At 73.8% G+C, this 84,606-nt stretch carries 84 protein-coding genes, 1 pseudogene and 1 riboswitch; of the genes and pseudogenes, 26 read left to right on the top strand and 59 right to left on the bottom strand.

Features of this window, described 5'->3' with window-relative positions; translation table 11 throughout:
- Positions 1-554: 554 nt before the first annotated feature.
- Positions 555-1,841, bottom strand: coding sequence for a tyrosine--tRNA ligase (gene tyrS / locus B5D80_RS18580; RefSeq protein ID WP_088645227.1), 1,287 nt, complete (start codon positions 1,839-1,841; stop codon positions 555-557).
- 117 nt (positions 1,842-1,958) lie between these two features.
- Between tyrS and B5D80_RS18585 the strand changes: the two genes are divergently transcribed.
- The 4 genes from B5D80_RS18585 to B5D80_RS18600 all read left to right on the top strand — a co-directional run bounded on the left by B5D80_RS18585 (position 1,959) and on the right by B5D80_RS18600 (position 4,336).
- On the top strand, positions 1,959-2,333 hold the full coding sequence (locus B5D80_RS18585) for a PaaI family thioesterase (protein WP_211291573.1): 375 nt from the start codon (positions 1,959-1,961) through the stop codon (positions 2,331-2,333).
- A 98-nt stretch (positions 2,334-2,431) separates the two neighbouring features.
- The gene (locus tag B5D80_RS18590) at positions 2,432-3,658 is read left to right on the top strand and encodes an NRAMP family divalent metal transporter (RefSeq protein ID WP_088645158.1); all 1,227 of its coding nucleotides are present in this window, start codon (positions 2,432-2,434) and stop codon (positions 3,656-3,658) included.
- Entirely contained in the window at positions 3,655-4,032 is a 378-nt protein-coding gene (locus B5D80_RS18595) for a hypothetical protein (RefSeq protein WP_088645159.1), read from the top strand. The genes B5D80_RS18590 and B5D80_RS18595 overlap by 4 nt, the downstream gene beginning before the upstream one ends.
- A complete protein-coding gene (locus B5D80_RS18600; protein WP_088645160.1) occupies positions 4,019-4,336 on the top strand; it encodes a hypothetical protein in 318 nt (105 codons plus the stop codon). Before B5D80_RS18595 ends, B5D80_RS18600 begins: the two co-directional genes overlap by 14 nt.
- A gap of 11 nt (positions 4,337-4,347) precedes the next feature.
- Here the strand turns inward: B5D80_RS18600 and B5D80_RS18605 are convergent, their stop codons facing one another.
- From B5D80_RS18605 to B5D80_RS18615, 3 genes are all read right to left on the bottom strand, one after another.
- Positions 4,348-5,670: a hemolysin family protein gene (locus tag B5D80_RS18605; RefSeq protein WP_088645228.1), complete on the bottom strand. Its 1,323-nt coding sequence runs from the start codon at positions 5,668-5,670 to the stop codon at positions 4,348-4,350.
- A gap of 169 nt (positions 5,671-5,839) precedes the next feature.
- A complete protein-coding gene (locus tag B5D80_RS18610) occupies positions 5,840-6,478 on the bottom strand; it encodes a YgjV family protein (RefSeq protein WP_088645161.1) in 639 nt (212 codons plus the stop codon).
- A gap of 9 nt (positions 6,479-6,487) precedes the next feature.
- Positions 6,488-6,991, bottom strand: a complete 504-nt coding sequence (locus tag B5D80_RS18615; protein WP_088645162.1) for a GNAT family N-acetyltransferase — start codon at positions 6,989-6,991, stop codon at positions 6,488-6,490.
- Positions 6,992-7,132: 141 nt separating this feature from the next.
- On the opposite strand from B5D80_RS18615, the gene ppdK reads away from it, so the two are divergent.
- The 4 genes from ppdK to pflA all read left to right on the top strand — a co-directional run bounded on the left by ppdK (position 7,133) and on the right by pflA (position 13,426).
- Positions 7,133-9,793 carry a pyruvate, phosphate dikinase gene (ppdK, locus tag B5D80_RS18620; protein ID WP_088645229.1) on the top strand — a complete coding sequence of 887 codons (2,661 nt, stop codon included), beginning with the start codon at positions 7,133-7,135 and terminating at the stop codon, positions 9,791-9,793.
- 11 nt (positions 9,794-9,804) lie between these two features.
- Entirely contained in the window at positions 9,805-10,257 is a 453-nt protein-coding gene (locus B5D80_RS18625; protein WP_088645163.1) for a hypothetical protein, read from the top strand.
- A gap of 143 nt (positions 10,258-10,400) precedes the next feature.
- On the top strand, positions 10,401-12,644 hold the full coding sequence (gene pflB / locus B5D80_RS18630; RefSeq protein WP_088645164.1) for a formate C-acetyltransferase: 2,244 nt from the start codon (positions 10,401-10,403) through the stop codon (positions 12,642-12,644).
- The gene (pflA, locus tag B5D80_RS18635) at positions 12,641-13,426 is read left to right on the top strand and encodes a pyruvate formate-lyase-activating protein (RefSeq protein ID WP_245854745.1); all 786 of its coding nucleotides are present in this window, start codon (positions 12,641-12,643) and stop codon (positions 13,424-13,426) included. The genes pflB and pflA overlap by 4 nt, the downstream gene beginning before the upstream one ends.
- Positions 13,427-13,441: 15 nt before the next feature.
- On the opposite strand, the gene B5D80_RS18640 is transcribed toward pflA, so the two are convergent.
- Positions 13,442-13,663 carry a helix-turn-helix transcriptional regulator gene (locus B5D80_RS18640; protein ID WP_204961429.1) on the bottom strand — a complete coding sequence of 74 codons (222 nt, stop codon included), beginning with the start codon at positions 13,661-13,663 and terminating at the stop codon, positions 13,442-13,444.
- Between the two features lie 217 nt (positions 13,664-13,880).
- Between B5D80_RS18640 and B5D80_RS33405 the strand changes: the two genes are divergently transcribed.
- Together B5D80_RS33405 and B5D80_RS34430 are read left to right on the top strand one after the other, a co-directional pair.
- Complete coding sequence (locus B5D80_RS33405; protein ID WP_158224215.1) at positions 13,881-14,057, top strand: hypothetical protein; 177 nt, start codon at positions 13,881-13,883, stop codon at positions 14,055-14,057.
- Entirely contained in the window at positions 14,054-14,425 is a 372-nt protein-coding gene (locus B5D80_RS34430; RefSeq protein ID WP_088645165.1) for a hypothetical protein, read from the top strand. Before B5D80_RS33405 ends, B5D80_RS34430 begins: the two co-directional genes overlap by 4 nt.
- Here the strand turns inward: B5D80_RS34430 and B5D80_RS18650 are convergent.
- Entirely contained in the window at positions 14,340-14,810 is a 471-nt protein-coding gene (locus tag B5D80_RS18650) for a cyclic nucleotide-binding domain-containing protein (RefSeq protein ID WP_088645166.1), read from the bottom strand. The two genes, B5D80_RS34430 and B5D80_RS18650, sit on opposite strands and share 86 nt — an antisense overlap.
- Positions 14,811-15,012: 202 nt before the next feature.
- On the opposite strand from B5D80_RS18650, the gene B5D80_RS18655 reads away from it, so the two are divergent.
- The 3 genes from B5D80_RS18655 to B5D80_RS18665 all read left to right on the top strand — a co-directional run bounded on the left by B5D80_RS18655 (position 15,013) and on the right by B5D80_RS18665 (position 19,644).
- On the top strand, positions 15,013-17,730 hold the full coding sequence (locus B5D80_RS18655) for a cation-translocating P-type ATPase (protein WP_245854747.1): 2,718 nt from the start codon (positions 15,013-15,015) through the stop codon (positions 17,728-17,730).
- A 49-nt stretch (positions 17,731-17,779) separates the two neighbouring features.
- Positions 17,780-18,664, top strand: coding sequence for a universal stress protein (locus B5D80_RS18660; RefSeq protein WP_088645168.1), 885 nt, complete (start codon positions 17,780-17,782; stop codon positions 18,662-18,664).
- Between the two features lie 110 nt (positions 18,665-18,774).
- On the top strand, positions 18,775-19,644 hold the full coding sequence (locus B5D80_RS18665; protein ID WP_088645169.1) for a universal stress protein: 870 nt from the start codon (positions 18,775-18,777) through the stop codon (positions 19,642-19,644).
- Between the two features lie 3 nt (positions 19,645-19,647).
- On the opposite strand, the gene B5D80_RS18670 is transcribed toward B5D80_RS18665, so the two are convergent.
- The 3 genes from B5D80_RS18670 to B5D80_RS18680 all read right to left on the bottom strand — a co-directional run bounded on the left by B5D80_RS18670 (position 19,648) and on the right by B5D80_RS18680 (position 21,925).
- A complete protein-coding gene (locus B5D80_RS18670) occupies positions 19,648-20,271 on the bottom strand; it encodes an FMN reductase (protein WP_088645170.1) in 624 nt (207 codons plus the stop codon).
- Positions 20,268-21,413, bottom strand: coding sequence for an LLM class flavin-dependent oxidoreductase (locus B5D80_RS18675; RefSeq protein WP_088645171.1), 1,146 nt, complete (start codon positions 21,411-21,413; stop codon positions 20,268-20,270). Before B5D80_RS18675 ends, B5D80_RS18670 begins: the two co-directional genes overlap by 4 nt.
- A gap of 113 nt (positions 21,414-21,526) precedes the next feature.
- Complete coding sequence (locus B5D80_RS18680; RefSeq protein WP_088645172.1) at positions 21,527-21,925, bottom strand: hypothetical protein; 399 nt, start codon at positions 21,923-21,925, stop codon at positions 21,527-21,529.
- Positions 21,926-22,102: 177 nt separating this feature from the next.
- Here B5D80_RS18680 and B5D80_RS18685 point away from each other — a divergent pair, with 177 nt between their 5' ends.
- Positions 22,103-22,315 (top strand): type II toxin-antitoxin system HicB family antitoxin, encoded by a 213-nt coding sequence (locus B5D80_RS18685; protein ID WP_088645173.1) that lies wholly within the window; start codon positions 22,103-22,105, stop codon positions 22,313-22,315.
- Positions 22,312-22,536 carry a type II toxin-antitoxin system HicA family toxin gene (locus B5D80_RS18690; protein ID WP_088645174.1) on the top strand — a complete coding sequence of 75 codons (225 nt, stop codon included), beginning with the start codon at positions 22,312-22,314 and terminating at the stop codon, positions 22,534-22,536. Before B5D80_RS18685 ends, B5D80_RS18690 begins: the two co-directional genes overlap by 4 nt.
- An 81-nt stretch (positions 22,537-22,617) precedes the next feature.
- Here B5D80_RS18690 and B5D80_RS18695 read toward each other — a convergent pair whose 3' ends face one another.
- Complete coding sequence (locus B5D80_RS18695) at positions 22,618-23,223, bottom strand: DNA-3-methyladenine glycosylase (RefSeq protein ID WP_088645175.1); 606 nt, start codon at positions 23,221-23,223, stop codon at positions 22,618-22,620.
- 96 nt (positions 23,224-23,319) lie between these two features.
- Here B5D80_RS18695 and B5D80_RS18700 point away from each other — a divergent pair, with 96 nt between their 5' ends.
- Together B5D80_RS18700 and B5D80_RS18705 are read left to right on the top strand one after the other, a co-directional pair.
- Positions 23,320-23,727 carry a DNA-binding protein gene (locus B5D80_RS18700; protein WP_211291571.1) on the top strand — a complete coding sequence of 136 codons (408 nt, stop codon included), beginning with the start codon at positions 23,320-23,322 and terminating at the stop codon, positions 23,725-23,727.
- A gap of 387 nt (positions 23,728-24,114) precedes the next feature.
- On the top strand, positions 24,115-24,465 hold the full coding sequence (locus B5D80_RS18705) for an MmcQ/YjbR family DNA-binding protein (RefSeq protein WP_088645177.1): 351 nt from the start codon (positions 24,115-24,117) through the stop codon (positions 24,463-24,465).
- A 135-nt stretch (positions 24,466-24,600) separates the two neighbouring features.
- Here the strand turns inward: B5D80_RS18705 and argH are convergent, their stop codons facing one another.
- From argH to argC, 7 genes are all read right to left on the bottom strand, one after another.
- Complete coding sequence (gene argH, locus B5D80_RS18710) at positions 24,601-26,064, bottom strand: argininosuccinate lyase (protein ID WP_088645178.1); 1,464 nt, start codon at positions 26,062-26,064, stop codon at positions 24,601-24,603.
- 89 nt (positions 26,065-26,153) lie between these two features.
- Positions 26,154-26,663 carry an arginine repressor gene (locus tag B5D80_RS18715; protein ID WP_088645179.1) on the bottom strand — a complete coding sequence of 170 codons (510 nt, stop codon included), beginning with the start codon at positions 26,661-26,663 and terminating at the stop codon, positions 26,154-26,156.
- The gene (gene argF / locus B5D80_RS18720; protein ID WP_088645180.1) at positions 26,660-27,589 is read right to left on the bottom strand and encodes an ornithine carbamoyltransferase; all 930 of its coding nucleotides are present in this window, start codon (positions 27,587-27,589) and stop codon (positions 26,660-26,662) included. The genes B5D80_RS18715 and argF overlap by 4 nt, the downstream gene beginning before the upstream one ends.
- The gene (locus tag B5D80_RS18725; RefSeq protein ID WP_088645181.1) at positions 27,586-28,788 is read right to left on the bottom strand and encodes an acetylornithine transaminase; all 1,203 of its coding nucleotides are present in this window, start codon (positions 28,786-28,788) and stop codon (positions 27,586-27,588) included. The genes argF and B5D80_RS18725 overlap by 4 nt, the downstream gene beginning before the upstream one ends.
- Positions 28,785-29,714: an acetylglutamate kinase gene (gene argB / locus B5D80_RS18730; protein ID WP_088645182.1), complete on the bottom strand. Its 930-nt coding sequence runs from the start codon at positions 29,712-29,714 to the stop codon at positions 28,785-28,787. Before argB ends, B5D80_RS18725 begins: the two co-directional genes overlap by 4 nt.
- On the bottom strand, positions 29,711-30,883 hold the full coding sequence (argJ, locus tag B5D80_RS18735; protein WP_088645183.1) for a bifunctional glutamate N-acetyltransferase/amino-acid acetyltransferase ArgJ: 1,173 nt from the start codon (positions 30,881-30,883) through the stop codon (positions 29,711-29,713). Before argJ ends, argB begins: the two co-directional genes overlap by 4 nt.
- Positions 30,884-30,998: 115 nt before the next feature.
- Positions 30,999-32,000, bottom strand: coding sequence for an N-acetyl-gamma-glutamyl-phosphate reductase (gene argC / locus B5D80_RS18740; RefSeq protein ID WP_088645184.1), 1,002 nt, complete (start codon positions 31,998-32,000; stop codon positions 30,999-31,001).
- Positions 32,001-32,217: 217 nt separating this feature from the next.
- On the opposite strand from argC, the gene B5D80_RS18745 reads away from it, so the two are divergent.
- Positions 32,218-33,951, top strand: coding sequence for a beta-1,3-glucanase family protein (locus B5D80_RS18745; RefSeq protein ID WP_088645185.1), 1,734 nt, complete (start codon positions 32,218-32,220; stop codon positions 33,949-33,951).
- A gap of 49 nt (positions 33,952-34,000) precedes the next feature.
- Here B5D80_RS18745 and B5D80_RS18750 read toward each other — a convergent pair whose 3' ends face one another.
- Genes B5D80_RS18750 through B5D80_RS18760 form a run of 3 tightly spaced genes read right to left on the bottom strand, consistent with a single transcriptional unit; the run spans position 34,001 to position 37,916 of the window.
- Positions 34,001-34,825 carry a hypothetical protein gene (locus tag B5D80_RS18750; RefSeq protein ID WP_088645186.1) on the bottom strand — a complete coding sequence of 275 codons (825 nt, stop codon included), beginning with the start codon at positions 34,823-34,825 and terminating at the stop codon, positions 34,001-34,003.
- On the bottom strand, positions 34,822-37,104 hold the full coding sequence (locus B5D80_RS18755; protein WP_088645187.1) for a hypothetical protein: 2,283 nt from the start codon (positions 37,102-37,104) through the stop codon (positions 34,822-34,824). The genes B5D80_RS18750 and B5D80_RS18755 overlap by 4 nt, the downstream gene beginning before the upstream one ends.
- Positions 37,101-37,916 (bottom strand): hypothetical protein, encoded by an 816-nt coding sequence (locus tag B5D80_RS18760; protein ID WP_088645188.1) that lies wholly within the window; start codon positions 37,914-37,916, stop codon positions 37,101-37,103. The genes B5D80_RS18755 and B5D80_RS18760 overlap by 4 nt, the downstream gene beginning before the upstream one ends.
- A gap of 171 nt (positions 37,917-38,087) precedes the next feature.
- Here B5D80_RS18760 and B5D80_RS18765 point away from each other — a divergent pair, with 171 nt between their 5' ends.
- Positions 38,088-38,966, top strand: a complete 879-nt coding sequence (locus B5D80_RS18765) for a Crp/Fnr family transcriptional regulator (RefSeq protein WP_245854749.1) — start codon at positions 38,088-38,090, stop codon at positions 38,964-38,966.
- A 56-nt stretch (positions 38,967-39,022) separates the two neighbouring features.
- Here the strand turns inward: B5D80_RS18765 and pheT are convergent, their stop codons facing one another.
- The 9 genes from pheT to B5D80_RS18810 form a co-directional block, all read right to left on the bottom strand.
- On the bottom strand, positions 39,023-41,569 hold the full coding sequence (pheT, locus tag B5D80_RS18770; RefSeq protein ID WP_088645189.1) for a phenylalanine--tRNA ligase subunit beta: 2,547 nt from the start codon (positions 41,567-41,569) through the stop codon (positions 39,023-39,025).
- Between the two features lie 40 nt (positions 41,570-41,609).
- Positions 41,610-42,689: a phenylalanine--tRNA ligase subunit alpha gene (pheS, locus tag B5D80_RS18775; protein WP_088645190.1), complete on the bottom strand. Its 1,080-nt coding sequence runs from the start codon at positions 42,687-42,689 to the stop codon at positions 41,610-41,612.
- 171 nt (positions 42,690-42,860) lie between these two features.
- On the bottom strand, positions 42,861-43,742 hold the full coding sequence (locus tag B5D80_RS18780) for a TrmH family RNA methyltransferase (protein WP_088645191.1): 882 nt from the start codon (positions 43,740-43,742) through the stop codon (positions 42,861-42,863).
- A gap of 31 nt (positions 43,743-43,773) precedes the next feature.
- Positions 43,774-44,166, bottom strand: coding sequence for a 50S ribosomal protein L20 (rplT, locus tag B5D80_RS18785; RefSeq protein WP_088645192.1), 393 nt, complete (start codon positions 44,164-44,166; stop codon positions 43,774-43,776).
- 32 nt (positions 44,167-44,198) lie between these two features.
- Positions 44,199-44,393 (bottom strand): 50S ribosomal protein L35, encoded by a 195-nt coding sequence (gene rpmI, locus B5D80_RS18790; protein ID WP_088645193.1) that lies wholly within the window; start codon positions 44,391-44,393, stop codon positions 44,199-44,201.
- A gap of 18 nt (positions 44,394-44,411) precedes the next feature.
- Complete coding sequence (gene infC, locus B5D80_RS18795; protein ID WP_088645194.1) at positions 44,412-45,062, bottom strand: translation initiation factor IF-3; 651 nt, start codon at positions 45,060-45,062, stop codon at positions 44,412-44,414.
- 383 nt (positions 45,063-45,445) lie between these two features.
- Positions 45,446-45,916, bottom strand: coding sequence for a PH domain-containing protein (locus B5D80_RS18800; protein ID WP_211291572.1), 471 nt, complete (start codon positions 45,914-45,916; stop codon positions 45,446-45,448).
- 254 nt (positions 45,917-46,170) lie between these two features.
- Complete coding sequence (gene hisG / locus B5D80_RS18805) at positions 46,171-47,016, bottom strand: ATP phosphoribosyltransferase (RefSeq protein ID WP_088645195.1); 846 nt, start codon at positions 47,014-47,016, stop codon at positions 46,171-46,173.
- Between the two features lie 46 nt (positions 47,017-47,062).
- On the bottom strand, positions 47,063-47,326 hold the full coding sequence (locus B5D80_RS18810) for a phosphoribosyl-ATP diphosphatase (protein ID WP_067305135.1): 264 nt from the start codon (positions 47,324-47,326) through the stop codon (positions 47,063-47,065).
- 227 nt (positions 47,327-47,553) lie between these two features.
- Here B5D80_RS18810 and B5D80_RS18815 point away from each other — a divergent pair, with 227 nt between their 5' ends.
- Genes B5D80_RS18815 through B5D80_RS18825 form a run of 3 tightly spaced genes read left to right on the top strand, consistent with a single transcriptional unit; the run spans position 47,554 to position 50,044 of the window.
- Entirely contained in the window at positions 47,554-48,423 is an 870-nt protein-coding gene (locus B5D80_RS18815; RefSeq protein WP_088645196.1) for an ABC transporter substrate-binding protein, read from the top strand.
- Between the two features lie 5 nt (positions 48,424-48,428).
- A complete protein-coding gene (locus tag B5D80_RS18820; protein WP_425437214.1) occupies positions 48,429-49,298 on the top strand; it encodes an amino acid ABC transporter permease in 870 nt (289 codons plus the stop codon).
- Positions 49,299-49,300: 2 nt separating this feature from the next.
- Positions 49,301-50,044 (top strand): amino acid ABC transporter ATP-binding protein, encoded by a 744-nt coding sequence (locus B5D80_RS18825; protein WP_088645197.1) that lies wholly within the window; start codon positions 49,301-49,303, stop codon positions 50,042-50,044.
- A gap of 121 nt (positions 50,045-50,165) precedes the next feature.
- On the opposite strand, the gene ribH is transcribed toward B5D80_RS18825, so the two are convergent.
- The 7 genes from ribH to rpe form a co-directional block, all read right to left on the bottom strand.
- Complete coding sequence (ribH, locus tag B5D80_RS18830; protein ID WP_088645198.1) at positions 50,166-50,666, bottom strand: 6,7-dimethyl-8-ribityllumazine synthase; 501 nt, start codon at positions 50,664-50,666, stop codon at positions 50,166-50,168.
- 2 nt (positions 50,667-50,668) lie between these two features.
- On the bottom strand, positions 50,669-51,946 hold the full coding sequence (locus tag B5D80_RS18835; RefSeq protein WP_088645199.1) for a bifunctional 3,4-dihydroxy-2-butanone-4-phosphate synthase/GTP cyclohydrolase II: 1,278 nt from the start codon (positions 51,944-51,946) through the stop codon (positions 50,669-50,671).
- Positions 51,943-52,638 (bottom strand): nicotinamide riboside transporter PnuC, encoded by a 696-nt coding sequence (pnuC, locus tag B5D80_RS18840; RefSeq protein WP_088645200.1) that lies wholly within the window; start codon positions 52,636-52,638, stop codon positions 51,943-51,945. Before pnuC ends, B5D80_RS18835 begins: the two co-directional genes overlap by 4 nt.
- On the bottom strand, positions 52,635-53,288 hold the full coding sequence (locus B5D80_RS18845; RefSeq protein WP_088645201.1) for a riboflavin synthase: 654 nt from the start codon (positions 53,286-53,288) through the stop codon (positions 52,635-52,637). Before B5D80_RS18845 ends, pnuC begins: the two co-directional genes overlap by 4 nt.
- A 1-nt stretch (position 53,289) precedes the next feature.
- Complete coding sequence (gene ribD / locus B5D80_RS18850; RefSeq protein WP_088645202.1) at positions 53,290-54,351, bottom strand: bifunctional diaminohydroxyphosphoribosylaminopyrimidine deaminase/5-amino-6-(5-phosphoribosylamino)uracil reductase RibD; 1,062 nt, start codon at positions 54,349-54,351, stop codon at positions 53,290-53,292.
- A gap of 139 nt (positions 54,352-54,490) precedes the next feature.
- A riboswitch (FMN riboswitch) is annotated at positions 54,491-54,661 on the bottom strand.
- A 62-nt stretch (positions 54,662-54,723) separates the two neighbouring features.
- Complete coding sequence (locus tag B5D80_RS18855) at positions 54,724-55,683, bottom strand: response regulator (RefSeq protein ID WP_088645203.1); 960 nt, start codon at positions 55,681-55,683, stop codon at positions 54,724-54,726.
- 1 nt (position 55,684) lies between these two features.
- On the bottom strand, positions 55,685-56,365 hold the full coding sequence (gene rpe, locus B5D80_RS18860) for a ribulose-phosphate 3-epimerase (protein ID WP_088645204.1): 681 nt from the start codon (positions 56,363-56,365) through the stop codon (positions 55,685-55,687).
- 262 nt (positions 56,366-56,627) lie between these two features.
- Between rpe and B5D80_RS18865 the strand changes: the two genes are divergently transcribed.
- Positions 56,628-57,518, top strand: a complete 891-nt coding sequence (locus tag B5D80_RS18865; protein ID WP_088645205.1) for a septum formation family protein — start codon at positions 56,628-56,630, stop codon at positions 57,516-57,518.
- A gap of 143 nt (positions 57,519-57,661) precedes the next feature.
- On the opposite strand, the gene B5D80_RS18870 is transcribed toward B5D80_RS18865, so the two are convergent.
- From B5D80_RS18870 to pyrR, 18 genes and pseudogenes are all read right to left on the bottom strand, one after another.
- Positions 57,662-59,230 carry an RsmB/NOP family class I SAM-dependent RNA methyltransferase gene (locus tag B5D80_RS18870; RefSeq protein WP_245854751.1) on the bottom strand — a complete coding sequence of 523 codons (1,569 nt, stop codon included), beginning with the start codon at positions 59,228-59,230 and terminating at the stop codon, positions 57,662-57,664.
- Positions 59,185-60,111: a methionyl-tRNA formyltransferase gene (gene fmt / locus B5D80_RS18875; RefSeq protein ID WP_088645235.1), complete on the bottom strand. Its 927-nt coding sequence runs from the start codon at positions 60,109-60,111 to the stop codon at positions 59,185-59,187. Before fmt ends, B5D80_RS18870 begins: the two co-directional genes overlap by 46 nt.
- 8 nt (positions 60,112-60,119) lie before the next feature.
- The gene (gene def, locus B5D80_RS18880) at positions 60,120-60,680 is read right to left on the bottom strand and encodes a peptide deformylase (protein WP_088645207.1); all 561 of its coding nucleotides are present in this window, start codon (positions 60,678-60,680) and stop codon (positions 60,120-60,122) included.
- Between the two features lie 109 nt (positions 60,681-60,789).
- Positions 60,790-61,773 (bottom strand): AAA family ATPase, encoded by a 984-nt coding sequence (locus B5D80_RS18885; protein WP_088645208.1) that lies wholly within the window; start codon positions 61,771-61,773, stop codon positions 60,790-60,792.
- Between the two features lie 190 nt (positions 61,774-61,963).
- Entirely contained in the window at positions 61,964-63,970 is a 2,007-nt protein-coding gene (locus B5D80_RS18890) for a primosomal protein N' (RefSeq protein WP_088645209.1), read from the bottom strand.
- Positions 63,967-65,160, bottom strand: coding sequence for a methionine adenosyltransferase (gene metK / locus B5D80_RS18895; RefSeq protein ID WP_088645210.1), 1,194 nt, complete (start codon positions 65,158-65,160; stop codon positions 63,967-63,969). Before metK ends, B5D80_RS18890 begins: the two co-directional genes overlap by 4 nt.
- An 89-nt stretch (positions 65,161-65,249) precedes the next feature.
- Positions 65,250-66,458 carry a bifunctional phosphopantothenoylcysteine decarboxylase/phosphopantothenate--cysteine ligase CoaBC gene (coaBC, locus tag B5D80_RS18900; protein ID WP_088645211.1) on the bottom strand — a complete coding sequence of 403 codons (1,209 nt, stop codon included), beginning with the start codon at positions 66,456-66,458 and terminating at the stop codon, positions 65,250-65,252.
- A 14-nt stretch (positions 66,459-66,472) separates the two neighbouring features.
- Positions 66,473-66,736: a DNA-directed RNA polymerase subunit omega gene (gene rpoZ / locus B5D80_RS18905; RefSeq protein ID WP_007075826.1), complete on the bottom strand. Its 264-nt coding sequence runs from the start codon at positions 66,734-66,736 to the stop codon at positions 66,473-66,475.
- 80 nt (positions 66,737-66,816) lie between these two features.
- Positions 66,817-67,345, bottom strand: a pseudogene (locus B5D80_RS18910) (guanylate kinase); the annotation flags it as partial.
- A 25-nt stretch (positions 67,346-67,370) separates the two neighbouring features.
- The gene (gene mihF / locus B5D80_RS18915) at positions 67,371-67,688 is read right to left on the bottom strand and encodes an integration host factor, actinobacterial type (protein WP_067309448.1); all 318 of its coding nucleotides are present in this window, start codon (positions 67,686-67,688) and stop codon (positions 67,371-67,373) included.
- A 174-nt stretch (positions 67,689-67,862) separates the two neighbouring features.
- Positions 67,863-68,702 carry an orotidine-5'-phosphate decarboxylase gene (gene pyrF / locus B5D80_RS18920; RefSeq protein WP_088645213.1) on the bottom strand — a complete coding sequence of 280 codons (840 nt, stop codon included), beginning with the start codon at positions 68,700-68,702 and terminating at the stop codon, positions 67,863-67,865.
- Positions 68,703-68,774: 72 nt separating this feature from the next.
- Positions 68,775-70,049, bottom strand: a complete 1,275-nt coding sequence (locus tag B5D80_RS18925; RefSeq protein WP_088645214.1) for an adenosylmethionine--8-amino-7-oxononanoate transaminase — start codon at positions 70,047-70,049, stop codon at positions 68,775-68,777.
- 91 nt (positions 70,050-70,140) lie between these two features.
- Positions 70,141-71,193 carry a quinone-dependent dihydroorotate dehydrogenase gene (locus B5D80_RS18930; RefSeq protein ID WP_088645236.1) on the bottom strand — a complete coding sequence of 351 codons (1,053 nt, stop codon included), beginning with the start codon at positions 71,191-71,193 and terminating at the stop codon, positions 70,141-70,143.
- 163 nt (positions 71,194-71,356) lie between these two features.
- Positions 71,357-74,752: a carbamoyl-phosphate synthase large subunit gene (gene carB, locus B5D80_RS18935; protein WP_088645215.1), complete on the bottom strand. Its 3,396-nt coding sequence runs from the start codon at positions 74,750-74,752 to the stop codon at positions 71,357-71,359.
- Positions 74,745-75,944 carry a glutamine-hydrolyzing carbamoyl-phosphate synthase small subunit gene (carA, locus tag B5D80_RS18940; protein WP_245854753.1) on the bottom strand — a complete coding sequence of 400 codons (1,200 nt, stop codon included), beginning with the start codon at positions 75,942-75,944 and terminating at the stop codon, positions 74,745-74,747. Before carA ends, carB begins: the two co-directional genes overlap by 8 nt.
- A 121-nt stretch (positions 75,945-76,065) precedes the next feature.
- Positions 76,066-77,397: a dihydroorotase gene (locus B5D80_RS18945; protein ID WP_088645217.1), complete on the bottom strand. Its 1,332-nt coding sequence runs from the start codon at positions 77,395-77,397 to the stop codon at positions 76,066-76,068.
- Positions 77,394-78,347, bottom strand: coding sequence for an aspartate carbamoyltransferase catalytic subunit (locus tag B5D80_RS18950; protein WP_088645218.1), 954 nt, complete (start codon positions 78,345-78,347; stop codon positions 77,394-77,396). The genes B5D80_RS18945 and B5D80_RS18950 overlap by 4 nt, the downstream gene beginning before the upstream one ends.
- A 49-nt stretch (positions 78,348-78,396) precedes the next feature.
- Positions 78,397-78,978, bottom strand: a complete 582-nt coding sequence (pyrR, locus tag B5D80_RS18955) for a bifunctional pyr operon transcriptional regulator/uracil phosphoribosyltransferase PyrR (RefSeq protein WP_088645219.1) — start codon at positions 78,976-78,978, stop codon at positions 78,397-78,399.
- Positions 78,979-79,264: 286 nt separating this feature from the next.
- Here pyrR and bldD point away from each other — a divergent pair, with 286 nt between their 5' ends.
- On the top strand, positions 79,265-79,753 hold the full coding sequence (bldD, locus tag B5D80_RS18960; RefSeq protein ID WP_013285505.1) for a transcriptional regulator BldD: 489 nt from the start codon (positions 79,265-79,267) through the stop codon (positions 79,751-79,753).
- 92 nt (positions 79,754-79,845) lie between these two features.
- Here the strand turns inward: bldD and nusB are convergent, their stop codons facing one another.
- The 4 genes from nusB to aroB all read right to left on the bottom strand — a co-directional run bounded on the left by nusB (position 79,846) and on the right by aroB (position 82,508).
- Positions 79,846-80,256 carry a transcription antitermination factor NusB gene (gene nusB / locus B5D80_RS18965; protein ID WP_204961462.1) on the bottom strand — a complete coding sequence of 137 codons (411 nt, stop codon included), beginning with the start codon at positions 80,254-80,256 and terminating at the stop codon, positions 79,846-79,848.
- 23 nt (positions 80,257-80,279) lie between these two features.
- Positions 80,280-80,837: an elongation factor P gene (gene efp, locus B5D80_RS18970; protein WP_088645221.1), complete on the bottom strand. Its 558-nt coding sequence runs from the start codon at positions 80,835-80,837 to the stop codon at positions 80,280-80,282.
- Between the two features lie 139 nt (positions 80,838-80,976).
- Positions 80,977-81,435, bottom strand: a complete 459-nt coding sequence (aroQ, locus tag B5D80_RS18975; protein ID WP_088645222.1) for a type II 3-dehydroquinate dehydratase — start codon at positions 81,433-81,435, stop codon at positions 80,977-80,979.
- Complete coding sequence (gene aroB, locus B5D80_RS18980) at positions 81,432-82,508, bottom strand: 3-dehydroquinate synthase (protein WP_088645223.1); 1,077 nt, start codon at positions 82,506-82,508, stop codon at positions 81,432-81,434. Before aroB ends, aroQ begins: the two co-directional genes overlap by 4 nt.
- 167 nt (positions 82,509-82,675) lie before the next feature.
- Between aroB and B5D80_RS18985 the strand changes: the two genes are divergently transcribed.
- Positions 82,676-83,197: a DUF2243 domain-containing protein gene (locus B5D80_RS18985; protein WP_088645224.1), complete on the top strand. Its 522-nt coding sequence runs from the start codon at positions 82,676-82,678 to the stop codon at positions 83,195-83,197.
- Positions 83,194-83,982, top strand: coding sequence for a cytochrome c oxidase assembly protein (locus B5D80_RS18990; protein WP_088645225.1), 789 nt, complete (start codon positions 83,194-83,196; stop codon positions 83,980-83,982). The genes B5D80_RS18985 and B5D80_RS18990 overlap by 4 nt, the downstream gene beginning before the upstream one ends.
- Here B5D80_RS18990 and B5D80_RS18995 read toward each other — a convergent pair.
- The gene (locus B5D80_RS18995) at positions 83,972-84,478 is read right to left on the bottom strand and encodes a shikimate kinase (RefSeq protein WP_088645226.1); all 507 of its coding nucleotides are present in this window, start codon (positions 84,476-84,478) and stop codon (positions 83,972-83,974) included. The genes B5D80_RS18990 and B5D80_RS18995 overlap by 11 nt on opposite strands.
- Positions 84,479-84,606: the final 128 nt, after the last annotated feature.

Here is an 84,606-nt window from a genome sequence, read left to right on the forward strand (position 1 = left end):
CCGGCCGGTGCGGTCACCCGCACGCTTGCCCGGTTCCCTGCCGGCGTCACACACTACCCGGTCGGTTTCGCCTCACCAAATCGACCCCCCGGGTCGATCCGGGCACCGCCCGGTCCGTACTCCGCGAAGGACAACCCCGCGAAGCCGGTGCCTCACACCGCGCTCCGGCCTTCGGGGTGTTCGCCCCGGTTCGTCCGTTCCGCGCTGGCAGAGAGAAAGTTACGCGTCCGCCGAGATGATCGTCAAATCCGGCGGACGCGTCGCACGTCACACTGCGGCACACCGGTCCGCCCGACGTGCGGGACCACCCGTCGAGCGGGGCCATCCGTCGGAGGCCGTCCTCGCCGGGCCACCCACCGGGGGACGGACGGGACCGGCCGAGAACGGCGAGGACGGGGTCGTGCTGCCGGTCGGCACAGCGGTCCGACGCCCTCCGTCCCCGGGCGAGGGCCGTCCGCCCAGGGATGGTCCTCGGCGGACGGCCCCGCCCGGGACGGTCGGCAACAGCGCCCCGACCGGCGTGAACAGCCCTCCACACGCCGGGGCCGACCGGGTCAGGGACGCAGCTCGACCCCGGCGAAGGAGCGCTTGCCCCGGCGCAGCACCAGGTAGCGCCCGTGCAGCAGGTCGGCCCGGTCGACGGTGGCGTCGACGTCGGTGACCCGGGTGTTGTTCACGTACGCGCCGCCCTCGGTGATCACCCGACGGGCCTCCTTGAGCCCGCCGACCAGCCCCGAGTCGCGCAGCAGCCCGGCCACGTCGGGGAGTTCGCCGGTGAGCTGCACCAGGCCGGCCTCGGTCAGCGCGGCCCGCAGCGTCTCCGGGGCCAACTCGTCGAGCGAGCCCCGGCCGAAGAGCGCCTGGCTGGCGGCGACGGCCTGCCGGGTCTCCTCCGCGCCGTGGACCAGGGTGGTGAGTTCCTCGGCGAGGGCCCGTTGGGCGACCCGGGCCGCCGGCCGTTCCGCCGTCTCCTTCTCCAGCGCCTCCAGCTCCTCGCGGGAGCGGAAGCTGAAGTAGCGCAGGTAGCGGGTGACGTCCCGGTCGTCGGCGTTGACCCAGAACTGGTAGAAGGCGTACGGGCTGGTCATCTCCGGGTCGAGCCAGACCGCGCCGCCCTCGGTCTTGCCGAACTTGGTGCCGTCGGAGCGGGTGACCAGAGGCGTGGTAAAGGCCTGCACGGGGCCGGCCCCCCGGCGGCGGACGTAGTCGACGCCGGCGGTGATGTTGCCCCACTGGTCGGAGCCGCCGTACTGGAGCTGGCAGCCGTGCCGCCGGTGCAGCTCGAAGAAGTCGTTGGCCTGCAGGAGCTGGTAGCTGAACTCGGTGAAGCTGATGCCGGTCTCCAGCCGGGCCCGCACCACCTCGCGGGCCAGCATCTTGTTGACCGGGAAGTGCTTGCCGACGTCCCGCAGGAACTCGACCACCGACATCTCGCCGGTCCACTCCAGGTTGTTGACCAGTTGCGCCGCGTTCTGCCCGGTGTACGACACGAAGGGCGCGAGCTGGTCACGGATGCGCTGCACCCAGCCGGCCACCACCTCGGGCGGGTTGAGGGTGCGCTCGGCGCTCTCCTTCGGGTCGCCGATCTGGCCGGTGGCACCGCCCACCAGCAGCAGCGGCCGGTGCCCGGCGAGTTGGAGCCGGCGGGCGGTGGTGACCTGCATGAGGTGGCCGACGTGCAGGCTGGGCGCGGTCGGATCGAAGCCCACGTAGAAGGTGGCCGCCCCGCCGTCGAGCAGGTCGCGCAGCTCGTCGGGGCCGGTGGAGTCCTGGATCAGGCCGCGCCACCGCAGGTCTTCGGTCAGGGAGTCCCGCCCGTGCGGGAGGTTGCTGTCGGTCACGGTCACCGATTCTCCCCCATCGCCGACCTGGGGCCGTACCGGGTTTGCCGCCGGGGCGGCGCGGCTAGGCTGGCCGGGCCGGTGCGACGAGGAGGAACAGCCGTGGAGATCCCGGAGATGACGGACGGCCTGGTCGGTCTGCTGGGGCTGACGTTCGACGAGGCCAGCGGGGACCGGGTGGTCATCCGGTGGAAGGTGCGGCCCGAGCTGCACCAGCCGGCCGGCATCCTGCACGGCGGGGTCTACTGCGCGGTGGTGGAGACGGTCGGCAGTGTGGGCGGCACGCTCTGGCTGGGTGACCGGGGCAGCGTGGTCGGGGTCTCCAACCAGACGGACTTCCTGCGCGCGGTCCGCGAGGGCGAGCTGGTGGCCGTGGGCACCCCGGTGCACCGGGGGCGCAGCCAGCAGCTCTGGCAGGTGGAGATCACCGACGCGGGGGGGCGGTTGGTGTCGCGGGGTCAGGTGCGGTTGCAGAACCTCAGCCGGAACTGACCCGCCGGGCGGGAGCGGCAGCCTGCCCGGTTCGCCCGGTATGAGGGTCACCGCGCCGATATCGTCGCCTCGATGACCGCCGCCGATCCCGTCCGCACGTGAGGAAGCTCCTCGCCGCCACCCTCGGGGTGCTGTCGGCCATCGGCGGTTTCGTCGACATCGGCGACCTGGTGGCGGCGAGCCAGGCGGGGGCACGCTTCGGCATGGCGCACGCCTGGGTGCTGCTGCTCGGCGTGGTCGGCATCTGCGCGTACGCGGAAATGGCCGGCCGGATCGCGGCGGTCAGCGGCCGGGCGGTGTTCGACCTGGTCCGGGAGCGGTTGGGTCCCCGGGTGGCGCTGCTCAACCTGGCGGCGTCCTACCTGGTCACGGTACTGACCCTGGCCGCCGAACTGGGCGGGGTGGCGCTGGCCCTGCAACTGGCCTCCCGGGTGAGTTACCTGCTGTGGGTGCCGGTCGCGGCGTTCGCGGTCTGGCTGGTGCTGTGGCGGATGCGGTTCCAGCTCATGGAGCGGGTGTTCGGGCTGGCCGGGCTGACCCTGCTGGTCTTCACCGTGGCGCTGTTCTGGCTGCCGACGGACTGGGCGGCGCTCGGCCACGACGCCCTGCACCCCGACACGGCCGGGCAGGGCTCGGGGGCGTACTGGTTCGTGGCGGTGGCGCTGTTCGCCTCCACGGTCAGCCCGTACGAGGTGTTCTTCTTCTCCTCCGGCGGGGTGGAGGAGAACTGGAGCGCCGCCGACCTGGCCGACGCCCGGTCGAGCGTGCTGATCGGTTTCCCGGTCGGCGGTCTGCTGGCGTTGTCGCTGATCGCCACGGCCACCGTGGTGTTCCACCCGGCCGGGGTGTCGCTGTCGACCCTCGACCAGGTCGCCGAGCCGGTGGTGCTGGCGTTCGGCGGGGTGGGGCTGGCGGTGGCCGCGCTGGCGTTCTTCGCGGTGACGTTCGGGGCCGCGTTGGAGACGGGGCTGTCGGCGGCGTACGCGGCGGCGCAGTACTTCGGCTGGCAGTGGGGCAAGCGGGTCAGCCCCCGGGAGGCCGCCCGGTTCCACAGCGTGCTGCTGGTCAGCGTGCTGGCCGCGACGCTGCTGCTGTCCACCACCGTCGACCCGGTGCGGCTGACCGAGTACATGCTGGTCGCCAGCGCGGTGGTGCTGCCGTTGACGTACCTGCCGATCCTGGTCGTCGCCAACGACCGGACGTACCTGGGTGACGACGTGAACGGGCCGTGGCTGAACCTGCTCGGTGCGGTGTTCCTGCTGGTGATCGTGGCGGCGTCGGTGGCGGCGGTCCCGCTGGCGGTGGGGACGGGGATGGGGCGGTGAGGGTCCAGCTCGGCCGGCAACTGCTCGACCGGCAGATCGTCGACGCCGACGGGCTGCTGCTGGGCAAGGTCGACGACGTCGAGTTCGCCGTCGACGAGGGGGGCCTGCCGTACGTGGCGTACCTGCTGACCGGGCAGGGCGCGCTGGGGCGGCGGATCGGTGGCCGGGTCGGGCGGCTGCTGGTGGCGCTCGCCGACCGGTTCACCGAGGAGGCGTCGGCTCCGCTGCGCATCCCGTTCGGCCAGGTGGCCCGGATCGACAGCGCGGTCCGGCTGCGGGCCCGCGCCGACGAGCTGCCCCGCCCACCGGTGGAGACGTGGCTGCGGCGGCACCTGATCGACCGGATTCCGGGGGCCGACCGTGCGAGTGGGTGAGCTGCTCGGGCGCACCGCGTACGACCTGCACGGCCGGCGGCTGGGGCGGGTGGTGGACGTGGTGGTGCGGGGGGACTTCCCGGACGGCCGGCTGCGGCTGACCGACGTGCTGGTGACCGGGCACTGGTGGAGCCGGGTGTGGGGCCGGTTGATCGGGGCGCAGCGGCACCCGTCGGGGCCGTGGGTGATCCGGGTGACCGCGCGGGCGTTGAGCCGGGACACCAGGCAGGTCCCCGCCGACCAGGTGCAGTTGCGTCCGCCGGTGCCGGGTTTCCCGTTCGGCGACCCGACGCCCCCGGACTGACCCCGGTCGGGTCAGGCGTGGGCTTCGTCGGGCACGGGTTCCGGTTCCTCGGCGGGGGTCGCGGTCGGGGCGTGGTGCAGCCGGATCTGGGTGATGGCGCGCTGGTCGACGCCGGTGACGGTGATCTCCCAGTCGTCGATGGTGACCTGCTCCCCGGCGACGGTGGGGATGTGCCCGAGGCAGGACAGCACCATGCCGGCGACGGTGGTGTAGTCACCGGCGGGCCGGTTGGGCACCTCGACGCCGATGTCGGTCAGGTCGTGCACGGGGAAGGTGCCGGGCAGCACCAGCGACCCGTCGTCCTCGGTGCGTACCGCGCGGACGTCCCGGTCGGTCTCGTCGTAGATCTCCCCGACGATCTCCTCCAGGATGTCCTCCAGGGTGACGATGCCGTCGACCGCGCCCCGCTCGTCGACCACCAGGGCGATGTGCTGCCGTTCGGCCTTGAACTGGCGCAGTGCGTCGACCACCGGCAGCGAGTCGGGCAGCAGCATCGGCGGGCGGGCGCAGTCGTCGACCGGCCGGTCGTCCGGCACCCCCACCAGGTCGCGCAGGTGGATCACGCCGACCGCGTCGTCGAGGCCGCCGTGGCGGACCACCGGGGCCCGGGAGTGGCCGGTGGCGGCCAGCAGCAGCCGGGCGGCCTCCGCGGTGGTGCCGCTGTCGAGCGTGAAGACCTGCAACCGGGGTACGAGCACCGCGCGCAACTGCCGGTCGGCGATCTCCACCGCGCCGGCGATGATCGTGCGTTGCTCCTTGGTGAAGCCGTGGTTGCCGGCGACGATGTCGCGCAGCTCGTCCGGGCCGATCTCGTCGGGCTGGTGCTTCGGGTCGACCCCGGCGAGGCGGACCACCAGGTCGCTGGTGGCGCCGAGCAGCCACACCGCCGGGCGGGTGAAACTGGACAGGATGTCCAGGGGGCGGGCCACCAGCAGCGCCCACCGTTCGGCGCGCTGCATCGCGATCCGCTTGGGGGCCAGCTCACCGAAGACCAGGGTGACGAAGGTCAGGACCAGGGTGACCAGCACGATGGCCACCGTCTCGGCGGCCCCGCCGAGGAACCCGAGCAGCGGCACCAGCGGCCTGGCCAGGGAGACCGCGGCGGCGGCCGAGGCGAGGAACCCGGCCAGGGTGATGCCGATCTGGATGGTGGCGAGGAAGCGGTTCGGGTCCTTGGCGAGCCGGGCGAGCACCCGGCCGGCGCGGCTGGAGCGTTCCAGCCGCTGCACTTGGCTGTCCCGCAGCGACACCAGCGCCATCTCGCTGCCCGCGAAGATCGCGTTGAGCACCACCAGGACTCCGACCAGGGCCAACTGGCTCCAGTAGCTCTGCACGCCCGGCACTCTCCCTCAGGCGGTGGGCGTCGGCGACACCGCCGACGCCGCCGGACGGAGGACCCGCCCGGCGTAGCCCAGTCTGTGCCCAACCGCGCGGTCCGCGAATCCTCCCGGTGGCCGCGACCGGTGACCGGCGGCGGTCCGACCGGTGCGCCGGCCCGTGCGGTCAGCCGCGTCCGGCGGTGGCGGGCGTCAGGTCGAGGACGTACGCGTCGCCCTCGGGGCGGAAGCCGAGCCGGTGGTAGTAGGGGGCGACCATGCCGGGTGGGCTGACCACCCGGCGGAACCCCCGGTCGGTGAACAGGCTGCTGCGGCGGTAGACGAACTCGCCGGGGGTGAAGTCGCGGAAGCGGCGGGTGACGTAGTCCAGGTCGATCTGGGCGATGCCGTCCGCCTCGGCGTGCGCCAGCACCACCCCGACCACCTCGTCGTCGCGTACCACCAGGAAGGCCGACCGGTCCGCGTCGGCCGGGGGTGGCCGGAAGTCGGGGTTGAACCTGGCGATGTCGGCGGCGTGCACCCGCAGCGTGTGGGCCAGGAACTGGTCGCCGACGCCCACCTCGACCACCTGGTAGGCGCGGTCGTCGTGCCGGGTGGCCAGCATCCTCCGCAGGTACCACACGTTGATCACGGCGAGCACCACGTTGAGGCCGACCATCGGCCAGACCTGCACGGCGGCGTTGTAGCCGATCAGGATCAGGCAGCCGACCAGGTTGAGGGCGCGCAGCCGCAGGATGCGCGTCTGTAGCAGCGACCAGACCAGCAGCGCGGAGCCGGCCCAGCCGACGAGTTCGAGCCAGTTCACCAGGCGAGACTAGTGCCCGCCCTGGTCAGCGGGGACGGCGGGCAGCTCCAGCAGCCATTCCTCGACCTCGACGCCCCGGCCGGCGGCGAACCCCGAATCCTCGCCGACGACGACGAAGCCGCACTTGCGCAGCACCGCCAGGGAGGCCCGGTTGTCCTTCGCGGCGCGGGCGCGCAACGGCCGGTGCGGCAGCTCCCGCAGCAGGGCGGTCAGCGCGGCGGTGGCGTGGCCGCGCCCCCACCGGCGCGGGTCGATCCAGTAGCTGACCTCGGTGTGTTCGCCCACCGGGAAGGCCGCCACGTGCCCGACCACCGCGCCGTCGACGACCACGGTGCGGTTGACCACGGTCGGGTCGGCGCGGATGCGGGCCCAGTGCGCGTCGAACACCGCCCGGTCGGTCGGATCGGCCGGGCCGAACGCCGCCATCCAGGCCGCCTCCGGGTCCTGCTCGTGGGCGAAGAAGTGCGGCAGGTCGTCGTCGCGCACCGGGCGCAGGGACACATCGGCGGTCACCGCCGGAGGATACGCACCGGCACCGACACGTCGGGACCTGTGGCCCGGTCGGCGTACCGTCCGGCCCTGCCGGTGGGCTCCCCGGGGTTGCTACCAACGAGGGGACAGGTCCGACCGGCGAGTGGAGTGGAGGCCGGGGCCATGACCAGGTACGTCTACGACTTCATCGAGGGGGACCGCAGCAGGGCCGACCTGCTCGGCGGCAAGGGCGCCAACCTCGCCGAGATGACCCGGCTGGGGTTGCCGGTGCCACCGGGCTTCACCGTCGGCACCGACGCCTGCCGGGCGTACCTGGCCACCGGGTCGCCGCCCGCCGGGCTGTTCGCGGAGGTCGACACCCACCTGCGGCGGGTCGAGGAGCAGGTGGGGCGGCGGCTCGGTGACCCGCACGACCCGCTGCTGCTGGCGGTGCGTTCCGGCGGCCGGTACTCGATGCCCGGGATGATGGAGACGATCCTGGACATCGGGCTGACCGACGTCACCGTGGCGGGGCTGGCCGCCCGCACCGGGGACGCCCGGTTCGCCTGGGACTCGTACCGGCGGTTGATCCAGATGTTCGGCCGGACCGTGCACGGGGTGCCGGCGGAGGAGTTCGACCACGAGTGGGCCGCCCTGCGGGCCACCGCCGGCCCGGACGGGCCGGACGCGGCGCAGCTACGCGACCTGGTGTCGACGTACCAGAAGATCTTCCTGCGGGTGGTGGGGCACGAGTTCCCGCAGTCCCCGCAGGAGCAGTTGCGGCAGGCCGTGTGCTCGGTGTTCGCGTCGTGGAACTCGGCGCGGGCCCGGATCTACCGGCGGCGGGAGCACATCCCCGACGACCTGGGCACCGCCGTCAACGTGATGGCGATGGTCTTCGGCAACCTCGGCCCGGACTCCGGCACCGGGGTGGCGTTCACCCGCGACCCGGCCACCGGCCTGCCCGGCGTGTACGGCGACTACCTGCCCGACGCCCAGGGCGAGGACGTGGTGGCCGGCATCCGCAACACCGTCGCCCTGCCCGAGCTGGCCCGGCTCGACCCGGCGAGCTTCCGGCAGCTCACCGGCATCATGGCGACGCTGGAGCGGCACTACCGGGACCTGTGCGACGTGGAGTTCACCATCGAACGCGGCAGGCTGTGGATGTTGCAGACCCGGGTCGGCAAGCGGACCGCCGCCGCCGCGTTCGTGATCGCCGCCCAGCTCGTCGACGAGGGTCTGATCACCCTGGACGAGGCGTTGTGCCGGGTCAGCGGCGCGCAGTTGGACCAGTTGATGTTCCCCGCGTTCGACCTGGCCGGCGCGCCGACGCCGCTCACCGTCGGGGTGGGGGCGTCGCCGGGGGCGGCGGCGGGTCGGGTGGTGTTCGACTCGGCCGCCGCGACCGCCGCCGACGGGCCGGTGATCCTGGTGCGTCGGGAGACCAACCCGGACGACCTGCCCGGCATGATCGCCGCCGCCGGGGTGCTCACCGCGCGGGGCGGGAAGACCTCGCACGCCGCCGTGGTGGCCCGGGGCATGGGCCGCACCTGCGTCTGCGGCGCGGACGCCCTGGTCATCGACCCGCAGCGGGGCGAGTTCACCGTCGGCGACCGGGTCGTCCGGGCCGGCGAGGTGATCTCGATCGACGGGACCACCGGCCGGGTCTACCCGGGTGCGGTGCCGGTGCAGCCCTCCCCCGTCGCCCGGTACCTCGCCGGTGAGCTGGCCCCGCAGGCCGACCCGCTGGTGGCGGCGGTGCACCGGCTGCTCGGGCACGCCGACGCGGTCCGTCGGCTCGGGGTGCGGGCCAACGCGGACACCGCCGCCGACGCCCGCCGGGCCCGCGCGCTCGGTGCCGCCGGCATCGGGCTGTGCCGCACCGAGCACATGTTCCTCGGCGGACGGCGGGAACTGGTGGAACGGCTGATCCTGGCCGACGGCCCGGACGCGGTGGCCGGGGCGCTGGCGGCGCTGCTGCCGTTGCAGCGGGCCGACTTCACCGAACTGCTCGCCGCTATGGACGGCCTGCCGGTGACGATCCGGCTGATCGACCCGCCGCTGCACGAGTTCCTGCCGCCGCTGCACGAGCTGACCGCGCGGGTCGCCCGCACCGAGGCGTCGGGCCGGGACCCGGGACGCGACGGGGAGCTGCTGGCGGCGGTCCGCCGGATGCACGAGGCCAACCCGATGCTGGGGCTGCGCGGGGTGCGCCTCGGGCTGGTGGTGCCCGGGTTGTTCGCCATGCAGGTGCGGGCGGTGGCCGAGGCGGCGGCGCAGCGGGTCCGCGACGGCGGCGACCCCCGACCGGAGATCATGGTGCCGCTGGTGGGTGACGTGCGGGAGCTGGCCGTCGTCCGGGCGGAGGCCGAACGGGTACTCGCCACGGTGCCGGACGCGCCGGCCGTCCCGATCGGCACGATGATCGAGGTGCCCCGGGCGGCGCTGACCGCCGGACAGATCGCCACCCAGGCGCACTTCTTCTCCTTCGGCACCAACGACCTGACCCAGCTCACCTGGGCGTTCTCCCGCGACGACGTGGAGGGGTCGTTCTTCGGGGCGTACCTGGAGCGGGGGATCTTCGAGGTGTCGCCGTTCGAGAGCCTCGACACCGCCGGGGTGGGTCAGCTCGTGCGGCTGGCCGTGGCACAGGGGCGGGCCACCCGCCCGGAGTTGACCGTCGGGGTCTGCGGCGAGCACGGCGGCGACCCCGACTCGGTGGCGTTCTTCGCCGACGCCGGCCTGGACTACGTCTCGTGCTCGCCGTACCGGGTGCCGGTCGCCCGGCTCGCGGCGGGCCGGGCCGCCGTCGCCGCCGGCACCGGCACGTCCGACAGCCGATAGGAGGCAGCACCATGACCGCGATCTTCAACCCGACCGGTCCCGCCACGCTGGGCCCGCCGCCGGTGCCGCGTACCCCGGTGGAGGCGACCGGGACGACGACGGCCGGGCCGGTGGGTCCGGTGCTGGCGCTGCCCGGTTCACCGGCCGCCGCGCTGGTGCCGGTGACCCGCGACGGGCGGGCCGTCGGGGCGTTCGTGTCCGTTGACGGGCGGGTCCGCTACCGGGCGCTGCCCGACCCGGACCGGGTGCTCGCCGCCGCGGCCGGTGCCGCCGCCGTCGCCGTGCTCACCGCGGGCGTGGCGGTGGTGGCGCGGCGTCGGCCACCGGCGATCGGCACGGTCACCATGGGGCCCGGCGGCTGGGTCAGCCTGCGCGGCGCGCGGGTGCCCGCGCTGCGCCCGGCGACGCCCCGGCCGTGGTGGGCGCGGCTGCTGCGCGCCCAGCGGCTCGTCGTGCGGCGCTGACCGGCCGCCGGGGGTCTTTGGTCCCGGGCCGGGGTGGTCCTGCGCCTCTGCCCGGGACGGATCGACCCGACGAGGCTGATGGTGCAGGCGCAACACCCCGGCGGCCCAGGCCGCCGGACCCGACCAGCGCGGAAGGACCGATCATGACCGGCACCGCACATCTCGACCCGTGGCGCGGCTTCACCGGCGACGCCTGGCGCGACACCGTCGACGTGGCCGCCTTCGTCCGGGACAACCACGAGCCCTACACCGGGGACGCGTCGTTCCTCACCGGGCCCACCTGCCGCACCCTGGAGGTCTGGGGCACGCTGAAGTCGATGTTCGTCGAGGAGCGCCGCCGCGGCGTGTACGACATCGACGCCGCCACCCCGTCCACCATCACCGCGCACGCCCCCGGGTACATCGACCGGGAGCGGGAGCTGATCGTCGGGTTGCAGACCGACGCGCCGCTGCGCCGGGCCATCATGCCCAACGGTGGGCTGCGGATGGTGGAGACCGCGCTGAAGGCGTACGGCTACCCCGCCGACCCGCAGGTGCACCGGATCTTCACCACGTACCGCAGGACGCACAACGACGCGGTGTTCGACGCGTACCCGGCCGACGTGCTCGCCGCGCGCCGCTCGCACGTCATCACCGGGCTGCCCGACGCGTACGGGCGGGGGCGGATCATCGGCGACTACCGGCGGGTGGCGCTGTACGGGGTGGACCGGCTGGTCGCCGAGCGTAAGGCGCTCAAGGCGGCGCTTGACGACCGGCCGTCGACCGACGAGGTGATCCGGGACCGGGAGGAGCTGGCCGAGCAGATCCGGGCCCTCGGCGAGCTGGCGCAGATGGCGGCAAGCTACGGCTACGACATCGCCGGCCCGGCCACCACCGGCCGGGAGGCGATCCAGTGGTTGTACTTCGCCTACCTGGCCGCCACCAAGGAGCAGAACGGCGCGGCGATGTCGCTGGGACGTACCGCCGGGTTCGTCGACGTCTACCTGCGGCGGGACCTCGCCGAGGGGCGGCTGACCGAGATGGACGCCCAGGAGCTGGTCGACGACGTCGTGATCAAGCTGCGGATCGTCAGGTTCCTGCGCACCCCCGAGTACGACCAGCTCTTCTCCGGCGACCCGACCTGGGTCACCGAGGCCCTCGGCGGGATGGGTGCCGACGGCCGGCCGCTGGTCACCCGGACCAGCTTCCGCTACCTGCAGACCCTCTACAACCTCGGTCCCGCGCCGGAGCCGAACCTGACGGTGCTCTGGTCGCCCCGGCTGCCCGTCGGGTTCAAGCGGTTCTGCGCCCAGGTGTCGCTGGACACCAGCGCCATCCAGTACGAGAACGACGACCTGATCCGGCCGGCGTACGACGACGACACCGCGATCGCCTGCTGCGTGTCGGCGATGCGGGTGGGCCGGGACATGCAGTTCTTCGGCGCCCGCGCCAACCTCGCCAAGGCCCTGCTGTACGCGATCAACGGCGGGCGCGACGAGATCACCGGTGAGCAGGTCGCCCCGGCCACCGCCCCGGTCGGCGGGGAGACCCTCGACTACGCCGAGGTGCTGGCCGCGTACGAACGCACCCTGGACTGGCTGGCCGAGACGTACGTGGACGCGTTGAACGTGATCCACCACCAGCACGACAGGTACGCCTACGAGCGGCTGGAGATGGCCCTGCACGACCACCCGGTGCGCCGGTTCATGGCCACCGGCATCGCCGGGCTGTCGGTGGCGGTGGACAGCCTCGCGGCGATCCGGTACGGCCGGGTGAAGGTGCTGCGCGACGACACCGGGCTGGCCATCGACTACGTGGTCGAGGGTGAACCGCCGACGTACGGCAACAACGACGAGCGGGCCGACGCGATCGCGGTGTGGCTGACCGAGACGTTCGCGGCGAAGCTGCGCCGGCAGCGCACCTACCGCGACGCCGAGCTGACCATGTCGGTGCTGACCATCACCTCGAACGTGGTGTACGGCAAGCACACCGGCAACACCCCGGACGGCAGGCGGGCCGGTGAGCCGTTCGCCCCGGGCGCGAACCCGATGAACGGCCGGGACACCCACGGGCTGGTGGCCGCCGCGCTGTCGGTGGCGAAGCTGCCGTACGACGCGGCCCGCGATGGCATCTCGCTGACCTCGACGGTGACCCCGGACGGGTTGGGCCACACCCGCGACGAGCGGATCGACAACCTGGCCGGGGTGCTGGACGGCTACACCGACGCCGGCGGGTTCCACCTCAACGTCAACGTGCTGGACCGGGCCACCCTGGTCGACGCGATGGCGCACCCGGAGCGCTACCCGCAGTTGACCGTGCGGGTGTCCGGGTACGCGGTGAACTTCGTCCGGCTCACCCGGGAACAGCAGGAGGACGTGGTGTCGCGGACCTTCCACGGGTCGCTGTGAACGTCCGGCCGCGCGACGCCGTCGCCACCGCCACCCGGCGGGGCGACGGCGTGCCGACCGGGGCGGTGCACTCGTGGGACGTGTCGGTGGGGGTGGACGGGCCGGGCACCCGGTTCGTGGCGTTCCTCGCCGGCTGCCCGCTGCGCTGCCGGTACTGCCACAGCCCGGACACCTGGTACCGGCGCAGCGGCCGGCACCGCACGGTGGACGAGCTGATGGCGGAGATCGAGCCGTACCGGCGGTTCATCGCGGTGGCCGGCGGCGGGGTGACGATCAGCGGCGGCGAGCCGCTGATGCAGCCCCGGTTCACCGGCGAGGTGCTGCGCCGCTGCCACGACCTGGGCCTGCACACCGCGCTGGACACCTCCGGCTTCCTCGGGGTCCGCGCCGACGACGCCCTGCTCGACGCCACCGACCTGGTGCTGCTGGACGTCAAGTCGTGGGACCCGGCGACCTACCGCCGGGTCACCCGCACCGGGTCGGTCACCCCGACGTTGCGCTTCGGCCGCCGGCTCGCCGACCGGGGCACCCCGATCTGGGTACGGTTCGTGCTGGTGCCCGGCCTCACCGACGCCGAGGAGAACGTCGCGGGCGTCGCCGACTTCGTCGCCGGGCTTTCCACCGTGCAGCGGGTCGAGGTGCTGCCGTTCCACCGCCTCGGCGCGCACAAGTACGCCGAGCTGGGGCTGACGTTTCCGCTCGCGCAGACCGCCCCGCCCACCCCGGAGCTGGTGGCCCGGGTCCGGGGCCAGTTCGCCGAACGCGGCCTGACCGTCACCTGACCCGGCGGGGACTGGTCAGCCCTGGGTGTCCTCGTCCGCCGGGCGGGGCTGCCGGTGGTCCCGGATGTATGCCTCGACGTCGGACCGCAGCCACACCGAGCCGCCCTGCAACGTCTGGAACGGGCGCGGGAACTTGGGGTGGACGACGATCTGGCGCAGTCGGGAGCGGCCCACGCCCAGCATCGCCATCATCTCTGCCGGTCCGACAAGCGGCCCTGGCACCTCCGGCTCACCCATGCACAACAAGGTAGACATGGGCTTGCCTACCCAATTTGCCCCGCGTAATCCGGCCTGATCAACCATGTGCGCGTGATCTGGCTGCGCCAAACTACGTCTGACAGAATTGACAGGGGCGCTATCGGCGGTGTGGAATCGGTGACGCGGTGCCTCCGCCCTGGTGGAGCTGGGCTCGGCGGGGCGGGGTGCCGCGACGACCCCACCCCCGGGAGGCGCAATGTGTCGACACCGCGCGGTGCCGTACCTGATCGAGTTGGCCTGGCGCTGCCTGGACCAGCACCGCGACCGGCGGTGCGAGCGGTGCACCGGCACCGGGTTCTGCCCGGCGGTGGAGGCCGCACGCACCCGGATCAGGGCATGGCGTCGGTACCGCAGCGTGTTCGGCCGGCGATGACCACGCCCCCGCCGAGGGCGGGCGACCTGCTCTTGCTGACCCGCGCGGCCAGCGTCCAGTTCGTCAGGCCGGTCCGGTTCCGGGTGATCCGCGTGCTCGACTGGCCCACGTACGACGGCTGGATCTGGCTCGACGGCTACCGGCTCGACGCCCGGGACGAGGCGGTGGCCCGCCGGACGGTCTTCGTCCGGCCGGCCGGACTGGTCACCGCTGCACGCACCGCCCCGACACCGGCGCAGCGGTCCGGGCCGACGCCGCCGGGGGTGTCGCCACGGGCGCGGGTCAGCTCGCGGCCGAGGTCGGATAGCCGTACAGGTCGAGCAGCCGGCCCCGGGACGCCTGGAGCCGGTCCACCACCACGCTCATGAACCGGGTGGTGAGCTGCCGACCCAGGGCGTCGTCGGACTCCATCAGCCGGCGTACCCCCTCGGCGGTGAACTCCACGGTCGGGGTCCGCCGGACGGCGACCGCCCCGAACTGCCAGCGGTACGGCGGGAACAGCCACGACCAGCCCAGCACCCCACCCGCCCCGATCGACTCGATACCGACGTCGCCGCGCGCGGGGACCGGGAAGTCCAGCGCCACCTCGCCGCCCCGGACCAGCCAGAACCGTTCCGCCGGCTGACCGGCGCGGAACAGGCGGTGACCGGGGTGCCAGACCACCGGTCGGGCGTACCCGGTCAGCCGGGGCAGCCACTGCGGCGGCAGCCCGGCGAGGAAGGGGTGCTCGGTGAGCATCTCCAGAGGGGTCATCGGGGTGCCCTTCGCCGGTGGTCGTCGCCTCCATGGCACACCCGTCGGCGGCCGAGCGGCAGGGCCGTTGGTCCCGTGACCTGCGGCGGATCGCCTCTGCCCGCCCGGCCGGCAGGGCGCGACCCTGGACCGGGACGGCGTGCCCGGGACGCGCCGCGACGAGACGGGGAGGCCACCGGTGGCGACATCCGGTGCAGGGTCGGTGCTGACGGACGACACCCGCGACGCGGAGCCGGTGACCACCGGCCTGTCCACCGCCGAGGCGACGGCGCGGCTGCGCGCGGACGGCCCGAACACCGTCGCCGCGCCGGCCCGACGGTGGCTCGTCGGCCGGGTGCTGCGCCAGCTCACCGATCCGCTCGTCGCGCTGCTGCTCGCCGCCGCGGTGATCACCACCCTGCTCGGCGACTGGCCGGACACGGCGGTGATCGTGCTGGTGGTGGCGGTGAACACCGTCATCGGGGTGGTGCAGGAGGTGCGCGCCGACCGGGCCATCGCCGCCCTCGACCAGCTCTCCGCCCCCACCGCCCGGGTGGTACGCGACGGCCGGGACGTGGTGCTGCCGGCCGCCGACCTGGTCCGCGACGACCTGGTCCGGGTGGAGGCCGGTGACGTCGTCCCGGCGGACCTGCGGCTGGTCGAGGCCAACCGGTTCCAGGTCGACGAGTCGGCGCTGACCGGCGAGTCGGTGCCGGTGCAACGCCACGACGGCGAGGAGGCACGGGCCGGCACGGTGGTGACCACCGGCCGGGCCGCCGGCACCGTGATCCGCATCGGCGCGGCTTCCGCGCTGGGCAGGATCAGCGCGCTGGTCGCCGGCACCCGGCCGGCCCCGACCCCGTTGCAGCGCCGGCTGGCGGTGCTCGGCCGGGTCCTCGGGCTGGTCGTGGTGGCCCTGTCCGGGCTGGTCTTCGCGATCGGCGTCGCCGGCGGCCGGCCGGTGGTGGAGATGGCGGTGACGGCGGTGAGCCTGGTGGTGGCGGCCGTACCGGAATCGCTGCCGGCGGTGGTGACCCTGGCGTTGGCGCTGGGCGCACGCCGGATGGCCGGGGCCCGGGCCATCCCGCGCCGGCTGCACGCGGTGGCGACCCTCGGCTCGGTGACGGTGATCGCCTCCGACAAGACCGGCACCCTCACCGAGGGCCGGATGGCGGTACGGACCGCGGTCACCCCCGACGGCACCCGGTACGACGTCGACGGCGTCGGCTACGCCCCGCACGGGCGGGTGGGCCGCGACGGCGTACCGGTGGCCGTGCCGGAGGACCTGCGCCGGCTGGCCCGCGCCGGGCTGCTCTGCAACGACGCGACGCTGTCGCCGCCGCAGGACGACCGGCCCGACTGGGGCGCGGTCGGTGACCCGCTGGAGGCGGCCCTGGTCGCCTTCGCCGGCCGGTGCGGGCTGGAACCGACGGCCACCCGCAACGCCTGGCCCCGGGTGGCCGAGCACCCGTTCGCGCAGGCCACCCGCCGGATGCTCACCGTGCACCGGGCCTGCGACGGCCAGCGCCTCGTGGTCTGCAAGGGGGCACCGGAGAACGTGCTGACCACGCCCCTGCTGGACGCCACCGCCGAGGAGATCGACACGCTGACCACCGCCGCCCGCGAGTTGGCCGCCGAGGGGCTGCGGGTGCTCGCGGTGGCGTCCGCGCTGGTCGACACGGCACCCGACCTGGCCGCACCGGTCGGGTTGCGCCCGGTGGGGCTGGTCGCCGTCGGTGACCCGCTGCGGGCCGGTGCCGCCGGGATCGCCGGCGGTCTCGACACCGCCGGGGTACGGCTGCTGCTGGTCACCGGCGACCATCCGGCGACCGCCGCCGCGATCGGTGGCCGGCTCGGCCTCTGGCAGCCCGGCGACCCGGTGGTGCGGGGCGACACCGACGACGCCACACAGGCCGGGCCGCACGCCCGGGTGTTCGCCCGCACCCAGCCGGAACAGAAGCTGGACATCATCGCCGACCTCCAGACCCGGGGGCACGTGGTGGCGATGACCGGGGACGGGGTCAACGACGCCCCGGCGCTGCGCCGCGCCGACATCGGGGTGGCGATGGGCGGCGGCACCGAGGTCGCCCGGCAGGCCGCCGACCTGGTGCTGGTCGACGACGACCTGGCCACCGTCACCGTCGCGATCGGCGAGGGCCGGCGGATCTACGACAACATCCGCCGGTTCCTGCGCTACGCCCTCTCCGGTGGCGTGGCCGAGATCGTGGTGATGCTGCTGGGCCCGCTGTTCGGGCTGCCCGTACCGCTGCTGCCGGCGCAGATCCTCTGGATCAACCTGCTCACCCACGGGCTGCCGGGGGTGGCGCTCGGCGCGGAACCCGCCGAGCCGGGCACCCTGCGCCGGGCACCCCGCTCGCCCCGCGAGTCGGTGCTCGGGGCCGGGCTGGGCCGCGACGTGCTGGTCACCGGGGCGCTGATCGCGGCGGTGGTGCTGGCCGCCGGGACGACCGCCGCCCACGCCGGGCTGCCCTGGCAGTCGGTGGTGTTCGTGGTGCTGGGCCTGGCCCAACTCGGGGTGGCGCTCGCCGTCCGGGCACCCCGGACGGCCGGGGCGGGGCGGGCCAACCCGGGGCTGCTCGTCGCCGTGGCCGGATCGGCGCTGCTCCAGGTCGGCGGGGTGCTACTGCCACCGCTGCGGATGCTGCTCGGCACCGAACCCCTCGCCCCCACCGTCCTGCTGGCCTGCCTGGCGGTCAGCGCCCTGCCCGGCCTGGTGCTGCGGCTGGCCCGCCGCCACCCCGCCGCCGGCACCCCGGCCGGGGCTGTCACCGACGCCGGCACCGACGCGGTGACCGACGTCCCGACGGCCGCCGTCACCGATCCCACCCGGGTCGCGGTCACCGACCCCGCGGTCGACGGGCCGGGTCGGGAACGTCCGGTGCGGGACCAAGGGCCCACCGGCGGGGCCGGACGCCCCTGACCGGACGGGCCGGACCCGACCAGGCTGGAGAGGGACGAAGGAGGACGTGATGACCAACAGAGCCGGTGCCCCCGTCGTGGTGGGTGTGGACGGTTCCCGATCGGCGTTGGACGCGGTCGGGGTGGCCGCCCGGGAGGCCGTCGCCCGCAACCGCCCGCTGCGGGTGGTGCACGCGTTCATCTGGCCGCTCTTCGGCGTCCCGCTCGGCCCCGCGCCCGTCGGACCGCCCGACGGCGGGCTGCGCAACGAGGCCGAACGGATCGTCACCGAGGCGGTCGCCGAAGCCGGCAAGATCGCCCCGGAGCTGACCGTCACCGGGTACCTGTCCGACGGCGCGCCGACCCCGGTGCTGCTGCGCGAGGCCCGCGACGCGGCGCTGGTGGTGCTCGGCACCCGGGGACTGGGCGGCTTCGCCGGGCTGCTGATCGGTTCGGTGGCGGTGCAGGTCTCGGCCCGCGCCGACTGCCCGGTGCTGGTGGTCCGGGGTGAACCACGGGCCGACGGCCCGGTGCTGGTCGGGGTGGACGGGTCGGCGCTGTCCACCGAGGCGCTCGGGTTCGCCTTCGCCGCGGCGGCGCAGCGCGACACCGGACTGCTGGCCGTGCACGCCTGGCTGACCCCGGCACCGATCGGCCCGGGTGACGTGCTGCCGCTGGTCTACGACGTGGAGGCGCTCGCCGCCGAGGAGGAACGGGTGCTCGCCGAGGCGCTGGCCGGCTGGTCGCAACGCTATCCGGACGTGCCGGTGACCCGGCGGCTGGTGCCCGGCGCGGCGGCCCGGGTGCTGGTCGAGGAGTCGGCGTCGGCCCAGCTCACCGTCGTCGGCGCGCACGGCCGCGGTGCCCTGGGCGGGATGCTGCTCGGTTCGGTCAGCCACGCGGTGCTGCACCACGGGCACGGCCCACTGGTGATCGTCCGACGCCCGGCGGCCTGACCGTCGTGGTGGCGGCACGCCCGGCCGGGTCACCTGCCGGCGCGGGCGGGCCGGCACGTCGACAATGGGTCGGACCGGCAACGAGGGCTGAACCGATCCTGGGAGGGCTGATGAATCGACCGGTGGTGGTGGGGGTGGACGGATCGCCGGCCAGCCTGGCCGCCGCGGAGCAGGCCGCCCACGCGGCGGTGCTGCGCGGCGTACCCCTGCACCTGGTGCACGGCTACCTGCACCCGCTCGGGTACGGCGTCCCGCTGAACCCGTACGACCTGGGGGTGCCCGCGCCGTCGCAGGAGGCGCAGCGGATGTTGGAGCGGACCGCCGCCGAGCTGGCCGACAGGTGGTCGGGGCTGACCGTGCAGGCGCGGCAGGTCGCCGGTGGGGCCGGCGCGACCCTGGTCGAGGAGTCCCGCCGGGCCGGCCTGGTGGTGGTGGGCAGCCGGGGCCTGGGCGGGTTCGCCGGGTTGCTGCTCGGCTCGGTCGGCGCGCAGGTCGCCGCGCACGCGCACTGCCCGGTGCTGGTGGTGCGCCCGGAGACCCCCGCGGGTAGCCCGGACGGGCCGGTGCTGGTGGGCGTGGACGGCTCGCCGGCCGCCGGAATGGCCGCCGACCAGGCCGCCGCCGAGGCCGTCCGGCGGGGGGTCCCGCTGGTGCTGGTGCACGTCGGCCCCACCCCGCCGGATCGGGACGGGGCCGACGCGGAGCAGGCCGAGGCCGGGTACCGGGCGCACGCGGTGCGGCTGCTCGCCGAGGCGTCCGCCGCGGTGCGCGCCGACCACCCGGACGTGGTGCTGCGGGAGCATCCGGTCCGGGCGGTCGGGGTGGCGCAGGGCCTGGTCGAGGCGAGCGCGACGGCGTCGGTGCTGGCCGTCGGCACCCGGGGGCGGGGTGGTTTCACCGGCCTGCTGCTGGGTTCGGTCAGCCAGGCGGTGGTGCAGCACGCCCACTGCCCGGTGCTGGTGGCCCACCCGTACCGGTGAGGCTCAGTCCTCCCGACCGCCGAGGAGCTGCGCGAAGTCGGTGGTGAGGGCGAACGGGTCGGCCGGGCCGGCAGCCGGCGGACGCCTGTCGACCTGGTCGGCCAGTTCCCGGCCGGCCCGCTGGATGCGGGCCCTCAGCGCCCCCTCGGCGGTGCCACCGGACCAGTCCTCCGGCGCGGCGAACACCGACGTCGGCAGCACCACCGCCCGCAGGTAGCCGAACATCGGCCGGACGGCGTGTTCCAGGGCCAGCGAGTGCCGGGCGGTGCCGCCGGTCGCGCCGATCAGCACCGGCCGGTCGACAAGCGCCTGGGCGTCCACCACGTCGAAGAAGGACTTGAACAGCCCGTTGTACGACGCGTTGAAGATCGGCGTGACGGCGACGACGCCGTCGGCTCCGGTGACTGCGTCAAGGGCGGCCCGCAGCTCGGTCGACGGGAAGCCGGTGAGCAGGTTGTTCACCACGTCGTGGGCGTGGTCGCGCAGCTCCACCACCCGCAGCTCCACCTCGTCGCCGCGCCGGACCAGCTCGTCGCGGGCGGCCGCGGCGAGCTGGTCGGCGAGCAGCCGGGTGGACGACGGTTGGCTCAGTCCCGCCGACACCACGGCCAGGGTGCGGCGGGTCATCGCCGACCCTCCGCCCCGGCCCCGGCCAGGTCACCCGCGTCGGCCGCCCCGGTGGCCGCCCGGTCGGCGGCGTCGCGGGCGGCGACCAGCGACGCGTGGGTGGGCGCGACCGGCACGTGCGCCGGGCGCAGCGCGTCGAACTCCTTGCGCAGCACGGGTACGACCTCCTCGCCGAGCAGGTCGAGCTGCTCCAGCACCGTCTTCAGGGGCAGCCCCGCGTGGTCGAGCAGGAACAACTGCCGCTGGTAGTCGCCGACGTACTCGCGGAAGCCGAGGGTACGGTCGATGACCTGCTGCGGGCTGCCCACGGTCAGCGGGGTCTCCCGGGTGAACTCCTCAAGCGACGGCCCGTGCCCGTAGACCGGCGCGTTGTCGAAGTACGGCCGGAACTCGCGTACCGCGTCCTGCGAGTTGCGCCGCATGAACACCTGGCCGCCGAGCCCGACGATGGCCTGCTCGGGCGAGCCGTGGCCGTAGTGGGCGAAGCGCTGCCGGTAGAGGCCGACCATCCGCTGGGTGTGCTCCTTGGGCCAGAAGATGTGGTTGGCGAAGAAGCCGTCACCGTAGTAGGCGGCCTGCTCGGCGATCTCGGGGCTGCGGATCGAGCCGTGCCAGACGAACGGCGGCACGCCCTCGAGCGGGCGCGGGGTCGACGTGAACGACTGCAACGGGGTGCGGAACTTGCCCTGCCAGTCGACGACGTCCTCACGCCACAGCCGGTGCAGCAGCTCGTAGTTCTCCACGGCCAGCCGGATGCCGTTGCGGATGTCCTGCCCGAACCACGGGTAGACCGGCCCGGTGTTGCCGCGCCCCATCATCAGGTCCACCCGGCCGTCGGCCAGGTGCTGGAGCATGGCGTAGTCCTCCGCGATCTTCACCGGGTCGTTGGTGGTGATCAGCGTGGTCGAGGTGGACAGCAGCAGCCGCTCGGTGCGGGCCGCGATGTGCCCCAGCATGGTGGTGGGCGAGGAGGGGACGAACGGGCGGTTGTGGTGCTCACCCGTGGCGAAGACGTCGAGACCGACCTCCTCGGCCTTGAGGGCGATCGCCACCATCGCCTTGATCCGCTCGTGCTCGGTCGGCTCCCGTCCGGTGGTCGGGTCGACCGTGACATCGCCGACGGTGAAGACTCCGAACTGCATGACCAGCTCCTCGCGTCTGAGATGCCGGGACCGTTCGTGGTACCCGGACGTCGCGCACAACATAGTTGCAGCGTCAACTATTCCGGCGGCGACCATCCGCGGGGTGGCCCCGGTCACCCCGCGGGCGGCCGCTCCCCCTGCGGGTGCGTACCCGGGTCGGGCTGGTCCGATGCGCCCGACCACGGACCGGCGGGGGCCGGCGGAGTGTCGCCGGCGGAACCGGTGGCCGGCGGCGCGGCATCGGGCGGGCCGCCGGTCGGCGACGGGTCGCCGGGTGGCGTGGGGTGCGACGGCGCGGCGGGCGGGCCGTACCCGGCCGGGCCGCTCGTTCCATACCCGGCCGGGCCGGACGGGGGCCGGGCCGGGACCGGAGGCGGCCCGGGTGGGGTCGGCCGGCGCCGGGCCATCTGCACCGCCACCACGACCACCGCGGCCAGCACCAGCATCGCCAGCAGCGGAATGACCACGCAGGCCAGCCGACCGACCAGCACTCCGGCGTCGTGTGAGTCCATCCGGGCCACCTCCAGGGTCAAGATTGCCGCGAATGCTAACCAATTTCGCCAGGACCGGGCGTCCCCCTTTCTGCGACGACGGAAGAACTGCGGCACGCCGTCAGCGGGTCGGCGACGCACGGCGATGTCCGCCGGGCTCGTAGGATGAGCACGGTCCGGCGTTCTGGGAGGGTGGAAATGGTGAGAACGTTCACGGCCGCTGTCCATCAGGAAGACGACTGGTATGTCGCCCGCTGCCTGGAACTGGACGTGGCGAGCCAGGGCGAGTCGGTCGACGAGGCACTGGTCAATCTACGGGAGGCCGTCGAGGCGTACCTTGAGGAGGTCGCGCAGCCCACCATCGAGGCGACCCCTCTGGTCACCTCCTTCCAGGTCGGCAAAGCCGCGTGAGTCCGGCGCTGGCCGATCTGCCGCTCCGCAAGGTCATCGCCGGACTCGCAAAGGCCGGGTTCGATCACGTCCGAACTCGGGGCAGCCACGCCGTGTACCGCGACTCCGCAGGAAACGTGGTGGTGGTTCCGAACCACAGCACGATCAAGCGGGGCACCCTCGCGTCCATCCTCCGTCAGGCGGGATTGACGGCAGCGGAGTTCGAGCAGGTGATCAACTAGCCCTCCGCCCGGACTCGGGCGAGGTTCGCCAGGACCGGCATCCCCCTCCCCTCGCTGGGATTTCCCGCCCGGATCTGCCGGTCAGGTGCGGCGTCGGGGCACGTGCCGGCGGTAGGGGCTGACCGTCGGGTCGCCGGTGACCCAGAACCGCCAGGGCACGTCGTGGGCGGCGGCCACCCCGACCCGGGGGCCAGCGGAGACCTCCGTGCCGGCGACCGCGCGGGTCGGCGGGCTCAGCAGCAGGGGGCCGCTCCCGTCGAGCACGCAGGTGCCGTTCGCCGCCGCGGTGACGCCGAGCGCGACGGCCAGCCGGGCCGGCCCCCGGGCCAGGTCGCGGTCGGCGACGTCGCCCCGGCGGGCGCGGGCGGCCGGCAGCCCGTCGACCACCTCACCGGCGCGCAGCAGGACGGCCGCCGCCTCACCGTCGCGGCCGCAGACGATGTTGAGACACCAGTGCATGCCGAACACGAAGTACGTGTAAGCATGCCCGGCCGGGCCGAACATCACCCTGGTCCGGGGGGTGGGCCCCCGGTGGGCGTGCGACGCCGGGTCCTCGCCGGTGCCCGCGTACGCCTCTACCTCGGTCAGCCTGATCCGGACGCCGCCGGCGGCCAGTTCCCAGCCGAGCAGGGTGCGTGCCGTCTCGGCGACCTCGGCGGCGGGGGCGTGCAGCCACGGGTAGTCCACCGGTCCAGGTAACGCCACCCGGCGAAGATGGGCAAACCGACGGGAGCGCTTGAACATCTCGTTGACAACGTTTCGTTCATGGGTTGGGATGGGGTGATGAGTGACGCCTTCACCGCACCCGATGCGAGCCGCGCCCGGGCCGAACGGACCTACGCCGCACTGCACCGGCTCAGCGAGCGGCACGCCGACACCGACGCCCGACGCCGCCGGCACACCAACCCGCACCTCGCCGACCCGTGGGAAGCGGTGTGCGTGGTCACCGCGCTCGCCGCCGGCGGGATCGTGCCGGACACCGACGAGGAATCCGTCGACGGGGCCGACCTGATGGCCGCGCTGACCCTGCTGCCGCACCTGCGGGCCGAACTCGACGTGCTGGAGGCGGGCCTGCTGGCGACGGCACGGGCCCGGGGACTGACCTGGCAGGCGATCGGCCACGGCCTCGGCCTGGGCAGCGCGCAGGCCGCCCGGCAGCGCTACGAACGCCTGGCCACCCGCACCGCCTGACACCCGCCACGACGACGCCCACCGACCCACTACTCAACGTGGTTCGCCGGCTGCCGCCAGTTCTCCCCCTGCGACGCTTTGCTCTGCTGACCTCGACGCGACAGACACTCGGAGTCACGGCTACTGTTCCGAGCTGCCGCCTCAGCTCGAGCGACATCCGCAGGTCAAGCGGGTGGCGTGGAAAGGGCAGCAGAGCAAAGGACACGAAGGGATGTGGGTGTCCGAGGAGAAGAGGTCACTCACCGTGGCTACGGAGCCCTGATCACCTACCGTGATCGCCTTCCCTCCGCCACCGGCGACGCGGCGACAACGGCCAGGTCGGTCGACCGGCCGGAGGGGGCCGGTTCGGGGAGACTGGGCCGACCACCACCGCACCGGGAGGACACCATGACCCGCGAGGAGATGTTGGCGTACTGCCTCGGCAAGCCGGGGGCCTGGCTGGATCGGCCCTGGGAGGGCGACGAGGTGGTGAAGGTGGGCAGCCGGATCTTCGCGTTCCTCGGCGCACCCGACGGCACCGCCCGGGTCGGGGTGAAGTGCGGCCCGAGCCGCGAGGTCGCCGACGAGTGGCTGCACCGGTTCCCCGACGACGCCCGACCGATGCCGTACGTCGGCCGCTCCGGCTGGAACGCGCTCGACCTGGGTGGCGCCATCCCCGACGACGAACTGGTCGAGGCGGTCGACGGCTCGTACGAGGCGGTGGTGGCGAAGCTGCCCCGCCGCGAACGCCCCGCGTGACTGCGGCGCGGCGGCCCACCCGCCCCGCCTGACCGGCGACCAGCCGCGCGGCCGGTCGCGACGCGGACCGGCCGGACCGCGCCCGGTCGCCCGCGCCCCGGACCACGGGACGACGGACGACCGGCACGGGTCGGCTCAGCGGGGGACGACCACCTCTGCGGCCCACTCCCGCCAGCCGGTGAGCTGGTCGGACGCGGCGGCGAGCTGGTCGGCGACCGGGCCGGGGCCGGTGGAGCCGGGGGTGATCCGGGCGGCCAACGCCGACCGGACCGACAGCACGTCACGCACCGACGGGTCGAGGTGTTCGCTGACCGCCGCCAGGTCGGCGTCGGAGACCTCGTCGAGGGCGCAGTCCCGGGCGACGCAGAGCGCCACCAGCTTGCCGGTGATCTCGTGCGCGTCACGGAACGGCACGTTGCGCCGCACCAGCCAGTCGGCGACCTCGGTGGCCAGCGAGAAGCCCACCGGCGCGGCGGCGACCAGGCGGTCCACCCGGACGGTCATCGTGGAGATCATCCCGGCCAGCGCCGGCAGCAGCAGCTCCAGGGTGTCGACCGCGTCGAACGCGGGCTCCTTGTCCTCCTGCATGTCCCGGTCGTAGGTCATCGGCAGGCCCTTGAGCATCGTCAGCACGCTCATCAGCCCGCCGACCAGCCGGCCGGACTTGCCCCGGGCCAGCTCGGCGATGTCCGCGTTCTTCTTCTGCGGCATGATCGACGACCCGGTGGCGAACGCGTCGTCCAGCTCCACCCAGCCGAACTCGTGCGACGTCCAGAGCACCACCTCCTCGCCGAGGCGGGACAGGTGCACCCCGACCAGCGCGGTGACGAAGAGGAACTCGGCGACGAAGTCCCGGTCGGCGACCGCGTCCATCGAGTTGGCGAACGACGTCCGGAAGCCCAGCTCCTTGGAGACCGCCACCGGGTCCAACGGCAGGCCCGAGCCGGCCAGCGCGCCCGCCCCGAGCGGGCTGACCGCCGTCCGGTGGTCCCAGTCGCGCAGCCGCTCCAGGTCGCGCAGCAGCGGCTGGACGTGGGCCAGCAGCCAGTGCCCGAAGGTGACCGGCTGGGCGTGCTGGAGGTGGGTCATCCCCGGCGCCGCCGTGTCGACGTGCCGTTCCGCCTGCTCCACCAGGGCCTCGGCCAGCTCGACCAGCCGGGCGGCCACCCCCCGGGCGTGGTCGCGCAGGTAGAGCCGCAGGTCGGTGGCGACCTGGTCGTTGCGGGACCGGCCGGCGCGCAGCTTGCCACCGAGGCTGCCCAGCCGCTCCAGCAGACCCCGCTCCAACGCGGTGTGCACGTCCTCGTCGTCGATCGTCGGGCGGAACTGCCCGGACGCGCAGGCCGCCTCCAGGTCGTCCAGCGCGGCCAGGATCCTCCCCAGCTCGTCGGGGTCGAGCAGTCCCGCGCCGGCCAGCACCCGGGCGTGCGCCCGGGAACCCGCGATGTCGTACGGGGCGAGACGCCAGTCGAACTGGACGCTCACCGACAGCCGCGCCAGGGCCTCGGCGGGGCCACCGGCGAACCGGCCACCCCACAGGCTCGTCCGGTTCGTCGCGGCGCTGTTCTCGGTCAGGCTCTTGTCGTCCACGCCGCTCATTCTGGCAGTGCTCACCTTTCGCTCCCCGACGGTGGGGTACGCCCCCGCTGCCGGTCCGTCCGTCGTCCGTGAACCCGCGACCCGGTCGGTCACGGGGTGTTCGTCTCGCCGCCGTCGTCGCGGCGGGCCCACCCGGCGAGCTTCTCACCGAGCGCGGCCCCGCCGTCGGCCTCGCGGGCCACCACCAGGATGGTGTCGTCACCGGCGATGGTGCCGACCACCTCGGTCAGGCCCGCCCGGTCCACCGCGCTGGCCAGGTAGTGGGCCGCGCCCGGCGGGGTACGCAGCACCGCGATGTTGCCGCTGGAGTCGACCCCGTTGAGCAGTTCCCGCAGCAACCGGATCAGCCGGGCGGGGGCCGCCTCGGCGTCGCGCAGCGGCCGGTGGCCGTCCTCGGGGATCAGGTAACCGGCCCGCCCGTCGCCGCCCCGGGCCTTCACCGCACCCAACTCCTCCAGGTCCCGGGAGAGGGTGGCCTGGGTGACCTGCACCCCGTCGGCGGCCAGCAGGTCGGCCAGCTCGGTCTGGGAACGGATCGCCCTGGCCCGGATCAACTCGACGATGCGGGCGTGCCGGGCGGCGCGGGTCGGGGCGGTCATGATGAGGAGGCCTCCAGGAGAAAGGTCAGCAGCGCCTTCTGGGCGTGCAGCCGATTCTCCGCCTGGTCGAAGACCACGCTGTGCGGGCCGTCGAGCACCTCGCTGGTGATCTCCTCGTCCCGGTGCGCGGGCAGGCAGTGCAGCACCTTCACGTCCGACCGGGCATGCCCGAGCAACGCCGTGTTCACCTGGTACGGCAGGAACGGGGTGATCCGGTCCAGCCCGTCGTCCTCCTGCCCCATCGAGGTCCAGGTGTCGGTGGCGACCACGTCGGCGTCCCGGACCGCCTCTACCGGGTCGACCAGCGCCCGCACCGACCCGCCGGTGCCGGCGGCGATCTTCTCGGCCCGGCCCAGCACCCCCGGATCGGGCTGGAACCCGGCCGGCCCAGCGACCCGCACGTGCATCCCGGCCGTCGCCCCGGCCAGCAGGTACGAGTGGGCCAGGTTGTTCGCCGCGTCCCCCACGTACGCCAGGGTCCGCCCGGCGGTGCCGCCGCAGTGCTCGCGGACGGTGAGCAGGTCGGCGAGGAGCTGACACGGGTGGTAGCCGTCGGTCAGCGCGTTGACCACCGGCACGGTGGCGTGCGCGGCCACCTCGGCGATCCGGTCGTCGCCGTGGGTACGCAGCACGATGGCGGCGACGTAGCGGGACAGCACCCGGCCGGCGTCGGCCAGCGTCTCGCCCCGGCCGAAGTGGGTGACCTGGGTGTCCACCACCAGCGGATGACCGCCGAGCTCGGCGATGCCGGCGTCGAAGGAGATCCGGGTCCGCAGGCTCTGCTTGTCGAACAGCACCGCCACCGAACGTGGCCCGGCCAGCGGGGTGAACCCGAACCGGTCGGCCTTCATCCGGGCGGCCAGGTCGAGCACGGCCGACTGTTCGGCCGGGGTGAGGTCGTCGTCGGCCAGCAGGTGCCGGATCATGTGCGGGTCTCCGTCGGGGTCGGGGTGGAGTCGGGGGTGGCGGCGTCGAGGGCGGCGGGGAGGGCGGCCAGGAACGCGTCGACCTGCTCGGCGGTGAGGACCAGCGGCGGGGCGAGCCGGATCACCCCCGGCTGGACCGGGTTGACCAGGAACCCCGCCGTGCGCAGCGCCTCGGCCACCGGGCCGGCGACCGGCGCGGCGAGCACGATGCCGAGCAGCAGCCCGGCCCCGCGTACCTCGGCCACGAGCGGGTGGCCCAGCGCCTCGATGCCCCGGCGCAGCCGCTCACCGGTGCGCTTGACGTGGTCGAGCAGCCCCTCGCTGGCAATCGTGGAGACCACCGCGAGGGCGGCGGCGCAGCTCACCGGGTTGCCGCCGAAGGTGGTGCCGTGCGAACCGGCGCGCAGCAGCTCGGCGGCCCGGCCGAACGCCAGGCAGGCGCCGATCGGCAACCCGCCGCCGAGCCCCTTGGCCAGGGTGACGACGTCCGGTTCGACCCCCTCGGCCTGGTGGGCGAACCAGTACCCGGTACGCCCGATCCCGGTCTGCACCTCGTCGAGGACCAGCAGGGCCCCGTGCCGGGTGGTGATCCGCCGTGCCTCGGCCAGGTAGCCGGGCGGCGGGACGACCACCCCGTTCTCGCCCTGCACCGGCTCCAGGATCACCATCGCCGTCGCGTCGGTGACGGCCGCCGCCAGCGCCGCCACGTCGCCGTACGGGACGTGGTCGACGTCGCCGGGCAGGGGGCGGAACGGGTCGGCCTTCGCCGGCTGGCCGGTCAACGCGAGCGCCCCCATGGTGCGGCCGTGGAAACCGCCGACGGTGGCGACGACGTGCGACCGGCCGGTGAGCCGGGACAGTTTGAACGCGGCCTCGTTGACCTCCGCGCCGGAGTTGGCGAAGAACACCCGGCCCGGCCGGCCGGCCAGCGCCAGCAGCAGTTCCGCCAGCGCCACCGGGGGTTCGGCGACGAACAGGTTGGAGACGTGGCCGAGGGTGGCGACCTGTTTGGAGACGGCGGCCACCACGGCGGGATGGGCGTGCCCGAGGGAGTTGACCGCGATGCCGCCGAGCAGGTCGACGTACTCCCGGCCGGCCTCGTCGACGACGACCGCGCCCGAACCGGAGGCCAGCGCCAGCGGCGGGGTGCCGTAGTTGTCCATCATGGACTGCCGCCAGCGTTCCACCAGCGTGCTCATGAGCCGACCGTGCCTTCCTGGTTGGTGGTGGACCCGGTCGGGGTGTCGACGACCATCGTGCCGAACCCCTCCGAGGTGAAGACCTCCAGCAGCGTGGAGTGGGCGACCCGGCCGTCGACGACGTGCGCGGCGGGCACTCCCCCGCGCACCGCCCGCAGGCAGGCCTCCATCTTGGGCACCATCCCCGCCTCCAGGGACGGCAACAGCTTCGCCAACGCCTCCGTGCCGATCTCGCTGACCAGGCTGGCGGTGTCCGGCCAGTCCGCGTACAGGCCCGCGACGTCGGTGAGGACGACCAGCTTGCGGGCCTCCAGGGCGATCGCGAGCGCGGCGGCTGCGGTGTCGGCGTTGAGGTTGTGCAGCACCCCGTCGGCGTCCGGCGCGACAGTCGAGATGACCGGGATCCGGCCGGCGGCGATCAGGTCGGTCACCGCCGACACGTCCACCGACTCCACGTCGCCGACCTGCCCCACGTCGACCGCCTCGCCGTCGACCCAGGCGGGCCGGCGCACGGCGGTGAACAGGCCCGCGTCCTCGCCGGACAGGCCCACGGCGAACGGACCGTGCGCGTTGATCAGGCCGACCAGTTCCCGGCCCACCTGACCCACCAGCACCATCCGGACGACGTCCATCGCCTCCGGGGTGGTGACCCGCAGGCCACCCTTGAACTCGCTGGCGATGCCGAGCCGACCCAGCATCGCCGAGATCTGCGGCCCGCCGCCGTGCACCACGACCGGCTTGAGCCCGGCGTAGCGCAGGAAGACCATGTCGGCGGCGAAGGCCCGTTGCAGGGTCGGGTCGACCATCGCGTTGCCGCCGTACTTGACCACGACGGTGGCACCGGAGAACCGGGCCAGCCAGGGCAGCGCCTCGATCAGCGTCTCGGCCTTCGCCTGGGCCCGGGTGAGATCCGCGGACAGGCTCATGTCGAGTACGCCGAGTTCTCGTGCACGTACGCGTGCGACAGGTCGTTGGTCCAGATCGTCGCCGCCGCCGCGCCGGCGTGCAGGTCGATCCGGATGGTGACGTCCCGCCCGGTCAGGTCGACCTTGGCCCGGTCCTCGGCGGCGGCACCGCCCCGGCACACCCAGATCCCGTTGACCGCCACGTCCACCGCGTCCGGGTCGAACGCGGCGGCCGTGGTGCCGACCGCGGCCAGGATCCGCCCCCAGTTCGGGTCGTTGCCGAACAACGCCGTCTTGACCAGGTTGTTGCGGGCCACCGAACGGCCCACCTCGACCGCGTCGTCCTCGTCGGCGGCACCGACCACCTCGATGGCGACCTGCTTGGTCGCCCCCTCGGCGTCGGCCACCAACTGCTGGGCCAGGTCGTGACAGGCCGCGGTGACCGCGGCGGTCAACTCCGCCTCGTCGGGTTCCACCCCGGACGCCCCGCTGGACAGCAGCAGCACCGTGTCGTTGGTGGACATGCACCCGTCGGAGTCGACCCGGTCGAAGGTGACCCGGGTGGCCGCCCGCAACGCGGCGTCCAGTAGCTCCGGCCCGGCCACCGCGTCGGTGGTCAGCACGCACAGCATGGTGGCCATGCCGGGGGCGAGCATGCCCGCGCCCTTCGCCATCCCGCCCACGCTCCACCCGGAGCCCCGGGCGACGGTGGTCTTCGGCCGGGTGTCCGTCGTCATGATCGCCTCGGCGGCGGCCGGGCCACCGTCGCGGGCCAACGCCCGGATCGCGGTACGCACCCCCGGCAGCAGCTTGTCCATCGGCAACCGCTCGCCGATCAGCCCGGTCGAGCAGACCGCCACGTCACCGGCACCGAGCCGCAGCCGGGGGCTGGACGCGGTGAGCGCCGCGGCGGTGTGCTCGGCGGTGGCGTGGGTGTCCTGGAAACCGGCCGGGCCGGTGCAGGCGTTCGCGCCACCGGAGTTCAGCACCACCGCGCGGACCACCCCGCCCCGGACGACCTGCTGCGTCCAGCGCACCGGCGCGGCCTTGACCCGGTTGGTGGTGAACACGCCGGCGACCCCGGCGTCCGGACCGTCGTTGACGACCAGGGCGACGTCGGTGGCCCCGCCGCTCTTCAATCCGGCCGCGACGCCGGCCGCACGGAAGCCCCGAGGGGCGGTGACACTCACTGGACTGGCCTTTCGTTCGCGACTGCGGGGCTCCGCTGCGCTGCGCTCCTCGCGCTCACCAATGCTGACTGTCTGTTCGCGACTGCGGGGCTCCGCTGCGCTGCGCTCCTCGCGCTCACGGGGCAACTCCAAAAGTGGGCAGGCCGGTGGTTTCGGGGAGGCCGAGCATCAGGTTGGCGTTCTGCACCGCCTGGCCGGCGGCACCCTTGCCGAGGTTGTCGATGGCGCTGACCACGATCACCCGGCCGGAGTCGACGTCGACGGTGGCCTGGAGGTGGCAGGAGTTCGCCCCGGCGGTCGCGGCGGTGTGCGGCCACGCCCCCTCGGGCAGCAGGTGCACGAACGGCGCGTCGGCGTACGCGTCGGCAAGCACCGCGCGCGGGTCGGCGTCGCCGGTGGGCACGGCGGTGACGGTGGCGAGGATGCCGCGCGGCATCGGGGCCAGCACCGGGGTCAGCGACAGCCCGGTCGCGCCGGTGGCCTGCTTGATCTCCGGAACGTGCTGGTGGGCACCCACCTTGTAGGGCGACAGGTCCCCCATCACCTCGCTGCCGAGCAGGTGCGCCTTGGCGGCCCGACCGGCCCCGGAGGTGCCGGAGGCGGCCACCACGACCACGTCGGCCGGCGCGACCGCACCGGCGGCGATCAGCGGCGCGAGGGCCAGGGTGACGGCCACGGCGTAACAGCCGGTGTTGGCGACCCGGGTCGCCCCGGCGATCGCCGCCCGCTGGCCGGGCAGCTCCGGCAGGCCGTACGTCCACGCCCCGGCGTGCGGGCCACCGTAGTAGCGGGACCAGGCGTCGGCGTCGCGCAGCCGGTGGTCGGCACCGAGGTCGACCACCCGCACCGACTCGGGCAGTTCGGCGGCGAGCGCCGCCGACTCGCCGTGCGGCAGGGCCAGGAAGACCAGGTCCGCGTCGGCCAGCGTCGCCGGGTCGGTCGCCGCGAACGTCAGGTCCAACCCCACGAGCTGCGGGTGCACGGCGGTGACCGGCGCACCGGCCTGGCGGTGCGCGGTGGCCGCGACCAGGTCGAACTCGGGATGACCGGCGATCAGGCGCAGCAGCTCGCCCCCGGCGTAGCCGCTCGCTCCGGCGACCGCAACTCGGATACCCATTCCAACCTCCGCATGACTATGCAGAGAAGGCTAGCGACCCACCGACCTTCTGTGCAAGTTAATACAGCCTACTGCATGGACATGAAGAAGTGACCGGGACCACTCCCTTGCATTGACAGTCGTGAGGGTATTCGCCATCCTGAGAGAGCGCTCTCTAGCCGCCCATCAGCCACAAACCACCCGCCTGCCGCTTGCGGCCCGGCCGAAGGAGCCGTCCTTGCGTACCCCGAGAAGCTGGGCCACCGCCCTCGCCGCGATCGCGATCGCCGGCGCCACCACCCTCGGCCTGACCACCGCGCCCACCCGCGCCGTCGGACCGTCCCCGCTCCCGCTGACGGTCACCAACAGCACCGGCCGGGCGGAAGCCGTCCACCTCTACCTCCTCGGCGTCGACCTCGCCTCCGGCCGGCTCGGCTACGTGACCGCCGGGGGCGTCTTCACCCCCTGGCCGGCCGGCGGCCAGCCGCCCACCCCCGCCCCCGACGTCGCGATCGCCGGACCCGCCAACGGCGGCTCCGTCACGCTACGGGTTCCCCGTGGCCTCTCCGGCCGGGTCTACTTCTCCTTCGGCCAGAAGCTGCGCTTCTCACTGACCCCGGACGGCCTGGTCCAGCCGGCCCCCTGGGCCGCCGGCGACCCCAACCGCGATATCCTGTTCGACTGGTCCGAGTTCACCTACAACGACGCCGGGCTCTGGCTCAACAGCACCCAGGTCGACATGTTCGCCGTCCCGCACGCGGTCAGCGTCACCGGCGCGAGCGGCACCACCCGGCGGGCCGGCCAACTCGTCAACGGCGGCCGGCAGGCCGTCATCGACGCCGTCCGCGCACAGCCCGGCTGGGCGGACACCGTGCAGACCCGGTCCGACGGCACGGTGCTGCGGGTGCTCTCCCCCGGCAAGGCCGTCGACGCCGGCCGGTTCGCCTCCGGCTACCTCGACCCGTACATCGACGCGGCCTGGCGCTCTTACACCACCCGGACGCTGACCGTCACCCCGTTCACCGACCGGCCCGACGTGCGCTACCTCGGGCGTACCGCCGGCACCACGATGACGTTCACCGACCCGGCCGGCCGACAGGTCGCCACCTTCACCAGGCCCACCAGCTCCGACGTGTGGGACTGCGACGGGGCCCTCGCCGCCCCCAACGACCAGGTGGTCGGGCCGATCGCCCGGACGCTCTGCGCCGCCCTGCACCGCACCACTCTCGACACCATCACCACGCAGCCCGGCGGCAGCCCGGCCGACTTCTACCGGGGCACGCTGACCAACCACTACTCCCGGATCATCCACCAGCACATGGTCGACGGCCGGGCGTACGGCTTCGCCTTCGACGACGTGCTCGCCCAGGAGTCCCTGGTGCACGACGGCGACCCGCGCGCCGCCGGTCTCACCCTCACCCCGTTCACCGGCACGACCACCCCGACGCCCACCGCCGGCCCGACCCCGACCGCCAGCCCGACCCCGTCCCCCGGCCAGCCCTGGAACGCGACCCGCCACCTCCAGGCCGACGGCACCCTGGCCGGCACCACCGGACCCGCCGGCACGGTCACCCTGGCGGCGGCGAACGGCAACCACGACGGCACCCCCACCAACGCCCGGGTCTTCACCGCCCGTGGGCTCACCGGCACCTGGACCGGCGCAGCCACCACCTTCGACCTGGCCGTCGACGCCGGCACCGCCGTCGGCGACGGCGTCCAGGCCCGGGTGTCGTACGACCTCACCGGCGACGGCACCGCCGACCGGGTCGAGACGTACGCCTACTTCGCCACCGACCCGGTGCCCGGCGTCGAGCGCTACCGGCAGACCCAGGGGCTGCGCTCGGCCACCGGCACCCTCGGCAACCTGCGCGGCGGGACGGTGACCGTGCAGGTCTGGAACGCCATCGGCGGCACCCCGACCACCCTCGGCGTCGGCGACGCCTCCCGCGTCGTGCTGCCCTTCACCGGCTGACCGTGCGGCGTCTTCCGGAGGCCGGGCCACCTCCGGAAGACGCCCGCGCTCAGCCGGTCCGCTGAACGAGCCCGTGTTCGCGCTCGTACGTCCGCAACGCGACGTCCCATGCCTCGGTGTACTCCGACGGGCCCAGGTTGAGGTCGTGGTGGCCCCGGACCGCCTCCCGGAGCAGGGTCACCAGTTCCGGCACCGTCGCCCGGCGCTCGTCGACGTAACGGCGGAACACCTCGGCGAACTGCTCGCCGGTCAGCCGTGCCGCGTGCATCGTCACCGGATCGGCCTCCAACGCCTGGAGCACCGCGCACCACCGGCGGGTCAGGTCATCGACGTGCCGGGCTCGGATCTTCTGCAACTCGTGCTCGCACTCCAGCCTGATCCGTTCCTCCCAGTACGGCCGCAGCCGGTCGCGTACCCGATCGTCGGGGCTGACCCGGACGTGGGCGGTGAACTGCGGCAACGACTCGTTCGCCGGCCACCGCTGCCCGGCGAGCCGGTCGTTGAGCACCCGCTCCAGGTCGTGTGAGCGATGCGGCTCGAACTCTCGCGACACGTCGATGATCCGCTCCCGGACGATCCCGCCGGCCCAGTCGAGGTACCGCTCGGCGCGGTACTTCAGCTCCTCGAACGTCATCCGCCGGCCGGTCCAGACGTACACGGGGTGGACCCGGAAGTCGAAAGCGTCCCCCTTCGCCGGCACCAGCAACGGGTGCGGGGCGTCCTGCCGGAACGACACCGTGACCGGTGCCGGCGCCGGCAGTGGCGGCGGCGTCGGCACGGGAGGCGCCGGCGTGCCGAACAGACTCTGCCACCAGTGGCGTCGCTGCGGCACCGGCACCTGGGTGCCGGCGGTGGTGCTGGAATACACGTTCATCCGTGGTCCTCGTCGGTGAGTCGGCGTACGTCGTCGAGCAGGGAGTTGCGGGGCATCAGGGGTCTCCAGACGTGGCGCAGCTGGTGGTCCAGTCGGTGCCGCAGGGGTGCCCGGCCTGCCACCACCAGAGCGAGCAACTCCAGGCAGTGGGCGGCGACCTCGGGGTGACCGTCGGCCCGGTTCAGCCAGAAGCCGAGCGTGCGCCACGAGCGGTAGGCGGTCGCGGGCAGGCTGAGCGCGTTGGCCCAGCAGTCGGCCAGGTCGGTCATCGACACGGTCCCGACCCGGGCCAGATCGAGCAGCTCCGGCCAGTGCTCCCGGGGTGCGGGTGCCCACCGGTCGGCGAGCTGGCGCAACGCCCGCCCGGCGTGCAGCCACACCTCCGGGTCCTCCGCCCGGGTCCACTCCGCGAGGGCCGGCAGCACGGTCGCCTGGTGACCTGCGGTGTGCACCTCCACCAGACCGCGTACCACGGAGTGGTGCCACCGTTGCATCCGCGCCTGGGCGATCTGACGCAGATGCAGCAGGGCGGTGTCCGGCCAGAGCCGGGCGAGCCCCAACGCGTAGGCACGGGCCACCGTGTCCCGCAGGTGGGCCGGTCCGCTCGACGCCCACCGGTCCAGCTCCGTGCGTACGCGTTGCCGCAGCTCCGGTTGCATCGCCATGGCGACCAACGCGATGGCGGCGGCCTGCCGGACGCCGGCCCGGCGCTCCCGGGCCAGCTGGTCGACCGTCTCCAGCGCGACCCGCACCCCGTGCCGGGCCGACCAGCCGACCGCTCCGGCGGCAGCCTCCCGGACACCCGGATTGCCCGTCCGTACCAGGGTGGCGAGCCACCCGAGCAGATGCTCCGGCAGCCACCAGTCCGACCATGCGACCTCCAGCAGGCTGGTCCGTAGCTGGTCGTTGCCGGGCGAGAACTCGATCCGCCGCCCGCCGTGGAGCCGGTCGTCGTCGACCAGGACGACGGCCTGTCGCAGCACCGGGCCCAGCAGCAGGTCCACCACCCCGCCCAGGAACCCCACGGGTGCCGGGACCGCCGCACCGTCGTCGCCCGGCACCGGTCCGACGAGCAGCCGTCCGGCCGCTGCCTGGACCTCGACCACGGACTGCCCGGCCAGCACCGCGCACGACAACCGGAACGCCCGCCGCTGGTCGACGTCCCACCGGGACGCCCCCTCGACGCCGTCGCCCTCGACGGCGAGCACCCGTGTGGCGCGTTCCCGCAACTGCCGGGGAAGCAGCCGTTCCAGCCGCTCGGTCAGGTCGCCGCCGCGCGGCGGCGCCTGGGCGATCAGTTCCGCCAGCCGGACGACCTCAGCGGCTCGTGGACCACCGGACAGGTGGGCCGCGAGCAGCGGATGCGGGACGCACTCCTCCTCGACGTACACGTCGACGCAGTCGCCGGTGCAGCCGTCGACGCACCAGCCGACGCACTGCCCGCGCAACAGCCGGCGGAGTTGGGCCCGAAACACGTCCACCGGGGCCGCCGGGCGGTGGGGCACCAGATGCCCGGCGAACTCCTGCTCCCGGCGCCCGAAGTCACCGACCAGCACCAGGCTGCTCCCGGTGGTCTCCAGCCTGGCCGCCAGGCCCACCAGGGTCATGCCGTCCAGTTCCCGGACCGCCTCGTCGCCGAGTGCCAGCGTGTAGCCGTGGCCGGGCCGTACCGGCGCGTCGGCACCCAACAGGTCCGACAGGTGCTCCGCGTCGAGCACCCCTACCCGGTCGTAGCCGTACCGGCGGGCCGAGGCCAGGCAGGCTGCGGTGTGCCGGCCCGTACCGTCGGCACCGGTCAGGCACACCAGGTGACGGAGCTTGAGCTGCCGGTCGAGCCGCTGGTCGCTCGGCGCGGGGGCGTAGCCGTCGGCCAACTGGCGGACCCAGGTGCCGCTGAGCGTCTCCGACCAGGTCCTGCCGCCCGTCCCCACGGTCGCCGTGGTGATGTTCACGGTGCCGATCGCCGTCGCCCCCGGGCCTGTCGCGTTCTGGCCCCGGACCCGTACGTCACCGACCCCGATGCCCGCCGGGACACCGAGCAGCGCGGTGAGGCGGGCCAGGACGGCCGCCGGGTCCGGTGCCTCCTCCGGCTCGTCCACCGGCTCGTCCTCGGGGTGCGGCCCCGCCGGGGACGCGTCCGTCGCCGCGGACCACTCGGCCACGTTCTCGTCCGACCACCGTTCCTCGTCGCGGGGAAGGCCCGTCGCGGTGTCGAGTGGGCGCGGCTGGCCGAGGCCGTCCGGGTCCGGCGGTTCCCACGAATCCGACGCCCCGGTCACCGGCCACCGCCCTCGCCGCCGAACACGACGTCGCGTCCGACCGACCCGATGGCCGTGGCGTTGGGGCCCATGGCGTTCTGACCCCGGACCCGGATGTCGCCGGTGCGGATGCCGGGCCCGGCCGCGCCGGCTCCGGTGTCCGACCGGGCCGCGCCCGCCCCGTTGTCCGGCCCGACCGGCGGTCCCCCGCTGGGCGACGGCGGCTCCTGCGGCGACGGCCACGACGACATGTCCTCGTCGACCACGTAGAGCCAGGCCGGCTCCCGGAACTCCTTCTCCGGGTGCTCGACCTCGATCCGGCGGAACCGTTCCGGCCGCATCTCCTCCGGGTACTCGCAGACCACGTCGCGGTACATCTCCGTCGAGACCACCAGCGCCACGCCCGCGTCGGGGAACGCGGCCAGCGCCTGGCGCACCGGCCGGGCGTCGCAGAGCCGGCAGACGTGCACGACGGCGTGGCCGGGGAAGCCGTTCGCGCCGTCCAGGTGCACCAGGCCCTGGTGTACGGCCACCCGCAGCCGGATCTGCGCGGCGGGCGTCCGGCTGCTGTTGAACGCGCGCAGCCGCCGGTTCAGTTCCGGGACGAACCGGCCGATGACCCGGGACTCCGGCACGTCGCGGGGCAGGATCGCCAGCTCGCCGTCGCCGGCCTGCTGGGTGGTCCAGGTGACCCGGTCCAGGCCGACGTCGGTCGCCGCCGCGTGCAGGAGCGTGTGGAAGTTCTGCTGTGCCTCGTACTGCTGAAGATTGCTGCGCCGGCTGTACCGTTCCATGTCCACAGAGATCAGCAGACGCCGTTCGGGATGTCGCATGGGCACACCCTTCGTCGTCAGCCCGCTCGGCGAGCGGGCACCACCGTGCCCATGGAAACCGCCCCGCCGGGCGAAGAAACCCCAGAAGTACGGCATCCCCGGGACTGTCGGCATCCGGTCATCCCATCGTGGACAGATGTCGTGCTAGGCCCCGTCGGTTGTGCTGGGAGCATGTGGACGAACCTGACCGAACTGCTCCTGGCGCTCGGGCTCTCCCCGCCCGTGATCCTGGCCCTGGTGGTCGTCGAGGCCGTCGCGGTCCGAAGCGGGGCGGTGCGAGCCGCGTCGACCCGGATACGCTTCGGCACCTCTCGTCTGCTGAGGAGGATGCCGGTGCTGATGCGGCAACCCCATGCCCGGCCCGACGGCGACTGGCCGTACGGGACCTTCCTGCAACGGCTCGACCGCCCGGTCCGGGACGCGTTGCTGTCCACCGGCGTGCGCCGGCAAGTGCCCGCCGGGCAGATCCTCATCCACGAGGGCCACCACGAGGCGCACCTGGTGCTGCTGGAGGACGGCCTGACGAAGGTCACCGCGTCCCTGCCCGACGGGCGGACCGCCCTGCTGGCGTTGCGGGTCGGCGGCGACCTGGTGGGTGAGATGTCGGCGCTCAACGACCGCCCCCGGTCGGCGACGGTGACCACCTGCGGCCCCACCCGGTACAGCGTCATCCAGCCGGCACAGTTCAAGACCTTCCTGCGCGACCATCCGGACGCCGCCCTCGAACTGGCCGCCATGGTCTCCGACCGGCTGCGGTGGTCCAACCGTCGCCGGATCGACTTCTCGTCGTACCCGGTGAAGATCCGGGTGGCCCGGGTGGTGGCCGAGCTGTGCCGCTCGCACGGCCGGCAGGACCGCGACGCGGTGGTCATCGACGTCCGGTTGACCCAACCGGAACTCGCCACCATCTGCGGCGCGGCCGAGACCTCCATCCAGAAGGCGCTGCGGGAACTGCGCGCCGACGGGCTGGTGGAGACCGACTACCGGCGGATCACCGTCCGCGACCTGGCCGCCCTGCGCGACTGCGGGGAGATCACCGACGACGCGTGAACCCGCGACGGCCCCGACCCGGTGACCGGGTCGGGGCCGTCGTCGGCTGGCACCCCTCAGGCGCCGCGCAGGGTCGCCCCGAACCGCTGGGCGGCGACGGCCACGGCGGCGTCCCGCGCGGCCACCGCCTCCTCCACGGTCAGCGTCCGGTCCGGCGCGCGGAAGGTGAGCTTGTACGCCAGCGACCGGCGACCCGCGCCGAGCGACTCCGACGCGTACACGTCGAAGAGCCGGACGTGCTCCAGCAGTTCACCCGCCCCCTCGACCAGCGCGGCCCGGACGTCGGCGGCCGGCACCGTGTCGTCCAGCACCAGTGCCACGTCGATCAGCGCAGGGGGGAACCCGGACACGGTCGGCGCGGACACCACCGGGGCCGCCGGCAGGGCGTCCAGGTCCAGTTCCATGGCGCTGGTCCGGCGGGGCAGTTCCAACCCGGCCAGCACCGCCGGGTGCAGCTCACCGGCGTGACCGACCACCTCCCCGTCGACCAGCAGCGCGGCACAGCGACCGGGGTGCCAGGGGGCCTGCTCGGCGGCCCGCACCTCGATCCGCTCCGCCGGCAGGTCGGCGGCGGCCAGCACGGCCCGGCCGGCCTCCACCGCGTCCGCCCAGCCGGCGGCGCGGCCGGCACCCCACCAGCCGGCCGGCTCCACGTCACCGGTGAGCACCACCGCGACGTGCCGGGGCTGGGCGGGCACCACCGCGTCGGCGGCGGCGAACTCGGCGTCGGTGGGACGACGGTCCACCCCCATCGCCGGCGGCGCACCCACCCCGGGACGCGGGTGGAACACCGCCCCGATCTCGTAGAGCGCCAGGTCACGGTGACCCCGGCCCAGGTTGCGCTTGAGGATGCCCAGCAGCGGGCCGAGCAGGGTCGTGCGCAGCAGCGGCTCCTCCTCGGACAGCGGGTTGGCCAGCCGTACCGCCGGCCGGCGCGGGTCGTCGGCGGGCAGCCCGAGCTGGTCGGCCAGCTCCGGGGCGACGAACGGCAGCGCCAGCACCTCGACGTAGCCGCGTTCGGCGAGCGAGCGGGCCACCGCCCGACGGCGACGCTGCTGCCAGGTCAGCCCCCGGCCGGGTGGCGCGGTGGGCAGCACCGACGGCACCCGGTCGTACCCGTCGAGGCGGACCACCTCCTCGACCAGGTCGGCCGGGTCGGTGAGGTCGGGCCGCCAGGTCGGCGGGGTGACGGTGAGCACGTCGCCGCCGCCGGCGGTCGTCGCGACCGTGCCCGCGTCCTCGGCCAGCCGGTCGGTGCCCCGGATCACCGTGCAGCCCACCTGCTCCAGCAGGTCGACCACCCGCTGCGGGGAGTAGTCCACCCCGACCCGGCGCGTCGGCAGGTCGACCGGGAGGACGACCTGCCGCATCGGCCGGACGTGGTCGAGGTCGAGGATCTCCGCGCCGGCCTCGCCCCCACCGTGGGCGGTGAGCAGCTCGACGGCGCGTTGCAGGGCCACCAGCGGCAGGGCCGGGTCGACGCCCCGCTCCCACCGCTTGGCCGCCTCGCTGAACAGCCTGTGCCGGCGGGCCGTGCGGCCGACCATCACCGGGTCCCAGTGGGCGGCCTCCAGCAGCACGTTCGTGGTGCCGCCGACCACCTCGCTGGTCTCGCCGCCCATCACCGCAGCCAGCGAGACCGGGCCGGTGTCGTCGCAGATCACCATGTCCTCGGCGGTGAGCGAGCGGACCACACCGTCCAGGGTGGTCACCTTCTCGCCCGCCTCGGCCCGGCGCACCACCAGCGGGCCGGTGAGCCGGTCGGCGTCGAAGGCGTGCATCGGCTGGCCCAGTTCGAGCATCACGTAGTTGGTGACGTCCACCGCCAGGGAGATGCTGCGGACCCCGGCAACGGTGAGCCGCTGCCGCATCCAGCCGGGCGTGGCCGCCGTCGGGTCCACCCCCCGGACCATCCGGGCGGTGAACCGGTCGCACCCGACGGTGTCGCGCACCTGCACCGGGTACGCCGGCTGCGCCGTACCGGCCGGCACGGGCACCCGGCCCGGGTCACGGAAGGCCACCCCGAGGGCGTACGCCAGCTCGCGGGCGATGCCGCGCACGCTCAGCGCGTACCCCCGGTCGGGGGTGATTTCCAGCTCGACCACGACGTCGTCGAGGCCCACCACGGGGCGGGCGTCGTCGCCGGGCCGGGCCGGGGTGTCCGGCGGCAGCACGATGATGCCGGAGTGGTCGTCGCCGAGACCCAGCTCCATCGCCGAGCAGATCATGCCGGCCGACATCCGACCGTACGTCTTGCGCGCGCCGATGGTGAAGTCGCCGGGCAGCACCCCGCCGGGCAGGATCACCACGACCCGGTCGCCGGGGGCGAAGTTCCGCGCCCCGCAGACGATCTGCTGAAGTTCGCCGGTGCCGTTGGCGGTGCCCACGTCGACCAGGCAGTGCCGGATCGGCTTCTTGAACCCGGTCAGCTCCTCGATCTCGCGGACCTCACCGACGACCAGCGGACCGGTGACCGTACGGCGCAGGTCCACCACGGACTCGACCTCGATACCGAGGTCCACCAGGGCCTGTTCCAGGTCCTCGGTGGGCAGGTCGACGGGGAGGTCGACGTACTCCCGCAGCCAACTGACAGAAACTCGCATGACTCAGACCACCGTCTCCGTGACTCGTACCCGCATCGCCCTACGCCCCGGCCCCGAACGCGCGGGTGAACCGCACGTCGCCCTCGGCCATGTCCCGCATGTCGCTGACCCCGTGCCGGAACATCACCGTTCGGTCGATGCCCATGCCGAACGCGAACCCGGAGTAGACCTCGGGGTCGATGCCGCAGGCCCGCAGCACCCTCGGGTTGACCATGCCGCAGCCGCCCCACTCGACCCAGCGCGGGCCGTCGCGGTGCTCGGGGAACCAGACGTCGAACTCCCCCGACGGCTCGGTGAACGGGAAGTAGTGCGGACGCCAGCGGGTCTTCGCCCCCTCGCCGAACATGGCGCGGGCGAAGTGGTCGAGGGTGCCACGCAGGTGCGCCATCGTGATGCCGCGGTCGACCACCAGGCCCTCGACCTGGTGGAAGACCGGCGCGTGGGTGGCGTCCAGCTCGTCGGTGCGGTAGACCCGGCCGGGCACCACCACGTAGATGGGGGGCTTGCGGGTCAGCATGGTGCGCGCCTGCACCGGCGAGGTGTGGGTGCGCAGCACCAGGCCGGAGGCGTCCGCGCCGGGCGGCGGTGCGATGTGGAAGGTGTCCATCAGCCCGCGCGCCGGGTGGTCGGCGGGGATGTTCAACGCGTCGAAGTTGGTCCACTCCAGCTCGACCTCGGGACCCTCGGCCACCTCGTAGCCCATCCCGACGAACAGGTCGCTGATCTGCTCCATCAGGGTCGACAGCGGGTGCCGCGCCCCCCGGGGCCGCCGGTCGTACGGCAGGGTCACGTCGACCCGCTCCTCGACCAGCACCCGGGCGGCCTGCTCCCGGTCGAGCACCTCGGCACGGGCCGCGTACGCGGACTCGATCGCCCGGCGGGCCTCGTTGACCCGCTTGCCGGCGTCGGCCTTCGCCGCCGGCGGCAGCGCGCCGATCTCCCGACGGGCCAGCGACACCGGGGACCGGTCGCCGAGGTGCGCGGGGCGCAGCGCGGTCAGCGCGTCCGGGTCGGCGGCGGCGGCGAACGCCTGCTCGGCGTCGGCCACGGCCCCGGCCAGGGCGGCCGGGTCGAGCAGGGCGACCTGCTTCGGGTCGTACGGATCGTTGCGGTAACTCATGGCGTACGGGCACTCCCTCACGGCGGCGCCGGCCCTTCTCAGGCGGCTAGGCGAGTCTACGGACGCGCGGCGGTGCCGCAGCCCGCCGGTGGGAGTTACGCGCGGAGGTAGGTCAGGACCACCGCCCGCCGACACCGGCGGGCTGGCTAAACGAACGCCGTGGCGCGTTCCTCACGTGACCGGCTCCCCTGCTGGGTGTGCGCCCGACCGGGGTCGGCGCAGTGCTCGGGCTGAAGCGTACAGGCAGACGGCGGCGGCCGCAGCCAGGTTCAGGCTCTCGGCCCGCCCGTGCAACGGCACCCGGACCCGGGCGTCGGCGGCGGCGGTCAGCTCCCCGGGCAGGCCGTGCGCCTCGGCACCGAACAGCCAGCCGGTGGGGGCGGCGAGCCGGCCCCGGTCGGCGAGGTCGTCGAGGTCGCTGTCGCCGTACCCGGTGGTGGCGAGGACGGTGAGCCCGGCGGCCCGCAGCGCGTCGACCACGGCCTGCGGGTCGGCGGCGCGGACCACGTCGACGTGGAACAGGCTGCCGGCGGAGGCGCGCACGCACTTGCCGTTGTACGGGTCGACGGTGTCGCCGGCGAAGACCACCGCGCCCGCGCCGGCCGCGTCGGCGGTGCGCAGCACGGTGCCGGCGTTGCCCGGGTCACGGATGCCCGCGAGCACGGCGACCAGGCGGGGGCCGCGCGCCAGGGCGGCGTCCAGCGGCACGTCGAGGTGCCGGCAGACGGCGACCACGCCCTGCGGGGTGACGGTCTCGGTGAGCGCGGCCAGGGCCTCGTCGGTGACCTCGGAGACGGGCAGGTCGGCGCGGGCGGCACCGGCCGCCAGGTCGGCGTACCGGTCGAGCGCGGCCGGGGTGCCGAACAGCTCCACCACCGTGCCGGTGCGGTCGAGGGCCTCACGGACGGCCTGCGGCCCCTCGGCCAGGAACCGGCCGGTGGCGTCACGGTCGCGCCGGCGGTGCAGCCGGCGGGCGGCGACCACCCGGGGCGTACGCGGGGTGAACGGGCCGGTGACGGCGTCGAGGCGTCTCCCGCGCGGTGGTGACTGCATGGGAGACGCCTCGATCTGCTGCCGGGGTGGGTCAGGCGGCCTGGGCCGCGGCGCCACCGGTGCCCTCGGCCGCCACGGCGGCGCGGGCCAGCTCGACGATCGCGGCGAACGCCGCGGCGTCGTGGACGGCCAGGTCGGCCAGGATCTTGCGGTCGACCTCGATGCCGGCCAGGCGCAGGCCCTGGATCAGCCGGTTGTAGGTCATGCCGTTGGCCCGGGCGCCAGCGTTGATGCGCTGGATCCAGAGCTGCCGGAAGTCGCCCTTGCGGTCACGACGGTCCCGGTAGGCGTACTGCATCGAGTGCAGCACCTGCTCCTTGGCCTTGCGGTACAGCCGGGAGCGCTGACCGCGGTAACCGCTCGCGGTCTCCAGCAGGGTACGACGCTTCTTCTGGGCGTTCACAGCCCGCTTGACGCGTGCCATCTCAACTCCTTGTTAGGTAAAGGTGGCGCGCGTCAGCGGCCGAGCAGCTTCTTGATGCGCTTGACGTCGGACTTGGCCAGCTCGACCGTGCCGGTCAGCCGCCGGGTCTGGGTGGACGGCTTCTTCTCCAGGTTGTGGCGAAGGCCGGCCTGCTGGGCGACGATCTTGCCCTTGCCGGTCACCTTGACCCGCTTGCCCATACCCGTGTGGCTCTTCATCTTCGGCATGTGGAACGTCTCTCCCTGTTACTGGCCGCTGGAGTCAGCGGTCGGGCCGGACTCGCCGGCTGCTGCGGTCTCGCCGGCCGCCGGGGTCGCGCCACCTGCCGGGGCGGCCGATTCCTCCGCGGCCCGGTCCCGGGGGCCACCACGGGACGCCGTGGCGGCGACCGCGGATGCCTTGACGGCCCGGTGCGGAGCGAGAACCATGATCATGTTACGGCCGTCCTGCTTCGGAGCGGCCTCGACGTATCCCAGGTCCGTGATCTCGGACTCGAGCCGACGCAGGAGCCGGTAACCCAGCTCCGGGCGGCTCTGCTCGCGACCGCGGAACATGATCGTCACCTTGACCTTGTCGCCGGCCTTGAGGAACCGCACCACGTGACCCTTCTTGGTCTCGTAGTCGTGCGGGTCGATCTTCGGCCGGAGCTTCATCTCCTTGATGACGGTCTGCTGCTGGTTACGCCGCGCTTCGCGCGCCTTGAGTGCGCTCTCGTACTTGAACTTGCCGAAGTCCATGAGCTTGCACACCGGCGGGCGCGCCATCGGCGCAACCTCGACCAGGTCCAGGTCGACGTCCGCGGCCAGCTGCAGGGCGCGCTCCAGCGGGACGATGCCCACCTGCTCACCCTCAGGGCCGACCAGTCGGACCTCACGTGCCCGGATCTGCTCGTTCACGCGTGGTTCGACGCTGATGTGGCCTCCTCGAGTCGAGTCTGCTGCGTGGCCGACCCCGCGTGGCCCCCGGGTGGGGGCGACCCGGAAAGCAGAAGGCCCCGGCGCATGCCAGGGCCCGCTCGACCGGTCGGCACGATCACATGATCGCGCATCCGGAACCGGGACGGACCCGGAACCGGTGACCGGACCCGGCCACCTCGGGGGCGACTCGGGTGGGAGCAGGCGCTCCGCTTCGGGACCACCCACACGCCACAGGCGGGGGCAGTCTGGTCGACGTGGCAACACTACACCCCGGCACAGCCATCCCCCAAACCGGGCCCGCAGGTCAGCCCGGTCGACAAAGCCGGCAGCGGCCGGCGGAGGCGGTGCCCCGGACGGGGCGGTCAGCGGGCCGGAGTGCCGCCGAGGCCGGTCAGGTGGGCCTGGTGCAGCCGGCGCAGCGCGCGGACCCCGTCGACCGCGGTCTCCTTGTCGGCGGCCTGGAGCGCCACCATCGGCAGCAGGTCGTCGTCGTGCAGTTCCAGGCTGGCCCACGGCGCGCCCCGGTCGAAGCGCACCCCCCGGACGACCTCCCAGGGCAGCTCGTAGGAGCCGAGGATGTTGCGTACCCGCACCCCCCGGGCGTCCGCCTCGACCCGGGGCCTGGTGAACAGCAGGATGCCGAGCGCGCCGAGCACCCCGAGGCCGACCATGGCGACCTGGTCGCCGCGCTGGAAGGTGCCGTAGCCCTCCCCGGTCGCCCCGGTCAACGAGGTGGCCACCAGGCTGAAGACCACCAGCAGGGCGATCGCCGAGGCCCAGCAGACGACCCGGATACGGCGCGGCTTCAGGCGGATCAACTCGGTGTCGCTCACCCGGCCAGTCTGCCACCCGCCGCCGGCGGGCGTCGCGCCGCCACCCGGCCGAGCTGGGCGAGGCCGCGTCGAGGGCGCCGCCACTGGGCCGACGTGGGCGAGGCCGCGCCGAAGGCACCGCCACTGGGCCGACGTGGCGGTATCAGGGTGGTGTCGATACCGCCACGTCGGCCCAGTTGAGGGGATCATGGCGCGGCGGCCGGCGACCGGCGACCGGCGACCGGGAGGCTGGGGGCCCCGGGCAGCGGCGGGACTCAGAGGCGGCAGGCGTGGATGTTGGTGACCAGGATGGCGCGGGCACCCAGCTCGTACAGCTCGTCCATGATCCGGTGGACGTCGTCGCGGAGCACCATCGCCTGCACGGCGACCCAGCCCTCCCGGTGCAGCGGGGAGACCGTCGGCGACTCGATGCCCGGGGTGAGGCCGCTGGCCCGGTCGAGCAGGCCGGCCGGCACGTCGTAGGCGAGCATCACGTACCGGCGGGCCACCAGCACCCCGTGCAGGCGACGCAGCAACTGCTCTGCCTGCGGGTGGGCCGGCGCGCCGGCCCGGCGGACCAGCACCGCCGAGGACCGCAGCAGCGGCTCCCCGAACACGACCAGCCCGGCCTGACGCAGCGTCGCCCCGGTCTCCACCACGTCGGCGACGACGTCGGCGACCCCGAGCCGGATGGCGTTCTCCACCGCGCCGTCGAGCCGGATCACGTCGGCCTTGACGCCCAGCTCGGCGAGGTACCGCTCGACCAGCCCCGGGTACGCGGTGGCGATCCGGTGCCCGCCCAGCTCCTGCACGTCGCCGACGTCCTCGGGACGGGCCGCGAAGCGGAAGGTGGCCCGGCCGAACGCCAGGTCGACCACCTCCTCGGCGGGCGCGCCGGAGTCGATCAGCAGGTCCCGGCCGGTGATCCCGACGTCGAGGTCGCCCGAGCCGACGTAGGTGGCGATGTCCTTCGGGCGCAGGTAGAAGAACTCGATGTCGTTGGCCTCGTCCGGGCAGACCAGGTCCTTGGGGTCGGTGCGCTGGCGGTAGCCCGCCTCGCGCAGCATCTGGGCGGCCTTCTCGGCCAGGGCCCCCTTGTTGGGTACGGCGACACGCAGCATGACGGAGTGCTCCTTCGATCGGATCAGATCAACGACGCGGGCGCACTCACAGATGTCGGTAGACGTCCTTCAGCTCCAGACCGCTGGCCAGCATCAGCACCTGCACCTGGTACAGCAGTTGGGAGATCTCCTCGGCGGTACGCTCCGGGCCCTCGTGCTCGGCGGCCATCCACGACTCGGCCGCCTCCTCGACGACCTTCTTGCCGACGAAGTGCACCCCCTTGGCCAGGGCGTCGACCGTGCCGGAACCCGGCGTGCCGGCGGCGGCCTTGGCCTGGAGCTCGGCGAACAACTCCTCGAACGTCTTCACGGAACCGGATTCTTCCAGCCACCCACCGACGCCTCACGCGCCGGGTCGCCCGGCCCGCACCCTGTTCCCGCAGGCTGGGACGCATCCGGGGAGGTCGGGCGCTCCGGCCGGCCGGGGCGCGGGTCACCGGCCACCGGCAACGGGCCGGACACGTTTGCACATCGATCTCCCATCTACCTGATGGGACACCCTTCGGGGGATCGGTGGTCTTCTCTATCCTGGCGGCCATGGTCAGCAGCAGCTCACGTACCCGCGCCGCCGCCACCGCCGCGCTCCTCGTCGCCGTGGCCGGATGCGCACCGCAGGACCCCACACCCACCACCCCCGACACCGTCCCCACCGCGGCGTCCTGCGCCAAGGACAGCCTGAAGACCCGCACGCCCGGCAAGCTCACCATCGCCACCGACGAACCCGCGTACGAGCCGTGGTTCAAGGGCGACAAGCCGGACAGCGGCGAGGGTTTCGAGGCCGCCGTCGCGTACGCGGTGGCCGAGAGGCTCGGGTATGCGCGGGGGGACGTCACCTGGACCCGGGTGAAGTTCGACACCGCCATCGCCCCCGGCCCGAAGACCTTCGACTTCGACATCAACCAGTTCTCCATCACCGAGGAACGCAAGCAGGCGGTCGACTTCTCCGCCCCGTACTACCTGGTGCGGCAGACGGTCATCGCGCTCAAGTCGTCGAAGATCGCCGGGAAGAAGTCGGTGGCGGACCTGAAGAACGCCAAGCTCGGCGCGCAGGTCGGCACGACCAGCTACCAGGCGATCACCGCCCTCATCAAGCCCTCGGTCAAGCCGCAGGTCTACAACAGCAACGACGACGCCAAGAAGGCCCTGCAGAACGGCCAGATCGACGGGCTGGTGGTCGACCTGCCGACCGCGTTCTACATCACCGGTGCGGAGGTCACCGACGCCACCATCGTCGGCCAACTGCCGCAGGTGGGTGCGCCGGAGGCGTTCGGGCTGCTGCTGGACAAGGACTCCCCGCTCACGCTGTGCGTCAGCAAGACGGTGGGTGAACTCGCCGAGGCCGGCACGCTCAAGCAACTGGAGCAGAAGTGGCTCGCCCAGGTGGCGGGGGCGACCGAACTCCAGTGAGCCGGGTGTCACCAGCCGACGACGGCGTGCCGGTGGGCCGTCGGCACCTCCCGTCGGCGGCCCAACGGCGGCGGGCCGCGTACCGACGCCGGCAGACGACCCGCAGCGTGCTGGTCGCCGCCACCTCCACGGCGGTGCTCGGCACGCTGCTGGTCGTCGCGGTCACCGGCGCGCCCGGCTGGGACCGGGTCCGCCGGTCGTTCCTCGACCCGACGATCGCCCTCGACGCCCTGCCGGAGGTGCTCGTCGGGCTGTGGCTGAACGTCCGGCTGCTGGTCTGCTGCGCCGTCGGGGCGCTGCTGCTCGGCCTGCTGATCGCGTTGCTGCGGACCCTGCGCGGGCCGGTCTTCTTCCCGGTCCGCGCGCTCGCCGCCGGCTACACGTACACCTTCCGGGGCCTGCCGCTGATCATCGTGCTGTACGTGCTCACCCTCGGCGTGCCCGGCCTGCGGTTGCAGGGGATGCCCCCGGTGCTGGTGCTCGGCGGGCTGGCGCTGGTGCTCACCTACGGCGGCTACCTGGCGGAGGTGTTCCGGGCCGGCATCGAGTCGGTCCACCCCAGCCAGCTCGCGGCGGCCCGCTCGCTGGGGCTGACCTACCGGCAGACCATGCGGCACGTGGTGCTGCCGCAGGCCGTCAGGCGGGTCGCGCCGCCGCTGCTCAACGACGTGGTGGCGTTGCAGAAGGACGTCGGGCTGGTCTCCCTGGCCGGCCCGATCGACGCCGTCCGGGCGGCCCAGATCGCCACCGCGCAGAGCTTCAACTACACCCCGTACATCGTGGCCGGGGTGCTGTTCGTGCTGCTCGCCATCCCGCTGATCGCGGTCACCGACTGGGTGACGCTGCGCGCGGCCCGACGCCAGTCCGGAGGCTGACCATGGCCGTGCTGACCTGCCAGGGGGTACGCAAGGAGTTCGGCGGGCGGGTGGTGCTCGACGGGCTCGACCTGACCGTCGACGAACACCAGGTGGTCGCCCTGATCGGGGCGTCCGGGTCGGGCAAGTCGACGCTGCTGCGCTGCGTCAACCTGCTGGAGGAACTCGACGACGGGACCATCACGCTCGACGGCGAGGAGATCTCCGACCCCCGGGTCGACCCCGACCGGGTCCGTCGGCGCATCGGCATGGTGTTCCAGTCGTACAACCTGTTTCCGCACCTGAGCGTGCTGGAGAACGTCACCCTGGCGCCGCGCCGGGTGCACCGGCGGGCGCGGGCCGACGCCGAGGCACAGGCCCGGGAGCTGCTCGCCCGGGTCGGACTGGCCGACCGGGCGGACGCCTACCCGGACCGGCTCTCCGGCGGCCAGCAGCAGCGGGTGGCGATCGTCCGGGCGCTGGCCAACTCGCCCCGGCTGATGCTGCTGGACGAGGTCACCTCGGCGCTCGACCCGGAGCTGGTCGGCGAGGTGCTGGCGATGATCCGGGACCTCAAGGCCGACGGGATGACGATGGTGCTGGCCACCCACGAGATGGGGTTCGCCCGGGAGGTCGCCGACCAGGTCTGCTTCCTCGACGCCGGCCGGGTGGTCGAGGCCGGGCCGCCCGCCCGGGTGTTCGGCGAACCGACCCAGCCGCGAACCCGGCAGTTCCTCAGGCGGATCATCGAGGCCGGCCGGCTGTAGCGGGACCGCGCCCTCCGGAACGACCCGTATGGGCCGATGTTGCGGGGTCTACGTCCGCCGGACCCCACAACATCGGCCCAAGAGGCCACAGCCCGCCGGCCCGGCGGGCCCGGGCGGGCGGTCAGCCGGCGAAGCCGACGCGGTGGCCGTTGGCCGTGGACACGGCCCGGACCGCCAGCGCGGCGTCCAGGGCGGCCACCGTCGCCGACCAGCCCTTGTCCTCGGCGGAGCCGGGCAGCCCGGCCCGGTCCCGGGCCTGGTCGAGGTTCTCCACGGTCAGCACCCCGTGCGCCACCGGCTTGCCCTCGTCCAGGGCGACCCGGGTCAGGCCGTCGGTCACCGACCGGCAGACGTAGTCGAAGTGGGCGGTCGCGCCGCGCACCACCACGCCCAGCGCCACCACCACGTCGCAGCGCCGGGCCAGGGCCTGCGCCACCACCGGCAACTCCACCGAGCCGGCCACCCGGGCCGTCACGACCCGCGCCCCGCACGCCTGCGCGGCGGCCACCGCCCGGTCGAGCATGTGGTCGGTCAGCTCGCCGTGCCAGCGCGCCGCCACCACCCCGACGGTCAGCCCGGCGGCGTCCACCGGGGTCACTCCGGGTTCACCGAAACCCGCCATCGTCATGCTCCGATCTCGTCGCCGGGGACCGGCCGGCCCATCGGGGCCTCGGTCACCTCGTCCAGCTCGTCCAACAGGTGGCCCATCCGGTCCCGCTTGGTCCGCAGGTAGCGGACGTTCTCCGGGTGCGGCCGGACCGGCAGCCCCTCCCGGCCGGTGACGGTCAGGCCGTACCCCTCCAGCCCGGCCCGCTTGGCCGGGTTGTTGGTGAGCAGCCGCATCGACCGCACCCCCAGGTCGTAGAGGATCTGCGCGCCGGTGCCGTAGTCCCGGGCGTCGGCCGGCAGGCCCAGGTCGAGGTTCGCGTCCACGGTGTCGCGGCCCTGGTCCTGGAGCTGGTACGCCTGGAGCTTGTGCAGCAGGCCGATACCGCGCCCCTCGTGCCCGCGCACGTAGAGCACCACGCCCCGCCCCTCCCGGGCGACCCGGGCCAGCGACGCCTGCAACTGCGGCCCGCAGTCGCAGCGCAGCGACCCGAAGACGTCCCCGGTCAGGCACTCGGAGTGCACCCGGACCAGCACGTCCTCGCCGTCGCCCAGCTCACCGAAGACCAGCGCGACGTGCTCGGCCGGGTCGTGCTCGGCCCGGTAGCCCAGCGCCCGGAACACGCCGTACGGGGTGGGCATCCGCGCCTGCGCGACCTGCTCCACCTGCTTCTCGTGCCGCCGCCGGTAGGCCACCAGGTCGGCGATGGTGACCAGGGTGAGCGAGTGCTCGGCGCAGAACTTCTCCAGGTCCGGCAGGCGCATCATGGTGCCGTCGTCGTTGACCAGCTCGCAGAGCACCCCGGCGGGACGCAGCCCGGCCAGCCGGGTCAGGTCGACCGCCGCCTCGGTGTGCCCGGGACGACGCAGCACCCCGCCGGCGCGGGCCCGCAGCGGCACCACGTGGCCGGGGCGGGCCAGGTCCGTCGGGTCGGTGCCGGGATCGGCGAGCAGCCGGATGGTGTGCGCCCGGTCGGCGGCCGAGATGCCGGTGCTGACCCCCTCCCGGGCGTCCACGGTCACCGTGTAGGCGGTGCCGCGCCGGTCCTGGTTGGTGTGGTGCATCGGCGGCAGGTCCAGCCGGTCGCACTCCGCCTCGGTCAGTGGGACGCAGACGTACCCGGAGGTCCAGCGGACCATGAAGGCGAGTAGCTCCGGGGTGGCCAGCTCCGCGGCGAAGATGAGGTCGCCCTCGTTCTCCCGGTCCTCGTCGTCGACCACCACCACGGGCCGGCCGGCGGCGATGTCCGCCACCGCCTCCTCGATCCGGGCGAAGGTGACCGCCTGGCTGCTCATGCCACGACCTCCGAGTAGGTGGACGGGATCGGTGTCGACGCCGTGCGGCTGGCCCGCGAGGTGCGCCACCAGGCGGCGAAGCCCCAGCCGCAGAGCGCGCCGTAGACCAGGTACATCGCCGCCGAGGGGTAGAAGCCGCCGCGCAGCAGCAGCGGTACGCCGACCGCGTCCACCGCGATCCAGACCAGCCAGAACTCCACCCAGCCCCGGGCCATCCCGTAGGTGGCCAGCAGGCTGCCGGTGAGGATCCAGGCGTCCGGCAGCGGCCCCCACGAGCCGAGCGCGGCGAGCAGCGGGTAGCCCAGCGCGGTGCCGACGGCGGCGGCCAGCAGCAGACCGAGCCGTTCCCGGTCGGTGGCCCAGCGGGGGGTGACCGCCGGGGCGTCCCCGCCCTGACGGCGGTTGCGTGACCACCGCCACCAGCCGTAGACGCTGACCGCGAAGAAGAAGACCTGCCGGCCGGCCTGGCCGTAGAGGTCGTGCGCCTGCGGGGTGGCGAACACCCCGCCGAGGAAGACGGTGAACAGCAGCCCGTTGCCGATCATGCCGACCGGCCAGGCCCAGACCAGCCGGCGCAGCCCGAGCAGCGCCGAGACCAGCCCGAAGGCGTTGCCGACGATCTCCCGGACCAGCACCGGGGAACCGACGACGTGCACCTGCGCGTCGAGCAGCCAGCCGACCGGGCCGCTCACCGCGTCCCTCCGGCGACGTCCCCGGGCAGCGGGGCGGTGCCGTCGGGCCCGGCGGGCAGGCGGGCGTCGAGGAGGCGTTCGACGTACTTGGCCAGCACGTCCACCTCCAGGTTGACCGGCGCGCCGACCCCCCGGCCGCCGAGCGTGGTGAGCTTGAGGGTGGTGGGGATCAGCCCGACGGTGAACCAGTCGTCGCCGACCGCCGCCACCGTCAGCGACACCCCGTCGACGGTGATCGAGCCCTTCTCCACCACGTACCGGGCCAGCGTGGTGGGGAGCCGGAACCGCAGCGTCTCCCACTGCGCGGCCGGCTCCCGGGAGAGCACCTCGCCGACGCCGTCGACGTGGCCCTGCACCAGGTGCCCGCCGAGCCGGCTGTTCAGCGCGGCGGCCCGCTCCAGGTTGACGGGGTCGCCGGGGCGCAGCCCGCCCAGCGCCGAGCGGCGCAGCGTCTCGCCCATCACGTCGGCGGTGAACACCCCGCCGTCGACGTCGACCACGGTCAGGCAGACCCCGTTGACCGCGATGGAGTCGCCGTGCCGGGCGTCGGAGGTGACCAGCGGGCCGCGGATCGCGACCAGCGCCGAGTCACCCCCGGTGTCGGCGATCCGGACGACCTCGCCCAACTCCTCGACGATGCCGGTGAACATCTCAGGCCTCCCTCTTCCGGGGCAGCGCGGTGATCCGCAGGTCGGACCCGACCCGGGTAACGTCGGTGATTTCCAGATCGATGGCGTCGGCGATGGTCGTCACACCCGCGTCGACAAGCGCGGTCGGGCCGGCCCCGAGCAGCTTCGGCGCGACGTACCCGACGACCCGGTCGACCAGGCCGGCGGCGAGGAACGCCCCGGCCAGCCGGGGACCGCCCTCCAGCAGCGCGGCGCGTACCCCCCGGTGGTGCAGTTCGGCCAGCAGGGCCGGCAGGTCGACCCGGCCGTCCGGGCCGGCGCCGACCTCCGCGACGGTGGCGATCCAGGTCCGGGCGGCGCCGTCGCGGACCCGGGCGTCGGCGGGGGTACGTCCCGCGCTGTCCACCACCACCCGCAGCGGCTGCCGGATGGCCAGGGTGCCGTCGCGCAGGTTACGGGCGGTCAGCCGGGGGTCGTCGGCGAGCACGGTGCCGACCCCGGCGATGACCGCGTCGACAGTGCCGCGCAACGCGTGCACGTCCATCCGGGCCGCCTCGGAGGTGATCCACATGCTGCTGCCGTCGGCCGCCGCGGACCGGCCGTCGAGGGTGGCGGCGTACTTCCAGATCAGGTACGGCCAACCGCGCCGCATCGAGGTCAGCCAGGCGACGTTGCCGGCCTCGGCCTCGTCGGCGCGTACCCCGGACTCGACCCGCACCCCGGCGGCGCGCAGGGTGGCGGCGCCGCCCGAGGCGACCGGGTTGGGGTCCGGTACGGCGATGACCACCCGGGCGATGCCGGCGCGGATCAGCGCGTGACTGCACGGGCCGGTGCGACCGGTGTGGTCGCAGGGTTCCAGGGTGACCACGGCGGTGCCGCCCCGGGCGCGCTCGCCGGCCTGGGCGAGCGCGACGATCTCGGCGTGCGGGCCGCCGGTGTAGGCGTGGAAGCCCTCCCCGACGACGACACCGTCCGCGTCGAGCAGCACGCAACCGACGACCGGGTTGGGACTGGTGGTGCCGAGACCCCGCGCGCCCAGTTCGATGGCACGACGCATCGCCTCGTCCACGGAGACGCCGCCCATGCCCTGCCCTCTCGCTCGCCGGTCCCCGCGCGGGCGGTACGGGAGCAGGCGGGCAGGCGGCGGCGGAACCGGGAACGGCAGGGCCGCCCCAGGGGAGCCCACGCGGTCGGAAGAGACGCCACGCAGGCCCGCCCCGCCCGCGCGCTGTCTCCCATCCGGACTGTCGGGGGTGCGGACGGACCGCTCCCCCACCGTCGGCCCCGGATTCTCACCAGGTCCACCGGGCGGCACAGCCGTCCGGGTCGCGGGCTTGCCACGTCGAGCGTGGATCACCGCCGGTTCGGAATTTCACCGAGCCCCGCCAGCGCGTGGTGGGTACATGCGAAGTCTTACACGTAACCCCGGGGAGTCCGCCACCTCCAGCGTGCTACTTCACACCCCGTCGGCCCGTCGCCTGTCGACCGCGACGTATGACCCCGGTTGGCTCTTGGCGACCGTTTTCATCTCGCTGGCCACGGCGATCGCGGCCAGCGGGTCGGTGAAGCGCTTGCGGGCGTCGGAGAGCGACACACCAATCGACAGGGTGACCAGGGCCGCCCGCCGGATGTTGCCCCGCCGGTCCTTCAGCTCGACGAAGCCGCGTTCCCGGTCGGTCGGGTCGTAGAGGGTGTCGGCGGTCTTCTCGAAGTCGACCACGGCCCGGGAGGTCAGCGGGCGGATCTGGTCGGGGGCGCAGACGATCACGAAGTCGTCGCCGCCGACGTGACCGAGGAAGGCCGGCGGCAGCCCGATCGCGACCACCGCCCGGTACAGGCTGCGGGCCAGCGCGGAGATGAACTCGTCGCCCCGCACGAAGCCGTACCGGTCGTTGACGCTCTTGAACCGGTCGATGTCGATGTAGCCGACGGCGTAGTCGACGCCGCTGCGGACCCGGTCGCTGATCTCCCGGCGGATCCGGCTGTTGCCGGGCAGGCCGGTCAGCGGGGAGACCTCGCGGAACTCCTTGTTGCGGCGCAGCGTGGAGCTGACCCGGGCCACCAGCTCGGCGGTGTCGAACGGCTTGACCAGGTAGTCGTCGGCACCGGCGCTGAGCCCGTGCACCTTGTCCACGGTCATGCCCTTGGCGGTCAGCATGATCACCGGCAGTGCCGAGGTGATCGGGTTGGCGCGCAGCCGGCGGGTCAGCTCCAGGCCGTCGATGCGCGGCATCATCAGGTCGACCACGGCCAGGTCCGGCTTGTGCTGCTCGATCATGTCGAGCGCCTCCTGGCCGTCCCCGGCGTGCAGCACCTCGAAGCCGTGCAGCCGCAGGTTGAACTCGACGAAGCGGGCGATGTCCTCGTCGTCGTCGACGACCAGGATCACGTCGGGGCGGTCGCCGGTGGGTTCCACCTCAGGCCCCGGCGTTGGCGCGCTCCGCCAGCCCGCGCAGGCGGCGGACCGCCTCGGCCGGGTCGTCCGCCCCGTACACGGCGGTGCCGGCGACGAAGGCGTCCGCGCCGGCCGCCGCGGCCTGCTCGATGGTGTCGGCGGCGATCCCGCCGTCGACCTCGATGCGCAGTTCCAGGTGGCCGCTGTCGACGTGCCGGCGGGCCGCCCGCACCTTGTCCAGCAGTTGCGGAAGGAACCGCTGCCCGCCGAAGCCGGCCTTGATCGTCATGATCAGCAGGGTGTCGAAGCTGGGCAGCAGGTCGAGGTACGGCTCGATCGGGGTGTCCCGGTCGATGGCCAGCCCGGCCCTGGCCCCGGCCGAGCGCAGGTCCTTGGCGAGGGCGACCGGGTCGTCGCACGCCTCGGCGTGGAAGGTGACGTTGTACGCGCCGGCGTCGGCGTAGCCGGGGGCCCACCGCCGCGGGTCGGTGATCATGAGGTGCACGTCGAACGGGAGCCGGGTCACCGCCCGCAGGCTCTGCACCACCGGCAGGCCGATGGTCAGGTTGGGCACGAAGTGGTTGTCCATCACGTCGACGTGCAGCCAGTCCGCGGCGTCCTCGACGGCACGGACTTCATCGGCGAGGCGGGCGAAATCGGCGGCGAGGATGCTGGGCGCGATGATCGACGGCGGTACGGTCACAGGGCAAGTGTACGAACGCGGCCATCCGCCGCGGACAGCACGCCACCATGAGCGACGCCCTGTGACCCAGGCGTGACCCGTGGTGCACCATCGGCTCCTTTCCCCGGGAGTCGGGGACGAATGGCCGGTGCCGACTGGCCGAACGGCCCGCAAGAGGCAACACTCCATCAGGGACGGTCACGTATGATGCTCGCCCGGCGGCGGGCACGCCGGGCGGGGCGGGGCGCGGCGACGGGCCGTCGACCCCCGGAAAGGGCGGACGATGCGACGGTGGCTCGTGGCGCTGGCGCTGGCCGGCACCGTGACGGTGGCGCTCAGCGGCTGCGTGCCGCAGCACGGCGCTGACGGCGACCTGCTCGACGACTGGCCGGTGCTGCCGGTGGCCCAGTCGTTCGTGCCCGCCACGGACGCCTGCCTGCCCCGGATCACCCCGGTCGTGCAGGCCGGCACCTACGAGACGGTGGACTGTGCGCGCAGCCACCTCGCCGAGACCATCCACGTCGGTACGTTCACCGGCGCGGTGACCCGGGGCGAGCGGCCCGAGCCGGGCTCCGCCGCGCTGCGTCCCGCCCGTACCGAGTGCGACCAGCGGGCCCGCGACGTCCTCGGGGGCGACTGGCACTCGGCCCGGCTGACGATGAACATCGCGCTGCCGGCCAACTCGGCCTGGAACAGCGGCGCCCGCTGGTTCCGGTGCGACCTCAGCGAGACCGACAGCATCGACAACACCCGGCCGGTGAACCGGGTCGGCAGCCTGCGCGGGGCGATGATCGGCGACAATCCGCTCAGCCACCGCTGCTTCGATCCCAAACTGATCGGCAACAATCTCAACTACATGGCCCCGGTGCTCTGCTCCGAGCCGCACCGCGCCGAGTTCGTCGGCGTCTACCTGGAACGCAGTGACCTGAGCTGGGCCGATTTCAGTCGCGCCAACCAGCGGGTGCACCGGCGGTGCATGGCGCTGATCGCCGGCTTCGCCGAGGTGCCCAACAACAGCGAGTTGCCGTACCGGGCCGGGTCGATCTTCTATCCGCCGTCGCAGCGGGAGTGGGAGGAGGGCGACCGGGGCATCCGCTGCTTCCTGTGGAGCGACGACCGGAAGCTGACCCGCTCGATGCGCGGCGCCGGCCCCAAGGGCCTCCCCGCCATCTGACCCCGACCCCGCCCGTCCCCACCCCGTCGCCGTCACCCGACCTCGATGATCAAGAGGTTTGCGTCATCCGACGACGGATCGTTGACGCCATTCTCTTGATCACCGGGGACGGGCGGGGACGGACGAGGCGGGGCGGGTGGGGGTCAGCCCCGGCGGAGCAGGGCCAGGAACATGGCGTCGGTACCGTGGCGGTGCGGCCAGAGTTGGACGGTGGGGCCGTCGCCCAGGCCGGGCATGCCCGGCGGCAGGACCGTCCGGGCGTCCACGAAGTCCGCCGGCACCCCGGCGCGCCGGGCCGCCTCGGTGACCGTCACGTGCGTCTCCACGGTGTGCGGGGAACAGGTGACGTAGCCGACCAGACCACCAGGCCGGGCCGCCCGCAGCGCGGCGGAGAGCAGTTCCCGCTGCAACCGGGTCAGCGGCGGCAGGTCCGACGGCTGCCGCCGCCACCGCGACTCGGGCCGGCGGCGCAGCGACCCCAGCCCGGTGCACGGGGCGTCGACCAGCACCCGGTCGAAGTGCCCCTCCGGCAGCTTCGGATCGGCCCCGACCGTACGCCCGTCGGTGTGCAGCACGGCCACCGGCAACCCCCGGGTGGCCTGCTCGACCAGCCGGGCCCGGTGCTCCGACACCTCCACCGCGGTCAGCCGGGCACCCCGCTGCGCGGCGAGCGCGCCGAGCAGGCCGGCCTTGCCACCGGGGCCCGCGCACAGGTCCAGCCAGCGGCCGTCGTGACCGTCCAGCGGGGCCGTGGCCAGCGCGTTCGCCACCAGCTGGGAACCCTCGTCCTGCACGTGCGCCCGGCCGTTGGCCAGCGCCGGCAGGTCACCCGGCGCGCCACCGGGCAGGTAGACCGCGTACGGCGAGAACGCACCCGGCGCGCCGCCGACCTCGTCGGCCAACTCGGCCGGGTCGAGGAGGCCCGGACGGGCACACAGGTGCACCGGCGGGCGCTCGTTGTCCTCGATCAGCAGCCGGGTCACCTCGCCCAGGTCACCGCCGAGGGCATCGGCGAAGGCCCGCACGATCCACTGCGGGTGGCTGTAGGTCACGGCCAGGTGGCCGATCGGGTCGGCGGCCATGGTCGGGGCGAGCTTCGCCGTCCACGCGTCGACGTCCTGGCCGGCCACCTCGCGCAGCACCGCGTTGGCGAAGCCGGTGGCCCCCTCCCCCACGGTGCGGACCAGGTCGACGGTGGAGGACACGGCGGCGTGCGCCGGGACCCGGGTGTGCAGAAGCTGGTAGGCACCGAGCCGCAACGCGTCGCGGACCGGCGGGTCGATCCGCGCGACGTCCCGCCCGGCCGCGGCGGTGAGGATCGTGTCGAGGGTGCCGAGCTGCCGCAGGGTGCCGTAGGTCAACTCGGTGGCGAAGGCGGCGTCCCGCCCGGTCAGCCCCTGCTCGCGCAGGATCGCCGGCAACACCAGATTGGCGTACGCGTCGTCGCGGTGCACCGCCGCGACCGCCTGGTAGGCGGCGTACCGGGGCAGGTCGACGGCCGGACGGACCGGTCGGCCGGGTCGCCCGCCGCGCCGGTCGGACCCGGCCCGGTCGCCCCACCCGCCGGTGCGGGCGGGACGGTCGCCCCGGGTGCCGCCGGAGGGCCGCCGGTCGTCGCCGCGCCGGTCGGTGTCCGCCGGACGGTCGGGTCGTGCGGTCGGCCCGGTCACGCGAGTTCCTCCCCGACGGCGACCCGGACGCCACGCGCCCAGTCGGTCGCCGGCATGGCCTTCTTGCCCGCCGCGCGCACCTCACCGAGCTGCACCGGCACGGTGGCCGTGCCGGCCAGCACGCGGGACTTCTCCACCAGCAGTTCTCCAGGTTTCAGGGTGGGGCCGTTGCCGACCGGGATGACCGGGCCGAGCTTGACCCGGTCGCCGCGGAACGTCGTCCACGGGCCGGGCGCGGGGGTGCAGGCGCGCACCCGCCGGTCGACCGCGAACGCGGGGTCGCCCCACCGCACCCGGGCGTCGTCCACCGTCAGTTTCGGGGCCAGCGAGACCCCGTCGGCGGGCTGCGGCTCGGCCCGCGCGGTGCCCGCCGCGATCGCGTCCAGGACGGCGACCAGCAGCCCGGCACCGGAGTGGGCGAGCCGCTCCAGCAGGTCGCCGGAGGTGTCGGTGGGGCGGATCTCGTCGGTGAGCGTGCCGTAGACCGGGCCGGTGTCCAGCCCTTGCTCCAACTGGAAGACGCTGGCCCCGGTCAGCTCGTCGCCGTGCAGCACCGCGTGCTGCACGGGTGCCGCGCCCCGCCAGGCGGGCAGCAGTGAGAAGTGCAGGTTGACCCAGCCGAAGCGGGGGATCTCCAGCGCCGCCGGGGGCACCAGCGCGCCGTAGGCGACCACCGGCACGCAGTCGGGGGCCAGCGTACGGAGCCGGTCGAGGAACTCGGGCTCCCGGGGGCGGGCCGGGGTGAGCACCTCGACGCCGTGCTCGTCGGCCCAGACGCCGACCGGGGACCGCGACACGCCCCGGCCCCGACCGGCGGGCGCGTCGGGGCGGGTCACCACGGCCACCACCTCGTGCCCGGAGGCGTGCACGGCGGCCAGGGCGGGGACGGCGACCGCCGGCGTACCGGCGAAGACCAGACGCATGCCGGCGGTCACCGGCCCAGGCCGAACGGGTTGCCGGCGGCGTGCGGGCTGACCTTGACCGTCGGCGGGGCGGCCTCGTCGTACCAGTCGGCCTGGCGGATCGCCTTCATCGCCTCCTTGCGCCCGGCCGGGTCCAGCCGGTCGAGGAAGAGCACCCCGTCGAGGTGGTCGGTCTCGTGCTGGACGCAGCGGGCCATCAGCCCGGTGCCGACGATCTGCAACGGGTCGCCGTAGCCGTTGAAGCCCTTGGCGATCACGTTCTGCCGGCGCTTGGTGTCGAAGTAGAGCCCGGGGATCGACAGACAGCCCTCCGGGCCGTCCTGTTCCTCGGTGTCGGGGAACTCCAGCACCGGGTTGACCAGGTGGCCGAGCACGTCGTCCACCTCGAAGGTGAAGACCCGCAGGCCCACGCCGAGTTGGGGGGCGGCCAGCCCGGCACCGCTGCGGTCACGCATCGTGTCGGTGAGGTCGGCGATGAGCCTACGCAGCTCGACGTCGAAGTCGACGACCGGATCGGCCGGCGTGCGCAGCACCGGGTCCCCGAACAGACGGATGGGCTGGACGGTCACGCGGGGTGGCTCCTTCGTTGGACGGCGTGGTGCCGTACCAGTCTACGGAGTCCGGCGGGGGCACCGGCCGGCGTACCGCGACCGGTGGTGATCGGGGTGGGCGGCCGGGTCAGCCGCCGGCGCCCGGTTCGCCGGCCAGCACGGCGTCCCCGCCGAGCAGGACGTGCGCGGGCAGCGGGAGCCGGGTGCCGTGGGCGGCCTCCCAGTCGTGCACGAGGCTGGGGCGCACGTGGGCGGCGAAGTAGTCGACGGCGCTCGTCTGGCCGACGACCGGCTCGTCCACCTCGGCGACGAGCTGCGCGGGCACCAGCGGGAAACCGTTGCGCAGGGCGGCGCTGAGCCGGCGGTGCCCGTCGACGACGAAGAAGTACTCGCCGGTGAAGCCGATCCGCAGCGGGGCGAGGGCCTCGTCGCCGGCCGCCGCCAGCTCCCCGACGAGCCCGGACCCGTCGAGCCCGCGCAGGGTGGCGACGTCCTCGGTCGGGTAGACCCGGGCCGGGTCGAGCAGCAGCAGCGGGGGGGCGTCGCGCAGCACGTCGGCGGCGAGCCGGCCCTCGTACGCGTCGACGATGTGCGTGATGACCTCCTCGGCGGAGGCCCGGGTGGTGTCGCAGACCAGGTCGTAGTTGCGCAGCCGGGCCTTGTCGACGCCGTAGCGGAGGATGAACCGGTTGCGCTCGCTGTCGCTGCGTTCACGCAGCCTGGCCTCGGCCTCGGCCAGCGAGGTGTAGCTCTCGGCCGGCCCGGAGGGGCGCAGCAGCACCCGGCGGGCCGCCTCGGCCGGCTCGGTGATCATGTGCACCTTGAGCGCGTCGGTGAAGAAGTGCCAGGCCAGCCGGGAGTCCATCACCAGCGACTCGCCGGAGGCGGCGATGTCGCGCTGGAGCTGGTCGACGTAGCCGTCGACGGCCTGGTCCAGCTCGGCGTGCAGGTTGAGCTGGAGCGCGGTCATCTGGCGCTCCTGGGCCATCTGCCGGTAGAGGTCACCGACGCTGACCCGGCGCAGGCCCAGCCGCTTGGCGATCTCGACGGAGACGGTGCTCTTGCCGCTGCCGAGGTCACCGTTGAAGACGATCGACTGACGAACGGTCACGACTGGTCCACCCCTGCTCACCGGCTGATTGAGATCATCGATTTGGCGTCGACCCGACGCGTTCCGCCTTCGTCGCGCCATTCGTGCGCCCGGGCATGAGGGGCGATGCTATCACGCGTACGCGCGCCGTCCGGCGGACCCGGGGTGCGACGGCGGGCTGGCCGGGCACCCGACGGAACTGACCGACGACTCAGAACAGGGCGAGCGGGTCGACCTGCAGGCGGACCGGTTCGGCGGCCCGCCTGGCGCTGCGGACCCCGGCGGCGGTGTGCAGCGCGCCGGCCAGCGCGGCGGCCCGGGACCGGGGCACCCGGACCAGCATCCGTTCCCGGTCCTCGTCGGCGGGGACCGGGCCGAGCACCTCCGCCCCGTCCGGCAGCCGGGCCTGCGCCAGCAGGTCGGCCACCGCCTCCGCGCCCCCGGTGACGCTTGCCATCTTCACCGCCGGTGGGAAGCCCAACTCCCGCCGTTCGGCCAGCTCCCGCGCGGCGAACCAGCCCGGGTCCCAGCGCAGCAGCGCCTGCACCGGGGCCAGCGCCCCGTCGGCGACCACCACCACCTTCCCGCCGGCCGGGGCGGGACGGGCCAGCGCCGCAGCGGACAGCCACCGCCGCAGCGCCTCCTCGCCGGCCCGCAGGTCGGCCCGGGTGAGCAGCGCCCAGGAGTCCAGCAGCAGGACCGCGCCGTACCCCCCGTCGGCCACCGGCTCGGCGCCCGGGGTGGCGATGACCAGCGCGGCACCGGCCGGCACGGCGGCGAGCACCTCGTCGCGGCCCGAGGTGCGCACCGGCACCCCGGGAAACGCCCGGCCCAGCTCCTCGGCGGTCCGGCGGGCCCCGGTGACGGCCGCCCGCAGCCGCCGCCCGCCGCACTGCGGGCAGGCGTACGCGGCGGTGACCCGGCCACACCAGCGGCAGGCCGGCGGGGCGTCGGCGGCACGCAGCGCCAGCGGACCGGCGCAGTGCGGGCAGCGGGCCGGGGTCCGGCAGTCCGCGCAGGAGACCGAGGGCAGGTAGCCCCGGCGGGGCACCTGGACCAGCACCGGCGCGTCCGCGCGCAGGGTGTCCCGGGCGGTGGTCCAGGCCAGGCTGGGCAGCCGGGCCGTCGCCGCGCCCGGGTCGCGGGCCAGTTGCGGGTCGTCCCCGGTCGGGGCGATGGCCGGGGTACGCGCCCGCAGGGTCGCCCGGTCCGCCACCACCTCGCGGGCCCACCCGGTCTCCACCAGCAACTGCCCCTCGGCGGTCCGGGTCCAGCCGCCGACCAGCGCGGCGGCGTCGGCGAGCCGGGCCCGGGTGAGCAGCACCTCGCGCGCGTGCGGGTAGGGGGCCCGGGGCTCGGCGTGCAGGTCGTCCCCGTCGTCCCAGATCGCCACCAGACCGAGCCGGTCGACCGGGGCGAACATGGCGGCCCGGGTGCCGATCACCACCGGCACGTCCCCCCGCCGGGCGGCCAGGAAGGCCCGGTACCGGCGGGCCGGGCCGAGCGCGGCGGAGAGGGTCACGTGCCGCCCGGGGCCGAGCAGGGCGGTCAGCGCCGCGTCGAGCCGGTCGAGGTCCCGGGCGTCGGCGACCACCACGACCGCGCCCCGCCCCCCGGCGAGGGTGGCGGCGACCGCGTCGGCGTACCGGGCCGCCCAGTCCTCCCCGGCCAGCGCCGACCAGACCGCCCGGGGGGCCCGCCCGTCGGCGAGCGCCGTCAGCAACGCCGGACCGGCCGGGTAGTCCCGCCAGCCACGCGGGTCCAGGCCGTCCACGGCGGGCGTCGTCGACCCGGCGTCGGACGGGTCGACGACGACCGGCACGGGGTCGGCGCGGGGTTCCTTCTCGACCCGGGCGTGCCGGGGCGGGACGGCCAGCCGGAGCACGTCGGCGAGGTTGCCGGCGTACCGGTCGGCGACCGCGCGGGCCAGCCGGGCCACCTCGGGGGCCAGCACCGGCTCCGGCGAGACCACCTTCTCCAGGTAGGCCAGCCTGCCGTCGTGCGCGGAGCTGTCGACCCGCTCCAGCAGCCACCCGTCGACCAGTTGACCGGCGAAGCGGACCTTGACCCGCACCCCGGGGACCGCGTCGTCGGCCAGGGCGGCGGGGACCAGGTAGTCGAAGGGGCGGTCGAGGTGCGCCAGCGCGACGTCGACGCAAACCCGAGCGACCGGCGACCCGTCAGCGGGTCGCCGGTCGCTGGGCGTGGTGCCGGTCAGGCGCCCGCTACCGACTTCAGGTCGGCGGCCCGGTCGGTGCTCTCCCAGGTCAGCGCCGGCAGCTCCCGGCCGAAGTGGCCGTAGGCCGCGGTCTGCTGGTAGATCGGACGCAGCAGGTTGAGGTCCCGGATGATCGCGGCCGGACGCAGGTCGAAGACCTCACCGACGGCCCGCTCGATCCGCTCGACCGGCACGTTCTCGGTGCCGAAGGTCTCGATGAAGAGACTGACCGGGTGGGCCTTGCCGATCGCGTACGCGACCTGCGCCTCGCAACGCTCGGCGAGGCCGGCGGCGACCACGTTCTTGGCCACCCACCGCATCGCGTACGCCGCCGAGCGGTCCACCTTGGACGGGTCCTTGCCGGAGAACGCGCCGCCACCGTGCCGGGCGTACCCGCCGTAGGTGTCGACGATGATCTTCCGGCCGGTCAGGCCGGCGTCGCCCATCGGGCCACCGATCTCGAACCGGCCGGTCGGGTTGACCAGCAGCCGGTAGCCCTCGGTGTCCAGGCCCAGGCTCTCCAGCTCCGGAGCGATGACGTGGTCCCGCACGTCCGGGGTGAGCAGCGAGTCCAGCGAGATGTCCGCGGCGTGCTGGCTGGACACCACGACGGTGTTCAGCCGGACCGGGCGCAGCCCCTCGTACTCGATGGTGACCTGGGTCTTGCCGTCCGGCCGCAGGTACGGGATGGTGCCGTCCTTGCGCACCGCGGACAGCCGCTGGGCCAGCCGGTGGGCCAACGCGATCGGCAGCGGCATCAGCTCGGGCGTCTCGGAGCAGGCGAAGCCGAACATCATGCCCTGGTCGCCGGCGCCCTGGGCGTCCAGCGCGCTCTCCGACGCGCCCGTCCGCAACTCGAAGGCGTTGTCGACGCCCTGGGCGATGTCCGGCGACTGCGCGCCGATGGAGACGCTGACGCCACAGGAAGCGCCGTCGAAGCCCTTCTTCGACGAGTCGTAGCCGATGCCGAGGATCGTCTCGCGGACGATGGTCGGGATGTCGGCGTACGCCTTGGTGGTCACCTCGCCGGCGACGTGGACCTGACCGGTGGTGATCAGGGTCTCGACCGCCACCCGGCTGTGCGGGTCCTGGGTGAGCAGGGCGTCGAGGATCCCGTCGCTGATCTGGTCGGCGATCTTGTCCGGGTGGCCTTCCGTGACCGATTCGGACGTGAAGAGGCGGCGTGTCACGGCACTCCTAAGCTCTTTAGATAATCGTTCCGCAGCAGTCTAGTCACCCTCGCGTACCGCTCACGACCGGGCGAGCCGCCATCCACCGTTCAGGAACGGGCGGGCCAGCGGTCGCGCACGAGGTCCCAGACCCGGTCGGCCAGCTCCTCCTTGGCCTGCTCGGGCAGGTGGTGCACGCTGCCGTCGGCACCGATGACGGTGGCCGCGTTGGTCTCGGCCCCGAAGACCTTGTCGACGCCGACCTCGTTGACGACGACGAGGTCGGCGCGTTTGCGGGCGAGTTTGGCCCGGCCGTTGGCCTCGGCGTCGCCGGTCTCGGCGGCGAACACCACCAGCACCTGTTCCGGTCGACGGCGACGGCCCAGCTCGGCGGCGATGTCCGGGTTGGTGACCAGCGCGATCGTCGGCGCGCTGCCGTCGTCCGACTTCTTGATCTTGCCGGTCGCGTAGGTCGCGGGTCGGAAGTCCGACGGTGCCGCCGCCATCACCACCGCGTCGGCACCGACGGCGGCAGCCAGGGTCGCGGTGCGCAACTCCTCGGTGGTGCCCACCCGGACCAGGTCGACCCCGGCCGGATCGGGCAGCGAGACGTTGGCGGCGATCAGGGTGACCCGGGCGCCCCGGGCGACGGCGGCGCGGGCGAACGCGTAGCCCTGCTTGCCGGAGGACCGGTTGCCGAGGAAACGGACCGGATCGAGGGGTTCCCGGGTGCCGCCGGCGGTGACCACCAGGTGCCGGCCGGCCAGATCGGCGGGGGCGTCGACGCCCCGGGCGAGGGCCCGGCGGGCGACGGCGAAGATCTCGGCCGGGTCGGGTAGCCGACCCTTGCCGCTGTCGGCGCCGGTGAGCCGGCCGACGGCGGGCTCGATCACCCGTACCCCCCGGGACCGCAGGGTGGCCACGTTGGCGACGGTGGCCGGGTGCTCCCACATCTCGGTGTGCATCGCCGGGGCGAGCACCACCGGACAGCGGGCGGTGAGCAGGGTGTTGGTGAGCAGGTCGTCGGCGAGGCCGTGGGCGGCCCGGGCGAGCAGGTCGGCCGTGGCCGGCGCGACCACCACCAGGTCGGCCTGCTGGCCGAGCCGCACGTGGGGCACCTCGTGCACGGCGGACCAGACGTCGTCGGCGACCGGCTGGCCGGACAGCGCCGCCCAGGTCGGCGCCCCGACGAAGCGGAGCGCCGACGCGGTCGGCACGACCCGGACCCGGTGGCCCGACTCCGTGAACAGCCGCAGCAGCTCGCACGCCTTGTAGGCGGCGATGCCACCGCCGACTCCGAGCACGATCTCGGCGGACATCGGGGGTACGAGGGTTACGGCTGGTCGGTCGGCTCGGCGGTGAGCAGGCCCGCGTTGATCTCGCGCATGGCGATGGAGAGCGGCTTCTCCTGCGGGGTGGTCTCCACGAGCGGGCCGACGTACTCGAGCAGGCCCTCGCCGAGCTGGCTGTAGTAGGCGTTGACCTGACGCGCCCGCTTGGCGGCGAAGATCACCAGCGCGTACTTCGAGGTGGTCTTCTCGAGCAGCTCGTCGATCGGCGGGTTGGTGATGCCCTCGGGGTTGGCGATGGATCCCACGAAATACCTCTGCCTCTGAAGTGGCTGGTCGCCCGGCCGCGCGGGGCGGCCGGTCGCTCGACCACGGATCTGCGGTCGGGACGGATCTGCGGTCGGGCGGGAGCCAGATTAGGACGAACCGAGCAAGCCTACCAGCTCAGCGGCGGCGCGCTCGGTGTGGTCGTGGTGGACGGCGCGCGCGGCGAGGCCCGCCAGGGCCGGGTCCGGGTGGTGTCCCGGCGGCAGCAGCAGCACCAGCCGGCTCTGCGGCAGGGCCGCGTGGACGACCAGCGCCCCCGGCGGGTCCAGCGGCAGCAGCACCGGCCGGCCCCGCGTCAGGCGCTCGATCAGCGGGGCGCGCGGCGTGCCCCGGCGGTACGGTCCGGCCCGGGACCACTCCAGCAGCTCGCCCGCGGCGATCATCCGGTCGAACTCGGCCGGCTCCCGGAAGAGCCGGTCGACGCCGTCGGACTCGCCGGTGCGAGGCGCCCGGGTGGTCACCGGGACCGGCACCCACACGGCGGGAGAACGTGCCCGGACCGCCTCGACCACACCGCCCCGGCCGGCACCCGAAGGTCCGGTCAGGACGGTGAGCCGTGCCGCCGGGCACGCCTCCTCATCCGTGCTCACCGCTTGTTTGTACCTGCTGCGGCGGTCAGTTGGCGGCGAACTCTCCAAGCAGCGCCTTGCGCTGCTGCTCGCCCAGGCCACGCAGGCGGCGGCTGTCGGCGATCTTGAGCTTCTCCATGATCTGGGTGGCCCGGATCTTGCCGATACCCGGCATCGCCTGCAGCACGGCCGACACCTTGAGCTTGCCGACGACGTCGTCGGACTCGGCTCGCGCAAGGACGGCGGCCAGGGTGGTCTTGCCCTGCTTGAGCTGCTCCTTCAGCTCAGCACGGGCCTTGCGGATCTCCGCGGCCTTTTCCAGCGCGGCAGCGCGCTGCTCGGGGGTCAGTGACGGGAGCGGCACCAGTTCTCCTCAGGTCCCTATCGCGACGGGCGGAACGCACCGCCGCTCTGTGAAACGTGGTGTCGCTGGCAACCAAAGGGGTCCGTGGTTCCCAGCGCGGGGAAAACTAGCGTTCGACGGAGTTTTCGGCAACGTGGACGCGCGATGATCAACATAAAGTGACCGAGCCGTCAGTCAGTGTCCGGCAGCCAGAATGTGCCGGAAGTCGGCCGCCACCCGGGCCGCGGCGGCCCGCAACGCGTCGGCATCCGGACCCGCGTTGAGCACCTCCCGGGAGTACGACGGCAACACTGCGGACAGGCTCGGACCGAACACGGTGGGTAGATCGGCCGCCGTCGCACCCTGCGCGCCGAGGCCCGGGGCGAGCAGTGGGCCATTGACCCGGGACAGGTCGTGACCGGTGTCGCCGATGGTCGCGCCGACCACCAATCCGAAGCTGCCCAGCGGCTCAGCACCCCTGTTGAGCTGGGAAATCTCATCGATAACAAGTTGTGCGACGGTACGCCCACCGGAGGTGACGGCACGCTGCACCTCCGCCCCCTCAGGGTTCGAGGTGAGCGCTAACACGAAGACTCCGCCACCGTGCGCAGCGGCCGTCTCGAACATCGGGGCCAGCGAACCTACTCCCAGGTAGGGGCTCGCCGTGAGCGCGTCGACATACATCGGGCTGGATGGATCAAGGTACGCGGAAGCGTACGCGGCGACGGTCGAGCCGATGTCGCCGCGCTTGGCGTCGAGAAGAACGAGCGCGCCAACATCACGTAACTGTCGGATAGTTGACTCAAGAATCGCCACTCCGCGGCTCCCGAATCGCTCGAAGAAGGCCGACTGAGGCTTGAACACCGCAACCCGGTCACCGAGCGCTTCCGCGACGGTCCGGACGAACCGTTCCAGACCGTCGACGTCGTCCTCAAGGCCCCAGCGGGCCAGCAGGCCCGGATGCGGGTCGATGCCCACACACAGCGGCCCACGCTCCGCCACCGCCCGGTGCAGACGGGTTCCGAAGGTCTCCATCCGTTGCTCCCTCTCGTCTCGTGCTCCGCTGCTGCGGGGCGACGGTCGCCGCCCCGGTTCCGGCCCCCGTGCTCAGCCGGCCGCGACGGCGGCGGCGATCCCGGCCGCGATCCGGGCCACGTCGTCGTCCCCCGTCACGTACGGCGGCATCGCGTACACCAGGTCCCGGAAGGGGCGCAGCCACACGCCCCGCTCCACCGCGGCGGCCGTCGCCGCCGCCAGGTCCACCTCGTGGTCGAGCTGCACCACGCCGATCGCGCCCAGCACCCGCACGTCCGCCACCCCCGGCGCACCCCGCAACGGCTCCAGACCGGCCCGCAGCCCCGCACCCACCCGCGCCACCTCGGCCGCCCAGTCGCCGGCCCGCAGCAGCCCCAGGGAGGCGTTGGCGACGGCACAGGCCAACGGGTTGCCCATGAACGTCGGCCCGTGGGCCAGCACCCCGTCGGCGGAGATGCCCCGGGCCACCTCCGGTGTGCACAACGCCGCCGCCAGGGTGAGGTAGCCGCCGGTGAGCGCCTTGCCCACGCAGAGCACGTCCGGGGTCACCCCGGCGTGCCCGGCGGCGAACATCGACCCGGTCCGGCCGAACCCGGTGGCGATCTCGTCGAAGATCAGCAGCACCCCGTGCGCCCGGGTCACCTCGCGCAGCACCCGCAGGTACCCGGGATGGTGGAACCGCATCCCACCGGCCCCCTGCACCACCGGCTCGACGATCACCGCCGCCAACTCGTCGGCGTGCCGGGCGACCGCGTCGGTCAACGCCGTCACGTACGCCGGGTCGGGCGGGTCGGTGAAGCCACCTGGCGGCACCGGCGCGAAGACCTGCCGGGGCAGCACGTCACCCCAGAGGTGGTGCATGCCGCCCTCCGGGTCGCAGACGCTCATCGGGTGGAACGTGTCGCCGTGGTAGCCGCCCCGCCAGGTGCCCAGCCGGCGACGCCGTGGCCGGCCGGTGGCCCGCTGGTACTGCAGGCACATCTTGATCGCCACCTCGACCGAGACCGAACCCGAGTCGGCCAGGAAGACGTGTTCCAGGCCGTCCGGGGTCAACTCGACGAGGGTCTCGGCCAACCGGACCGCCGGCTCGTGGGTGAGCCCGCCGAACATCACGTGACTCATCCGGCCGAGCTGGTCGGTGACGGCCGCGTCCAGCACCGGATGCCGGTACCCGTGGATCGCCGCCCACCACGACGACATTCCGTCGACCAGTTCCCGGCCGTCGGCCAACCGCAGCCGGACGCCCTCGGCGCTGTGCACCACGTACGGCGGGTGGGCCGGCGGCAGCGCCGCGTACGGGTGCCAGACGCGGGCCCGGTCGACGGTCAGGATCTCCTCGGGCGTCACGCGTGCTCCTCCGTACCCTCGTCGGTGGCGGCGTCGGGGCGGACGGGCGCTCCGGGCGGGCACGACCGGAACCCCGGACGTGCCCGCCGGCTCACCGGCCGCTCACCGCCCGGTCACCCGCCGGGACCCCGGACCCGGACGGGACCCGGGCGGCGGCCCGCACCAGGGCCGGCCCCCGGTAGATGAACCCGGTGTAGAGCTGGACCAGGCTGGCCCCCGCGTCGAACATCCGGGCCGCGTCGTCCGGGTCGAGGATGCCGCCGACCCCGATCACCGGGAGCCGGCCCCCGGTCTCCCGGTGCACGAACGCGACCATCTCCCGGGCCCGCCCGGTCAGCGGACGGCCGGACAGGCCGCCGGCCTGCGCGCCACGCTCCCGGTCGGCGGGGGCGAGCCCGTCGCGGGCCAGCGTGGTGTTGGTGGCGATCACGCCGGCCGCGCCCCGGGCCAGGCACACCTCCAGCAGCTCCGCCACGGCCGGCTCGGTGAGATCCGGGGCGATCTTCACCAGCACCGGCTTCTCCCCCACCAAGGCGGCCAGCAGTGCGTCCAGGTGCGCCCTGTCCTGCAACGAGCGCAGCCCCGGGGTGTTCGGGGAGGAGACGTTGACCGCGAAGTAGTCGCCGTAGCCGCGCAACGCCCGGTACGAGGTGAGGTAGTCCTCGACCGCGTCCTCCAGCGGGGTCACCTTGGACTTGCCCAGCGAGATGCCCAGCGGCACCCCCAGCGGGCGGGGCGCGGCGGCCAGCCGGTCGGCCAGGGCCTGCGCCCCGGCGTTGTTGAAGCCCATCCGGTTGATCACGGCCGCGCTGTCGGGCAGCCGGAACAGCCGGGGCCGGGGGTTGCCCGGCTGGGCGTGCGCGGTGACCGTGCCCACCTCGACGAAGCCGAACCCCAGCGCCGGCCAGGCCGGCAGGGCCACCCCGTTCTTGTCCATCCCCGCCGCCAGGCCCACCGGGTTGGGGAACTGCACCCCGAACACCGTCCGGGGCGCCCGGTGCAGGTTGCGGGCCCGCAGCAACGCCAGCGCCGCCGGCCGCCGGGACAGGGTCGCCAACCGGCGCAGCGTCCACTCGTGCGCCGCCTCCGCGTCGCCGCCGCCGATCCGGAACAGAGCGCGCCGGACCCCCTTCTCGAACATCACCACACCCGCACCTGCGCCCCCTCCCGGCCGACGTTCCCCCGGCCGACGCTCTCGTCGGTGATCAAGAGGTTTGCGTCACCGCGCCCGCCGTTCCGTGACCGAAACCTCTTGATCACCGAAACGAGCGGGGGGCGCGGACCGCGCGGGGAACGGGGGTCGGGGGTCACTGGGCGGCCCGGAGAGCGGCGTGGAGCTCCTGGAGGGGACGCACCCGCATGTCGCCCCGGATGCGGGCCTCGATGCCCATTACCGCCGCCGCCACCCCCGGCACGGTGGTGATGCACGGGATGTCGGCCGTGACGGCGGCGCTGCGGATCTCGTAGCCGTCCGAGCGGGCGCTCGCGCCCGACCCCTGCGGGGTGTTCACCACCAGGGCCACGTCACCGGCGAGGATCATCGACACCGCGTCCGCGCCCTCGCCCGCCTGGTAGTGCTTGCGGATCTGCTCGCAGGCGATACCGTGCCGGCTCAGCAGTTCGGCGGTACCGGCGGTGGCGACGATCTCGAAGCCCAGGTCGGCCAGCCGCTTGATCGGGAAGATCATCGCCCGCTTGTCCCGGTTGGCCACCGAGACGAAGATCCTCCCGGTGGTCGGCAGCGAACCGTACGCGGCGGACTGGCTCTTGGCGAACGCGTGCCCGAAGCTGGTGTCGATGCCCATCACCTCGCCGGTGGACTTCATCTCCGGGCCGAGCAGCGAGTCGACGCCCTTGCCGGCCGGGGTGCGGAACCGCTTGAACGGCAGCACCGCCTCCTTCACCGCGATCGGGGCGTCCGGCGGCAGCACCCCGCCGTCGCCGGTCGCCGGGAGCAGCCCCTCGGCGCGCAGCTCGGCGATGGTCGCGCCGAGCGCGATCCGGGCCGCCGCCTTGGCCAGCGGCACGGCGGTGGCCTTCGAGACGAACGGGACCGTCCGGGACGCCCGCGGGTTCGCCTCCAGCACGTAGAGCATGTCGTCCTTGAGGGCGTACTGGACGTTGAGCAGCCCGCGTACCCCCACGCCCCGGGCGATCGCCTCGGTGTAGCGGCGCACCTCGCTCAGGTGCGAGCCGGCCAGCGTGATCGGCGGCAGCGCGCACGACGAGTCGCCGGAGTGGATGCCCGCCTCCTCGATGTGCTCCATCACCCCACCGAGGTAGACCTCGCCGTCGGCGTCGCAGAGCGCGTCCACGTCGATCTCGATGGCGTCGTCGAGGAACCGGTCGACCAGCACCGGGTGGTCCGGGGAGATGTCGGTGGCCCGCCCGATGTAGTCGCGCAGCGTGGCGTCGTCGTAGACGATCTCCATGCCCCGCCCGCCGAGCACGTACGACGGACGGACCAGCACCGGGTAGCCGATCTCGTCGGCGATCGCCTTCGCCTCGTCGTACGAGGTGGCCGTGCCGTGCGCCGGGGCGCGCAGGTCGGCGCGGGCCAGCAGCGCCCCGAACGCGCCGCGCTCCTCGGCCAGGTGGATCGACTCCGGGGAGGTGCCCACCACCGGCACGCCGGCGTCCTTGAGCCGCTGCGCCAGCCCCAGCGGGGTCTGCCCGCCGAGCTGCACGATCACCCCGACCACGCCGGGGCCGCCGGCCGCCCGGCCGGACGAGTCCTCGGCGTGCCAGACCTCCAGCACGTCCTCGAAGGTCAGCGGCTCGAAGTAGAGCCGGTCGGCGGTGTCGTAGTCGGTGGAGACGGTCTCCGGGTTGCAGTTGACCATCACGGTCTCGTAGCCGACGGCACCGGCCGCATCCGCCGCGACGGCACCCGCCGTGCCGCGCGGGGCGGCCCGCAGCGCCTGGACGGCGTGCACGCAGGAGTAGTCGAACTCGATGCCCTGGCCGATCCGGTTCGGCCCGGACCCCAGGATCAGCACCTTGGGCCGGTCCGACGCGGCGACCTCGGTCTCCTCGTCGTACGTCGAGTAGTGGTACGGGGTGGCCGCCGCGAACTCGGCGGCGCAGGTGTCCACCGTCTTGTAGACCGGCCGCACGTCGAGCCGGTGCCGCAGGGTGCGCACCCCGTCCTCGGCGGCCAGTTCCGGGCGCAGCGCGGCGAGCTGCCGGTCGGACAGCCCGGCCCGCTTGGCCCGGCGCAGCAGCCCGGCGTCGAGCACCGGGGCGGCGACGATCTCGGCCCGCAGCTCGACCAGGCCGGCGATCTGGTCCAGGAACCACGGGTCGATCCCGCCGGAGGCCGCCGAGACCTCGACGACCGACGCGCCCAGCCGCAGCGCCCGCTCGACGGTGTAGAGCCGGCCGTCGTGCGGCATCCCCAGCGCGGCGAGGGTGTTCTCCTTCGTCGCGTCCTGCGGGTCCGGCCGGGTCCAGAACCCCGCCGCCGACGTCTCCATCGACCGCATCGCCTTGTTGAGCGCCTCGGTGAAGTTCCGGCCCAGGCTCATCGCCTCGCCCACCGACTTCATCGTGGTGGTCAGCTCCGGGTCCGCGCCGGGGAACTTCTCGAACGCGAACCGGGGGATCTTCACCACCACGTAGTCAAGCGTCGGCTCGAACGCGGCAGGCGTCTTGAGCGTGATGTCGTTGGGGATCTCGTCGAGGGTGTAGCCGATGGCCAGCTTCGCGGCGATCTTCGCGATCGGGAAGCCGGTGGCCTTCGAGGCCAGCGCCGACGACCGGGACACCCGGGGGTTCATCTCGATCACCACGATCCGGCCGTCGGCCGGGTTCACCGCGAACTGGATGTTGCAGCCGCCGGTGTCCACCCCGACCTCGCGCAGCACCGCGATGCCCAGGTCACGCAGGTTCTGGTACTCCCGGTCGGTGAGCGTCATCGCCGGGGCGACCGTGACGCTGTCGCCGGTGTGCACGCCCATCGGGTCGACGTTCTCGATCGAGCAGACCACCACCACGTTGTCGTGCCGGTCGCGCATCAGTTCGAGTTCGTACTCCTTCCAGCCGAGCACGCTCTCCTCGATGAGCACCTCGTGCACCGGGCTGGCGGCCAGGCCGGCCCCGGCGATACGGTCCAGGTCCTCGTCGGTGTGCGCCATGCCGGACCCCAGGCCGCCCATCGTGAACGACGGCCGGATCACCACCGGCAGGCCCAGCTCGGCGACCGTGGCGCGGACCTCGTCCATCGAGTGGCAGACCCGCGACCGGGGCACCAGCGCGTCCGGGTCGGGCAACCCCAGCCGGACGCCGGCCTTGGCGACGATCTCCTTGAACAGCTGGCGGTCCTCACCCCGGTTGATCGCCTCGATGTTCGCGCCGATCAGCTCGACGCCGTACTTGTCGAGCACCCCGGCGGCGTGTAGGGCGACCGCCGTGTTCAACGCGGTCTGCCCGCCCAGGGTGGGCAGCAGCGCGTCGGGCCGCTCCTTGGCGATGACCAGCTCGACGAACTCCGGGGTGATCGGCTCGACGTAGGTGGCGTCGGCGAACTCCGGGTCGGTCATGATGGTCGCCGGGTTGGAGTTGACCAGGCTGACCCGGATCCCCTCGCTGCGCAGCACCCGGCAGGCCTGGGTGCCGGAGTAGTCGAACTCGCAGGCCTGACCGATCACGATCGGCCCGGAGCCGATCACCAGGATGTGCTTGAGATCGTCGCGCTTAGGCATTCGTGCGCCCCTCGCTGTGGTTCCGGCCCGCGCCGGGCTGCCCGTCCGGGCCACGGCCCTCGATCAGCTCGGCGAAACGGTCGAAGAGGTAGTCGGCGTCGTGCGGGCCGGCTGCCGCCTCCGGGTGGTACTGGACGGTGAAGGCGGGCACGTCCACGGCCCGCAGCCCCTCGACGACGTTGTCGTTGAGGCAGACGTGCGAAACCCGCACGCCGCCGAACTCGGTGTCGATGACCTGGTCGGGGACGACCGCGCCGGCCGGCCCGTCGCCGTGGCCCGGCCAGGCCACCGCGAAGCCGTGGTTGTGGCTGGTCACCTCGACCTTGCCGGTGGCCCGGTCGAGCACCGGCTGGTTGATGCCCCGGTGGCCGTAGCCCAGCTTGTAGGTGCCGAAGCCGAGCGCCCGGCCGAGGATCTGACTGCCGAAGCAGATGCCGAACAGCGGAATCCGCCGGCTCAGCACCTCCCGGGCCAGCGCCACCGGTCCGTCGGCGGTGGCCGGGTCACCCGGGCCGGGCGAGAAGAAGACCGCGTCCGCGCCGGTGGCCAGCAGGTCGTCGATGGTGGACCCGGCGGGCAGCACGTGGGTGGTGACCCCCCGGGCGGCCAGCCGGCGCGGCACGTTGCGCTTGATGCCCAGGTCCAGCGCCGCGACGGTGTACCGGTGCTCACCCTCCGCCTCGACCACGTACGGGGCGGCGGTGCTCACCTCGGCGGACAGGTCCGCGCCGACCATCTGCGGGGACTGCCGGACCCGCTCCAGCAGGGCACGCGGGTCGTCCTCGACGCTGGAGATGCCGACCCGCATCGCGCCACGTTCCCGCAGGTGCCGGGTGAGCGCCCGGGTGTCCACCCCGGCGATGCCCACCACGCCCTCCACGCCGAGCCGGTCCTCCAGCCCGCCGGTGGCCCGCCAGTTGGAGCCGATCCGGGCCGGGTCACGGACCACGTACCCGGCGACCCAGATCCGGTCGGACTCGTCGTCCTCGGTGTTCACCCCGGTGTTGCCGATGTGCGGGGCGGTCTGCACCACCACCTGCCGGTGGTAGGACGGGTCGGTCAGGGTCTCCTGGTAACCGGTCATGCCGGTGTTGAAGACCGCCTCGCCGAAGGTCTCCCCGACACTGCCGTACGACTCACCGTGGAAGGTGCGCCCGTCCTCCAGCACGAGGATCGCGGACCTACGCTTCACCATGCTGCGCCTCCCTCGATCCGGACTGCGGGACTCCGCTTCGCTACGTTCCTCGCTCGAATCACGCGCCCACCCCCGATCCGGACTGCGGGACTCCGCTTCGCTACGTTCCTCGCTCGAATCACTTGACAGCCTTTCCGTCCAGGACCGTCGGCTCGCCGCGCAGGAAGGTCGCCACGATGCGACCCGGCAGCGTCATGCGGGCGTACGGGGTGTTGCGACTGCGGCTGGCCAGTTCCGCGGGCTCGACCACCCGGCGGGCGGCCGGGTCGACCAGGGTCAGGTTCGCCGGCACCCCGGGCGCCGGGTCGAGGCCGTGGCCGTCGAGGCCGGCGATCCGGGCCGGGGTCCGCGACATCCGGTCGGCGATCAGGTCCCACCGGGGGCCGAGCACGTCGAGGGCGATGGACAGCGCCGTCTCCAGGCCGAGCATGCCCGGCCGGGCGTACGCCCACTCGCACTCCTTGTCCTCCACGGCGTGCGGGGCGTGGTCGGTGGCGACGACGTCGATGACGCCCTCGGCGAGCGCGGCGCGCAGCGCGGCGACGTCGGTGCCGGTGCGCAGCGGCGGGTTGACCTTGAACACCGGGTCGTAGCTGGCCGTCGGGCTCCAGTCGACGCCGAGCCCGGGGCTGGCCAGCGCGCCGCGCCCGGCCACCACCTCGTCGGTGAGCAGCAGGTGGTGCGGGGTGACCTCGGCGGTGACCCGTACCCCGCGCGCCTTGGCCTGGCGCAGCACCTCGACGCTGCCGGCGGTCGAGACGTGGCAGACGTGCAGCCGGCTGCCGACGTGCTCGGCGAGCAGCACGTCCCGGGCGATGATCGCCTCCTCGGCGACGGCCGGCCAGCCGGTCAGCCCGAGCCGGGTGGAGACCTCACCCTCGTGCATCTGCGCGCCCTCGGTGAGCCGGGGCTCCTCGGCGTGCTGGGCGATGATCCCGTCGAACGCCTTGACGTACTCCAGGGCCCGGCGCATCAGCTTCGGGTCGGCGACGCAGTGCCCGTCGTCGGAGAAGATCCGCACCCGGGCCGGCGAGTCGGCCATCGCGCCCAGTTCGGCGAGCCGCTCGCCGGCCAGGCCGACGGTGACCGCGCCGATCGGCTGCACGTCGACCAGCCCGGCCTGCCGGCCGAGCCGCCACACCTGCTCGACCACGCCGGCGGTGTCGGCGACCGGCGAGGTGTTCGCCATCGCGCAGACCGCGGTGTAGCCGCCGAGCGCCGCCGCCCGGGAGCCGGACTCCACGGTCTCGGCGTCCTCCCGGCCGGGTTCGCGCAGGTGGGTGTGCAGGTCGACCAGGCCGGGCAGGGCGACCAGACCGCTGCCGTCGACGACGGCGGCGTCCGGCGCGTCCAGCCCGCGGCCGGTCTCGGCCACGACGCCGTCGCGGATCAGCAGGTCGGTCGGCGCGCCGCCGACGACGCTCACGTTCTTGATCAGGTACGCGGTCACCGGTTGTTCCCTCCGAGCAGCAGGTAGAGCACGGCCATCCGCACGGAGACCCCGTTGGCGACCTGTTCGACGATGGTGGAGCGGGGCGAGTCGGCGACCTCGGGGGTGATCTCCATCCCCCGGTTCATCGGCCCGGGGTGCATGACGATCGCGTGTTCGGGCAGCCGGCGCAGGCGCGGGCCGTCCAGCCCGTAGCGGCGGGCGTACTCGCGGGCCGAGGGGAAGTAGGAGTCGTTCATCCGTTCCCGCTGCACCCGCAGCATCATCACCACGTCCACCCCGGGCAGCACCGCGTCGAGGTCGTAGCAGACGTCGGTGCCGGGGTCGGCGTCGGTCGCCGCGGAGCCGACGCCCGCGCGGGCGGCCCAGTCGACCGGGATCAGCGTCGGCGGGCCGACCAGGGTGACCTTCGCGCCGAGGGTGCTCAGCAGCAGCACGTTGGAGCGGGCCACCCGGGAGTGCAGCACGTCGCCGACGATCGCCACGTGCAGGCCGGCGAGCCGGCCCAGCCGGGCCCGCATGGTGTACGCGTCGAGCAGCGCCTGGGTCGGGTGCTCGTGGGTGCCGTCACCGGCGTTGACCACCGAGCCGTCCAGCCAGTTGGCCAGCCGGTGCGGTGCCCCGGAGGCGGGGTGCCGGACGACCACCGCGTCGGCCCCCATCGCCTGGAGGGTCAGCGCGGTGTCCTTCAGGCTCTCGCCCTTGGTGACGCTGGAACCCTTGGCGGAAAAGTTGATCACGTCGGCGCTGAGCCGCTTGGCGGCGGCCTCGAACGAGATCCGGGTCCGGGTGGAGTCCTCGTAGAAGAGGTTCACCACCGTCCGGCCGCGCAGCGCCGGCAGCTTCTTGACCTCCCGGCCGGCGACCGTGGCCATCTCGGCGGCGGTGTCGAGGATCTCGGTGGCGGTGCCGGCGTCCAGGTCGCCCCCGGAGAGCAGGTGTCTGATCATGAGCGGGGCCGCCTCTCGTTCGGGCCTGCCGGGTGGCGTCGGGTCGGGTTCACCGGGTCCCCCCGCAGAGCCGTACCTCGTCGGCGCCGTCGGTCTCGACGAGGGTGACCTTGACGCTCTCGGCGAGCGCGGTCGGGATGTTCTTGCCGACGTAGTCGGCGCGGATCGGCAGTTCCCGGTGCCCCCGGTCGACCAGCACGGCGAGCTGCACCGAGGCGGGCCGGCCGACGTCGTTGAGGGCGTCGAGGGCGGCCCGGACGGTCCGGCCGGAGAAGAGCACGTCGTCGACGAGGACGACCCGCTTGCCGTCGATGCCGCCGGGGGGCAGCTGGGTCGGGCCGACCGCGCGGGTGGCGTGCCGGCGCAGGTCGTCGCGGTAGAGGGTGATGTCGAGCACCCCGACGGGGACGTCGACGTCCTCGAAGGTGCTGATCCGGGCGGCGAGCCGCCGGGCCAGCGGGGCGCCGCGGGTGGGGATGCCCAGCAGCACGGTGTCGGCGGCGCCCTGGGTCTTCTCCAGGATCTGGTGGGCGATCCGGTCGACGACGCGCTGGACGTCGGCGCTGGCGAGGATCACCTTCACCGAGGGTTGCCGCTCGGGCGACGGGTGGGCAGCCGGTGGGCAGGCCACGGCGGACCTCCTTCCCCGCCTCACGGGACGGGTCGTTAAAGGATGTCGGGGGTGTCCGGTCGGGTCGTGGGGCCCGACCGGGGCTGGCGGCCACGTTACCAGCGGTCACCTGGCCGTTCGCCGCGACCCACTGATCCCCGGATCAGGACGGTGAAATGCGGACAACTCACCCGCTATCTCCGATGGGAATGTCACGAGCACTTGACCACGTGTCGCAATCCCCGTACCGTCACGCTCCGTAGCGATCGCGGGGAGAACCCCAAAGCACAGCACTGGGAGTGTCCGAATGCCCTCTGAATACGCCAAGTCGCTGGGCGCCCGCCTGCGCTCCATCCGCCAGCAGCAGGGCCTGTCCCTGCAGGGGGTGGAGGAGAAGTCGAACGGACGCTGGAAGGCGGTGGTGGTCGGCTCGTACGAGCGCGGTGACCGCGCCGTCACCGTGTCCCGACTGGCGGAGCTGGCCGACTTCTACCGCGTTCCCGTCTCGGAGCTGTTGCCCGACGGCAGCGGGGTACGGCACGAGCCCACCAGCAAGATCGTCCTCGACCTGGAGCGGCTGTACGACGAGGCCTCCGAGGACCTCGCCTACGTCGCCCGCTACGCCCGTGCCATCCAGCAGCAGCGTGGCGACTACAACGGCCGGGTGCTCTCCATCCGCGCCGACGACCTGCGCGCCCTGGCGATCGTCTACGACGCCTCGCCGTCCGGTCTGATCGAACGGCTCACCGAGCACGGTGTGCTGGTCGCCGACCCGCGGGCGTTCTTCGCCTCCTGATCCGCGGTCACGCAACGAGAAGGGCCCGTGCCGTCCGGCACGGGCCCTTCTCGTCACGGCGCAGGTCCCGCCCGCGCCACGGGCGGCCACGCTCAGCGGGTGGCGTACTCGGCGATCCGGCCGAGGATGCCGTTGAGGAAACGCGGCGAGTCGTCGGTGGACATCTGCCGGGCCAGCTCCACCGCCTCGCTGATCGCCACCGCGTCGTCGATCTCGTCGACGTAGAGCAGCTCGTAGACGGCGATCCGGGCCAGGTTGCGGTCGACCGCCGGCATCCGGTCCAGGGTCCAGCCCTCGGCGTAGCTGGCGATCACCTCGTCGATCCGGTCGAGGTGCCCGGCGACCCCCTCGACCAGACCGATCGCGTAGTCCAGGTGCTCCGGACGCGGCTTCTCGATCCGCTCGACGTAGCCGGCGAGCACCTCGGCCGGGGGCCGGTCCCGCAGGTCGGCCTCGAAGAGCACGTCCAGCGCCCGCTTGCGCGCCTTGCGGCGCGCCGGCATCTGCTGCTTGGCGCCCTCGGCCATCAGGCTCGGCCGAGGTAACGGCCGTCGCGGGTGTCGACCTTGATCTTCTCGTCGGTGGTGATGAACAGCGGCACCTGCACGGTCGCGCCGGTCTCGACGGTGGCCGGCTTGTTGCCGCCGGTCGACCGGTCGCCCTGCAGACCCGGCTCGGTGTAGGTGACCTGGAGCACCACGCTGGTGGGCAGTTCGATGTAGAGCGGCACACCCTCGTGGGTGGCGACGGTCGCCTCGGCCTCGGGGAGGAGGTAGTTGGCGGCCTCGCCGACGGTGCCGCCGGGGACGGTGATCTGGTCGAACGTCTCCAGATCCATGAAGACGTAGTCCTCACCGTCGGCGTAGAGGTACTGCATGGTGCGCTTGTCGACGGTGGCGGTCTCGACCTTGGTGCCCGCGTTGAAGGTCTTGTCGACGACCTTGCCGGACAGCACGTTCTTCAGCGTCGTGCGGACGAACGCCCCACCCTTACCGGGCTTGACGTGCTGGAACTCGACGACGGACCACAGCTCCCCGTCGAGGTTGAGTACCAGGCCGTTCTTGAGGTCGTTGGTGGATGCCATTTCCTGCCTTGATCATCAATTGGCGGACAGACCTGACAAGTCTACTAGCTGCGTCTAATCGGCGGCGGGGCCGTCGACCGGGCCCCGGTCCGCCCCCACGGACCACCCCGACCGTCACGCAGAGTAATGAACGGGAGGGTCAGTCGACCCCGGCGGGCCGGGTGGCGAGGTGCCGCAGCGCGAGCCGGTAGCCGTCCACGCCGAGACCGCAGATCACCCCGGTGGCCACCGCCGACACCACCGAGTGGTGCCGGAACTCCTCCCGCGCGTGGATGTTGGAGATGTGCACCTCTACCAGGGGCGCACGCAGCAACGCGCAGGCGTCGCGGACCGCGATCGAGTAGTGCGACCAGGCCGCCGGGTTGAGCACCACCGCCGCGCCCTCGTCCGCCGCCCCGTGCAGCCAGCCGACGAGTTCGTGTTCCGCGTCGGTCTGCCGGACCACCACGTCCAACCCCAGCTCGCGGCCCGTCTCGACGCAGAGCGTCACCAGGTCGGCATAGCTGGTCACGCCGTACACGTCGACCTGGCGGGTGCCCAGCCGGCCCAGGTTCGGCCCGTTGAGCACGTACACCCGGGGGGTGTCGGGACCGGTCACCGGGCGACCTCCCGGTAGGCGGCGTGCAGCAGCTCGTCGTCCGGGCCGTCCAGGATCGCCGGGCGGGCCAGGCCGTCGAGCACCACGAACCGCAGCCGGCTGCCCCGGGCCTTCTTGTCCACCCGCATCGCCGCCAGCAGGTCCGGCCAGGCGTCCGCCGGGTAGCTGGTCGGCAGGTCCAGCGCGGACAGCACGCGGCGGTGCCGCTCGGCGGTCGCCGCGTCGAGCCGACCGGCCAGCCGGGCGAGGGTGCCGGCGTAGACGGTGCCGACGGAGACCGCGTGCCCGTGCCGCCAGCGGTACCCCTCGACCTTCTCGATCGCGTGCGCCAGCGTGTGCCCGTAGTTGAGCACCTCCCGCACCCCCGACTCGCGCAGGTCACCGGAGACCACGTCGGCCTTCACCCGGATCGCCCGCTCGATCAGCTCCCGGGCCACCGGGCCGGTCGGGTCGACGGCGGCCGCCGGGTCCGCCTCGACCAGGTCCAGGATCACCGGGTCGGCGATGAAGCCGCACTTGACCACCTCGGCCAGCCCGGCGGCCAGGTCGGCCGGCGGGAGGCTGTCCAGCGTGCCCAGGTCGGCCAGCACCCCGACCGGCGGGTGGAACGACCCCACCAGGTTCTTGCCGGCCGACGTGTTCACCCCGGTCTTGCCGCCGACGGCGGCGTCGACCATGCCGAGCAGCGAGGTCGCCACCGGCACCCACCGCACCCCGCGCAACCAGCAGGCAGCGACGAAGCCGGCCAGGTCGGTCACCGCACCGCCGCCCACCCCGACCACCGCGTCGGTACGGGTGAAGCCGGCCGCCCCGAGCTGCTCCCAGCAGTCGGCGGCCACCTCGACCCGCTTGCCCGCCTCGGCGTCGGGCACCTCGATCGCCAGCGGGGTGATCCCCGCCCCGGCCAGCCGCTCGCCGATCTCCTCGGCCAACGCCCGCAGGGGCGGCGCGTACAGCACCGCCGTCCGGGTCGCGTCGGGCAGCAACGCGGGCAGCTCGGCCAGCAGGCCCCGCCCGACCAGTACGTCGTACGGCCGTTCGCCGCCGACCGGAATCCGGGTCACCTCGTCCATCGCCGGCAGCCTAGTCCAGCCCCGGCCCCGGCACGGGGAGTGTCCACCTGATGGCGGCCCGGCCTCCCGGCGTGACCCGACGGCCGGGCCGGCGTTTAGCCCCACGGGCCCCGGGCACCGGGGACGGGAGCGACCCGAACGTGCCGACCCGAACGTGGAGGAACCCCATGGGCAGCACCACCGTCGACGGCGCGGACATCCGGCTCCCGGCCACCATCCTCGGCGTCGGTCTCGGCGGCTTCGTCGACGGCATCGTCCTGCACCAGGTGCTCCAGTGGCACCACATGCTCAGCAGCACCGGCAGCGACAACGTAGGCATCAGGGCGTACCCGGTGGACACCGTGCCCGGGTTGCAGATGAACACCCTGTGGGACGGGCTGTTCCACGTGGTGACCTGGGTGGCGGTGCTCACCGGGCTGGCCCTGCTCTACTCCCGGGTCACCCGGTCCCGGGGCCGGCTGTGGCGCTCCGGCGCGCTCTGGGGCTGGGCGCTGGTCGGGTGGGGGCTGTTCAACCTGGTCGAGGGGATCGTCGACCACCACCTGCTCGGCATCCACCACGTGCACGGCGGCCCGCACCAGACCGCCTGGGACGTCGGCTTCCTGCTGCTCGGGGCGGCACTGGTGGCCCTCGGCTGGGCGGTGCAGCGCCGGGCCACGGCCGTGGACACCTGCGCCGACCGGCGATGACCGGGGCACACGGCGGCGGGGTCGGGCTGCTGCTGCTCGTACCCCCGGTGGTGTTCTGGGGTTACCTGGCCGCCGCGCTGCGCCGACGCGACCCGGGACGGCCCGGGTGGAGCCACTGGCGCACGGCCAGCTTCGGCGCGGGCACCGCACTGCTCGCGGTGGCCCTGCTGCTGCCCGCGCACGACCTGGTCGGCCACATGTGGCAGCACCTGCTGGTCGGCATGCTCGCCCCGCTCGGGCTGGTGCTCGGCGCACCCGGCACGCTGGCCCTGCGCAGCGTCCCGCCCCGCACCGGCCGGGCCGTCCTGCGGCTGCTGCGGCGGCCCGCCGTGACGGTCGCCAGCCATCCGGTCACCGGGTTGCTGCTCACCGCCGGGGGCCTCTACCTGCTGCACCTGACGCCGCTGTACCGGGCCACCCTCACCCACCCCGGCCTGCATCCGGTGCTGCTGCTGCACTTCCTGGTCAGCGGGTACGTCTTCACCTGGTCGGTCACCGGCCCCGACCCCGGGCCGCACCGCCCCGGCGTGCCGGTACGCCTGGTGGTGCTGGGCCTGTCCGTCGCCGCCCACGCCACCCTCGCCCAACTGATGTACGCCGGCCTGGTCGACGCCGCCGCGCCGGCCGCCCAGCTCAGGACTGCGGCGACTCTGATGTACTACGTCGGCGACCTGGCCGAGATCCTGCTCGCCCTGGCCCTGCTGGTCACCTGGCGACCCGCGCCCCGCCGGAACCGGGCGGTCCCGGCGCGCCCCGACCGCCGGCCACACGCGGTCAGGGCCTGAGCAGGGCGACGATCTCGGCGGCGATCTCCTCCGGCGCCCGGCCGTCGGTGACCACCGTCGCCGTCGCGACCTCCGCGTAGAGCGGCCGACGCTGGTCCATCAGGTGCTTCAGGGTGGCGCGCGGGTTGACCGACAGCAACGGGCGGCCGGCGCCGAGCCCGACCCGCTTCACCGCGTCGGTCAACTCCACCGACAGGTGCACCACGGTGTGCCCGATCAGCGCGGCCCGGTTCTCCTCGGCGAGGACCGCCCCGCCGCCGAGGGCGAGCACCCCGGGGTGCGAGGTCAGCGCCGCCAGCACCGCGGCCCGTTCCAGGGCCCGGAAGTGCGCCTCACCCTCGTCGATGAAGATCTCCGGGATCGGCTTGCCGGCCATCTGCTCGATGTCGGTGTCGGTGTCCCGGAACCCCACCCCGAGCAGGGTGGCCAGTTCCGCGCCGACGGTGCTCTTGCCGGAACCGGGTGCCCCGACCAGCACGCAGACAGGCTTCGTCACTGGATTGGCCCTTCCTGACGGCCGCTGTTCACCGGATGATCAGGCTGTCGAGGTAGCCGGTCAGGTTGCGGCGGATCTCGGTCACCGAGTCACCACCGAACTTCTCCACCGCGGCCTCGGCCAGGACC

Source organism: Micromonospora wenchangensis (assembly GCF_002210435.1).
In the GTDB taxonomy this organism is placed as follows: Bacteria; Actinomycetota; Actinomycetes; order Mycobacteriales; family Micromonosporaceae; genus Micromonospora; species Micromonospora wenchangensis.

Coding starts and splice junctions, on each gene's coding strand:
- B5D80_RS18585 (WP_211291573.1), top strand. CDS start 1,959: ATGACGGACGGCCTGGTCGGTCTGCTGGGGCTGACGTTCGACGAGGCC.
- ppdK (WP_088645229.1), top strand. CDS start 7,133: ATGACCAGGTACGTCTACGACTTCATCGAGGGGGACCGCAGCAGGGCC.
- B5D80_RS18625 (WP_088645163.1), top strand. CDS start 9,805: ATGACCGCGATCTTCAACCCGACCGGTCCCGCCACGCTGGGCCCGCCG.
- pflB (WP_088645164.1), top strand. CDS start 10,401: ATGACCGGCACCGCACATCTCGACCCGTGGCGCGGCTTCACCGGCGAC.
- B5D80_RS18640 (WP_204961429.1), bottom strand. CDS start 13,663: ATGGGTGAGCCGGAGGTGCCAGGGCCGCTTGTCGGACCGGCAGAGATG.
- B5D80_RS33405 (WP_158224215.1), top strand. CDS start 13,881: ATGTGTCGACACCGCGCGGTGCCGTACCTGATCGAGTTGGCCTGGCGC.
- B5D80_RS34430 (WP_088645165.1), top strand. CDS start 14,054: ATGACCACGCCCCCGCCGAGGGCGGGCGACCTGCTCTTGCTGACCCGC.
- B5D80_RS18650 (WP_088645166.1), bottom strand. CDS start 14,810: ATGACCCCTCTGGAGATGCTCACCGAGCACCCCTTCCTCGCCGGGCTG.
- B5D80_RS18660 (WP_088645168.1), top strand. CDS start 17,780: ATGACCAACAGAGCCGGTGCCCCCGTCGTGGTGGGTGTGGACGGTTCC.
- B5D80_RS18665 (WP_088645169.1), top strand. CDS start 18,775: ATGAATCGACCGGTGGTGGTGGGGGTGGACGGATCGCCGGCCAGCCTG.
- B5D80_RS18670 (WP_088645170.1), bottom strand. CDS start 20,271: ATGACCCGCCGCACCCTGGCCGTGGTGTCGGCGGGACTGAGCCAACCG.
- B5D80_RS18675 (WP_088645171.1), bottom strand. CDS start 21,413: ATGCAGTTCGGAGTCTTCACCGTCGGCGATGTCACGGTCGACCCGACC.
- B5D80_RS18680 (WP_088645172.1), bottom strand. CDS start 21,925: ATGGACTCACACGACGCCGGAGTGCTGGTCGGTCGGCTGGCCTGCGTG.
- B5D80_RS18685 (WP_088645173.1), top strand. CDS start 22,103: ATGGTGAGAACGTTCACGGCCGCTGTCCATCAGGAAGACGACTGGTAT.
- B5D80_RS18700 (WP_211291571.1), top strand. CDS start 23,320: ATGAGTGACGCCTTCACCGCACCCGATGCGAGCCGCGCCCGGGCCGAA.
- B5D80_RS18705 (WP_088645177.1), top strand. CDS start 24,115: ATGACCCGCGAGGAGATGTTGGCGTACTGCCTCGGCAAGCCGGGGGCC.
- argH (WP_088645178.1), bottom strand. CDS start 26,064: ATGAGCGGCGTGGACGACAAGAGCCTGACCGAGAACAGCGCCGCGACG.
- B5D80_RS18715 (WP_088645179.1), bottom strand. CDS start 26,663: ATGACCGCCCCGACCCGCGCCGCCCGGCACGCCCGCATCGTCGAGTTG.
- argF (WP_088645180.1), bottom strand. CDS start 27,589: ATGATCCGGCACCTGCTGGCCGACGACGACCTCACCCCGGCCGAACAG.
- B5D80_RS18725 (WP_088645181.1), bottom strand. CDS start 28,788: ATGAGCACGCTGGTGGAACGCTGGCGGCAGTCCATGATGGACAACTAC.
- argB (WP_088645182.1), bottom strand. CDS start 29,714: ATGAGCCTGTCCGCGGATCTCACCCGGGCCCAGGCGAAGGCCGAGACG.
- argC (WP_088645184.1), bottom strand. CDS start 32,000: ATGGGTATCCGAGTTGCGGTCGCCGGAGCGAGCGGCTACGCCGGGGGC.
- B5D80_RS18750 (WP_088645186.1), bottom strand. CDS start 34,825: ATGAACGTGTATTCCAGCACCACCGCCGGCACCCAGGTGCCGGTGCCG.
- B5D80_RS18760 (WP_088645188.1), bottom strand. CDS start 37,916: ATGCGACATCCCGAACGGCGTCTGCTGATCTCTGTGGACATGGAACGG.
- B5D80_RS18765 (WP_245854749.1), top strand. CDS start 38,088: ATGTGGACGAACCTGACCGAACTGCTCCTGGCGCTCGGGCTCTCCCCG.
- pheT (WP_088645189.1), bottom strand. CDS start 41,569: ATGCGAGTTTCTGTCAGTTGGCTGCGGGAGTACGTCGACCTCCCCGTC.
- pheS (WP_088645190.1), bottom strand. CDS start 42,689: ATGAGTTACCGCAACGATCCGTACGACCCGAAGCAGGTCGCCCTGCTC.
- B5D80_RS18780 (WP_088645191.1), bottom strand. CDS start 43,742: ATGCAGTCACCACCGCGCGGGAGACGCCTCGACGCCGTCACCGGCCCG.
- rplT (WP_088645192.1), bottom strand. CDS start 44,166: ATGGCACGCGTCAAGCGGGCTGTGAACGCCCAGAAGAAGCGTCGTACC.
- rpmI (WP_088645193.1), bottom strand. CDS start 44,393: ATGCCGAAGATGAAGAGCCACACGGGTATGGGCAAGCGGGTCAAGGTG.
- hisG (WP_088645195.1), bottom strand. CDS start 47,016: ATGCTGCGTGTCGCCGTACCCAACAAGGGGGCCCTGGCCGAGAAGGCC.
- B5D80_RS18815 (WP_088645196.1), top strand. CDS start 47,554: ATGGTCAGCAGCAGCTCACGTACCCGCGCCGCCGCCACCGCCGCGCTC.
- B5D80_RS18825 (WP_088645197.1), top strand. CDS start 49,301: ATGGCCGTGCTGACCTGCCAGGGGGTACGCAAGGAGTTCGGCGGGCGG.
- ribH (WP_088645198.1), bottom strand. CDS start 50,666: ATGGCGGGTTTCGGTGAACCCGGAGTGACCCCGGTGGACGCCGCCGGG.
- B5D80_RS18835 (WP_088645199.1), bottom strand. CDS start 51,946: ATGAGCAGCCAGGCGGTCACCTTCGCCCGGATCGAGGAGGCGGTGGCG.
- B5D80_RS18845 (WP_088645201.1), bottom strand. CDS start 53,288: ATGTTCACCGGCATCGTCGAGGAGTTGGGCGAGGTCGTCCGGATCGCC.
- ribD (WP_088645202.1), bottom strand. CDS start 54,351: ATGGGCGGCGTCTCCGTGGACGAGGCGATGCGTCGTGCCATCGAACTG.
- B5D80_RS18865 (WP_088645205.1), top strand. CDS start 56,628: ATGCGACGGTGGCTCGTGGCGCTGGCGCTGGCCGGCACCGTGACGGTG.
- fmt (WP_088645235.1), bottom strand. CDS start 60,111: ATGCGTCTGGTCTTCGCCGGTACGCCGGCGGTCGCCGTCCCCGCCCTG.
- coaBC (WP_088645211.1), bottom strand. CDS start 66,458: ATGTCCGCCGAGATCGTGCTCGGAGTCGGCGGTGGCATCGCCGCCTAC.
- pyrF (WP_088645213.1), bottom strand. CDS start 68,702: ATGGAGACCTTCGGAACCCGTCTGCACCGGGCGGTGGCGGAGCGTGGG.
- carB (WP_088645215.1), bottom strand. CDS start 74,752: ATGCCTAAGCGCGACGATCTCAAGCACATCCTGGTGATCGGCTCCGGG.
- B5D80_RS18950 (WP_088645218.1), bottom strand. CDS start 78,347: ATGATCAGACACCTGCTCTCCGGGGGCGACCTGGACGCCGGCACCGCC.
- bldD (WP_013285505.1), top strand. CDS start 79,265: ATGCCCTCTGAATACGCCAAGTCGCTGGGCGCCCGCCTGCGCTCCATC.
- nusB (WP_204961462.1), bottom strand. CDS start 80,256: ATGCCGGCGCGCCGCAAGGCGCGCAAGCGGGCGCTGGACGTGCTCTTC.
- efp (WP_088645221.1), bottom strand. CDS start 80,837: ATGGCATCCACCAACGACCTCAAGAACGGCCTGGTACTCAACCTCGAC.
- aroB (WP_088645223.1), bottom strand. CDS start 82,508: ATGGACGAGGTGACCCGGATTCCGGTCGGCGGCGAACGGCCGTACGAC.
- B5D80_RS18985 (WP_088645224.1), top strand. CDS start 82,676: ATGGGCAGCACCACCGTCGACGGCGCGGACATCCGGCTCCCGGCCACC.
- B5D80_RS18990 (WP_088645225.1), top strand. CDS start 83,194: ATGACCGGGGCACACGGCGGCGGGGTCGGGCTGCTGCTGCTCGTACCC.